This window comes from Stenotrophomonas sp. Steno-Z1, assembly GCF_056393175.1.
The window spans coordinates 283,094-398,089 of the sequence record NZ_JBWJPB010000003.1 but is presented as its reverse complement, the minus strand read 5'-3'; the positions used below and the strand labels follow the sequence as shown (position 1 = coordinate 398,089).

Here is a 114,996-nt window from a genome sequence, read left to right as displayed (position 1 = left end):
ACCAGGGATGGGCGCTGCCGCGACCGGACCTGATCCGCCGCGTCGCGCCGCGACCCGACCCGCCGCGAACAAGAGAATGGCTGCACGAGGCGGCCGCTCTTCATTACTGGCGCCGGCCATCCACGGCATTACGAGGCAGGCGGGATACGGCAAAAAGCCAGGTAGAGCCGAGCCATGCTCGGCTGCCTTTCGCGCGGGGCAAGAGCAGCCGAGCATGGCTCGGCTCTACCAGGGATGCGCGCCGTCCAGTCCAGTCCCGCCGCGCCGCGCCGCGTCCTGTCCCATCCCGTCCCGTCCCGTCCCGTCCCATCCCATCCCGTCCCTCCCCGTCCCTCCCCGTCCCTCCCCGTCCCTCCCCGTCCCTCCCCGTCCCTCCCCGTCCCTCCCCGTCCCTCCGCGCGGCGAACAGCAGAACGGCCGCACAATGCGGCCGTTCTTCATTGCACTACCGAACGCATCAGCCCCTGGCGACGGTCGCCACGGCCTGGGCCACGTACGCCAGGTTGCCCTGGTTGAGCGCGGCCACGCAGATGCGGCCGGTGCCGACGGCGTAGATGCCGAACTCGTCGCGCAGGCGGTCCACCTGCGGGCGGGTCAGGCCCGAGTACGAGAACATGCCGGCCTGGTCGTTGATGAAGGCGAACTGCGGTGCACCGGCGGCGACGAGGTTTTCCACCAGGCCGTGGCGCAGGGCGTGGATGCGCTCGCGCATCTCGGTCAGTTCCGCTTCCCACACCTGGCGCAGCTCGGTGCTGTTGAGCACGCCGGCCACCAGCGCCGCGCCGTGGTTGGACGGGCTGGAGTAGATGGTGCGGATGATGCGCTTGACCTGGGACTGCACGGCCTTGGCCGCGGTCGCGTCCGGGGCCACCACCGACAGCGCGCCAATGCGTTCGCCGTACAGCGAGAACGACTTGGAGTACGAGTTGGCGACCACGAAGCTGTCGATACCGGCTTCGGCGATGATGCGCACCGCGGCGCCGTCTTCGCTGATGCCCTTGTCGAAGCCCTGGTAGGCCATGTCGATGAACGGGAACAGCTGGCGGTCCTTCAGCAGCTCGGCCACCTGCTTCCACTGGGCCAGGGTGAGGTCGGCACCGGTGGGGTTGTGGCAGCAGGCGTGCAGCAGCACTACGGTGCCCGGCTGCAGCTTGCCGAGGTCGGCCAGCATGGCGTCGAAGTCCACGCCGTGGGTGGCCGGATCGAAGTAGCTGTATTCGACGACCTCGAAGCCGGCGGCGCCGAACACGGCGCGGTGGTTTTCCCAGCTCGGGTTGCTGATGGCGATGGTGGCGTGCGGCAGCAGCTTGTGCAGCAGGTCCGCGCCGACGCGCAGCGCACCGCTGCCGCCGATGGTCTGCGAGGTGGCCACGCGGCCGGCGGCCAGCAGCGGCGAATCCTTGCCGAAGACCAGTTCGCGGGTGGCCTGGTTGTAGGCCGGCAGGCCGTCGATCGGCAGGTAGCCGCGCGGTTTGGCGTCATTGGCCAGCTGCTGCTCGATCTGCTTGACGGCGCGAAGCAGCGGAATGCGGCCGCTCTCGTCGTAGTAGATGCCCACACCCAGGTTGACCTTGGTCGGGCGGCTGTCGGCGTTGTATGCCTCGGTCAGGCCCAGGATCGGGTCGCCTGGGACCAGTTCCACATTTGCAAAGAAGGACACGGCGGTACTCATTCGGATGACGGAAGGGGGAGGATGTCGCGACGCAGGTTGCGGCAGAATCAGCCAAAACCGACCCATCGTAACAAAGCCACGCCGAGGGCGCGGCGGCCGCCGTCACAACCGCTTCCCGTACCATGGCGTGCGGCCCCCACCCCGCCGAGGACCTCGTACCGTATGCGCCGTTTGCCCCCGTTCGTTCCCTCCTGCGCGCTGCTTTCGGCGGTGTTTCTGCCGAACCTGGCACAGGCCGCACCGCCCGCCGACGGTGCCCCGCCCGTGGAGCGACTGCCCACCGTTCAGGTGCAGGCCGCGCGGGTACAGCAGGTGGAGGATGTGGACCTGCCGGCGTCGCTCACCACGGTGTGGCTGGATGACGAGTCCAACGGCAGGCTGGCCCAGCTGTCCGAGGCGCTGGGAGGCATTCCCGGGGTGGTCGCGCGTGATCGCCAGAACTATGCGCAGGACACCCAGCTGTCGATCCGCGGCTTCGGTGCGCGCTCCACCTTCGGCGTGCGCGGCGTGCGCGTGCTGGTCGACGGGGTGCCGGCGACCATGCCCGATGGCCAGGGCCAGCTCTCCCACGCCAGCCTGCTCTCGGCGCAGCGGGTGGAGGTGCTGCGGGGCCCGTTCTCCGCGCTGTATGGCAACTCCTCCGGCGGCGTGGTGCAGGTCTGGAGCGCCGAGGGCGCAGCGGACGACCCGTGGCGGTTGCGCCTGGACACGGGCAGCGACAACACCCTCAGCGCCGGCGCGCAGCTGCGCGGCCAGCAGGGGCCGATCCGCTACAACGTGGCGGCCAACCATTTCCGCACCGATGGCTGGCGCGAGCACAGCGCCGCGCGGCGCGAATCGCTCAATGCACGGCTGGGGGCCGACGTGGGCGGCGGCCAGTTGGACCTGGTCCTGAACTACTTCGATTCGCCCGACGCGCAGGACCCGCTGGGGCTGAGCCGGTCCCAGGTCAACGCCGACCCGCGCCAGGCCACGTCGGTGGCCACGCAGTACAACACCCGCAAATCGGTGCGCCAGGCCCAGGCCGGGCTGGTCTTCACCCGTACCGACGGCGCCCACACCTGGCGCGCGATGGGCTACGCCGGGCAGCGCAGCGTCGAGCAGTTCCTGGCGATCCCGCCGGCGCCGCAGGCCAACCCGCTGCATGCCGGCGGGGTGATCGACCTGGACGGGGACTACGGTGGCGTGGATGCGCGCTGGAGCTGGCATGGCGACTGGGCCGGGCGGCCGTTGGATCTGGTGATCGGCGCCAATGCCGACCGACAGGCGCAGGATCGCCGGGGTTACGAGAACTTCGTCGGGGATCAGGTGGGCATCAAGGGACGCCTGCGTCGCGACCAGGCCGACCGCGTCGAGAACGTCGACCAGTTCGCCCAGGCCTGGTGGCAGTGGGCGCCGCGCTGGTCGCTGCTGCTCGGCGTGCGGCATAGCACGGTGCGGTTCCGCTCCCGCGATCACTACGTCACCGCCGGCAACCCCGACGACAGCGGTTCGCGGCGTTACGACGCCACCACCCCGGTCGCCGGGGTGGTGTTCCGTGCAAGCGACGCCTGGCGGCTGTACGCGTCGGCCGGGCGGGGCTTCGAGACGCCGACCTTCAACGAGCTGGGCTATCGCGCCGACGGCCAGGCCGGGCTGGCGCTGGACCTGTCCGCCGCGCGCAGCCGCAACCTGGAGGTGGGCAGCAAGTGGCATGCGCAGAGCGGCGCGCAGGTCGAGGCCGCGCTGTTCCGCGCCAATACCGATGACGAGCTGGCGGTGGCCAGCAACAGCGGCGGCCGCAGCACCTACCGCAACATCGGCCGCACCCGCCGTGAGGGTGCCGAGGCCCGCTATGCGCAACCGCTGGGCACGCAGGCCGACCTGTCGCTGGCCTACACCTGGATCGAGGCCACGGTGCGTGATCCGTACCCGCTGTGCGGCAACTCCGGCTGCACGACCGTCGCCGCCGGCGCGCGCCTGCCCGGGGTACCCCAGCAGCAGTGGAACGTGCGTCTGCAGTATCGGCCCGGGCCCTGGCAGTGGGCGGCCGAGGTGGTGGCCTCCAGCGACACCGTGGTCAACGACCTGGCCACCGAGAAAGCCGCCGGATACGCGTTGCTGAACCTGGAAGTGGCGCGCCGCTGGAGCACCGCCCAAGGCACGTTGCGCGCCTTCGCCGGGATCGACAACGTGCTGGACCAGCGCTACATCGGCTCGGTGATCGTCAACGATGGCAACCAGCGCTATTTCGAGCCGGGCCCGGACCGCCGTTACAGCGTCGGCCTGCAGTGGCAGTGGGCGCCGTGACCGGCGCCTGAGCCGGCGCCGGCGGGTGGGTCAGCGCGGCACCTTGGCCGGCACGAACGGCGAGGTGGGGTCGCTCGCCGGGAAGGTCTCGTCCAGTGCCTCGTCCTGGTTGTCGCTGGCGTGGTCCTTGCGGGCCTGGCGCTGCTCGGGGTGTTCGCGGCCGCCGGGGTGCGGGGTGCCGGTCGGGTCCTTGCGGTCGCGATAGCCATGGCTGGGGCCGGCGACCACCGGCAGGTGGTCCGGGTCGGCGGGCGCGGGCATGCCGGCGCCGCGGTCCTCGGCGTCCTGGTTGTCGTGCTTGGCGCGCTGTTCGCCTGGAACGGGCGTGGTGGCTTCGCGCAGTGGATCGCGTTGCATGGGGGTATCTCCAGGACGGGGGCAACCACTACAGCGCTTGCCAGGTGAAGTCCCTGCGAATCGCCCGCTTTGAACGGATCTGTCACGGCTGGCTAACGGCGGCGGGGCTATTCCTGCCTGCCCCACGCACTGCCGGAGTCGTGCCATGCCCCGCCTCGACCGCCGCGCCGCCCCCGCGCTGTTCCACGCCTACCTGGAGCCGGTCCGGAGCGCGCGTCGCGTGCGCCGCGACCGCACCGAGGAAGCCCAGGCGGTGGCCCAGGACTACCTGCAGTACATGCGCAACGATTACGAGCAGCGGCGCGGCCACGGCCACCGCAGTTGGCGCGACCTGTACCCCGCGTATGCCTTCGCGCTTACCACCCATTACGCGGACTGGCCGCGCGGCAGCGATGACACCGATGGCGAGCTGGCCGAGCACTGGGAACAGATGCGCGGGCAGTCGCGGCTGGGCTGGGCGCAGGCGCGCGGCATCGTCGAGGACGCCTGGCTGGCGCTGGACCACATGCCGGCCACGGCGGTGCACGGCCTGCTGCAGTAGCGCGTAAAGGGCACCTGCACGGTGCGGACACGGGCGTTTCACGTGGGCCGGGGTACAGCTGCGTTCTCTACCACGCTGGAGTAGCACCGCCATGGCCCGACCGATCTGGACCGGCACCTTGTCGTTCGGGTTGCTCAACGTCCCGGTGTCGCTGATGTCGGGCGAACGCAAGGTCGACCTGCAGTTCCGCATGCTCGACTCGCGCGACCGCAAGCCGATCCGCTTCGAGCGGGTCAACGCGGACACTGGCGAAGAAGTGCCGTGGAAGGACATCGTGAAAGCCTACGAGTACGACAAGGGCAGCTACGTCGTGCTGGAAGAGGACGACATCCGCTCGGCCGCGCCGGAGAGCCACGAGGCGGTGGAAGTGGAAACCTTTGTCGATGCCACCACCATCGATCCGCGGTACTACGAGAAGCCCTACCTGCTGGTGCCGGCCAAGAAGGCCGAGAAGGGCTACGTGCTGTTGCGCGAGACGCTGCGCAAGACCGGAAAAGTCGGCATCGCCCGGGTGGTGGTGCGCACGCGCGAGTACCTGTGCGCGGTGATGCCACACGGCGACGGCCTGGTGCTGATGATCCTGCGCTACCCGCAGGAGCTGGTGGACCCGGACGATTACAAGCTGCCCAGCGGCAGCCTGGCCGAGTACCGGATCAGCAGCAAGGAAACCGCGATGGCCGAGCAGCTCATCGATTCGATGTCCGGTGAGTGGAAGCCGGATGACTACCACGACGAGTTCCGCGAGCGCCTGCAGACGCTGCTGACCAAGCGGATCAAATCCAAGGGCGGCACCACCCGGGTGGAGGACGAGCCTGTCCCGCGCGAGGACGATGCCACCAACGTGGTCGACTTCATGTCGCTGCTGCAGAAAAGCCTGGATGCGAAAAAGCGCACGCCGGCGAAGAAGACGGCGGTGACCGCCGCGCCCAGGAAGGCGGCGGCGAAGAAGGCCGCGGCGAAAAAGGCCAAGCCTGCCGGGAAAGCCGCCAAGGCGACCAAAAAGACCGCCACGCGCAGCACCACGCGCAAGGCCGGATAAGCGCACATGTCACTGCAGGAATACCGTCGCAAACGCCGCTTCGATGGCACGCCCGAACCCGACGCCGAGCGTCGCGCCGCACAGGCACGCCGCCCGATCTTCGTGGTGCAGCTGCACCACGCCAGTTCACGGCATTACGACTTCCGCCTGGAAGCCGATGGCGTGCTCAAGAGCTGGGCGGTGCCGAAGGGGCCGTCGCTGCGCGTGGGCGAGAAGCGCCTGGCCGTGGAAGTGGAAGACCATCCGCTGTCCTATGCGACGTTTGAAGGCGATATTCCGACCGGCCATTACGGCGCCGGACACGTGGATGTTTACGACCATGGCACCTGGGCGTGCGACGGCGATCCGCTCGAGGCGATGGCCGCCGGCAAGCTCGACTTCGTCCTGCACGGTGAGCGGCTCAAGGGCGGCTGGAAGCTGGTGCGTACCGCGATGAAGGGTAAGCAGCACCAGTGGCTGCTGATCAAACGCGACGATGACGATGCACGCGATGCCGAGGCCGACGACCTGCTCGATACGGCGCCCGCACGGCGTACGGCTGGCAAGCGGACGGCCGCCTCGACGCCCCGTGCTGGCACCGGCAAGGCAGTGAAGAAGGCCGCCAAGGCACCGGCGGTGCGCAAGGCCGACGCGCGCTGGCACGCGCGCGCGCTGGCGCTCCCGGACGCGCGGGACACACCCTATCCGCCCGGCTTCAAGCCGCAGTTGACCGATCACCGCGCCACCGCCCCGGACGGCGATGGCTGGCTGCACGAGATCAAATGGGACGGCTACCGCCTGCTGGCCGAGGTCAGCGACGGCGTGGTGTCGTTACGCTCGCGCGGTGGCCTGAACTGGACCGATGACTTCCCCGAAGTGGTGCAGGTGCTGTCGGCGCTGCCGGTGCGCGACCTGCGCCTGGACGGCGAGCTGGTGGTGCTGGATGCGCAGGGTCGCAGCGATTTCACCGCGCTGCAGAAGGTCATCGACGGCACGGCGAAACAACCGCTGCGCTATGTGGTATTCGACATGCCCGGCCTTGCCGGCGTGGACATCAGCCGCTCGCCGTTGCTGGCACGCAAGGCGCTGCTCAAGGACCTGATCGGCCCCACGCCCGGCACGCTGGCCTACAGCGAGCACGTGATCGATCACGGGCCTGAGGTGTTCGCGGCCAGCGGCGAAGCCGGGTTCGAAGGCATCATCAGCAAGCGCATCGATGCCGCCTACGTCAACGCGCGATCGCCGGCCTGGATCAAGATCAAGCACGAGAACACCGATGAGTTCCTGATCGTCGGCTACACCGAACCCAAGGGCGCACGCAGCGGGTTTGGTTCGTTGTTGATGGCCACCCCGGACAAGGGCGGCCTGCGCTACGTGGGCCGTGTCGGCACCGGGTTCGACGATGCGCTGTTGCGCGCGCTGACCCGGCAGCTCGCCGCCTTGGCCGTGGACGATGCGGCGGTCACCCTGCCCGCGCATGTGCCGTTCCCCGCGCGCAGCGTGCACTGGGTGGCGCCGGTACTGGTGGCCGAGGTTGCCTTCCGCGGCTGGGCCAAGGAAGGCTTGTTGCGCCAGGCCAGTTTCAAGCGCCTGCGCGAGGACAAGGCCGCGAAGGATCTGGGCGGCGCGCGGAAAGCCTCTACCGCCGAAAAAAAGACCCACGCCAGCAAGACCCGGACCAAGGCCAGCGCCGCGGCGGCAACCCGCGGTGCCGATGACGACGCGGGTGACGTCAACATCAGCCACCCCGAGCGCGTGGTGTTCGCCAAGGCGAAAATCACCAAGGGCGAGGTGGCCGACTACTACCGGCAGATGGCCCGGTGGATCCTGCCCGAGGTGGCGCGCCGGCCGCTGTCGCTGCTGCGCTGCCCGGATGGGGTGGACAAACCCTGCTTCTTCCAGAAGCACCACGGCACCGGCCTGGGCGAGGCGGTGCAGGCCATCCCGCTGGAACAGAAGAGCGGGCGCGAGGACTACCTTTACATCGAGGATGTGCAGGGCCTGCTGCAGCTGGTGCAGATGAACACGCTGGAGCTGCACCCATGGGGCGCCACGGTGGCCGACCCCGAGCACCCGGACCGGCTGGTGTTCGACCTGGACCCAGGCGAGGGCGTCAGCTGGGCGCAGGTCAAGAGCGCCGCACGCGATATCCGCGACCGCTTGCTGGAGACCGGCCTGCAGAGCTTCGTACGCCTGTCCGGCGGCAAGGGCGTGCACGTGGTGGTGCCATTGCAGCCCAAGGCCGACTGGGCGCAGGCCAAGGTGTTCTGCGAGGCCTTCGCGCAGGCCATGGCCGAGCATGCCCCGGACCGCTACGTGGCCACCATGAGCAAGGCCAAGCGCACGGGGGTGATCTTCATCGACTGGTTGCGCAATGCGCGCGGTGCCACCAGCGTGTGTTCCTGGTCGCTGCGCGCGCGGCCCGGTGCCGGCGTGGCGGTGCCGCTGCGCTGGGAAGAGCTGGGCCGGGCAAGCGCACCGGATGCGTTCCCGTTGGCCAAGGCCCTGCAGCGGGCGCAGCGGTTGAAGCAGGACCCGTGGGAGGGCATCGACACGGTGAAGCAGGTCCTGCCCGGGGCCTGATCCACCGCAGCACCGTCGCCCTTCCACCCGCCTTCCCGACACGCGCGCGGAGGCGGCCCTGCCTCGCCGTGCATGACCCTCAACGCGGTCGGCAGCGCGCGCCCAGCCAGATCCCGGCCGCCTGCACCGGTAGCGAGACCAGCAGCACCACCACGAACCAGAACGGGAACTCGCTGCCCAGGTCCCAGGCCGCATAGACCGATGCGGCGGCAATCACCGCCCAGACCACGCCCCCGTGCACGTAGGGCGCCTTCGGTGCATAGCGCGCGGCGAACGCGGTGGCGGCCGCGCCACCGAGGATGGTCCAGGCCAGGTCCCAGCCCAGCCGTGCCTGCCCGCCCTCGCCGAGCCCGATCCACGGCGCGATCCAGCCGGCGGCGCCGCTGACCATGCCGAGCACGAACAGCGCCACCACCACGCACAGCACGGAGAGCACGGCGGTCTTGGCAAGCGACAACGCGGACATGGCGATCCAGGGCACGGGCAGGGCGCCCATTATGGACGCCTGCGCAGGCTCAGGCCTTGCCGGCGGCCCTGAGCCGGGCGAACTCGGCATCGCTGAACAGCCGCGAGCGCACCAGGAAGCGCACGCCCTCGCCGTTCTCCAGCGAGAACATGCCGCCACGCCCGGGCACCACGTCGATGATCAGTTGGGTGTGCTTCCAGTACTCGAACTGCGAGGCACTGATGTAGAACGGCGCGCCGCCGATGTCGCCCAGCCGCACGTCGCGATCGCCGACGATGAAGTCGCCCTGCGCGAAGCACATCGGCGAGGAGCCGTCGCAGCAGCCGCCGGACTGGTGGAACAGCAGGTCGCCATGGCGAGCCTGCAGCGTCTCGATCAGTTGCAACGCCGGCAGCGTGGCCATTACCTGGAGCGGGAGGTCGGTCATGATCGGGTGCCATGGGCGCCGGCCCATGGCCGGCAGGACGGAAGAACCGGCGCTGCCGTCCTGCTGCCGCCGGGAGAGGGGACGCGACGCAGGACGGCAACGCGCAGCCGGTTACGCACTCATGTCCAGCACCACGCGGCCCTCGATCTTGCCGGCCTGCATGCGCGCGAAGATGTCGTTGATGTTCTCCAGCGAATCGCTTGTGACCGTGGCGGCCACCTTGCCCTGCTCGGCGAATTCCAGCGATTCCTGCAGGTCCAGCCGGGTGCCGACGATCGAGCCGCGCACGGTGATGCCATTGAGCACCATGCCGAAGATATCCAGCGGGAAGTTGCCCGGCGGCAGGCCGTTCAACGAGACCGTGCCGCCACGGCGGACCATCCCCAGCGCCTGCTCGAAGGCCTTCGGCGAGACGGCCGTGACCAGCGCGCCATGCGCACCGCCGATCTCCTTCTTCAGGAAGGCGGCCGGGTCGGTGTTGCGCGCGTTGACGGTGATCGTCGCGCCGAGTCGCTCGGCCAGCGCAAGCTTGCCATCGTCGATATCCACCGCCGCCACGTTCAACCCCATCGCCTTGGCGTACTGCACGGCCATGTGGCCCAACCCGCCGATCCCGGAGATCACCACCCACTGCCCGGGCCGGGTGTCGGTGACCTTCAGGCCCTTGTACACGGTGACGCCGGCGCACAGGATCGGCGCCACCTCGATGAAGCCCACGTTTTTGGGCAGCAGGCCCACGTAATCGGCGTTGGCCAGGGCGTATTCGGCGAAGCCGCCGTTGACCGAGTAACCGGTGTTCTGCTGGGCTTCGCACAGGGTTTCCCACCCGCCCATGCAGTGCTCGCAGTGGCCGCAGGCCGAGTACAGCCACGGGATGCCGACGCGGTCGCCTTCGCGGATATGGCGCACACCGGCACCCACCGCGACCACGTGGCCGACGCCTTCATGGCCGGGGATGAACGGAGGATTGGGCTTGACCGGCCAGTCGCCGTCGACCGCGTGCAGGTCGGTGTGGCACACGCCACACGCTTCGATCTTCACCAGGATGTCGCCCGGGCCGGGACGCGGCACCTCGACCTCCTCGATGCGCAACGGCGTGCCGAACTCGCGGACGACCGCGGCCTTCATGGTCTTGTTCATGCGTGGATCTCCGTGGATTGCCAATGACGGCACTGTGGTGCCGGCCTCATGCCGGCGCCTTGATCGGAATCAACCGGGGGCTCAGAAGAAGCCCAGCTTCTTCGGCGAGTAGCTGACCAGCAGGTTCTTGGTCTGCTGGTAGTGGTCGAGCATCATCTTGTGGTTCTCGCGGCCGATGCCCGACTGCTTGTAGCCACCGAAGGCCGCGTGCGCCGGGTAGGCGTGGTAGCAGTTGGTCCAGACCCGCCCGGCCTGGATGCCGCGGCCCATGCGGTACAGGCGCGAGGCATCGCGGCTCCACACGCCGGCACCCAGGCCGTACAGGGTGTCGTTGGCGAGCTCCAGCGCTTCCTCCTCGGTCTTGAACGTGGTCACCGAGACCACCGGCCCGAAGATCTCCTCCTGGAACACGCGCATCCTGTTATGGCCCTTGAACACGGTCGGCTTCACGTAGAAGCCGCCGGCCAGGTCGCCGTCGAGCTTGGCCTGCTCGCCGCCGATCAGCACCTGCGCACCTTCCTGCCGGCCGATGTCGAAGTAGGAGAGGATCTTCTCCAACTGCTCGGAGGAGGCCTGTGCGCCGACCATGGTGGTGGGATCGAGTGGATTGCCCTGTTTGATCGCGGCCACGCGCGCGAGCGCACGCTCCATGAATTTCTCGTAGATCGATTCCTGGATCAGCGCGCGCGAGGGGCAGGTGCACACCTCGCCCTGGTTGAAGGCGAACAGCACGAAGCCTTCAACGGCCTTGTCGAGGAAGTCATCGTCCTCGGCCATCACGTCGGCGAAGAAGATGTTCGGCGACTTGCCGCCCAGTTCGAGCGTCACCGGGATCAGGTTCTGGCTGGCGTACTGCATGATCAGACGGCCGGTGGTGGTCTCGCCGGTGAAGGCGATCTTGGCGATGCGCGGGTTGGAGGCCAGCGGCTTGCCCGCCTCCACGCCAAAGCCGTTGACCACGTTGAGCACGCCCTTGGGCAGCAGGTCGCCGATGACCTCCATCAGCACCAGGATCGAGGCCGGGGTCTGCTCGGCCGGCTTGAGCACCACGCAGTTGCCGGCCGCCAGCGCCGGGGCGAGTTTCCAGGCGGCCATCAGCATCGGGAAGTTCCACGGGATGATCTGCCCCACCACGCCGAGTGGCTCATGGAAGTGGTAGGCGACGGTGTCCTTGTCGATCTCCGACAGGCTGCCTTCCTGTGCGCGCACCGCACCGGCGAAATAGCGGAAGTGGTCGGCCATCAGCGGCACGTCGGCGTTGAGCGTCTCGCGGATCGGCTTGCCGTTGTCCCAGGTCTCGGCATGCGCGAGCAGCTCGAGGTTCTCTTCGATGCGGTCGGCGATCCGGTTGAGGATGTTGGCGCGCTCGGTGGTCGAGGTCTGGCCCCAGGCCGCCCTGGCGGCGTGCGCGGCGTCGAGGGCGGCCTCGATGTCCTCGGCATTGGAGCGCGCCACCTCGGTGAACACCTTGCCGGTCACCGGGGTGGTGTTCTCGAAGTACTGGCCGCTGCGCGGGGCCACCCACTCCCCGCCGATGTAGTTGCCGTAGCGCGGCTTGAAGATGGACTGCGGATCGGTGGCGTGCGGCTTGGCGGACGTGACAGCGTTCATCGGGGTGTCTCCGGCAGAGGTGGAAAGGCCCATCGGGGTCCCTTCCCTGCCGCAAGGACGATGCCAGCTTTGCCCTGCTGCACTGCGGCACCCGCTCATGCGGTGCGGTGCCGCACTCGACCCATCGAATCTGTGGCAGTGCAGCACGGCAGGTCATTGCGCGGTAACGCCGGCTGTGCTGTTTATCGGAACAGGTCCCGCTACAACTGTCGCAGAGTGCGACACTGGAGAATCAGGTGTCCCAGCTTCCGCTCCAGCACCGCGTCGGCAATGCGCGCCGCTCGTTCTTCGAGCGCGGCGCGGCGCCGGTCGGCATCGTCCCCGATACCATCCTGCAGTCGTGGCAACGCTGCCTGCGTGGCGGCTTGTCGGTGGATGCGCAGCCGGAGGTGGAGCCGCTGCCGGATGCGCGCCTGCGCGAACTGCGCGAGCGCCAGCAGAAGCTGTGGCGCCTGGCACGCCCGGAGCTGGACGGCCTGGCGGCCGATATCGCCGCGGCCGGCAGCATCGTGCTGCTCACCGACGAGGATGGCTGGATCCTCGACGCAGAAGGCAACCCTGGTTTCCTGGACAAAGCCGGGCGCGTGGCGCTGATGCCGGGCGTGCGCTGGGATGAGACCACGGTGGGCACCAACGCGATCGGCACCGCGATCGTCGAAGGCCGCTCGGTGGAAGTGCGCGGCGGCGAACACTACTTCGCCCCGCACGGCATCCTGACCTGCTCGGCCACGCCGATCTTCGACCCCTACGGCCAGCGCGTGGGCGTGCTGGACATCTCCGGCGACGCGCGCCTGCAGCACCTGCATGCGCGGGTCCTGGCGCGGCAGGCGGTGGCGCACATCGAGCACCGCTACTTCGACAGCGGGCTGGCCGATTGCCAGCTGCTGCGCCTGCACCATGATGCGGCCCTGTTGGGCACCGCGCGCGAAGGCATCCTCGGCTTCCGCAGCGGGCGGTTGGTGGCGGCCAACCGCGCCGGGCTGGCGCTGTTCGGGCTGGAGCATGCCGACATCGGCCACGCACCGTATGCGGCGCTGTTCGATGGGCCGCTGGCGCGGTTGCACGACGATGGCGCGTTGATCGACCGCCAGGGCCGCGCGCTGTACGGTCACCTGGACGATCGCAGCCACGCGCCGTCGCGGGTACCTGCCCCCGGGCGTGCGCCCGCCGCCCTGCCGGTGCCGCCGCGCCGTGTCGCCCCGGTGGATGCCACGCCCTTGTTCGATGCCGACCAGCAGCGCGTGCTGGAACGGGCCTGCCGCGTGCTGGATGCGCAGCTACCGGTACTGCTGCAGGGCGAGACCGGGACCGGCAAAGACGTCTTCGCGCGTGAACTGCACCGGCGCAGCATGCGTGCCGGCAAGCCGTTCGTGGCGGTCAACTGCGCGGCGCTGCCCGAGGGCCTGATCGAAGCCGAGTTGTTCGGCTACGAAGAGGGCGCGTTCACCGGTGCGCGCCGGCAAGGCAGCCCGGGCCTGCTGCGCCAGGCGCAGGGCGGGGTGTTGTTCCTGGATGAAATCGGCGACATGCCGCTGGCCCTGCAGCCGCGCCTGTTGAGGGTCCTGCAGGAACGCACGCTGTCGCCGCTGGGCGGTGGAAAGCCGGTCCAGCTGGATTTCGCGCTGATCTGCGCCACCCACCGCGACCTGGACCAGGCCATGCAGGCCGGCGGGTTCCGCAGCGACCTGTACTACCGCATCGCCGACCACACCGTCACCTTGCCGCCGTTGCGCGAGCATGCCGACCGCCCCGCCCTGGTGGCCGGGCTGTGGGCACGCCTGGGCCAGGGCCGCGTGCTGGAGCCCGCGGCGCAGGCGGCGCTGGCAGCGCACGCCTGGCCAGGCAACGTACGCCAACTGTGCGCATGCCTGCGCACGCTGGTGGCGTTGAGCGACCCTGGTGAGGCCATCGGCCTGGACGCACTGCCGGCCCAGGTCCGCATGCCCGCGCCAGCGGTGGCGCCGGCGCGTGGCGCTGACGCAGGACTGCAGGCGATGACCCTGGCGGCGATGCGCGACGCGCTGGCCGCCAGTGAGGGCAATGTGGCGCAGGCGGCGCGGGCGCTGGGCATCAGCCGCAGCACCCTGTACCGCCGCCTCGGTGAGGCCGCCCACCGGCACTGAGCCGGCGCTCCGCCTCAGCCGACCAGGGCGGCCGAATCGCGCGCCAGCTGTTCGATCCCGGCCCAGTCGCGGGCCTGCAGCAGCGCCCGCGTGGTCAGCCAGGAACCGCCCACGCACAGCACGTTGGGCAGGTGCAGGAAATCGCGCGCGGTCTGCGCGCTGATCCCGCCGGTGGGGCAGAACCGCACGTCGCCGAACGGCCCGTTCCAGGCCGAGAGCATCGCGGCACCACCGGCCTGCACGGCCGGGAAGAACTTGAAGGTATCCAGGCCCTGTTCCAGCCCGAGCATCAGTTCGGAGGACGTGGCGACGCCGGGCAGGAACGGCAGGTCGCTATCGCGCGCGGCGGCATACAGCCGCGGGGTCGCGCCCGGGGCCACCGCGAAGCGGCCACCGGCCTGTTTCACCTGTTCCATCTGCGCGGCACTCAGCACGGTGCCGGCGCCGACCACCGCGTCGGGCACGGCGTCCACCATCGCCTTGATCGCCTCCATCGCCACCGGCGTACGCAGGGTCACCTCGATCACCGGCAGCCCGCCGTTGAACAGCGCGCGCGCCACCTCGACGGCATCGTCGACGTTTTCCGGGGTGAACACCGGAATCACCGGGGCCAGTTTCAGGACTGCGCGTACGCGCGGATCAGCGCCGGACATCGAATCGCTCCTCGCCCGTGAGGGCCATGATGTCAGCCTCGCTGACAGGGTTGAAGTCGCCGGGAATGGAGTGCTTCAGGCAGCCTGCGGCCAAGCCGAAGCGCACGATCGCGTCCGGCGCGAAGCCGCGCATCATGCCATGCAGGATGCCGGCGGCGAAGGCATCGCCACCGCCGATGCGGTCGACGATGCCGATCATCTCGCGCGTGGGTGCCACCGCACGGGTACCGTCGCGCCCGAGCAGCATCGCCCCGAGCGCATGGTTGTCCACGCTGTGCGGCGTGCGCTGGGTGCAGGCCATCCACTGCAGCCGCGGGAAGGCGGCAAAGGCCTGCGCCGCCGCCGCATCGACACGCTCGGCGAGCTGCGCCTGCGGGAAGTCGCCGCCGAGGACCACGCCGATGTCGCGGTAGTCGGCGAAGGCCACGTCGGCACAGGCGAACAGGTCGCGCAGGATGCCGGCCGCGTCGCCCTGCCAGCGCGCCCACAGCGATGGGCGGAAGTTGCCGTCGAAGGACACCTTCACCCCGCGCGCGCAGGCCGCGCGCGCCGCGGCGAGCGTGGCCTCGGCCATCGCCGGGTTGAGCGCCGGGCTGACCCCGGACAGGTGCAGCCAGTCGGCGCCGGCCAGCAGCGCGTCCCAGTCGTAGTCGGCGGCGCTGCCGCTGGCGAACGCCGAGTCGGCACGGTCGTAGACCACTTCGCTGGCGCGCTGCACCGCGCCGGTGGTGAGGAAGTACAGGCCCATGCGCCCCGGCCGCACCCGCACGTGGCTGGTGTCCACGCCGTGCCGGCGCAGTTCGCCGGCGACGAAGCTGCCCAGTGGGTTGTCCGGCAGCGTGCTGACCATCGCCACCGCGTGCCCCAGGTGCGCCAGCGAGACGCCGACATTGGCCTCCGCGCCGCCGGCGTGCACCGCCAGCTGCGCGCTCTGCAGCAGCAGCTCACGGCCGGGCGCGCTCATGCGCAGCAACAATTCTCCAAAACAGACGACACGACTCATGGTGGTGGATCCTTGTGAAGGCCAGGGCCGGTGGAAAGCCGCCCAAGCGGAATGGCTAGCGGTGTCATTCTAGCCTTGCGGCGCCAGCCGTCCACCGGGCGAAATGTCGAAAGCATTGTCCCGCAAGCCTCCAGGGGACATTCAAAATCTGTTGCGCTGCAAGATGCTCCTTCTGGAGCGGGCTGTTAACGTCCGCCCTGACCAGCGGTGTCATTGCACTGACATGTCGCCGGATAGCTGTTTCATGTAGCACCTTGGGAGAGGGAAAACATGCAATCTCGAAACATCCAGAAAAAGACACCGGTTACCTTGCTTGCCCTGTCGATCGGCCTGGCGCTGAGTGGTACCGCGCTGGCCCAGGAAACGCCCACCGACCTGGACACGGTCACGGTCACCGGCTACCGCGCCAGCGTCGAGAAGGCGCTGGACATCAAGCGCGGCGAAGCCGGCGTGGTCGATGCGATTGTCGCCGAAGACATCGGCAAGTTCCCGGACCTGAACCTGGCCGAATCGCTGCAGCGCATCCCCGGCGTGGTCATCACCCGCGAAGCCGGCGAAGGCCGCAACATCTCCGTGCGTGGCCTGGGCCCGGACTTCACCCGCGTGCGCATCAACGGCATGGAAGCGCTGACCACCGTCGGCGCCGGCGACCAGAGCGGCGGTACCAACCGCGGCCGCGGCTTCGACTTCAACGTGTTCGCCTCGGACCTGTTCTCGCAGCTGCTGGTGCGCAAGACCGCCTCGGCCGATGTGGAAGAGGGTTCGCTGGGTGCCACTGTCGACCTGCGCACCGCGCGCCCGTTCGACTACGACGGCTTCACGTTCGCCGCCAGCGGCCAGGCCAGCTACAACGCCATGGCCGAAAAGGCCGACCCGCGCGTGGCCGCACTGATCTCCAACACCTTCGCCGATGGCACCTTCGGCGCGCTGCTGTCGGTGGCCTACTCCGAGCGCCAGGCGCTGGAGGAAGGCTCCAACACCGGCCGCTGGGCCAACGGCCCGAGCAACAACAACTTCAACGCCGCCTCGCCGTTCGCCGCCGCGCGCAGTGCCAACGTCTACCATCCGCGGTTCCCGCGCTACGTGCAGATGGAACACGAGCAGAAGCGCCTGGGCGTCACCGGCACCCTGCAGTGGAAGCCGACCGAATCGACCGAAATCTCGCTGGACACGCTGTACTCCAAGATCGACGCCAAGCGCGACGAGCACTACATCGAGGCGATTTCCTTCAGCCGCGGCACCAGCACCACCCCGCGCCTGGTCGGCAAGCCGGCGATGATCGTCAAGAACGGCGCGATCGAGAACAACGCCCTGGTCTACGGTGAGTTCGACAACGTCGACATCCGCACCGAAAACCGCCATGACGAGTGGAGCACCGAATTCAAGCAGATCGCGCTGAACGGCCAGCACCGTTTCGGCGATGACTTCACCTTGTCCGGCAAGGTCGGCATCTCGCGCTCCAAGCACGAGAACCCGATCCAGACCACGATCATCATGGACAAGTACGACGTCGACAATTACAGCTACGACTACCGGGGCAACAGCCGGTTCCCGACGCTGAACTACGGCATCGACCCGACCAATCCGGCGGGCTGGGAACTGGCCGAAATCCGCCTGCGCCCGCAGTACGTGGACAATGACTTCGATACCGGCCAGATCGACTTCAACTGGAACATCAGCCCCGGCTTCCGCCTGAAGGGCGGCATCCTGGCCAAGAACTACACCTTCAAGACGGTCGAGCTGCGCCGCGCCAGCGAGCTGGCCGTGCCCAACTTCCCCAACGGCAGCAAGATCGTGCCGGTGGACATGACCCAGCAGGAAGGCCTGAAGGGCATCACCGGCAGCCCCAACAACTGGGTGGTGCCCAACCTCGACGCGATCGCCGACCAGTTCGACATCTACAGCAACAGCGGCATCTTCGCCGTCGCCCCGCGTGCCAACAACGTGCGCAGCGTGGACGAAGAGGATCGTGGCGGCTACCTGATGGGCGAGTTCTCCACCGAGCTGGGCAGCATCCCGTTCTCGGGCAACGTCGGCGTGCGCTATGTGCGCACGAAGCAGACCGCCACCGGCCTGTCCACGCTGACCACCACCACGGTGTCCACCACCGCCGAGCGCACCTACGACGACACCCTGCCCTCGTTCAACCTGGTGGCGGAAATCACCCCGGACTTCCTGATCCGCCTCGGCGCGGCCAAGGTGATGAGCCGTCCGGGCCTGGGCAACCTGACCCCCGGTTCCACCGTGGCCGTGGCCGGCGCGGCGCGCACCATCGCCACCGGCAACCCGGACCTGGACCCGATCCGCGCGACCAACGTGGACCTCGGCTTCGAGTGGTACTTCGCCGAAGGGGCGATGGCCGGTGTCGGTCTGTTCTACAAGGACATCGAGACCTTCATCCAGACCACCCGCGAAACCCACCCGTACAGCTTCAGCGGCCTGCCCGACGCGCTGCTGATCGGCACCGGCGCCAGCCCGGACAGCGACTTCACCTACACCAAGCCGGTCAACACGCCGGGCGGCGAGCTCAAGGGCGTGGAGGTCAACTACACCCAGCCGTTCACCTTCCTGCCGGGCAAGTGGTCCAACCTGGGCGTGCAGTTGAACTACACCTGGGTCGATTCGCAGATCCAGTACATCAACTCCAGCGGCCAGCCGGTGCTGAAGGCCGATCTCACCGGCCTGTCGCGCAACTCGTGGAACGCCACGCTGTTCTACGAGGGCAAGGTGTTCTCCGGCCGCGTCTCGGCGACCAACCGCGACGACTACCTGACCCAGGTGACGGGCACGGAAGCCGGCTTCAACCTCGACGGCTACCACGGCATGACCGGCACCACCTTCATCGACGCCTCGATCCGCTACGCGATCAACGAGAAGCTGGAGCTGAGCCTGGAAGGCATGAACCTGACCAACGAAGCCAGCGACGAGTGGGTCTACTCGCCGTCCACCGGCCAGCTGCCGCTGCAGTACACCGAGACGGGGCGTCAATTCATGCTCGGCGTGCGTTACAAGTTCTGATCCACGCCAGACGGCGGCGGCGTGAGCGATCGCGCCGCCGCTGTTGCGTCGCAAGATGTTGGGGAACGTCGGCTTTGCTAGCGTGCGTTGCGTGCAGGACACGCGGCGGGGAGGCTGCGCGCCCGCACGCAGCGCATTGGCACTGCCGTCGATCCAGCTCCCCGCGCCACCGCCGTAACGTTGAGCTGTCGAAAGGAACCTGCCATGCCGCTGCACGCTGTCCGTTCGCTCCGTCGCACCCGTCTTTCGGCCAGCCTGCTGTGGATGCTGCTGGGAGGCAGCGCCGGGGCCTGGGCACAGCCGGCACCGCAGCTGCTGTTCCACGTCTCGGCCGACAACGGCTTCACCGCCGACACCGCGCAGGGCGATGCGGTCCCCAATTTCCTGGACAAGGTAAAACGCGTGCCCGATGGCGCGCGCGGATCGGCGATCCAGTGGGAAGACGACGGCGTGCTCGCGTGGAACGCGCCCGGCAACATCCAGGCCCAGCGTGGCACGCTCGGCTTCTTCTGGCGCCCGCGCTATGCGGTGGGTGAAGCGCCGTTCGTGATCTTCCGGGTCGGCTACGCCGACCACAGCAGCTGGGACATGGCCTGGCTGCGCATCGACTGGAACGGCCACGGCTTCGACGCGTTCGTCACCGACGCCAACCTCGCGCGCACGCGGGTTTCCTTCGCGCTCGACCATGCCCCCTCGCCGCAACAGTGGCAGCACATCGCCTTCGGTTGGGACGAGGACCACGGCGTACGCCTGTACGTCGACGGCAAGGAAGTGGCACGCCAGGACACCACCGCCGATTACGACGCCGCGCTCGACCAGTTGGGCCTGGCCGGGCGGGTGATGGCGCCCTACCAGGTGCAGAGCCGCTACAACTTCCTGCGTGGCAGCGACCTGGACGAGATCCGCGTCTACGATCGCCTGCTCGACCCGGCCGGCATGGCCGCGCTGGCACGCAATACGGCACCGACCACGGCCGTGGCCGCGCCCGATCCGATGCGTGCCTGGCGCCATCGCTTCGGCTGGGACAGCGCGGCGCCACCGGCGCTGACCGCACCGACCACGCGCATCCGCAAGGTCGAGTTCGCCGATACCAAGGACCACAAGCAGTGGATGTGGAAGGCCACCGACGGCATCGCTGAGACGACCTGGCCCGGCGTCTACAACCGCTCGCGACTGCCCGGCCGCAACGACTATTTCCAGCTGCCGGACTGGAACACCTACGTCGACGGCGGGAAGCAGCTCGACCTGACCCTGCCGGCGGGCGAGACAGTCAACCGCATCGAAGTGCGCGGCGCTGCGTTCGGCTCGCTCAGCCACAGCGACGACGGCCAACCGCCGACGCCGCTGCTGCAGCGCCGCCAGGGCGTGGTGCGCAGCGTCGATGACATCCCCGCGCAGACCGGCGGCGTACTGCACTTCCGCACTACCGAACAGGAAACCCCGATCCAGGAAATATGGGCCTACGACGTCGGTGCGGCGGCCGAGCCCGCCGGCACGGTCAAGCAGCGCTACGTCATCGACAGCCAGGCCCTGCCCGATTACCTCAACATCGCCAGCCTGCGGCAGTACATCGACGGGCGCTTCCCGGTGGACGAACGCAGCACGGTGATGGCCCTGCCCAAGGGCGCCGGTTCGCGCCGCCGCAGCGCAGATACCCTGCCCGCGCAGCCGCTGCCGATCGTGCACGTGCTGATTCCCTCGGGCGTGGGCGACGCGCCGGCTGCCCAGCCGCTGATCCGCAGCTGGGCCTACAGCTGGGAGAACATGCACGACGGGCTGGATGGCGTGGCCATCGACCTGCCCGCCCTGGATCTGCCGGCGACCAACAACGGCCTGATCCCGCTCAACATCCGCATCAAGGACCCGATCTGGCCGGCGCGCGACATGATCGATGTGTCGGTATCGGTCAAGCCGGGCGAAAGGCGCACGCTGTGGCTGGACCTGCGCGACCGCATCCTCACCGCCGACAGCCTGTGGCTGTCCATCGCCTCGGCCGCGCCGGGCTTCAATGCCACCTCGCTGGACGGTGCGGAGATCCGCATGGTCTACAAGGACCGCGAAGCGGCAAAACAGGAACACGTGGCCGACCGCTTCAACCAGGCGCGCGACAACTGGGGCTTCCTGGTCGAAGAGCACACCACGTCCAAGCGCCAGCGCCTGTATGCACGCGTCTACGCCGACCTGACCGATCTGCTGCGGGTCGACCCGGACCACGCACTCGGCCGCCTGTACTGGAACTACATCAGCTACAACAGCCAGGGCAAACCGCCGTTCACCGCGCCGGTAGCACCCAAGGGCGTGCCGCAGTGGGCGTTCGCCCAGACCGAGGACCTGAAGTACGTGCGCCGCTTCGTGGACTGGTGGATCGACAACCGCCAGATCGCCTACGGCGATTTCGGTGGCGGCATCTCCGATGATTCCGACCTCACCCAGCAATGGCCCGGGTTGGCGTTGATGGGCGTGCAGCCGGACCGGCTCAATGCCTCGCTCACCGCGCTGTCCGATGCGGTGTACCGCAATGGGATGTTCAGCAGCGGCCTGAGCACCATCGAGACCGACGAACTGCATGCCTACGAGGAAGGCATCAACACCAACAGCGCCATGCTCTACCTCAACTGGGGCGACCCGCTCACCGTCGAGCGGCTGATGGAGACGGTGAAGGCGTTCGACGAACGCATCATCCTGCCCAACCCGCAGGGCCACCTGCTGTTCTCCAGCAATTGGTACGGCGGCAACAAGGTCTACCGCGAACCCAACTGGCAGTGGCAGAAGCCGTACTCGTTCCCCGCGCTGCATCCGGCGTTCCTGGTCGGCCAGTACAACGCCGATGCCACCAGCCGCAAACTCGTCACCGGCCTGGCCGACAGCTACCTGGCCCACGCCTACACCGACGACAAAGGCCGCTGGACCCTGCCCAACGAGATCAGCTGGGCCACCGGCAAGACCCGTGGCGGCGAGCTCAACAACGGTTCCGGCGGTGGCGATGTCATGCATACCTTCTGGGCCGCGTGGCGCTGGAGCGGCGACGCCAGGTACCTCAAGGCGCTGGACTACCGCGTCGAACGCGGCGGCCCCGGCGCGCTGGCCAACCTGGGCGAGAACTACGTGGAAGTACTGGGCCGTGGCGCGGAATGGAACCCACGCCTGATCGCCGATGCCGACGCCGGCAACACCGGCTTCTCCAGCCTGATGGCGTGGCAGGCCACTGGCGACAAGAAATACCTCGAAGCCCTGCACGCCGACGGCATCCAGGCCAAGGCGCAGCGCGAGTACATGAATACCGAAGGCCACTGGTGGTCCGACCGGGTCGAAGCGCCGAGCGAGTTCCTGCAGCGCGCGCGGCTCGGCGGTATCGCGCTCAAGCGCAACCAGAGTTGGCCGGGGCACACCGTGAGCTGGCGCTTCGCCCAGCCCGATGCCGCCGAGCAGGTGGCGCTGCTGGTGCACGCGCCGTCGCCGGCGCGCTTCAAGGTGATCGCCTACAACCTCGGCAAGCGTGCGGTGGATGCGGACATGACCGCCTGGAACGTCACGGCGGGGCAGTGGCGGATGACCAGCGGCCTGGATCGCGATGGCGACGACCGCATCGACGGCAAGGCCAGCGTGCGTGAGCTGGCGCTCGAACGCAGCGCGTCCACCACGTTGCGGTTCGTGCCGGGGCAGGCACAGGTGTTCGAGTTCGAACTGGTGCAGGCCGGGCAGCCGGTCGAGCAGCGCCCGGACCTGGGCATCGGTCGCGGCGATGTACGCGTGGACGCCGGCCAGGTGCAGGTAACCGTGCACAGCCTGGGGCATGTGGGCACTGGCGCAGGCGTGGCGCTGCTGGAGGACGGCAACGGCCGCGAACTCGCGCGTGCCGACGTGCCGGCGATGGCCGCGCCCAGCGACCTGCTGCCGAAGACCCATACGCTGAGCCTGCCGTTGCCGTCGGCAAAGCACCGCGGCCTGCGCGTGCGGGTGATGCTGGCCGACGGGGGGGCCGAAGTGACCCAGCGCAACAATGTGGTCGTGCTGGACTGACGCGCGTAGCGGCGCAGCGCAACAACGCAGCAATGCGGCGTACGGTGGGGCTCAGCCCCTTCCCGTGCCGCCGGAGGATACCGGCGGTCGATCGGGGTGCGACCCTACCGCGCCCAATCCCCGTTACAGCGTGACCGTGCCCGCAATGCAGGTCACGCAGGCCCCGCCGATCCACAGCGCATCGCCTACCCGTTCCACCTGCAACCGCCCGGCACGCCCCAGCACGGTGCCCTGGCTGATCACATAGCGGTCCGGCACCTGCCCTTCCTCGAGCAACCAGCGCGCGATACCCGCATTGAGGCTGCCGGTGGCTGGATCCTCCGGCGCGCCGTCGCCAGCGATGAAGGCGCGGCTCTCGAACTGTGCCGCGTCGCCGTCGCCTGGTTGCCACGGCCCGAACACCCCGACCTTCAGTCCGTCCAGCTGCGTGTAGTCCGGCTGCAGCGCCAGCACCGTGGCGCGGTCACGCAGGCGCAGTGCCAGCCAACCGGTGCCGTTGTCCACCCAGCGCGCGTCCACCACGTCCTCCACACGCACGCCGAGACCGGCGCGCACGCGCTCGCGCACCGCCGGGTCCAGCGCCCCGCCGCGCAGCAGTGGCGGGGCCAGGAACGCCAGCCCGGCCTCGCCGTGGCGGATACGCACCAGGCCGATCCCGCACTCCTGCACGATCTCCTGCCCCTTCGGCACCCCGCCCTGCGCCAGCCACGCATGGCAGCTGCCCAGGGTCGGGTGGCCGGCAAACGGCAGTTCCTCCAGCGTGGTGAAGATGCGCACCCGGTAGTCCGCGCGCGGATCGGTGGGCGGCAACACGAAGGTGGTCTCGCTCAGGTTGGTCCAGCGCGCGAACGCCGCCATGCGTGCCTCGTCGATACCGGCGGCATCGAGCACGACCGCAAGGGGATTGCCCAGCAGCGGATTGGCGCTGAACACGTTGACCTGTTGGAACGGATGAATGGACATCGGAAACTCCGGAAGCATCACGGGATTATCCACGCCCGCGCCAACGCCAACGCCAACGCAACGCCACGGCCACGGCCACGCCCACGCCCACGCCCACGCCCACGCCGGGTAGAGCCGAGCCACGCTCGGCTGCTCCTGGCAGAAGACAACCCTCCGAAACGCGGAGAGCGGCGCATAACCCATGCCGCGTTGCGCTGCTGCCGAGCATGGCTCGGCACTACCGGGTCATGCCGCGTCGGTGTCCATCACCTGCACGCGGCGTGCGTACCCGTCGCCGCCATCGGGCTCCAACACCGCGCTGCGGGTTATTTCACCAAGCACCGCGGGATGATCCACACCCACACCCACGCCACCCCGGGTAGAGCCGAGCCACGCTCGGCTGCCCTCGGCAGAAGACAACCGGCCGAAACGCGGAGAGCGGCGCATGACCCACGCCGCGTTGCGCTGCTGCCGAGCATGGCTCGGCACTACCGGATCATGCCGCGTCGGTGTCCATCACCTGCACGCGGCGCGCGTACCAGTCGCCCCCGTCGGGCTCGAACACCGCGCTGCGGGTCATTTCACCAAGCACCGCGGGATGATCCACCCCCACGCCCACGCCCACGCCCACGCCACCCCGGGTAGAGCCGAGCCACGCTCGGCTGCTTCTGGCAGGAGACAACCGGCCCGCACGCGGAGAGCGGCGCATGACCCACGCCGCATTGCGCTATTGCCGAGCATGGCCCGGCACCACCGGATCACGCCGCGTCGGTTTCCATCACCTGCACGCGGCGCGCGTACCAGTCGCCCCCGTCGGGCTCGAACACCGCGCTGCGGGTCATTTCGCCCTGGTAGACGTGGACCGAGATCGCCAGGTCGTCGGCGCTGGTATTGCGGATGGTGTGGTACTCGTGCGGCGGGATCAGGCTGCCGGCGCTGCCGCAGTCGCCGAGGATCGCCGGTTGTGCGCGGAAGCGGAAGCGCTCGCCGTCGCGTTCCAGCAGCTGGTACTGGGTGATTTCCAGTTGGCCCAGCCACACCCCTTCCACGCACCACAGGCCGCTGTGGTCGTGCAGTGGCGTGCCCTGCCCCGGCCCCCAGCTCATCGCCACGATGCTGTAGCCGTGCGCCGCGCTGCGGTACAGCTCGCGGCGCGCGTAGTGGTCCTCGATCGGGTGGTGTACGCAGGCCGGCAACTGGATGCGGCTGTCGGCGATCGCCTCGCGCAGCGCATGGCGCAGCGTCGCGGCGATCTGGTGGGCATCATCGTGCTGGACCGCGTGATCGACGGCGGCGATCAATCGATCACGTCCATGAAACGGGGGAAACGGGTCGCGGAAATCTTGCATGCCCCCAGTCTAGGCGATTGCGGTGAACGCGGTGTTTGACGGGAATCACGACAGATCGGGTCAAATCAAGCGCAACGCAGATCAAAGTCGACGAAAAAGCCCCAAACGTCTATCAAACGACGCGCGTGCCATGACGCGTTCGCCCCGCGTGTGCCTCACCCGAACGTTCCGCGCTGGATGAAAGGCGCCTGCCGGTACAGTTCGCGCTCGCCACCGCGGGGATCGTTGGCCTGGCGCGGAACCCGGTCGAACAGCATCGTCTCGCGGCGCTCCAGCGAATACCTGTCCCAGCGCGGCAGGCCCGCATGGTGGGGATCGCCGTGCCGCGCGAACGCGATCAACGCCTCGCTCATCGACGCGGCCACCTGCCGGGCGTCATCGCCCCCGCCCGTGCGCGATCCCGGTTGGCCGGTGGTGTCGAACACCAGCGGGATATCCAGCGTGTGGAACGCCCCGAATCGGCCGCCGTCCAGCGGTGAGCCCCAATCCAGCTGGTACGCCCAGGTCGGTGCGCCCTGGCGTGCGCGCGCCTCCAGCTCCTCGACCGCGCCGCGCCAGGAGCGCCCGGCGGTCGTAGCGGCGAAGAACACCTCCGACGGCGTGTAGTGCGGGTACAGGCGCCGGTATGCGGCTATCACGGTCGACGGCAGCAGGTCGGTGTACTGCTCCTTCTCCAGCTTGGCCGGCAGGGTCTCCCAGGTCAGGGCGAAGTTGGCCGGGTCGTTGCCGAGGAAGGCGCGGGTTTCATCGTGGGTGTTGCCGATCACCATCGGGATGCCCGCCGACTGCGCGGCTGCCTCCGGCCAAAACGGATGCACCGGCAGCACTGCGCCGTCCAGCACCGGGCCGAGATACAGGCCGGTGTCTTCCACCCGCGACGGATCGCGCGCGCGGGTGGCCGCCAGCAGCGCCTCGGTCGAGAGCGCACGCAGCGCGGCCACATCATTCGCACCCACTGCCTGCATCGCGATCCGTGCGCGTTGGCTGGCCGCACGCGGCCCGGCCGCGGTCACCTGCTGGCCGCTCATGGTCCAGGCGCGCTGGAACAGCCCGCGCGCGGCCGGCATCGCCATCAGCGTGGCGATCTTGGCACCGCCGCCGGACTGGCCGAACACGGTGATGTTGCCGGCATCGCCGCCGAACTCCTGCGCGTGCTGGCGCACCCACTGCAGCGCCTGCACCAGGTCGAGCTGGCCGACGTTGCCCGAGCCGGCCAGGGCCGGGTCGCCGAAGGCGCCCAGGTACAGATAACCGAACACGTTGAGGCGGTGGTTGACCGTCACCACCACCACGTCGCCGCGGCGGCACAGCGCGCTGCCGTCGTACAGCGGATCGCTGCCCGAGCCGTTGTTGTAGGCACCGCCGTGGATATAGAACAGGATCGGCCGCCTGCCGCCGTCGCGCAGCGCCGGCGTCCACACGTTGAGGTACAGGCAGTCTTCGCTGCCCGGGCCATCGCTGCCACCCTGCGGGGCGGACGACCCGTACGCGCTGGCATCGCGCACGCCGCGCCACGGCAGCTCCTGCAGCGCCGGCAGGAAGCGCCGCGCGCGCGTGTCGGCCCCGTAGGGAACACCGCGGAACACGTTCACCCCGTGCTCGGCCTGGCCGCGCAGGCGTCCGCTGCGCACCGTCGCCAGCGGCGCGGCGGCCTGGCGCGGACCTGGCACGGCAGGGGCGGCGGTCGACAGCAGCGGCACGCTGCCAGCGGCGAGCATCGCTGCGTAACGCGCGCTGTCGCGCAGGAAGCGGCGGCGCTGCAGATCGGCGGGCGAATCGCTCATGGGCGGGCCTCCGCGACCGGTGCGTACCGTGCCTGCATCCACTGCAGGGCCAGCGTGGGCCACTGCGCGGTGGTGAGTCCGGGTTGGATGCGCACGCCAAAGCCATGCCCGCCCTGCGGGAACAGGTGCATCTCGCTGGCAACACCGGCCCGGGTGAGCGCCTGGTAATAGACCAGGCTGTTGTGCACCGATACCACGTTGTCGTCCTGCGCATGTACCAGGAAGGTGGGCGGCATGTCGGCGCGCACGTGGTCCTGCATCGAGAACTGCGCCACCAAGGCCGCATCCGGATGCTCGCCGAGCAGTCGAGCGCGCGAGCCGCTGTGTGCATGCGGCCCCATGTCGATCACCGGGTACAGCAGCAGGGCCACGTCCGGCCGCGCGCTCTGGCGGTCGACCGCATCGCGCGCCGGGTACGCCGGCAGGTCGAAGCCGGTGCTCAAGCGTGCGGCGACATGGCCGCCGGCGGAGAAGCCGATCACCCCGATGCGGCCTGGATCCAGCTGCCAGCGTTTCGCGCCGTCGCGGATCAGCCGCAGTGCGCGCTGCGCATCGGCGAGCGCGGCCTGGCGATCGCTGCGCCCGGCCGGCAGCCGATACCGCAGCACGAACAGGGTCACCCCGCCGCGCTCGACGAAGGCCGGCACCAGCGCGGTGCCTTCCTTGTCCAGCACGATGCGCTGGTAGCCGCCGCCGGGAATCACCAGCAGGGCGCTGCCGTCGGGGTGCCTGGGCCGGTAGGCGACCAGATAGGGCGCATCCACATCGTCGATGTAGCGGTCCGGCAATGTCGGGTCATCGCTGCGCTCGATGACGTGCGGCGTGCGCGGCGCCCCGGATTCGCCCGGCACCTGCCCGGCCGGCCACAGCGCGATGCGGTCGGCGCTGCCGACGGCGGGTTCGGTGGCCGGCACGCTGCGCTCGGCGGCGCGCAGGGGCAATGGAGCGCCTGCCAGCAACAGGCAGGCCAGCAAGGGCAGCAGAACGGCGCGGAACATAGCGGCAGGTGTCCTCGTGATCAGGGGCATCGGGTCCATGGTGCCCCGGCCGCAGCGTTCTGACGCGCTGCACATTGCCAATGACACCGGTTTACCATATACAGCACATCCAGACGCTGTCGATGGGCAGTGCACCATTCACCGGGAGACCCGCTTGAGCAACGATCACGGCACACACGACCTGCCAGACCAGGGGTTGGGCGAGATCGCCCGCGCCTTCGTCGGCGCCCGCCAGCAGGGCCGCGCAGTGCCCGATTTCCCCGGCCAGATCCCGCCGGACCTGGTCACCGCCTACCGCGTGCAGGACCAGGCGATCGACCTGTGGGACGACACGGTGGTCGGCTGGAAGGTCGGCTACATCGCGGCCGAGCGCCGTGACAGCTCGGGCGACGACCGCCTGTTGGGCCCGATCTTCTCCCGCCGGCTCTGGAATGCCACCGGTGGAACAGTGGACATCCCGGTGTTCGTCGGCGGCTTCGGCGCGGTCGAGGCCGAGTTCGTGATCCAGCTGCTGGAAGACGCGCCGGCCGACAAGCTGCACTGGACCGCCGAGGAAGCCGAAGCCCTGCCGGCCAAGCTGTTCTATGGCGTGGAAGTGGCCAGCAGCCCGCTGGCCACCATCAACCAGCTCGGCCCGCGCGTGGTGGTGTCCGACTTCGGCAACAACAACGGCCTGGTGCTGGGCGGGGAAATCCACGACTGGACCGCCCTGGACGACGCCGACCTGCGCGCGGAAACCCGCATCGAGGGCGAGGTGGTCGGCACCGGCGGTGCCACCCTGCTGCCCGGTGGGCTGCGTACCGCCTACGCCTTCGCGTTGGCGCGTTCGGCGCAGCGTGGGCGGCCGCTCAAGGCCGGCGACCTGATCGCCAGCGGCAACGCCACCGGCATCCACGACATCGCCGTTGGGCAACAGGCATTGATCCGTTTCGCCGGCTACGGCGACATTACCTGCAGGGCCATCGCTGCCGGGTAAACCGCGCAGCCATGGACAGTCCGCTTGGGAGGGCGCAGATGTTCACTCGCAGAAATTTCCTTGCCACCGGTCTGGGCGCGCTGAGCGTGCCCGTGCTGTCGGCGTGTTCGCGCAGCACCGGCAGCGACGTGCCGGGCGCGCACCTGCTGACCGCCACCGACGTGCACGTGGCCGACTACCCCACCGTGACCGCGGTGAAGTGGATCGGCCAGCAGCTCGAACAGAAGACAGGGGGGCGCCTGAAGCTGCGCCAGTACCACTCCGGCCAGCTCGGTCGCGAATCCGAGGCGATCGACATGGCCCGCTTCGGCGCCATCGACATCACCCGGGTGTACTCCGGCGCGCTCAACAACGCGTTCCCGCTGACCCAGGCCCTGTGCCTGCCGTATGTGTTCGAATCGGTGGCGCACATGCGCCGCGCACTGGACGGCGGCATCGCCGATGCGGTGCTGCGTGGCTTCGAGACGCGCGACCTGGTCGGCCTGGCCATCTACGATTCCGGCGCGCGCTGCTTCTACAACACCAAGCATCCCATCGTTGAACCCAAGGACCTGCACGGCCTGAAGCTGCGCGTGGCGTCCTCGGACATCTTCATCCAGCTGATGCGCCTGCTCGGTGCCAATCCCACGCCGATGTCGCTGGGCGACACCTTCTCCGGCATGGAGACGCACATGATCGACGGTGCGGAAAACAACATGCGCAGCTTCCACTCCAGCCGCCATTTCGAGGCCGCGCACTACTGGTCGCAGAGCGACCATTCCTATGCGCCGGACGTGCTGCTGATGTCGCGCGACAGCTTCGAGCAGCTCAGCCCGGCCGACCGCCAGCTGCTGCTGGAGACCGCGCGTGAATCGGTCAACGTGATGCGCCAGCAGTGGGATGCCTCCGAAAACAGCGCCCGCCAGGCGGTGGCCGACTTCGGCATCCAGTTCAACGCGGTCGACATGCCCGCCTTCCGCAAGGCCGCCGATCCGCTGCTGCAGCAGTACCTGCAGCAGCCGGAGCTGGCCGCGCTCACCCGTCGCATCCGCGACTTCGCCTGAGGCCTGCCGCGATGTCCGATACCGCTTCCGAACCGCTCGTGATCGTCCCCAGCGCGCCCCAACGCCTGCTCAATGGCATCGCCGAGGTGGCCATCCACATCGCCGTGCTGGCCCTGCTCGGGTTGGTGGTGGTGCAGGGCTGGCAGGTCTTTGCCCGCTACGTCATCAACGATTCGCCCAGTTGGACCGAGCCGGTCACGCTGCTGCTGCTGGCCACCGCAATGAGCCTGGGCGCGGCCACCGGCGTACATACCCGCCGCCACTTCGGCTTCTTCCTGCTGGCCGCGCACATGCACGCCGGCCTGCGTCGCGCCGTGGAGGTGTTCTCCGCGCTGGTGGTGGCCGTGCTGGGCGTGGTGATCGCCTGGTGGGCCGCCGTGCTGTTGCTGGACGGCCTGGACATCAAGACTGCCGGCGCCAACCTGCCGCAGAGCATCAACTACCTGCCGCTGTCGGTGGGCGGCGCGCTGATGGCGATCTTCGCCGTGAACCAGATGGTGCAGGCCGTGCGACCCGCCGACGCCGCCACCGTTGCCGAGGGAGACCGCTGAACCATGGGCATCACGATCCTCTTTACTGTTTTCGCGCTCCTGCTGCTGCTCGGCGTGCCGGTCGCCTACGCCCTGGCCGCCGCCGCGCTGGCCACCCTGTGGTACCTGGACCTGCCCACGCTGGTGCTGGTCCAGCAGATCTCCGCCGGCACCGGCTCGGCCTCGCTAATTGCCATTCCACTGTTCATCTTCGCCGGTGAAATCATGATGCGCGGCGGTATCTCCGAGCGCCTGATTTCCTTGGCGTCTTCGCTGGTGGGACGCATGCGCGGCGGCCTGGGCCAGGTCTCGATCCTGTCCTCGCTGTTCTTCGGCGGCGTGTCCGGCTCGGCCATCGCCGATGTCTCGGCGGTGGGCGGCACGATGATCCCGCAGATGGTCAAGCGCGGTTACGACCGCGACTTCGCGGTCAACGTGAGCATCACCGCCGCGCTGGTCGCGCTGCTGGTGCCGCCCTCGCACAACCTGATCCTGTTCTCGGCGGCGGCCGGGGGCGGGCTGTCGATCGCCGACCTGTTCGCCGCGGGCATCGTGCCGGCCCTGCTGATGACCCTCGCATTGATGGTCACCGGCTACGTGGTGGCGCGCCGCCGTGGCTACGGCGTGGAAGTGTTTCCGGGCTGGCGCGCGGTGCTGCTGCGGATGGTCTCGGCCCTGCCCGGCCTGGGCCTGGTCGCGCTGATCTTCATCGGTATCCGCGCCGGCATCTTCACCGCCGTCGAGAGCGCGGCGATCGCGGTGGTCTACGCGCTGCTGGTCACCACCGTGCTGTATCGCCAGCTCAACTGGCGCGAGTTCCTCGGCACGGTCACCCATGCCGCACGCAGCACCGGGGTGATCCTGTTCGTGATCGCCACCGCCGCCGTGTTCGGCTGGCTGCTGGCCTACCTGCAGGTGCCAGCGGCCGCGGTGGACTTCCTGCAGTCCTTCGCGCACAGCCAGTTCATGGTGCTGCTGATGATCGTGGTGATGTTGCTGCTGCTGGGCACCTTCATGGACCTGGCGCCGATGATCCTGATCTGCACGCCGATCTTCCTGCCGGTGGCCAAGGCTTACGGGATCGACCCGATCCACTTCGGCCTGGTGCTGGTGCTGACCGGTGGCCTCGGCCTGGTCACCCCGCCGGTGGGCTCGGTGCTGTTCATCGGCACGGCGATCGGCAAGATCAGCGTCGGCGAGAGCATGCGGTCGATCTGGCCGTTCTGGTTCGCCGCGCTGGGGGTACTGGTGATCGTCACCTTCTTCCCCGAACTGTCGCTGTGGCTGCCCGCGCTGCTGCGCGGCTGAGCCGGGTGGTGCCCGGGACGCGGCCTGCACGCGCGCGTCCCGCCATTGAACTGCGGAGACCTGCGATGACCCTGTGCAAGACCCTGGCCGGCCTCGCCGCCGGCCTGCTGCTGGCCACGGCGGTACACGCCGCCCCACCCACCACGCCATGGAAGCGGGGCATCGAGCACCAGCGCCAGGCCGACCTCGGCAATGGCACCTTCCTCAACCCGGTGCTGGCCGGCGACCATCCCGACCCCTCCGTGCTCAAGGATGGCGAGGACTACTACCTCACCCTGTCCTCGTTCGACGCCTACCCCGGCCTGCCGATCTGGCACTCGCGCGACCTGGTCAACTGGCAGCCGCTGGGTCATGCGATCACCAGGAACGTGGGCGCGATCTGGGCACCGGACATCGTCAAGCACCAGGGCCGCTACTTCATCTACTTTCCCGCGCGCACCGCCGAGGCCCGCAGCAACTTCGTGGTCTGGGCCGACCACATCAAGGGCCCGTGGAGCGAGCCGATCGACATCGGGCTGGGCGGCTATATCGATCCCGGCCACGCGGTGGGCGAAGACGGCAAGCGCTACCTGTTCCTCAGCGGCGGCGCCTACGTGCAGCTGGCCGATGATGGCCTGAGCGTGGTCGGCACGCCCAGGCACGTCTACGACGGCTGGAAATACCCGGAAAGCTGGGACGTGGAGGCCTATGCGCAGGAAGGGCCGAAGATCAATTTCCGCGATGGCTGGTACTACATGACCACCGCCGTGGGTGGCACCGCCGGCCCGCCCACCGGGCACATGGTGATCACGGCCCGCTCGCGCTCCATCCATGGGCCGTGGGTGAACGCGCCCAACAACCCGATCATGCGTACCCAGTCGGCGTCGGAGCCCTGGTGGTCGCGTGGCCACGCCACCGTCATCGAGGGCACCGACGGGCGCTGGTGGATGATGTACCACGGTTACGAGAACGGGTACTGGACGCTCGGCCGCCAGGCCCTGCTGGAGCCGATCGAATGGACCGCCGACGGCTGGTTCGTGGCCAAGGGCGGTGATCTGGGCCAGCCGCTGCGCAAGCCGGCGGGTGCCTCGGTGGGCGCGCATGGCATGGCGCTGTCGGATGACTTCAAGGGCCCTGCCCTCGGCGCGCAGTGGTCGTTCTTCAACCCCGCCCAGGACGAGTACCGGCGCCTGGACTTCAGCGGCGACGGCCTGCTGCTGCAGGGCAAGGGCCTGACCCCGCGGGACGCCTCCCCGCTGACCGCCATCGCCGGCGATCCGGCCTACCAGTTCGAGGTGGAGATGGAGGTCGGTCCCGGCGCGGTGGGCGGTGCCCTGCTCTTCTACAGCGACCGCCTGTACGCCGGCGTGGGCAGCAACGGCGAGGCCTTCGTCATGCACCGCTACGGCGAGGAGCGCCCCACCCGGCTCGCGCCCAGCGCCAAGGGCGGCCGGCTCTGGCTGCGGGTGACCAACAACCGCCACATCGTCACCATCCATACCAGCGCCGACGGCCAGACCTGGCAGAAGTACCCGGTTCAGATGGAAGTCTCCGGCTACCATCACAATGTGGCCGGGAAGTTCCTCGCCCTGAAGCCGGCCCTGTACGCCGCCGGTGAGGGCAAGGTGCGGTTCCGCCATTTCCGCTACCGGGCCCTGGATTGAACGGCCCGCTAGAATCCCCTGACTCATCCCCGGTTTGAACGACATGTCATTGCGCAGCAAAACCGATCCGATGCCGCCGCACGGATTGACCAAGGGCAAGGCCGCCACGATCAATGACATCGCGCGCCTGTCCGGGGTATCCAAGAAGACCGTCTCGCGCATCATCAACAACTCGCCGCTGGTGCGCAAAGACACCCGTGAAAAGGTCGAGGCGCTGATGCGCGAGGTCGGCTACGCGCCCGATCCGCTGGCGCGTGGCCTGGCGTTCCGACGCTCGTTCCTGATCGGCATGGTCTACGACAACCCCACCGCGCAGTACATCGTGGACATGCAGTACGGCGCCCTGGATGCGCTGCGCGGCTCCAGCTTCGAGCTGGTGGTGCATCCCTGCGACTCGCGCAGTCCGGGCTACATCGACGGCGTGCGCCGCTTCGTGCAGCAGCAGAAGCTGCATGGCGTGATCCTGGTCCCGCGCGCGTCCGAGGACCAGGCGCTGGTGGACATGCTCGACGAGATCGGCTGTCGCTTCACCCGCATCGCCTCGCTGCCGCTGGACGACACCTCGCAGATGGTGGTCACCCACGACCGCGACGGCGCGGCCGAAGCCGCCGATTACCTGCTCTCGCTGGGCCACCGCGACATCGCGCTGGTCACCGGCCCCAGTGCCTACCGATCGGCACACGAACGTACCGCCGGCTTCATCGACGCCCTGGCCCAACGCGGCATCGAGCTGCCGCCAGCGCGCATCGTCGAGGCCGGCTACACCTTCGAATCCGGCGTGGCCGCCGCCGAGAAGCTGCTGCTGGGCAAGCAGCGCCCGACCGCGATCTTCACCGGCAACGACGAAATGGCCGCAGGTATCTACAAGGTCGCGCTGCGCGCGGGCATCAACATCCCGCGGCAGCTGTCGATCATCGGCTACGACGACAGCCCGCTGGCCTCGCGCCTGTGGCCGTCGCTCACCTCGGTGCGCCGCCACACCCGTGATACCGGGCGCACCGCGGCCGCGATGCTGATCCAGCCCGACGGCCAGGCCGCGCTGCAGATCGCCAGCGTGCGCCCGCACCTGATCGTGCGCGATTCCTGCCAGCCGCCGGAGGATTAGCCCGCGCCGCGGCGGCGACACCGCGGGGTCAAGACGAACGCGTCGCCACGCGCCGGGGTAACCGGTTGCCGATCGCACCGCTGTACCGAACCATCGTGGGGCGCACAGCCCCCACTGCCGCAATGCAAAATGACACCGGTTTCCCATCTGGCTAGAATGACCGGAAATCGCGCCGGGGCCGACCCGTCGGCCCACCCCTGCTCTGGAGACGCCATGTACTGCAAGACCCACTACGCCACCCATCCCGACGCCATCAAGGGCGCCAGCAACGACGACCTGCGCGAGCTCTACCTGCTCGACGGCCTGTTCAATGCCGATGCGGTGACGCTGAAGTACACCCACTACGAGCGCTTCGTGCTCGGCGGTGCCGCCCCGGTCAAGGGCCCGCTGTCGCTGCCCAAGCAGACCGAGCCGGCCTCCGCCGCTGGCCACGCGTTCCTGGAGCGCCGCGAACTGGGCATCATCAACGTCGGCGCCGGCAGCGGCACCGTCACCGTCGATGGCACCGTGTTCACGCTGGGGCCGAAGGACGGCCTGTACGTGGCCATGGGCAGCGAAGAGGTCGTGTTCGCCTCCGACGACGCCGCCACCCCGGCGCAGTTCTACCTGGCCTCCACCCCGGCGCATGCGCGCTTCGAGACCAAGCAGCTGTCGATCAAGGATGCCGTCGCGCTGGATCGCGGCGCGCTGGAAACCAGCAACGAGCGCACCATCTACCAGTACATCGTGCCGGCCACCTGCCAGTCCTCGCAGCTGCTGCTGGGCCTGACCGTGCTCAAGCCGGGCAGCGTCTGGAACACCATGCCGCCGCACCTGCATGACCGCCGCAGCGAGGTCTATTTCTACTTCGACCTGGGCCAGAACGACCGCGTCTACCACTTCATGGGCGAGCCGGAGGCGCAGCGCCACATCGTCATCCAGAACAATGAAGCGGTGGTGTCCCCGCCGTGGTCGATCCACATGGGCGCCGGCACCAGCAACTACGCCTTCATCTGGGCGATGGGTGGCGAGAACCTGGATTACACCGACATGCACGTGCTGGACATCTGCCAGCTCAAGTGACCCCGATGCGCCGCCCGCAGCGTGCGGGCGGCGCCTGTGCCGCATTGGAAAAGGACCGCATACGCAATGGCTAATCCGTTCAGTCTGGAAGGCAAGGTCGCCCTGGTCACCGGTGGCAACACCGGCCTGGGGCAGGGCATCGCGGTGGCACTGGCACAGGCCGGTGCCGACGTCGCCGTGGCGGGCATCCAGCCGCCCACCGAGACCATCGCCGCCATCACCGCGCTGGGCCGCCGCTGCCTGGCGATCGAAGCCAACCTGATCAGCATCGAGCCGGTGGAGCGGGTCATCCGCGAAACCATCGAGGGCCTCGGTGGCCTGGATATCCTGGTCAACAACGCCGGCCTGATCCGCCGCGCCGACGCGGTGGACTTCAGCGAGCAGGACTGGGATGACGTGATGAACGTCAACATCAAGTCCGCGTTCTTCATCTCGCAGGCCGCCGGCAGGCACTTCATCGCCCAGGGCCGCGGCAAGATCATCAACATCGCCTCCATGCTGTCCTTCCAGGGCGGCATCCGGGTGCCGTCCTACACCGCCAGCAAGAGCGGCATCGCCGGCATCACCCGCCTGCTGGCCAACGAGTGGGCCAGCAAGGGCATCAACGTCAACGCGATCGCCCCGGGCTACATGGCCACCGACAACACCGCCGCGCTGCGCGCCGACCAGGACCGCAACAAGTCCATCCTCGACCGCATCCCGGCCGCGCGCTGGGGCACGCCGGAAGACCTCGGCGGCACCGCCGTGTTCCTGGCGTCCAGCGCCTCGGATTACGTCAACGGCGCGGTGCTGCCGGTGGATGGCGGCTGGCTCGCGCGGTAACGCCGTCGCTGCGCGCTGGCGCGCCCACGGTCTGCGCTGCAGATCGTGGGCCCCGCGCGACGTTACTTCCGATTCCCCACCGCTTCGCGGTCGCCCCCTGACGCAGGGGGCTTTCCCCCAGATGCACGCCGGTGGTGCCGGCCGTTGGCCAGCCGCTCTCCAGGAGCATGACCATGTTGCGTTTGATGCTGTCCCTGTCGCTGCTGCTCGCCGCGTCCAGTGCGCTGTGCGCCCCGCACCGCGTCTTCATTGCCGGTGACTCCACCGCCGCCGAATACGGCCCCGAGCGTGCGCCGCAGGCCGGTTGGGGCCAGGCCCTGCAGGGCTATCTCGATCCGGCCGTGTGGGAGGTGCGCAACCATGCCAAGGGCGGCCGCAGCACGCGCAGTTTCATCGACGAGAAACGCCTGGACGCGATCGCCGCCGAACTCCAGCGCGGTGACGTGCTGCTGATCCAGTTCGGGCACAACGATGCCAAGGTCGAAGATCCCACCCGTTATACCGATCCTGTCACGGCGTACCCGCAGTTCCTGATGCGCTACGTGCAGCTGGCCCGCGACAAAGGCGCCACGCCCGTGCTGATCACCCCGGTGGCGCGGCTGCTCTACGACTTCGGCTCGCTGCTGGATACGCACGCGCTGTACACCCAGGCCATGAAGCAGCTGGCCGCCCGCGAGCAGGTCGCGCTGATCGATCTCAACGACAGCTCCACGCGCTGGATCCGCGCGCTGGGCGAGCAGGGCGCCAAGCCGTACTTCCTGTTCGTGCCCGAACAGAACAAGGCCGACGGCACGCACTTCAGTACCGCCGGTGCGAACGCCGTCGCCTGCCTGGTCGTGCGCGACTGGGTCGGGCTGCAGCCTGCGCTGAAGGCTGCGCTGACACGCGACATCGATTGCGACGTGCGCAGTGCGGGGCAGGGCGCAGATGCGTCGAAACCCTCGCGCGTGGTACACGAACGCGACATCGCAATCACCCAGCCCGGCCCCCATGGTGGTGCCGGCCCGACCACCGCCTACCCGTTCTTCGCCGCCGATGAGCTGCCGTTCGTGCTGCGCAAGCGCGTGCTGCACAAGGGCGCCGGCATCGGCCTGCACCCGCAGCACAAGGACGAGATCTACTACATCGTCAGCGGGCAGGGCAGCTACGTGCTGGACGGCAAGCAATACGACGTAGGCGCGGGAGATGCACTGCTGACCCGCACCGGCAGCCTGCACGCGCTGCAGCAGGTGGGCGACGATGACCTGGTGCTGCTGCTGGCCTATCCGCGCTGACCGGTCATGCCGCGCCCGTGCCCGGCGCTACGCCAGCGGCTCGGGCCCGAAGTGCAGCAGGCCCAGCCGCGCCAGGTCCTCCGGCCGCTCGAAGTAGGCCGCGTCGAAGTCGTCCAGCGCCTGCTGTTCGTCCTCGTTCATCGCGCCATACAGGTCCTGCAGTTCCTGGATCGCCGGATCGTCCTCCAGGCGGTCCAGCAGCCCGCGCATGCCGGCCAGGATCGCGTGCGTCTTCACCGCGCCCATCGCCTGCAGCGCACGCAATGCGAGCTGGCAGGTGGGATCGCCCCAGTTGCACAGGAACTGCATGAAGCCACCGTTGTTGATGTCCGCCTCCATGCGCCACAGCGCGACCAGTTGCTGGTCCTGGTCGGACAGTGCATCCAGCGACCATGCGGCCGACTGCAGCCGTGCCAGCGCCGCCTCGTAACGGTCATCCCACACCTGGTTGGGCACATCGACCACGCCGTGGTCCTGCACCGGAAGCAGGGTTGGCCAGTTCACACCCAGGCCGTCGGCGGTGAGTACCCAGCCCGCGCGCTGCAGGGCGTCGGCCTCGTGCAGCGCAGGTGCCCACCGCAACGGCTGCCGGGTCCGGCGGCCGTCGGCGAGCGACAGCAGAACAAAGTCATCGTCGAAATCGACAGCGCTAGCGCGCAGGGAAGCGAAAATGTCGGTCATGCGGGTCAGGATAGCGGACCCGCATCCTGGCTCACACGTCGCCGCCGTCTTCCCAGCCTTCGCCGGTGCCCTTCTGGAACACGCGGTCGCCGTCCTGCACCTCACCGGCGGGCAGATGATCCCTGGCTTCCAGCGCCGCGTAGATCGGCGTGAAGTCCGGCGCCGTCGCTTCCATCAACTGCTCGAAACTGTCGATGACGAAGTAGGTCTTCTGGAAGGTGTCGATGCGGTAGCGGGTGCGCATGATCCGCTCCAGGTCGAAGCCGATGCGGTTCGGTGCCGCCGATTCCAGCGAGTACAGCGACTCGCCCTTGGACGAGACGATGCCGGCGCCGTAGATGCGCAGGCCCTCGTCGGTGTTGATCAGGCCGAACTCCACCGTGTACCAGTACAGCCGGGTGAGGTGCTGCAGCGCCTCGGGACCGATCGCATGCGCCTTCACGCCGCCGCGGCCATAGGCGGCCATGTAGTCGGCAAACACCGGGTTCATCAGCAGCGGTACGTGGCCGAACAGGTCGTGGAACATGTCCGGCTCGGCGATGTAGTCGATCTGGTCCGGGCGGCGGATCCACCAGGTCACCGGGAAACGCCGGTTGGCCAGGTGGTCGAAGAAGTCCAGCTCCGGCAACAGCCCTTCCACGCCTACGAGGGTCCAGCCCGTCGCCGCGCCCAGCACCTCGTTGAGCTGGTCGAAGCGCGGAATCATGTGCGCGCTCATGCCCATCTCGTCCTGCGCGTGCAGGAACTCCTTGCTGGCACGGCCCTCGAGCAGCTCGCGCTGGCGCTTGTACAGGGTGCTCCAGGTCGCGTGGTCGTCGGCGGTGTAGCTGTCCCAGGGCTGTTCAACCACGGCGGTGGTATAGACCGGCACGTAGCCCTTGTCGGTCTGCTGGTGTTCGACGCGGCGCGGGGTGGTGGCGGTTTCCATCGTGGTGGTCTCCTGGGAAGTCATCTGACGATGCTAGGGCAGGGGGCACGCAAGGGGGTTGCAAAGTTGCACGGATCTACCCGTTTGGCGCAATATCCTTGCGTACATCTTATGTTGCGGAGCAGCAATGGCCGGGGAACCTCAGTTCGACCGCACGGATCTGCGCCTGCTGGCTGAAATCCAGCAGCACGGCCGCGCCACCAATGCCGAACTCGCTGCCCGGGTGAACCTGTCCCCGTCGGCCTGCCTGCGTCGCGTGCAGCGGCTGGAGAGCGAAGGCGTGATCGCCGGCTACGGCGCGCGGCTGGAGCCACGCCAGATCGGCCTGGGCCTGCAGGCCTTCGTGCGCGTGCAGCTGGAGAAGCACGACCAGCACGCCATCGGCGTGTTCGCCGACAGCGTGCTGGAGTGGGACGAAGTAGTGGCGTGCCACGCGCTCACGGGCGACATGGACTACCTGCTGCACATCTACGTACGCGACCTGGAGCATTTCTCCAGTTTCCTGCTGGACAAGCTGCTCAACGCCGCCGGCGTGGCCGACGTCAATTCCAGTTTCGTGCTGCGCACGGTGAAGGATTTCCGGGCATTGCCGTTGTCGCAGCTGGAGTGATCCCGGACGCCGACCGTCGTTGTCGGGTACATTCGTCGGCATATGCGCATCAATGGAGGATGCAGTGGGATGACGTGTCATGGAGTACGCACGCTGGTCCTGGCCGCGCTGCTGCCGCTGGCAGCCTGTGCGCGACAGCCGGAGCAGACGCCAGTGGAGCGCACCCAGACCAACGAGCAGGGCTGCACGCGACAGCGCAGCGTAGGGCCGCAGGATGCCTATGCCGATCCGGCGCCCTTGAAGCAGGCCTGCGTAGGACCGTATCTGCTGGCGCTGCCGCAAAACTACTTCGATAACCAGATCGGCACCGAGCACGACGGCAGTTTTGCGCTGGCGTTGGAGTATCCGTCGTTGCAGCCGTTCAAGCCGGGGGAGCGAAAATCGTTCAACAAGGACGTTTTCGCGCGGACACTCAGCATCAACTACAACTATGTTGATCGGATTGACGTCCGCCAATCGCTACGGAATGCATACACGCCGATGGCTTTTGAACAGGATGACCCCGCAGCATCGCTGGATCTCAGGCTGCAGGGGGAGGAAGTCCATGGCCTGGTTCCCTATTACGCTGACATGGAACGAATACGTGCGTACCTGCGTGCGCGCGGCCTGGCAGACGACGCACCGGGCATGCAGGACCGCTCACATCGGGATTGGTACGTGGCCCGTGATCGGACCGGCGACATCCAGACCATCGTCAAATGCACATCCCGCGGGGTGACTGAATCCGGCGTCCGCTTCAGCGAAGGGCGGATGATCAGGAGTGAGGAGAGCGAGTTGCCTGAGTGCGATCACTTTTTCATTCTCCCGGAATACCGCATTCGCGCCAGGGTTACCTATGTCCGCGCAGCGCTGAAGGACTGGCACCGGATCGAACAGCGAGCGGGTGAACTGCTCGTCGGAAGTATCAGTAAAAAGTAGAATGACCAGTAGGACGTCGGGCCATGGCAGGCGTGAACGAACAGGATATGAATGCGCTGATGCGTTACGCGTACGTTGGGAATCGCGGGCTGTACTCCAACTTTCCTGTAAAGAAGGAAGGCAACGACGGATATGGCCAGCTCGCACTGGGCGTTGTGCGTAACGTTGACGCGCCCGCGGCAACGGCGGGTTCTTTCACTGGCAGGCAGGCGCGCGTTGATGCTGTGATCACGAGCTCCAGCAACGCGCCGCCATTCCCGGCACGCAGCGCTGATAGAGCGACCAACGCTCCACCCGCATCCACGGAGGATGTACTCAATATGACGTCGCGCGTAGTACGCATGCTGCTCCTCGCCGCACTGCTGCCACTTGCAGCATGTGCACGGCAGCCGGCCCAGACGCCGGTCGAGCTCACCCAGACCAACGAGCAGGGCTGCACGCGACAGCGCAGTGTGGGTCCGCAGGATGCCTATGCCGATCCGGCGCCGCTGAAGCAGGCCTGCGTAGGTCCGTATCTGTTGGAGCTTCCGCAGAACTACTTCGATAACCAGATCGGCACCGAGCACGACGGCAGCTTTGGGCTGGCGCTCGAGTACCCGTCGTTGGAGGCCTTCAAGCCCGGTGATCGCATCGGACTGTCGGTTGATCAGTCATTGCGCACCATTGACATCGACTTCAGCTATTCCGACCATTTTACGCCCATGCAAATATTGGAGCGGCTGTCCACGCCCCAGGAATACGATCCTGAAAGTCCCACTCGTTCGCTCGGCGCACGGATCGAGGGAGAACCTAAGTACGGGCTCAAGCCCTATTACGTGGATCTCGTGCGTGTTCGAGCACACTACCGAGCGAAAGGAATGGGCGATGATATGAGGGTGATGAAGGCTGCGTCGAATATGGACTGGTTCATCTCAACAGACCCGGCAGGGCGCATCGACCGATTGATCAGTTGCACCTCGCGGGAACAGACCGATCCAGGCTACGCGTGGATGAATGGCATTCCAACAAAGACCAGCACCGATGGCATGGCGCGCTGCGAACATCGCTTTGTACTGCCTGATCACCACATCATCGTGAAGCTCGGGTATCTGCGGGATCTTCTTCCGCAATGGCAACAGTTGGAGTTCCGCGCAAGCAAGCTGTTTTTCGAACATAAAGTACCAAAGGAGCTGGAGGGGCATGGAAAAGCAGGTGCAGCCGACGTTGAACGCGAAAGATATTGAGATTCTTCGATATTACGTAGAGAACGAAAATCGCGAGCTCTACTTCAATTATCTTGCGCAGAAGGCAGGCAATGATGGCTACGGTCTGTTGGCTCTCGGTGTCGTACGCAATGACAACGCGCCTGGTGCAACCGCCAATAACTTTGCTGCGCAGCAGGCGGCCCGTGACGGCGTCGTAATGAAAGAGAGTGGGTGGCAGGAACTTGGTGTCGCATTGATCGAGCGCGACTTCGGGTTGCGGGAGGGGCACTACCTCGCTGGCCGTGCCGATCTTGCCCTCAACCTGCCTGTGCGGGATGTACAGGTTTCCCACGATCCGACGTTTGTGGAGAAGGGGATCGACCGAGACGGCTGGACACCGCGAAAGCTACTCGAAGCAGCCCGCGATCACGGAGGTGAGGCGGAGGCCGAGAAGGTCTGGACGATGCTGCTTGACAATCGAAACCATGGGGCGGATCGAGCCGTCGAAACCACCAGGGTGCTGTTGACTACATACAACGATGAAGGACCGAAAATGGAAGCCTATGTGGCCGACATGAGTCGCGCACGCGTGCCGGCGGGCCTTCAACCAACTCCCAATGCCGATCCCGACCGCATCGAACTTCGCGGCCAGACGTACCAGTACAACGCCGAAGGCGGCCAGTGGCGCCGGGAAATCGAGGTGAAGGTCAGCGTGCCGCTGGGGCCACTGCCGATCCCAGTGGGATCCTTCAGCCCAGCGTCGGTGCCGGTGACGGACAAGGCCACGCTCGAGTACCTTGACGATGCCCGCCACGTTCGCCAGCAGCGTCAGGACCTGCGTGATAACTTCCATCCGGAGGACCCCAACCGCAACCGCCCGATCATGAAAAGCCCGCAGGTGCTTGCCGAGGTGGGCGCGCCGGAGCACGCCTCACAGGCGCAGCTCGCGCAGGACACCGATCCCAGGTCGCCCGATCACGCCCGCAATGGTCTTTACCAGCAGTGTGCCGCAGGCGTACGGGGGCTGGATGCCGAGGTTGGCAAAGGCTGGGACCGGCACAGTGAATGCATGACGGCCAGCTTGACCACGCTGGCCGCGACAAACCGGCTGGACCGGGTCGATCAGGTGGTGCTGACAGCCCCCAGCCAGGGTAAGGCCGGAGGTGATCACGTCTTCGTGGTGCAGGGCGCGCTGGACGACCCGGCCCATCGCCGCGCCCACATGCCAACCGCACAGGCCATCACCACGCCACCGGAGCAGTCTTTCCAGCAATTGGCCGCGCTCGACCAGGAGCGTGCCCGCGCACCTGCAATGCAGATGGAGCACGCGCAGGCGGATCCGGCGCGAGCGTCTGCGGCAATGCAGATCTGATGTGGTGGGCACCGTCGCACCGGCATCAGGGAGAATGCGATCAATATGACATGCCTCGTCACACGCATGCTGCTCTTTGCCGCACTGCTGCCGCTGGCAGCATGTGCACGCCATCCTGCGCAGAAGCCGGCGGAGCGCACCCAGACCAACGAGCAGGGCTGCACGCGACAGCGCAGCGTGGGTCCGCAGGACCCCTATGCCGATCCGGCGCCGCTGAAGCAGGCCTGCCTGGGACCGTACCTGCTCGCGTTTCCGCAGAATTACTTCTATAACCAGATCGGCACCGAGCATGATGGCAGCTACTCGCTGGCGCTGGAGTATCCCTCGCTGCAGCCATTCAAGCCCGGCGAGCGAATGGGCCTGACCGCAGACGTGTCTGCGCGGACCGTCATGGTCAAGTACACCTACATCGATGGGGGAGATGCGCGCGACGCGCTGACGGCCACATATGTGCCGATGGAGTACCAGCGCGGGATGCCGCAGGAGACATTGGACGGCCGAACCAAAGGCACTCCAAGCGATGGCCTGACTCCTTACTACGTTGATATGGAGAAAGTACGCGCACACTATCGAATGCAAGGGCTGCGCGAGACTGCCCCAGTGATGAACGCTTCCTTTCACACGGATTGGTTCATCGCCAGAAATGAAGATGGTGAAGTGAGCACGGTCATTAAATGTACCCCTCGCGAGGTGGCAGCGGCCGGAGTGGCGTCCCGCCAGGCAAAAGCGGTGAAAGGCGAGGCCGTCGGCGTACCGCGATGCAGCCAGACGTTCATGAATCTGGAGCTGGACACCCTCATCACCGTACGATATCCAAGAGAAGGTCTGACGCGATGGGGGAAGATCGAGCAGCGTGCCACCGAACTGCTGGCACGATCCATCACTGTTGAGCGCAAGGAGGCGCAGCCATGGCCGGTCTCAGTCAAGTAGATTTGAGCATCGCCAGAGCGGCCAACGCTGCCCCCTCATCCAGGGAGGATGTAATCAATATGCCCTCCCGCGCAGTACGCATGCTGCTCCTCGCCGTATTGCTGCCAACTGTGGCATGTGCGCAACAGCCGGAGCAGAAGCCGGCGGAGCTCACCCAGACCAACGAGCAGGGCTGCACGCGACAGCGCAGCGTGGGTCCGCAGGACCCCTATGCCGATCCTGCACCCTTGAAGGAAGCTTGTCTCGGACCGCACCTCCTCGCGTTTCCGCAGAACTACTTCTACAACCAGGTCGGCACGGAGCATGATGGCAGCTACTCGCTGGCGCTGGAGTATCCCTCGCTCCAGCCGTTCAAACCCGGCGAGCGGATGGGCCTGACCGCCGATGTGTCGGTACGCACAATGAGCGTGGAGTACGACTACATCGATCAAGTCGATATCCATGAAGCAATGCGACGAAGCTACACGCCAATGAAGTACGAGGCGGACGATCCAGAGGCGTCGCTGGAGCATCGCACCCGGGGTGATTTACAGCACGGACTGAGTCCCTATTACATCGATATGGCCGTTGTGCGTGAGCACTATCGAGCGAAGGGATTCAAGGACACCGCTTCCGTCATGAAGGCCGACCGCCACACTGACTGGTTCCTGGCCAAAGACGCAGCAGGCGAAGTCGCCACGGTAATCAAATGCACGCCGCGAGAGATAACCGTCTCCGGCGTGGCCTACCGTGATGGAAAGCTAGTCAAAAGCAGAGACTATGGATACGCGGTTTGCAAGCATACATTCATGGTCGCCGCGCTGAGCACGCTGGTTCGCATTGAGTATCCGCGCGAGGGACTCGCACGTTGGCAAGAATTCGAAACGCACGCCAAAGGGTTGTTGACGGGCGCCATAGAGCAACGCAGGGGAGCCGCGCTCGACCAGGAGCGTGCCCGCGCACCTGCAATGCAGGTCGTGCACGCGCAGACCGATCCGGCGCGAGCGTTTGCGGCAATGCAGATCTGATGCGGCGGACATCGTCGCACCGGCATCAGGGGAGGGTGCGATCCACATGACATCCCTCGTCAATCGCCTGCTGCTTCTTGTCGCACTGCTGCCGCTGGCAGCATGTGCGCGACAGCCGGCGCAGAAGCCGGTGGAGCGCACCCAGACCAACGAGCAGGGCTGCACGCGACAGCGCAGCGTGGGTCCGCAGGACCCCTATGCCGATCCGGCGCCACTGAAGCAGGCCTGCGTGGGTCCGTATCTGTTGGCGCTGCCGCAGAACTACTTCGATAACCAGATCGGCACCGAGCATGACGGCAGCTTTGCGTTGGCGCTGGAGTACCCGTCGCTGGAGCCGTTCAAGCCAGGGGAGCGCATAGATCTGCCGGTTGCCAAATCGCTGCGCACCGTCCGCATCCGGTACGGCTACTCCGATCGCTACACGCCACTGGAGATACTGGAGCGGATGTCCACGCTCCCGGAATATGAGCCAGACAGCCCCAGTCGCTCATTCAAGGACAGGATCAAGGGCGAGGAGGTGCACGGGCTGATGCCTTACTACGTAGACATGGCACGCGTACGCGCGCACTACCTCGGAAAAGGCGCAAGCAAAGACACGCCGCTGATCCAGTCGGAGTCGAATGACGACTGGTACGTTTCGTTTGACGTTGCTGGACGGGTCGAACGGTTGGTCAGCTGCGCATCGCGGGAAATGAAGGACCCGGGGTATGACTGGCGAGGCGATGTGCCGGTCAAGAATTCAACGATCGGCGTGGCACGATGCGAGCACATGTTCGTGATTCCAGACCGGGACGTCCTCGTCTCCGTTTCGTACCTGCGGGATCTTCTTCCCCAATGGCAGCGCCTTGAAGCGCGCGCAACGGCGATCTTTCTGCAGAGCCAGGTGACAACAGGGCGCCCCGCACAAGGCGTGCCCCGATAGATCGGCCGAGAATGCGGCCAGGTGGAATGCGGGGCGTGACGCGCTGCTCCGGGACGGCATCACGCGCGGCCGTCCCTGGGCCGGGCGGGCAGGGCCTGCCCGGCGGGAGCTGCGTGCTCAGCCCTCGCACTTCTCCTTGCGGCCCATCAGCCTGCCCACGCGCGAGGGTTCCTCGCACTTGGGCTTGGGCGGCGGCGGGGCCAGCGCCGCGGCGCGGGCGCGCTGCAGCTGCTGCACCTTCGCGCGGATCTGCGGCATCGCTGCCATCGCCGCCTTCTCGCCTTCCAGGATCGCGTAGCCGCGCTGGCTGAAATCGGCCGCACCGATGTCCAGCACCTTGGGGCGGATGATGATGTCCGCACGCGCCAGTTCCTGCTCGCCCAGGCGCTGGCCCATGATCGCGATGGACTGGTTGACGATGCCGAGCATGCCGGTCGGCGACTTGCCGCTGGCCTTGCTGGAGATATCCACGGCGATGACGAAGTCGGCGCCCAGCTGGCGCGCGGCATCCACCGGTACGGGGCTGACCACGCCGCCGTCGACGAAGCTGTTCTTGCCGATCTTCACCGGCTCGAACACGCCGGGGATGCTGCTGGAGGCGCGCACCGCCTGGCCGACGTTGCCGCGCACGAACACGGCGCGCTCGCCGGTGTCGAGGTTCGTGGCCACCGCGGCGAACGGCTTCTGCAGCTTCTCGGCGGGGCGGTTGTCCACTTGGGTGTTCACGTAGTCCTGCAGCTTCTGGCCCTGGACCAGGCCGCCGGAGAACAAGCGCATGTCGCGGATGCTGGCTTCATCCAGGGCCACGGCCTTGGACTGCATCTGGAACGCGTCCATGCCGCTGGCGTACAGCGCGCCCACCACGCTGCCGGCGCTGGTGCCGGACACCACCACCGGCTCGAAGCCATTGGCTTCCAGCATCTTGATCACGCCGATGTGCGCAAAGCCCTTGGCTGCACCGCCGCCGAGCGCGATGCCGATCTTGACCGGCTTGGCCTGCGCCACCGGGGTGGCCACCGGTGGCGGAGTGGGGCGGACCGGGTCACCGCCGCAGCCGGCCAGCAGGCCGAGCAGGGCAACGGACAGCGTGAGACGAATGCGGGGCAGTGATTTCATCGGGGTCGCAGAAAGTGAATGGGCATCAAGGGCGCCAGCATACCCGGACTGCCGGCCGCTGGCCGGCCCGATCGGGACGGCCAGTCATATCCGGTTGCCGCGCGGGCAGTGACAGGATCAGAACCGGTTGTCGCCGTCCAGGATGCGGCCGATCCCGCCCAGCACCGAGCCCTCGCCGCGGCTCTGGCCACCGGTCTGCGGGGCGGCCATCCACATCCGGCCGGCCAGGCGCGAGAACGGCAGCGACTGCAGCCAGACCTTGCCCGGGCCGGTCAGGGTGGCCAGGAACACGCCTTCACCGCCAAACACCATGCTTTTGACGCCGGCCACGCGGCGCACGTCCATGTCCACGGTGGCGTGGTAAGCCACCACGCAGCCGGTGTCCACGTCCAGGCGCTCGCCGGCGGCCAGCTCGCGCTCGACCACGCAGCCGCCGGCATGCACGAACACCCAGCCGTCGCCCTCCAGCTTCTGCATGATGAAGCCCTCGCCGCCGAACAGGCCGGTCATCACCTTGCGCTGGAACTGCACCCCGATCTGCACCCCGCGCGCGCCAGCCAGGAAGCTGTCCTTCTGGCAGATCAGGCGGCCACCGTGCTCGTCCAGCTTCATCGGCAGCACGGTGCCGGGGTAGGGCGCGGCGAAGGCGACCTTGGCCTTGCCCTGGCCGGTGTGGGTGTAGAGGGTGGCAAACAGGCTCTCGCCGGTGAGCACGCGCTTGCCCGCGCTCATCAGCTTGTCCATGAAACCGCCGCCCTGGCCGCTGTGCGAGCCATCGCCGAACACGGTGTCCATCTGCACCGCGGCGTCCTTGAACATCAAGGCGCCGGCTTCGGCAATGGCGCTTTCGCCCGGATCGAGCTCGATCTCCACGAACTGCATTTCATGGCCGACGATGCGGAAGTCGATGTCATCGGCGCGCTGGCCGCGCGCGGCGGTGCCGGGCAGCGGCGGCGGCGCACCCTGCGGCCCGGTGCTGCCGGCCAGCAGTTCGGGGACCTCGGCGATGGCCATCCAGCCGCTCATCCCCTCGCACCACACCAGCGCACGCGGGTTGGACTGGGCGAACTGGCGGGCGGCCGCGTCATCGAGCGGGCCAACGCGGCCGGCCTGGCCGGCGGTGTGGAAGTACCACTGGGTCATGGCGACGTACCTGGCAGGAAAGAGGGCGCCCAGTCTAGAACGGGCCCGTTCTGGACGGAGTGGGCCGGAAGTCGTGACCGCGGTCGAAAGACGCAGCCGGCCTTCACATCTGCCTGGCCGGATCTTGGTAATGAATGACCGGAATTTGCGACGCTGTTGCTGTACTGCAACAATTGTCTGGTAGCGCCGGTCCACCACCCCTCCCAACACAGCCTAATCGCCATGTTCCCGAACCGCACTGCCCACGGCCGGTTTCCGTCCGTGCACCCGCTCGTCCTCGCTCTGACCGCCCTGCTGCCCTTCACGGCCGCAGCCCAGGATGCCCCCGCCAGCAAGGATCCGGTCGCCCTGGATACCTTGCAGGTAACGGCCCAGCGCCGCGTCGAAAACGCCAAGGACGTGCCGGTCTCGATCTCGGCCATCCAGGGCGAGAAGCTCGATGTGCTCGGCTCGGCCGGCGACGACATCCGCTTCCTGTCCGCGCGCGTGCCCAGCCTGAACATCGAATCGTCGTACGGTCGTGCCTTCCCGCGCTTCTACATCCGCGGCCTGGGCAATACCGACTTCGACCTCAATGCCTCGCAGCCGGTGTCGCTGGTGTATGACGACGTGGTGCAGGAAAGCCCGCTGCTGAAGGGTTTCCCGCTGTTCGACCTGGCGGGTGTGGAAGTGCTGCGCGGTCCGCAGGGCACGCTGTTCGGCCGCAACACGCCGGCCGGCGTGGTCAAGTTCGATTCGGCGCGTCCGTCGCAGGATGCCGATGGCTACATCAAGGTTGCCTACGGCAGCTACAACACCTGGAACACGCAGGGCGCCTACGGTGGTCCGCTGACAGACCGGTGGTCGGCCCGCGTGTCGGCGTTGTACCAGCGCCGCGACGACTGGGTGACCAACACCCGCGCCAACGCGCCGGCGCAGGGCTTCGAGGGCTATGACGAAGCCGCTGCCCGCGTGCAGTTCCTGTACGAAGGCGACGACGTCGAAGCGCTGTTCAACCTGCACAAGCGCAAGCTCAACGGCACCGCGCGTCTGTTCCGCGCCAACATCATCAAGCCGGGCACCAACCAGCTGGTCGAGAACTTCGACCGCGATGACGTCTCCACCGATGGCCAGAACTTCTCCGACCTGGAAACCTGGGGCGGCAGTGCGCGCCTGAAGTGGGACCTGGGCCGGGTGACGCTGCACTCGATCACCGGTTACGAGACCGCCGAATCGCTGAACCATGGCGACATCGACGGCGGCTACGGTGCCAGCTTCCTCGGTGCCGGCAACTATGGCCCGGGCAACATCCCGTTCGCGTCCGAGTCGGCCGACGGCCTGCCGCACCATCGCCAGTGGACCCAGGAATTCCGCGTGGAATCCAACGAATGGGGCCGCTTCGACTGGCAGGCCGGCGTGTTCTACTTCGATGAAGACGTCACCATCGACAGCTTCAACTACGACTCGCTGACCCCGGGCAATCCGCAGACTGGCCATGCCGTGCAGCAGCAGCGCAACAAGGCGTGGGCCGCCTTCGCCTCCGGCGATGTCGACGTGACCGAGCGCTTCAAGCTGCGCGGTGGCGTGCGTTACACGCAGGACAAGAAGGACTTCAGCGCCAGCGTGCTGCAGGCCGTGCCGTTCGGCACCCCGGTCAGCGGTCCGTACATCGCCAGGACCGACGTCAACGACGTCAGCTGGGACCTGAGCGGCGTCTACCAGATCACCGACAACCTCAACGCGTATGCGCGCGTTGCCAAGGGCTTCCGTGCGCCGTCGATCCAGGGCCGCCTGGCCTTCGGTGGCGTCTCGCAGGCCGACTCGGAGAAGGTGATCTCGTACGAGGCCGGCATCAAGGCCGACCTGTTCGACCGTCGCGCGCGCCTGGGCTTCAATGTGTTCCGCTACAACGTCGATGGCCAGCAGTTGATCGCGGTGGGCGGCAGCAACAACACCGCCACCCTGCTCAATGCGGACAAGACCATCGGCCAGGGCGCCGAGCTGGACTTCGAGGCCTACCTCACCGACCACGTCCTGTTGACGCTGGGCAGCAGCTACAACGACACCGAGATCAAGGACCGCGACCTGGCGGTGGCGATCTGCGGTGGCGGCTGCACCATCACCGACCCGACCACGGTCATCGACGGTGCCACCTACGCGCTGGTCAACGGCAACCCGTTGCCGCAGGCGCCCAAGTGGATCCACAACCTGACCCTGCGTGCCGGTTTCCCGATCAACGACGCCAGCGAGCTGTACGTGTACACCGACTGGGCCTACCGCAGCCCGGTCAACTTCTTCCTGTACGAGTCGCCGGAGTTCCGCAGCCGCTCCTCGCTGGAAGGTGGCCTGCGCCTGGGCTACAACTGGGATTACGGCCAGTACGACGTGGCCGTGTACGGTCGCAACCTGACCGACCAGGTACGCGTGGTTGGCGCGATCGACTTCAACAACCTCACCGGCTTCCTCAACGAGCCGCGTACGTTTGGCGTGGAGTTCACCGCGAAGTTCTGAGGCAACGGACGATTGCGGCACAAACGAACACGGCGCGGAGAAATCCGCGCCGTGTTCGTTTCCGCGTCAGCGCCGCGCAGGTCCGTGCCGATCTGCAATGTCTTGCATTCCTCTCGCCACCGAGCCTGCCCATACTGCACGTCACGCGCCGCTCCGCCCGTCCGCGTACAGACCGCGGTGGCGCTCCAAACATCCTTGGAACGATGGCAACTACGGGTAACGATGGTGCAACGCCCGGCCGCGCATTCCGCATCTGGGGCGGCATGGACGCGATGCAGATCCTGATCTACACGCTGGCCGCGCTGGGGCGTGGACAGGTGCCCTATGTCGAGGATGTCATCGGATCGCGTGCCGTGGTGGAGACCTACGGCGTGCAGGCGTTGATGGTGCTGCTGCCGGGCTGGATGCTGCAGGCCAGCCTGTTCGTCTCGTGTGCGCTCCTGTTACGGCGCAGCCGATGGGGGCTGTACGTTGCCTACGTACAGATCCCGTTCCGACTGTTGCTCGTGATGCCGTCGGTGCCCTTGGCCCTTGCTCTGGTTCAGAGACTGGACGCCAGCCCGGCCGCCACCGCGATGGTGGCCGGCAGCCTGCTGGTGCTCATCGAACTGCTCAAGATGGCGACGTTGCGCCGCGCTGTGCCGATGCCGCCATCCAACGCGCACCCGGGCACGGCGGCATAGCATCGCCGTCGGACACGGCCGCCTGGCGTCGACTCACAGCGCGCTCGCCGGCCGCACCTTCAACACCGCTTCTTCGGCCGCGCAATCGCGGGTGGAATGCAGCCCGGCCCTGCGCGCGGCGGCGATCTCCTTGCGTGCGGCCAGCAGGTCCTTGTTGAACGCGGCGTTGTCGTGCAGGCGTGCCACGGCGGCGGCGCCCATGAACCGGCCTTCGAGGATGTCGCTCTGCCAGTGCACGTTGCACACCAGACGGCTCTCGCCATAGTTGCGTCCGCGGGCCTGGATGGCGTCGGCGCGATCAGGAACGATCTCGGACAGGATCAGCGCCCAGGTCCAGCCGATCGACGTGTGGCCGGAAGGATAGGAACCATTGCCACGCAGGTCCTGCTCGTCTTCCGGCGAGCAGGTCGGCTCGTTGTTGACCATGAACGGACGTGCGCGCTGGTAGTGCTTCTTGGCGGTCCGGGTGGCGGCGCTGGCGTCGATCCGGCTGCGTTCCAGCAGGCGATACAGCGCCGGGGTCTTCACCGCATCCACGTCCACGTCGATGGCGCAGGAGAACTGGTTGGCGCCGGCCGGGAAGCCGAGTTCGGCGTCGCGATGCGCCTGCTCGAAGCGCGGGCTGCCACGCAGGGCGCGGGCCTCGCGGCTGACCTGTTCGTCCAGCGCAAAACCGGCCGAACCCGCGGCGGGCGGGGCCGGTACCAGGTCCAGGCTGGCCGGGACCGCATCGGCGGACAGATAACCTACCGCCTTGGTGGTCACCGACGCTTCCACCGGTGTCGAGCCTGGTGCCCCGGTGGTGGAGCAGCCGGCCAGGACGGCAAGCAGGGCGGCGGTCAGCACGGGGCGCAGGGCGGGCGCGGTGGGGAGCGACATCGGCAGGTCTCGGTACGAACGAGTCGGCATGATCGCAGCTTCACCTGGCGTGGACAGCCGCCGTTGGTCATGCAGCCAGATCCGGCATGCCCGGGCATCGGATGATGGAAACCCGCTACTGGTTCACGGATTTCAATAGACGCGCGACATAGCTTCGCCCAAGGCGCCACTACTCGTCATATATCCATGGATAGATGCACGGCATGGCAATGCGGTAGCGCCGGTCATCAGGGGGATCACCTGCAAGGAGACAGCGGATGCGAAGCAACGCGGGAAGGCTGGGCGGTGGACTCGCCCTGGGGTTGATGCTGGCGTGCGGCAATGTGCACGCCGCCGATGTGGTGGGGGTGGCGTTCGTACACGGCACCGGCAAGCAGACCGATGCACGCACGGATTACTGGCAACCGGCGATCATCGACACCGTGCGCCAGGGGCTGCCCAACAGCAGCAACTACACGGTGGTGAACTGCGATTTCGAACAGTACATGTGGAAGCCCGAAGCGGCCGGTTGCCTGGCCGGGCAGCTGACCACCTTCATCAACAGCAAGGGCATCACCAAACTGGTGGTGATCACCCATTCCAACGGCGGCAACGTGGTGCGCTGGATCCTGTCCAACCCCACCTACGACGCCCGCTACCCCAGGATCATCCAGACCATCAGCAAGGTGACCGCGCTGGCGCCGTCCTCGGCCGGCACCCCGCTGGCCGATGCCGCACTCAACGGCAATGCCTTCGAATCCTCGGTGGGCTGGCTGCTGGGCTACAAGAGCGACGCCGTGCGCCAGCAGCAGGTGGGCCACATGGCCACCTACAACGCGCAGAACCTGTACGGCACGGCAGGGCGACCGGCGCTTCCCAAGGCGTTCCGCGCGGTGGTCGGCTCGGACGTGGAGTCGGCGGTGTGGGACAGCAACAGCTACTGCGGCGGCTATGCGCAGAACGTCGGCCTGGAGTTCACCCAGAACTGGTTGAACAGCTGCTCGGACGGGTTCCTGGAGTGCAGCAGCCAGAAGGCGGCCGGCACCCTCTGGTTCACCGACAAGGCGCGCACCAACGGCGCCGAACCGCTGAGCCACAACCAGAGCCGACGCGAGTGCTTCGGCCTCGGCACGATCCTGCGCAACGACCTGACCCTGTGAGGAGCACCCGATGACTTCAAGACTGACGATCGCCGCCGCCGTGGCCGCCGCGATGGTGGCGCTGCCGCTGCAGGCCGCACAACCGCTCCTGCCGGCACGCAGCACCGACCAGGTCGCCCCGCGCGTGGAGAGCGCCACGCGTCCCGCTGCCGGCATCGAGCGCGCCCCGGTGAGTTTCGCCTGGGCGCTGGACCCGGCCCAGGCGTTGAGCGCGCCGGCCCCGTTCGTGGCCACCAGCCGCAGCTACTGGGAAATGGTGGACGCGGCCACCCTGCAGCGCGGCCTGGACCTGCCGCTGACCGCCCCGGATGCGGTGATCCAGGTCAGCCCGGTGCAGGGCGCGCGTGCCCTGGCGCCCGGGCAATGGCAGGTCCGCGACCCGTCCGGTGCGCTGGCGGTGGACAAGGTGGTGGATGCACAGCAGCTGCAGGCTGCGGGCATGAGCGTGGGCCAGGGTACGGCGATGGTGCGCACCGGGCGCAGTGCCGCCGCCGGCACCTATCGGCTGCAGAGCGCGCAGGCGCAGGGCCGCTACGTCGTACAGGTGCTGGAACCCAACAGCCGCGTGGCGCTGCACCTGCAGGCCAACCGCCAGCAGGTGCTGGCCGGTGGCAGCGTGACGTTGAGCGCGCGGCTGCTCGATGACGGTGGTACGGCGGCACTGGCCACCGGCAAGGTGGCCGGGCGGACGTTGCCGGCCGGCGGTGAAGCGCTGCTGGTGGCGCCGGACGGGCGCAGCTGGCCGGTGCCGCTAGTCGCCGACAAGCAGGGGCTCAGCGCGCGCGTGGCGATCCCGCAGGATATCGGCCAGGTGCAGGGGCTGTGGGAGCTGCAGGCCTTCGTCAGCGCCAACGGGGTGCAGCGCGATGCCAAGGTCGCCTTCGCCGTGGCCCAGCCGACCGCCCGGTTCAGTGGCCAGGTCGAGGTGGACAGCGCCCGCCGCGCGGTGACCTTGCCGCTGCAGATCGGCGCGCCCGGGCGTTACGAAGCCCGTGGCACGTTGTACGCCACCGGTCCGGACGGCCAGTTGCGGCCTGTCGCGCAGGCCCACAGCGCGGCCTGGTTCGAGGCGGCCGGCAGCGCCGAACTGCAGCTGCCGTTCGCCAGCGTGCCACTGCCGCGCGGCTACGCCGCCCCGTTCGAACTGCGCGACCTGCAGCTGCAGGACCAGGGCCGGATGGCCCCGATCGAATCGCGGGCGGTGGCGGTGACGTTCTAGGCAAGCGGGAGGCGGAGGCGATGGCCTCCGTCTCCCATGCTGGCGTGACGGCACGCGTGGCTGGGAGTCGTCCGGCGCCCAGTCCGCCACGCAGGCCGGGGGTCACCCCCAGCCGCCGCGTTCAGCCAGCGAACGCGCTCAGGCGGCCGTCGTGTTCAATCACCTGGATCGGACCGCCGAACACCTCCGACAGCGGACCGTCGCGCAACAGCTCGGCGCGGCTGCCATCGGCCACGATCCGGCCACCGCGCAGCAGCACCACGCGTTCGATCTCGGGGATGATTTCCTCGATATGGTGGGTGACCAGCACCAGGGTGATGCCCTCGGCGGCCAGCGCGCGCATGGTGGCGATCAACTGCTGGCGCGCGATCAGGTCCAGCCCGGTCGACGGCTCGTCCAGCAGCAGCGCCTGCGGCCGGTTGACCAGCGCCCGGGCGATCAGCACGCGCCGGGTTTCACCGGCCGACAGTTCGGCATAGCCACGCTGCAGCAGCGGCAGCGCCCCGGCCAGGGCCAGGGTCTGGCGTACGCGCTGGCGCATGTCGTCGGTGACCTCGCGGAAGGCGGGCACCACGAAGCTGGCGAAGAAGCCCGACAGCACGGCCTCCTCCACGGTCAGCCCGGGCATGTCGGCCAGGTTGCTGCTGAGGTCGCCGGTGACGATGCCCAGCTGCGAGCGCAACCGGTCCACCTGCCAGCGGTTCTGCCCGAGCACCCGCACCGCCACGCTGCCATCGGCATGCGCCAGTGGGTACAGCTCGCGGGTGATCAGCTTGATGAAGGACGACTTGCCGCAGCCGTTGGGGCCCAGCAGCGCGGTGTGCTGGCCCTGCGCGATGCGCAGGCTGAGGTCGTGCAGGACCCGGACCTGGCCGCGGATCACGCAGGCGCGGTCCAGCTCGATCAGGGGGGCGGAGGCGGCCAGGGCCGCCGGGGAGGCTGCGACTGTCATGAATGCGCGGGCATGCTCACGAAGGAGGAAATCAACTGAATGACTGCGCAAAAATCGCACCAGACGGATGAAGTTTGCAAGCGCAGGCCCCATGATGTCCGAAGGTGTACCCGTTTCCTTGCTGGCCGCCCAAGGCCTGGAGTCCTGCGATGCTCGATACGCTCCTCAACTTCCTGACCGGCGGCGTCGTCGGCCTCGGCTGGTGGGGCATGGCGCTGGTGCTGCTGGTGTTCACCCAGCTGACCATCTTCGCCGTCACCCTGTACCTGCATCGCAGCCAGGCGCACCGCGGCGTCGATTTCCATCCGGTCATCGCGCACTTCTTCCGCTTCTGGACCTGGCTCACCACCTCCATGATCACCAAGGAGTGGGTGGCGATCCATCGCAAGCACCACGCCAAGGTGGAAACCGACGAAGACCCGCACAGCCCGGTCACCAAGGGTATCGGCATGGTGTTCTGGCGCGGCGTGGAGCTGTATCGCGAAGCCCGCGCGATGCGCGCGGACATCGAGCAGTACGGCCGTGGCGCACCGGACGACTGGATCGAGCGCAAGCTCTACACCCCCCACGCCAACCTCGGCCCGGTCGCGCTGCTGGCCATCAACAGCCTCCTGTTCGGCTTGCCCGGCGTGGCCCTGTGGGCCATCCAGATGGCGTGGATCCCGTTCTGGGCCGCCGGCGTGGTCAACGGCCTGGGCCATTGGTGGGGCTACCGCAACTTCGAGTCGGCCGATACCTCGACCAACCTCACCCCGTGGGCGTTCTGGATCGGCGGCGAAGAACTGCACAACAATCACCACGCCTTCCCCAGTTCGGCGCGTTTCTCCATGCGCCGCTGGGAGTTCGACATCGGCTGGGCGGCCATCCGCGGCCTGCAGGCGCTGCGCCTGGCCAAGGTGCTGCGCGTGGCCCCGTCCATGGACGTGCGCCCGAACATCGCCGTGCCCGATGCCGAAACCCTCAAGGCGCTGCTGTCGCATCGCTTCCAGGCCATGACCGATTACCAGCGCAACGTGTTCGTGCCGGCCCTGCGCGAAGAAGCGGCCATGGCCGGGGCCAAGCTGCGCAAGCTGCTGCCGCGCCGCATGCGCCGTGGCTTGGTCAACGATGGCCGCTGGCTCAAGCCGGACTGCCGCGCCCAGCTCAGCAGTTGGGTCGAGCAGCGCCCGCGCATCCGTGTGCTGGTGGAACACCGTGCGCGCCTGGCCGCCCTGCTCGAAGCCCGCGGCAACGACGCGGCCGAGCGCCTCAAGCTGTTGCAGGCCTGGTGCCACGAGGCCGAAGCCAGTGGGATCGCGGCGTTGCAGGCCTATGCCGCCCGGCTGAAGGGCTACGCACTGACGGCGCACTGACGGGTGCCCCGCACGCACATGCCCGCCTCCGGAAAACGCCGCCTCGCGCGGCGTTTTTCCTGCGCGCTCCTGGTGCTCGGCGCCAGCGTCGCGCAGGCGCAGGTGGCCGACACCGGCAGCTACCTGCAGCGCATGGACAGCGACGGCGATGGTCGGGTCAGCGTCGAGGAATACGTGCAGTGGATGATGTACGCCTTCGAGCGCATGGACCGCAACGGCGATGGCGTGCTCGGTGCCGATGAATTGCCCGGCGGCAAGGGCAGCCCGATCACCCGCGAACAGCAGCGGCAGACGCTGATCCAGCGCTTCCGCAAGCAGGATGCCAACGGCGATGGCTACCTGAGCGCCAAGGAACTGGCCGCGCCGCCGCGCTGACCGGCCCGCGCCCGGTCCATCGCCGGCTCGCTAGAATTGCCCCATGCCCGAACTTCCCGAAGTCGAAACCACCCGCCGCGGCCTGGCCCCGCACCTGGAAGGCCGTCGCGTGCACGGGGTGATCCTGCGCCGGCCGGACCTGCGCTGGCCGATTCCCGAGGAGATCGGCGCGCTGCTGCCCGGCCAGGCGATCGACGGCGTGCGCCGCCGTGCCAAGTACCTGCTGCTGGATACCGCCATCGGCAGCGCCGTGCTGCACCTGGGCATGTCCGGCAGCCTGCGCGTGCTGCCCGGTGATACCCCCGTGCGGGCGCACGACCACGTGGACATCAGCCTGGACAACGGACGCCTGCTGCGCTTCAACGACCCCCGCCGGTTCGGCAGCCTGCTGTGGCAACCGGCTGGCGAAACCCACACCCTGTTGGCCGGGCTGGGCCCGGAGCCGCTGGACGCTGGCTTCGACGGCGACTACCTGTTCGAGCGCAGCCGCGGCCGCACGGCGCCGGTCAAGACCTTCCTGATGGACCAGGGCATCGTGGTGGGGGTGGGCAACATCTACGCCGCCGAGAGCCTGTTCATGGCCGGGATCAGCCCGTTGCGCGAGGCCGGCCGGATTTCCCGCGAGCGCTACCAGCGGCTGGCCACGGCGGTGAAGCAGATCCTGGGCCATGCCATCACCCGCGGCGGCACCACGTTGCGCGATTTCATCAATCCCGACGGTGCGCCGGGGTACTTCGAGCAGGAGCTGCTGGTCTACGGGCGTGAAGAGCAGCCCTGCCGGCAGTGCGGGCGGCCGTTGCGGCACGCCACCATCGGCCAGCGCGCCAGCGTCTGGTGCAGCCACTGCCAGCGCTGAACCCTCGCGCGCCCGTCGCCCTGCCGGCGGTATAGTCCGCCCAACGTCACCGGCGGGGGTGTGCGATGGACGAGGGCCCGGATATCACCGTATGGCTGGATTCAGCCCGCGCGGGCGACCGCGCCGCGCTGGACCGGGTCCTCACCCTGCTGTACCACGAGCTGCACAGCATGGCCCGGCGTCAACTGGCCGGGCAGCAGGGGCGCACCCTGGATGCCACCTCGCTGGTCCACGAGTCCTACCTGAAGCTGCTGGGTGCCCGCGGGGGCGCCCGCTTCGAGGACCGCGCGCACTTCTTCGCCTACGCCGCCTCGGCGATGCGCAGCGTGGTGGTCGACTATGCCCGCAACCGATTGGCGCGCAAGCGCGGCGGCGACCTCAAGCGGGTGGCCGAGATTCCCGAGAACAGCAGCAGCGGGGTGCGGCTGGACGAGGACCTGCTGGCGCTGGACGTGGCGCTGGCGCGGCTGCAGGCGGTGGACCGCCACCTGGCCAAGGTGGTGGAACTGCGCTACTTCGCCGGGCTGTCCGAACAGGAAATCGCCGACCTGTGCCAGCGTTCGGAGCGCAGCATCCGCCGCGACTGGCAGAAGGCGCGCATGTTCCTGCTGGCGTCCGTGCGCGAGGACTGATCGGCGGCAACACGGCCCCGCGTGGCGGCGTGGGCGGAGGTGCATCGTTCGGGGAGCGGATCGATGGAAGCGTTGCGCTGGCGGCAGGTGTCCTCGCTGCTGGATCAATTGCTGGAACTGCCCACGGCGCAGCGCGAGCTGCGCCTGGCGCACCTGCGTGCCTCCGATCCGACGCTGGCCGACGACCTGGAGCGGCTGCTCGCGCATGAACGCGACAGCCAGGAATTCATGGCCCAGCCGCTGTGGACCGCCGCGCCCGAGGCCAGCCGCGCCGGCAGCCTGGTTGGACCCTACCGCCTGCTGCGCCCGCTCGGCGAAGGCGGCATGGGCGAAGTCTGGCTGGCCGAGCGCGCCGACGGGCTGTACCAACGTCAGGTGGCGCTGAAGCTGCTGCGCAGCGGCTACGCCGACTCCGGCCTGCGCCAGCGCTTCAGCCGCGAGCGCGAGATCCTCGCCCGTCTGCAGCACCCCAACCTGGCCCAGTTGCTGGATGCCGGGGTGGACCTGCAGGGACAGCCCTACCTGGCGCTGGCCTACGTGGAGGGCGAGCCGATCACCGCCTGCTGCCAGCGCCTGCAGTTGCCGCTGGAGCGCCGCCTGCACCTGATGTTGCAGGTGTGCGCGGTGGTCAGCCACGCCCATGCCAACTTGATCGTGCACCGCGATCTCAAGCCGTCCAACATCCTGGTCACCACCGACGGCGAAGTGAAGCTGCTCGACTTCGGCATCGCCAAGTTGATCGATGACGAGGGCGCGCGCGCCGCCGCCGTGCATCCGCCGACCGAGGCGCGCGCGTTCACCCTGCACTACGCCGCGCCCGAGCAGGTGCGGGGCGAACCGGTGACCACGCTGACCGATGTGTACTCGCTGGGCGTGGTGCTGTTCGAGGTCATCACCGGCCGCAAGCCGTACCGGCTGCGCCGGCACAGCGATGCCGAATGGGAGCGCTCGATCCTGGAGGTAACCCCCCCGCGCGCCTCGGCGATGCTGCTGCGCAGCGATACTGCGGCCACCCCGGACCCGGCGGCGCGGCGGCTGGCCAGGCGCCTGCGCGGCGACCTCGACACGATCCTGCTCAGGGCCCTGCAGAAGGAGCCGGCGCAGCGCTACGCCTCGGTGGAGGCGCTGGCGGAGGACCTGCGCCGCTTCCTCGAAGGCCGCCCGATCCATGCGCGCCCGCAGCGCACCCTGTACCGCCTGCAGAAGTACATCGGCCGGCACCGCTGGGGCGTGGCGTTGGGCGCGCTGGCCGCACTGGCGCTGGTCGGGCTGGCGGTCACCGCGCTCTGGCAGATGCAGCAGGCGCGGCGCGAGATGGCCCGCGCCCAGGCCATGCAGGAATTCACCGTGGGCCTGTTCGACCGTGCCGCCGGCGTGCGCCACGGCAGCTTCGACGTACGCCAGTTGCTGGCCACCGGGCAACAGCGCGGAGAGGCCGAACTGGCCGACCAGCCGCTGTCGCTGGCCGACCTGGAGGGCGTGATCGGGCGCCTTCGGATCGGCATGGGCGACTACCAGCTGGCCCTGCAGACCCTGGATCGCCAACGCGCCCTGCTCGAACAGGTCGACCAGGTGCCGCCACCGTTGCAGCTGGAGGCGGTGACCCAGCGCGGCCGTGCCCTGCGCATGCTCGGTCGCTCGCGCGAGTGCGTGACCCACATGATGCCGATGCAGGCGCTGGCCAGCGCCCAGCGCGACGCGCTGCCCAGCCTGGTGGCCGAGTACCACGCCCAGCTCGGCCGCTGCCAACAGCTGCTGGGCTACCGCGATGAAGCGCGGGTGGCGTTCAACGGCGCCCTCGGCCTGCGTCGCGACGTCCTGCACGACATCGGCGGCACCGCCGAAAGCCTGGCCGATCTGGCGGCGCTGGACAGCGATGATGGCCGCCCGCAGGCCGCCCTCGCCGGCTACCAGCATGCGCTGCAACTGCTGCAGTTGCGGGCCAGCGAGCGCCATCCGCAACTGATCACGCTGCGTCGCCATCTCGGCGAAACGCTGGCCGCGCAGGGCGACCTGGAGGCGGCCGAGCAGACCCTGCACATCGCCTGGTCGGACGCGGTCAGCCTGTACGGTCCCGACCACCCCGAGACCCTGTCGATCCGACGCCTGCGCGCCGTGCTGGCGATGCAGCGCGGTGAGCTGCAGGAGGCGGCGGCGATGCTGCAGCAGGTGCACCGGCTCACCCGCCTGGCGCTGGGCGAACAGCACCGCGACACCGGCCTGAGCTGGCATGCGTTGGGCCGGCTGGCGCTGGAGCGTGGCGACAGCAGCGAAGCGGTCGCCGATTTCGAGCGCGCCGTGGCGATCTGGCGGCAACCGGACTGTATCGGCCTGTTGCCACAGGGCCTGTACGACTATGGCGACGCCCTGGCCCAGGCCGGCCGCTGGCAGGCCGCGCTGGTGGCGCTGCATGAAGGCCGCCAGTGGCAGGCCGCGCAACGTGGCGACCAGGATCCGTCGGTGCAGCGGGCCGATCGGCTGATGGCCGAGATCACCGGCACTTACGGCGACCCCCGCCAGGCCGGCGAACGCCTGGTGCAGCTGATGCGGCGCAGCGCCCAAGGCGGGCCGGAGGCCGCCGCGCAGCAGCAGGCCCTGCAACTTGCGTGGGGGCGCACGCTGCTGCGGATGGGCCAGGACGTCGAGGCACGGCGCGCGCTGCAGCCGCTGGCCGACGCGCGCGCGTCCGACCCGGCCAGCGTCGAGTTGCGCTGGCAGGCGCGCACCAGCCTGGCCGCACTGCAATGCGGCGTGTCGCCGCTGCGCGGCCGCGAGGCCCTGCTGCAGCTGCGCGATGAGGTGCAGGCCCGGCGTCCGCAGGGCGGCGCGGTCGGCCGCGGCATCGAGCAGGCCCTGCAGGCGTGCGCCAGCGCCACGCTGGCCAGCCGACGCTGAGCGTGCCGGCTGGCTGAACGCCGTGCCGCGACCACCTCGGCGAATTAACGTTCGCCTGCCTATGATGGCCGGCCCTTTCCTGCCAACGCTGCCTGCATGCAACGTCGCGACTTCATCCGCAATGCTTCCCTGGCCCTGGCCGCGATCGGCTTCCCGGCGTTGCCGGCGTGTGCCGCGCAAGGCAACCAGCTTGGGCTGCGCCGGCTCGGCCAGCCGCAGCCGTTCGATTTCGCCACCCTCAAGGGCCAGGCGCGCGCGCTGTCGCAGGCCGCCTACCAGAGCCACAAGCGCACCCTGCCCGGTCCGCTGGAGGCGCTGGACTGGGATCAGTACCAGTCCATCAGCTACCGCCAGGACCACGCCCTGTGGGCGGACAAGCCCGGCAAGTACCAGGCCAAGTTCTTCCACCTGGGCCTGTACTTCCATTCGCCGGTGCGCATGTACGACGTGGTCGATGGCACCGCGCAGGAACTGGCCTACGACCCGGCCGCGTTCAATTACGGCAAGAGCGGCCTGAAGGGCAGCCACCTGCCGGCCGACCTCGGCTTTGCCGGCTTCCGCCTCAACACCCGCCAGGACACCGACCGCGACTTCGCCGCGTTCCTCGGCGCCAGCTACTTCCGTGCGGTCGGCAAGGAAGGCCAGTACGGCCAGTCCGCGCGTGGCCTGGCAATCGACACCGGCATGGGCAAGCCGGAGGAATTCCCGGATTTCATCGCCTACTACCTGGAACAACCGGCAGCCGACTCCAACACGCTGGTGGTCTATGCGCTGCTGGATTCACCGAGCGTGGCCGGTGCGTACCGTTTCGCGATCACCAATGGCGACGTGCTGCTGATGGACATCGACTGCGCCCTGTACCCGCGCAAGGCGATCGAGCGCCTCGGCATCGCCCCGTGCACGAGCATGTACCAGGTCGGCGAGAACGACCGCCGCATGGACTGGGACTGGCGCCCGGAAATCCACGACACCGACGGCCTGTCGATGTGGACCGGCAGCGGCGAGTGGATCTGGCGCCCGCTGTGCAACCCGCACAACCTGCGCTTCAACATGTTCGTGGACAACAACCCGCGCGGCTTCGGCCTGCTGCAGCGCGACCGCAACTTCGACCACTACCAGGACGACGGCGTCTTCTACGAGAAGCGCCCGTGCCTGTGGGTGGAACCGAAGGGGCAGTGGGGCAAGGGCTCGGTGCAGCTGGTCGAGATCCCCACCGTCGATGAAACCTTCGACAACATCGTGGCGTTCTGGAACCCCGAGGCCAAGCCGCAGCCCGGCCAGGAGCTGCTGCTCGGCTACCGGCTGTACTGGGGCGCCGAACCGCCGGCGCGCCCGCCGCTGGCGCACTGCGTGGCCAGCCGTACCGGCCTGGGCGGTGTGATCGGCAAGAAGCGCGCGTACTTCTCGTGGCGCTTCGCGGTCGATTTCGAGGGCGGCGAACTGGCCGCGCTGATCGACAAGGGCGAGGTCGAAGCAGTGGTCCAGGCCAGCCGTGGCCGCGTGGAGATCGTCTCCGCGCGTCCGCTGCGCGAGATCAAGGGCTACCGCGCCATGTTCGACCTGGTCCCGCCGGACGATTCCACCGACCAGATCGACATCCGCCTGTACCTGCGCAGCGCCGGCAAGACCCTGACCGAAACCTGGCTGTACCAGTACAGCCCGCCGCCAAAGGGCGCGCCGGAACGCACGTTGTACTGACCGGCCCTCGGCAGCGCACCGATCCCCAGGTAGAGCCGAGCCATGCTCGGCTGCTCTAGGCGCACAGATCACCGCCACCCTGATCAGCCCCAGGCAGCGCGCACCGATCCCCGGGTAGAGCCGAGCCACGCTCGGCTGCTCTAGGCGCACAGATCACCGCCACCCTGATCAGCCAAGGCAGCGCACCGATCCCCGGGTAGAGCCGAGCCATGCTCGGCTGCTCTAGGCGCACAGATCGCCGCCACCCTGATCAGCCGCAGGCAACGCGCACCGATCCCCAGGTAGAGCCGAGCCACGCTCGGCTGCTCTAGGCGCACAGATCACCGCCACCCTGATCAGCCCAAGGCAGCGCACCGATCCCCAGGTAGAGCCGAGCCATGCTCGGCTGCTCCTGCCGTCGCAATCACCGCCACGCGCCACCGCCGGGTGGCAATCACCGCCACACTGCCTGTCACGCCGAGCATCGCTCGGCGCCACCGCCAGTAGGCGATCAGATCGGCAGCTTGGCCTGCGCCGGGTCGATCTTGGCTTCGCCGCGCGTGATCTTCTTGAACTCCGCCCGGCTCACCGACACATAGCGCTCGTTGCCGCCGATCTCCACCTGCGGGCCGTCCTGCACCGCGTGGCCGTGTTCGTCCACGCGCACGGTCATGGTGGCCTTCTTGCCGCTGTGGCAGATCGTCTTGATCTCCTGCATCTCGTCGGCCCAGGCCAGCAGGTACTGGCTGCCCTCGAACAACTCGCCGCGGAAATCGGTGCGCAGCCCGTAGCAGAGCACCGGGATGCGCAGCTGGTCCACCACCTCGCTGAGCTGCCAGACCTGGCTGCGGCTGAGGAACTGGGCCTCATCCACCAGCACGCAGCCGAGCTTGCCGTGGACCTCCAGGTCCTCCGCGATCAGTTGCTGCAGGTCGGTGTCGCGGTCGAAGGCCACGCCGTCGGCCTTCAGCCCGATCCGCGAGGCGACCACGCCGCGCCCGGCCCGGTCGTCCAGGCGGGGGGTCAGGATGGCCACGCGCATGCCGCGCTCGTGGTAGTTGTGCGCCGACTGCAGCAGGGTGGTGGTCTTGCCGGCGTTCATCGCCGAATAATAGAAATAGAGCTTGGCCATCGGCCAATTCTAGACGCCTGGCCGGCCGGCGTCGCCGCCCGCCCACCCCGGCGGACGCTTTCGTCCGCCCCCGGTGACGGTCCCGCCCAGGCCGGGCGGCCCGGTACAATGCCCCTCCCCCGGAGATGGCATGCACGGTCTCAACCCCCCCCAACGCGCGGCAGTCATGCACTGCGAAGGTCCTCTGCTGGTGCTCGCGGGCGCCGGCAGCGGCAAGACGCGCGTCATCGTGGAAAAGATCGCCCAGCTGATCGCCAGCAAGCGCTACCCGGCGCGGCGGATCGCGGCGATCACCTTCACCAACAAGTCGGCCAAGGAAATGCGCGAGCGCGTGGCCAAGCGCCTGCACGGCGGGGATGCCGAGGACGTCACCATCTGCACCTTCCATGCGCTGGGGCTCAAGTTCCTGCAGATCGAGCACGCGGCGGTGGGGCTCAAGCGCGGCTTCTCGATCTTCGATGCGGACGATGCCACCTCGCAGGTCAAGGACCTGATGTACGGGGCCAAGCCGGACGATATCGAGGACGTGAAGAACCTGATCTCGCGCGCCAAGAACGCCGGCCTCTCGCCCGAGCAGGCGATGGCGGCGGCGCGCAGCAACCGCGAGAAGGAAGCTGCCAGCGTCTACGAGCGCTACCAGCTGCGCCTGACCGCGTTCAACGCGGTCGACTTCGACGACCTGATCCGCCTGCCGGTGCAGGTGCTGGAAGAAAACCCGGAGATCGCGCTGGCCTGGCGCGAGCGCATCGGCTACCTGCTGGTGGACGAATGCCAGGACACCAACGATGCGCAGTACCGGCTGCTCAAGCAGCTGGCCGGCAGCAAGGGCAACTTCACCTGCGTGGGCGACGATGACCAGTCGATCTACGCCTGGCGCGGTGCCAACCCGGAAAACCTGCAGCAGATGGCGCGCGATTACCCCGCGCTGGAAATCATCAAGCTGGAGCAGAACTACCGCTGCTCCAACCGCGTGCTGCGCGCGGCCAATGCGCTGATCGCCAACAACCCGCACGAGCACCTGAAGAAGCTGTGGAGCGACCAGGCCGACGGCGAGCGCATCCGCGTGTGGGAGTGCCGCAACAGCGAACACGAGGCGGAGAAGGTCGCGGCGGAGATCGCGTTCCTGGCCACGTCCAAGAAGATCCCGTGGAGCGATTTCTGCATCCTGTTCCGCGGCAACTTCCAGTCGCGGCCGCTGGAAAAAGCGCTGCAGCTGGTGCGCGTGCCGTACCACATCACCGGCGGCACCGCGTTCCTGGAACGCCAGGAGGTCAAGGACACGCTGTCCTGGCTGCGCCTGCTGGTGAACCCCGATGACGACACGGCGTTCATGCGCGCGGTGCAGTCGCCCAAGCGCGAAGTCGGCGCCGGCACGCTGGCCAAGCTGGCCGAGCTGGCTTCGGAAAAGGACCTGCCGATGGCGCACGCCGCCGAGGCGATCGGTGCGCTGTCGCAGCTCCCTCCACGCGCGGCCAATGGCCTGAGCCGCTTCACCGACATCCTGCGCGACCTGCGCGCGGAGATGCCCAAGCTCAGTTCCGGCGACCTGGTGCGCAAGCTGGTGAAGGAGTCCGGCCTGGTCTCGGACCTGCGCAGTGCATGCAAGGAAGAATCGGTCTACCAGCGCCGCCTCGGCAACCTGGAGGAGTTGGCGCAGTGGTTCGAGGGCGGCCCGCGCGGTGCCACCACCGCCGACCTGGCCGCGCAGCTTGCGCTGCTCTCGCGCAACGACAAGGACGATGGCGGCAACCAGGTCCGCATGATGACCATGCATGCCTCCAAGGGCCTGGAATTCCCGTATGTGTTCATCATCGGCTGCGAAGACGGCGTGCTGCCGCACCAGGTCAGCCTGGATGAAGGCAACCTGCAGGAAGAGCGCCGCCTGCTGTACGTGGGCATCACCCGCGCCAAGGTGCAGCTGTGGATGAGTTACAGCAAGCTCACCCGCAAGTTCGGCGAGCACGTACGGCTCAAGCCGAGCCGTTTCTTCGATGAGATCCCGGCCGAGGAAATGCAGCGCGACGGCGCCGACCCCGTCGCCGATGCGGCGCGCAAGAAAGAGCGCGCCAGCGCCGGATTGGCGGCGATCCAGGCGTTGTTCGACTGACCCAACGCCCGGTAGAGCCGACCGTTGCTCGGCTGCCCAATGTGCCAGTAGAGCCGACCGTTGGTCGGCTGCCGTTCCCGAGACGCGTCGGCTGCCGTGTGCCCGCTCCAAGGGCAGCCGACCAACGGTCGGCTCTACCGCGTTCGCGGCGCGCACTGCACAATCGGGGCATCGTCCCTTGCAGTGACCCGCATGTCCGCTGTTATCCAGACCGACCGCCTGCACCTGCGCCTGATCGATCCCGACCACGATGCGGCCGACATGCTGGCCCTGCTCAACGAGCCGGGGTTCATCCGCAACATTGCCGACCGCGGCGTGCGTACGCTGGCGCAGGCCCGCGACTACACCGCCGAGCGCGTGCTTGGCAGCTACACGCTCAACGGCTTTGGCATGTACGCCATCATCCGCCGCAGCGACGGCGCGTGGCTGGGCAATGCCGGGCTGGTGCGCCGCGATGGCCTGCCGGCGCCGGATATCGGCTATGCATTGCTGTCGGAGTACGAAGGCAACGGCTACGCGTTCGAAGCCGCGCGCGGAGTGATGCACTACGCCCGCGATGTGCTCGGTTACACCGACCTGTACGGCATCGTTTCCCCGGACAACCTGCGCTCAGCCGCGTTGCTGCGCAAGCTGGGCATGGAAGACCGCGGCGACCTGCTGCTGCCGCCGCCGCACGGCGGGGATGTCGTGCTGCTGTTCGCCACGCCGGGCGCGCCGGGCCCCTGATACCGCGTAGCCGAGCATGGCTCGGCTCTACCGCCGGTTGGTCATGGGTAGAGCCGAGCCATGCTCGGCTGCCTTTCAACTGCCCAACTGCGCGCGCAAGCTGGGCATGGAAGACCGCGGTGACCTGCTGTTGCCGCCGCCGCATGGCGGGGATGTCGTGCTGCTGTTCGCTACGCCGGGCGCGCAGGCTCCCTGGCGCCGCTTAGCCGAGCATGGCTCGGCTCTACCGCCGGTTGGTCATGGGCAACGCCGGGCCGCGCAGCCGAGCATGGCTCGGCTCTACCGGCGGTTGGGCATGGGTAACACCGGGCCGTGCAGCCGAGCATGGCTCGGCTCTACCGGCGGTTGGCCATGGGTACACCGGGCCGCGCAGCCGAGCATGGCTCGGCTCTACCGCTGGTTGGTCATGGGGTACACCGGGCCGCGCAGCCGAGCATGGCTCGGCTCTACCGGCGGTTGGTCATGGGTAGAGCCGAGCCATGCTCGGCTGCCTTTCAACCGCCCAACTGCGCGCGCAGCTCGGCCAGTTGTTCCTGCAGCTCGGCCACGGTGGCTTCCAGCTGCTGCACGCGCGCCTCCAGTGCCGGGTTGCCGGCGCCGCTACCGCCACCGCTTGACGATGCCGCCTTGTACTGCTCGGCCAGCGCCTGTCCATCCACCGGGCCACCCAGCAGATGCATGTAGCGGTCTTCGCGCTGGCCGCTGGCCCGCGGCAGCTGCACCGCCAGGCCGCGCTGGATCATGCGCTCGATGTGGTGGCGCACCTCTTCGGCGTCCTGGAACTGGAACAGGCGCTCGCTGCGGGTCAGCAGCTCGTTCACCGTCTGCGGGCCGCGCAGCAGCAGCAGGCCCACGATCGCCAGCTGCTGGCGGGTGAGGTCCAGCGCGCTGCCGGCGCGGTGCTCGTAGCGCTCGGCGCGCGAGGAGAACTGCTGGCGGGCCAGTCCCATCGACTCCAACTGGCGCAGCGCGTGGTGAACATCGCCCGCGGACAGGGCCATCACCGGCTCGCGTGCGGTCTTCTGGTTGGCGGCCACCTGCGCGGCGTTGACCGTGAGCGGGTAGGCGTCCGGGGTGGTCGCCTCCTTCTCGATCAGGCAGCCCAGGGCGCGGGCCTGGGCCGGGCTCAGCACGGGCAGGGCGGGGGTCTGGGTGTCGTCGGTCATGGCGCGCTCCGGGGTGTTTCAGGGGCGTGCAGCATAGCCGAGGCCCGCACCGCACATGATTGCCGCCGGACAAGCCGGTAAACTGGCGCGACTCTGTTGCTGGTGACCCCGATGCGTCGTACTGCTGCTGTTTCCCTGTCCGTGCTTGCCTGCGCCGTGATGGCGCTCAGTGCCTGCAAGCGCACCGAAGCCCCCGCCGAGGCCGCCCCGGCAGCGGTTGCCGCTGCTGCCGCGCCCGCCGCCACCGGTGACGCCGCGGTGTCCGCCAACGACAACCTCAACGCGGTGCTGTGGATGCAGCGCGCGCAGGAGTACAAGGCGATCACCGAGCAGACCTACCGCGCCGCCGCCGACCACCTGGACAAGGCGCTGAAGGAAGCCAACTGGGACGCGCTGGTACCGGAGGAACGCGGCAACGCCGCCAAGGGCCTGAAGCCGGCGGTGGTGCTGGACGTGGACGAGACCGTGCTGGACAACTCGCCCTACCAGGCCCGCCTGGTGCGCGACGGCAAGGAATACGACGAACTCAGCTGGGACCAGTGGGTGGCCGAGAAGAAGGCCAAGGCGATCCCGGGCGTGGTCGATTTCGCCAAGGCCGCCAACGCCAAGGGCGTGACCCTGCTGTACATCTCCAACCGCGCCGTGCACCTCAAGGAGGCCACCCTGGCCAACCTGCGTGCCGAAGGCCTGCCGGTCGCCGATGACAGCGTGTTCCTGGGCTTGGGCACGGTGGTGAAGGACTGCGAACAGGCCGGCAGCGAGAAGAACTGCCGCCGCCGCCTGGCCGGCCAGCAGTACCGCGTGCTGATGCAGTTCGGCGACCAGCTGGGCGACTTCGTGGAAGTCACCGCCAACACCAACGACGGCCGCGACGCGCTGCTGCAGCAGTACCACGACTGGTTCGGCGAGCGCTGGTGGATGCTGCCCAACCCGACTTACGGCGGCTTCGAGCCGGCCCAGTTCAACAATGACTACAGCCAGTCGCGCCAGGCCCGCCATGATGCCAAGCGCGCCGCGCTGGACTACGCGCCGTGAGCCGCGCCCCGCTGCCGCTGCGTGACGATCAGCGCCTGATCTTCGCGCTCGACGTGCCGGGCCGCGACGAGGCGCTGGCGTGGGTGGACCGGCTCGGCGACGCGGTCTCGTTTTACAAGATCGGCATGGAGCTGCTCGCCTCCGGCGAGTACTTCGACGTGCTCGAGGCCCTGGCCGCGCGCGACAAGCGCGTGTTCGTCGATCTCAAGTTCTTCGACATCCCGGCCACCGCCGCGGCGGTGATCAAGCGGCTGTCGCAGTGGCCGGTCAGCTACGCCACCATCCACGGCTGGCACCCGGCCATGATGGAGGCCTGCGCGGCCGCCAACGGCAGCGACATGCGCCTGCTGGCGGTGACCGTGCTGACCTCGATGGGCCGCAGCGACCTGGCCGGGATGGGCATCGACCGCGAACCGGTGGACGTGGTGGTCGAACGCGCGCTGGCCGCCCAGGCTGCCGGCATCGACGGGGTGATCGCCTCGGGCCAGGAAGCCGGCCCGATCCGCGCGGCCACCGGCGCGGGCTTCTCGATCGTGTGCCCGGGCATCCGCCCCGGCGGCCCGGTCGGCGATGACCAGAAGCGCACCGTTGGCGTGGCCCAGGCGTTCGCCGACGGTGCCGATGCGATCGTGGTCGGGCGGCCGATCCGGCTGGCCAACGATCCGCGTGCGGCCGCCGAGGCGATCCAGCAGGAAATCGCCAGCGCCTGGCGCACCCGCCAGGGCTGAGGCAGCCCCGGCCGCATTCCGGATCGGCGTGCGGCCTGCCCCGGCAGCCGCATCGGCCGTCCAGCGATGAACGTCATTGCCTGGTAGGGCGCTCCCCGCCGATGGCCGGCACTTGCCCGGCACTTGTCCGGCGCTCGACACGGGCGCGACCTGCACAGGTCAGGCGCGCCCCTCGCAATCGCCGCGCGTCTACCTCGGGAAACCCCGCGTCGCCCGCCAACAGCGCAGCGCGCCGCAGTTCGCCGCGCCCCTCCTGCGATGGAATGAATCCTGCCGGCACGACGTTGCCTGGCGATCCCATCATTGCAATGGAGGTGCTGCATGCATGTGTTTACCCGACTGGCCCTGGCCACCGGCGTCCTCGGTCTTTCCTTCGCCGCGCAGGCGGCTCCCGCACCGCTCAACGGCGCGCCCCTGCGGCCATTGATCATCGGCGGGGTGGATGCGTCACCCGGCCAGTATCCCTTCATGGTCAGCCTGCAACGGCTGGACTTCGGCGATTCGGACCATACCCGCCACTGGTGCGGCGCCACGCTTATCTCGCCGTCCTGGGTACTCACCGCCGCCCACTGCGTGCAGGGGGCCAAGCCTGCCGGCTACGCGGCGCTGGCAGGGGCCACCGCGTTGGACACCACCGCGCGCAAACGCACGTCCAACATCCGTGCGATCCACGTCCATCCGGCCTTCAACAGCACCACGCTGGCCAATGACGTGGCGTTGATCCAGCTGCGCAAGCCGGTCGAGGGCCTCGCCCCGGCCCTGATGCTGGAGGGCAGCGACAGCGACTACCTGCTGACCGGCCGCATGTTCGACGTGATCGGTTGGGGCGATACCGGGCTGGAGGGCGCGGCCGGCTCGCCCACCGTGCTGCAGACAGTGAAGACCCCGTTCGTGCCCTTCAAGACGTGCCAGCAGGCGTACCCGAGCCTGCAGGCCGGCACGTCGATCTGCGCCGGCACCGAGGGCATCGACAGTTGCCAGGGCGATTCCGGTGGCCCGCTGCTGGTGCAGCGGCGCGGCGCTTGGACGGTGCTGGGCGTGGTCAGCTGGGGCCAGGGCTGCGCCCAGGCGGGCTATCCGGGCGTGTATGCCCGGCTGGCCGATGGCTACGTGCGCGACTTCATCACGGCCACCTGGACCGGTGACTGACGGCCGGTAAAGCCCGCCCGTTGGACGCGGCGGACGACACTGCGGGTGCACCGCCGCTGGCGGCGCAGGGACGTTCGCCATCACACGCACGCCGGGCGTCGTGCGCAGACTTCACCGGCTCGGGCCAGGCTGGGGCGCCCTGCCAGCGACGGCGTCCCCCACGCCTGGCCACGTTGCCCACACGAGAATGAAATAACGATAGGGTTCAATAAGTTGGACCCCCCGGCCCGCATCCCGGCGGAGTCCGGCTTGCCGCTGCGGGGGCGCAGGCCGCAAGATGCGGACCGGTCCGGGGAGTCCGAATTCATGTCCATGTCGTTGAAGTCGTGGCAGTACCGGGGGCATGCGTTGGCGCTGGCCCTGTGCGGGGTGGTGCTGCTCAGTGCCTGCAAGGGCGATCGGATCGATCCGGACACACCCGCGGCCGAGCCGGTCGCGGCCCTGCAACAGCTGGCCCGGCAGGTGGCCGACAACGACCTGCTCGGCTACGCGCGCGCCTCGGTGCCGCCCGCCGACTACGCCCGCCTGCAGGTGGCCTGGGCACAGGGGCACAGCCGTTGGCCACTGACCGAACTGCCGCTGGATGGGCAACTGCTGCCGATGCTGGCCGCGCTGTCGGCGCCGGACGCCCCGCAGCGCCTGCAGCGCTCGTTCGACGCACAGATTGCCGGCCAGGCCACCGGGGTGCGCCAGGCGGCGCATTCCATGGGCCTGTTCGGGGTGGAGTACCTGCGCAACCAGACCGACTACACCGATGCCCAGCGCGCCCACTACAGCCAGGTGGTGAACGCGTTGAGCAAATGGGCCGCCGCTGCGCCGCTGACCGACAAGCAGCGCGCCAAAACCACCATCACGCTGTTGACTGCCACCGCGCGGACCACCGGGCTGTCCACCGACGAACAGCTGCAGGCCGCCGGCATGGAGGGATCGCTGCGCCGCCTGGGCCCGTTCTTCAAAGCCTTCAAGACCGCGCTGGCCAGCTATGGGTTGTCGCTGGACGGGGCGCTTACCGGCCTGCGCGGCGAGGTCGTGTCGGAATTGGGCGATGATGCCGTGGTCCGCGTGCAGTACCCGCTGGCCGGCGAACAGATCGAAGCGCAGGTGCGGATGACCCGCCGCGATGGCCACTGGTATGTGAGCCGCACCCTGGAGGACGCGCAGGCGCTGCTGCAGGCCGCACAGGCCGCACAGGCCCAACAAGCTGAACATGATGACCCGCAGGGGGCCGAAGCAGAGGCCGCCGCGCAGGTCAAGGACGGTGCTTCTGCACCGGCTAAGCCATAATGAAGCCGATGCCGAACCAGAATCCCCTGCCTTTCCCCGGCGAAGAGCCGCCCAAGACGCTGGACGCTTCGTCCGCGTCGCCCGACAGCGTGGCCGCCACCGGCGCCCCGGCCGACCCCGGCCAGGCGAGCGCCGCTGCCGCCGCCGTGCCTGCCGAGGCCGAGCCTGGCGCGGTCGCGCCGGCCGCCATCGTTCCCGGTACCCGTGCCCCGGTGGGCCGCCGCCCGTGGTGGGCACGCCTGCTCGGCCGGCTGGTCGAGCCGTGGCTGTCGCTGAAGATCGAACCGGAACAGCCCGGCCAGTACAACGACGGCCGCCCGGTGGTCTACGTGCTGGAAGACTACGGCCTGTCCAATGCGCTGATCCTGGACAAGGCCTGCCGTGAGGCCGGCCTGCCCTCGCCGCTGGTGCCCATCGCCGGTGATCCGACCGGGCGCAAGCGCGCCTACGTGGCGTTGTCGCGCCGGAGCAGCAGCAACTCGCTGATCCCCGAGCAGCGCGGCGCCAAGACCCACTCCGATTCGCTGGCCAAGGTGCTCCAGGCCCATCGCGCACGCGATGAGCTGGACGTGCACCTGGTCCCGGTATCGATCTTCGTCGGCCGCGCGCCGGACAAGCAGAGCGGCTGGTTCGCCGTGCTGTTCTCGGAAAACTGGGCGCTGGTGGGCCGTTTCCGTCGCCTGCTGGCGGTGCTGCTCAATGGCCGCAGCACCATCGTGCGGTTTGCCCCGCCGATCTCGCTGCGCAGCACGATCAACGAGGGGCTGGACCCCGAGCGCACCGTGCGCAAGCTCCAGCGCGTGCTGCGCACCCACTTCCGCCGCATTCGTGAGTCGGTGATCGGGCCGGACCTGTCCACCCGCCGCCTGCTGGTGGACAAGGTGCTGGACGCGGACACCGTGCGCGAGGCGATCGCCTCGCAGGCCAAGCGCGACAACTCCAAGCCGGCCGATGCGTGGAAGAAAGCCCACGCCTACGCCTGGGAGATCGCCGCGGACTACTCCAGCCCGGCGGTGCGGTCGGCCAGCTTCATGCTCAGCCATGTCTGGAACCGCATCTACGCCGGCGTACTGGTCCACCACCTGGACAAGTTCAAGGCGGCCGCGCCCGGGCACGAAGTGGTTTACGTGCCCAGCCACCGCAGCCACATGGACTACCTGCTGCTGTCCTACCTGCTGTACGACCGGGGCATCGTGCCGCCGCACATCGTGGCCGGCATCAACCTCAACCTGCCGGTGGTCGGCACCTTGCTGCGCAAGGGCGGGGCGTTCTTCATCCGGCGCTCCATCCGCGGCAACGCGCTGTACTCGGCGGTGCTCAGCGAATACGTGGCGCAGCTGGTGGCCGGTGGTTACTCGATCGAATACTTCGTCGAAGGCGGCCGCTCGCGCACCGGGCGCCTGCTGCAGCCCAAGGGCGGCATGATCTCGATGACGCTGCGCGCGTTCCTGCGCCAGCCGCGCAAGCCGGTGCTGTTCCAGCCGGTCTACATCGGCTATGAAAAGCTGATGGAAGGCGGCAGCTACCTGGACGAACTGTCCGGGCGGCCCAAGGAAAAGGAATCGATCTGGTCGCTGCTGTGGTCCATCCCCAAGGTGCTCAAGCAGAACTACGGGCAGGTGGTGGTGAACTTCGGCGAGCCGATCGCGCTCAACGACGTGCTGGCCCGGCAGGCGCCGGAGTGGAACGGGCAGCCGGTGGGCGAGGACGAGAAGCCGTCCTGGCTGTCGGGCACGGTCGACCACCTGGCCGAGCGCATCCAGGTGCACATCAACGGCGCCGCCGACGTCAACCCGATCAACCTGCTGGCGCTGGCGCTGCTGTCCACGCCCAAGCACGCGATGGGCGAGGCCGACCTGATCGCGCAGATCGAACTGTGCAAGACGCTGCTGGTGGAGATGCCGTATTCGGACCGGGTGACGGTGACCCCGCACTCGCCGGAGCGGATCATCGCCCACGCCGAAGAAATCAACGTGCTCACCCGCATCAAGCACCCGCTCGGCGACGTGCTCAGTGTCAGTGGCGACACCGCGGTGCTGCTCAGCTACTTCCGCAACAACGTCATCCACCTGTTCACGGCGTCGTCGTGGGTGGCCTGCTGCTTCCAGAACAACCGCCGCATGAGCCGCACCGGCCTGGTCCAGTTGGGCCGCACGGTGTATCCGTTCCTGCAGGCCGAGCTGTTCCTGCCGTGGACCGAGGACGAGTTTGCCCAGCGTATCGAGCAGACCATCAACGTGTTCGTGCGCGAAGGGCTGCTGCAGAACATCAACGATGACGACGGCGGCATCCTGGCCCGCAACACCGGGCAGACCGACGAGGTGTTCCGCCTGCGCGCGATCGGCCACTCGTTGCAGCAGGCCTTCGAGCGGTATTACATCGCCATTTCGGTGCTGGTGAAGAACGGCCCCGGCACGCTGGGCGCGGCGGAACTGGAAAGCCTGTGCCAGCAGGCCGCGCAGCGCCTGAGCCTGCTCTACGCACCCGCCGCGCCGGAATTCTTCGACCGCACCTTGTTCCGCGGCTTCATCCAGAAGCTGCGCGAGCTGCGCCTGGTGTGGCCGGACGAGAACAGCAAGCTGCTGTTCGACGCGCGCCTGGATGCCTGGGCCAAGGATGCCAAGTTCATCCTGGGCCGCGAACTGCGCCACACCATCGAACGGGTGAGCCCGGAAGCGGCCAAGCCGGAAGAACCGGTCAGCACGGATTGACGGACGCGGATGCGCCGAGGCGTATCCGGACGTATCCGGATCTTGACGTATCCGGGTCTTATTGCGTTCGCCAGCAATTCGTAGGTACCGACCGTTGGTCGGTACCCGCGCGCAAGCGCGGCACACGCGCCCGGAGACCAGGCAACGCGGCGTGCACCGTCTGACCGACGCTGACCACCGTCGGAAGCTGCATGCCAAGGTTCATGCCGCCGGGGCTGACGGCAGCCGACCAACGGTCGGCTCTACGCTCTGGAACGTCGGTGGGGAGCGGGGCTGACGGCAGCCGACCAACGGTCGGCTCTACGCTTCGGAACATCGGCGGGGAGCGGGGCTGACGGCAGCCGACCAACGGTCGGCTCTACGCTTCGGAACATCGGCGGGGAGCGGGGCTGACGGCAGCCGACCAACGGTCGGCTCTACGCTTCGGAACATCGGTGGGGATCGGGGCTGACGGCAGCCGACCAACGGTCGGCTCTACGCGGGTTCGTCGGGGATCAACATGTCCGCCAGCCGGGCGATGCAGTCCTTCAACTGCAGTTTGCGCCGTTTGAGGCGCTTGGCCTCCAGCTCGTCATCGCCGTTGGCGGCCATGCGCTGGATCTGTTCGTCCAGCATGCGGTGTTCCTGCCGGAGCTCGGCAAGGCGGGCGCTGATCTGCTCGGGTGTCAGGGTATCCACGGTCTCGAGCATACACATCCGCGATGATGCCCGGGAGTGAACGCAGTCACTTCCTGGCGGCCGTGGCGGTCGGCGCGAGCCGGTAGAATGAAGGCCATGAGTGTCGTCCTTGCCCTGCCCGATCCCGTCCCGCGCGCCCGCGATCCGCGCGCGGCCGACGCCGTGCAGGACAAACTGGCGCGGCGCCTGCGCCGCCAGGTCGGCCAGGCCATCGCCGATTTCGGCATGATCGAGGACGGCGACAAGGTGATGGTGTGCCTGTCCGGCGGCAAGGACAGTTACACCCTGCTGGACGTGCTGCTGCAGCTGCAGAAAAAGGCGCCCGTGCGCTTCGAGCTGGTCGCGGTGAACCTGGACCAGAAGCAGCCGGACTTCCCCGCGCACGTGCTGCCCGCGTACCTGGCGTCGATCGGCGTGGCGTACCAGATCATCGAGCAGGACACCTATTCGGTGGTCAGCCGGGTGATCCCCGAAGGCCGCACGATGTGTTCGCTGTGCTCGCGCCTGCGCCGCGGCGCGCTGTACCGCCATGCGGCGGAAAACGGCTTCAGCAAGATCGCCCTCGGCCACCACCGCGATGACAGCGTGGCCACGTTCTTCCTCAACCTGTTCCACCACGCCAAGCTGTCGGCGATGCCGCCCAAGCTGCGCAGCGACGACGGCCGCCACGTGGTGATCCGCCCGCTGGCCTACGTGGCCGAAGACGATATCCGCGCGTATGCGCAGGCGCGCGCGTTCCCGATCATCCCGTGCAATCTGTGTGGCAGCCAGGACACCCTGCAACGCCGCCAGGTCGGGCAGATGCTGCAGCAGTGGGAGCAGCAGCACCCCGGCCGCATCGACCAGATCGCCCGCGCGCTGGGCACCGTGGAGCCTTCGCAGCTGGCCGATCCCACGCTGTTCGATTTCATGGCGCTGGGGCGTGTCGACGCCGCAACGCCGCCTGTGCCGTCGGCCTGGACCGACGGTGCGCCCGCCGACAACGGCGGCGCGTCCGGGCTGTCCTGAGCCGGCCAACACCCCGCCTTCCCTTCACCTCTATTCCGGACTTCCATGTTCTTTCGCAACCTGACGCTGTTCCGCTTCCCGACCGCCACCGATTTCTCCGAGGTAGATACGCTGCTGCCGCAGGTGCTGCTCAAGCCGGTCGGCCCGCTCGAAATGAACTCCCGTGGTTTCATCTCCCCGTTCGGCCGCGAGGAAAAGACCGTGTTCTCGCACCGCATCGGCGATGCGCTGTGGCTGACCGTGGGCGGTGAGGACAAGATCCTGCCGGGCGCGGTGGTCAACGACCTGCTGGCGCGCAAGCTCGAGGAAATCGAGGAGAAGGAAGGGCGCAAGCCCGGCGGCCGCGAGCGCAAGCGGCTCAAGGACGACCTGCTGCACGAACTGATGCCGCGTGCGTTCGTGAAGAGCTCGCGCACCGACGCGCTGATCGACCTGACCCACGGCTACGTGGCGGTGGACAGTTCCAGCCGCAAGACCGGCGAGAACGTCATGTCCGACATCCGCGGCCTGCTCGGCAGCTTCCCGGCGATGCCGCTCAACGCCGAAGTGGCGCCGCGCTCGATCCTGACCGGCTGGATCGCCGGTGAAGCGCTGCCGACCGGGCTGAGCCTGGGCGAAGAGTGCGAGATGAAGGACCCGGCCGAGGGCGGGGCGGTGGTCAAGTGCCAGCACCAGGAACTGCGCTGCGACGAGATCGACAAGCACCTGGACGCCGGCAAGCAGGTGACCAAGCTGGCGCTGGTGTTCGAGGACAACCTGTCCTTCGTGCTGGGCGATGACCTCATCGTGCGCAAGCTGAAGTTCCTGGACGGTGCGCTGGACCAGCTCGAACACGCCGACGACGATGGCCGCCGCGCCGAACTGGACGCCCGTTTCGCCCTCCAGAGCGGCGAAGTGCGGCGCCTGTTCCTGTTGCTGGAAGAGGCCTTCAAGCTCAGCAAGGCCGACTGACGCCCGGGCGCCGCCCCCGGGCGGCGCCTGAACAGCGCGCAGTCATGCGCCGGCCACCACCGGCGCTATGCTGTACCCATGTCTGGATTCCTCCGCCGCCTTATTTCGCCGGCTGCCCCCACCCTGCAGCGCGACACGGTACGACTGCGCCTGGAAGACGCCGAGATCGATGTGCTGCGCGTGCGCGACCCGCGTGCGCGCCGGATCAAGCTCAGCGTGGACGAGCGCGGCGTGCGCCTGACCCTGCCGCCACGGGCGAGCCTGGTGATGGGCGAGCGGTTCCTGGAACAACACCGCGACTGGCTCTCAACCCAGCTGCGCAGCTACCAGGCGCAGAACCTGCCGGCACCGCTGGTGATCGGGGAACCCGGGCAGCTGCCGTTGCGCGGCGAGCTGCTGCCCCTGCGCTGGGAAAGCGGCCGCTACGCGCACCTGCAGGTGGACGCCGATGGCGCGTGCCTGCACTGGCCGGCACGTGGCACCGATGCCACGCTGCGCCGCACCCTTCGCGAATTCTATGAGGCACAGACCCGCGCCGACGTGGGCCGGTGGCTGCCGCGCTACCTGCCCGGCCTGCCGCGCGCACCGGCGCGCCTGCGGCTGAAGGTGATGTCCTCGCAGTGGGGCTCGCTGGCCCCGGACGGCAGCATGGCGCTGGACCTGGCGCTGGTGCTGGGGCGGCCGTCGGCGTTCGAGTACGTGCTGGTGCATGAGCTCTGCCACCTGATCCAGGCCAACCACTCGCCAGCGTTCTGGGCCGAGGTGAGCCAGCGCTTCCCGGACTGGCATGCCGAGCGGGATTACTTCCAGCTCGAAGGCCGGCGCCTGAAAGCGATGCTGCGGCAGCTGCTGACCCCGGCAGCGTAGCGCCACGCCATGCGTGGCGGCTGTTGGCGGCGGTGCATGCGCCCCCGCGGTCGGCGTAGGTGGGCGTCATCGTGAGTGCGTCGGCAGGCAACGCGATAGGTGGCTGCGGATGCACGGCCGCGCTGGCGCGCGGTCTCCACGCATGGCGTGGAGCTACGGGGTGGCGATTGGCTTCGGTGGGGCTGTGCGGCGTTGGCGAGGGCCGGCGTGGCGGCTCTTTGCGGTGATGCATGCACATCCGTGGTCGGCGTCCGCGGGTGTCATTGCGGGTGCGTCGGCAGGCCACGCGATACGGTGGCTGCGGATGCGCGGCCGCGCTGGCGCGCGGTCTCCACGCATGGCGTGGAGCTACGGGGACTATCGGCTTCGGTGGGGCCGTGCGGCGTTGGCGAGGGCCGGCGCCGTTTCTTGCGCTCCCTAGCGCCGTGCGCGGGTGCTGGCCGCCTGCGCCCAGCGCTCGGCCACGCGGGGGGCGGTGATGCACACGGCCTGGTCGGTGACGGTGGTGACCGCGCGCTCCAGCAGCTGGATGTCGGCTTCGTGCTGACGCGCCACGTGCGGGTCCTCGAAGAAGATCGCGCGCTGGCAGTCGCCTTCCAGCACCCGGTCGGCGATCTGCGCATCACCGCCCATCGGGCCGCTCTGGTAACGCTGCACCCACGCCTGGTCCTGGGGCCAGCCGCGGCTCCAGGCCAGTTCGTTGAGGCGCTGGCCGGTGGTGCCGGTGCCGACCCGGTGGCGGAACCGCGACAGCAGGTCGAAATGCGTGTCGGCGAAGGCCAGGATCGCCGGCTTCATCGCATCGTGCGCGATCAAGGCCAGCGTCTGGTGCTCGAACGCGTGCAGATCGTCCGCGCCGGGATCGGCCGCCAGCCCGGCATGCACGCGCTCCACCTCCACCCAGTCGCGGGCGGTGGCCACGGTGGAAATGAAGGGCTTGCCGTGGATCACGCACTGGCGCTTGAGTGCGGTGGCTTCGGGGAAGATCGAGGATGGGTCGACCGGGTCCATCAGGTAGATCGCCCCGTCCAGGGTGCGTTCCGGGGAGCCCATCCCGACCACTTCGGCGACCAGCTTCATCAGGCCGCCCTGGCGGCCGTTGGGGTAGCGCTGCAGCGGGGCGAACTCCGGCAGGAAGCCCAGGCGCTGGATCGCATCGAAGGTGCGTCCGACGGCGTGCAGTTCCACGCCCAGTTCGCGCAGCCCGCCGTCGCAGGCGCGCAACCAGCGGAACAGGGCGGCGTGCTTGTCGTGGTGGTGCAGGCGGTTGGCGGCCAGGCCGATGCGCATGGGACGGGATCCGGTACGGGGAAACGGCATTCTATGTCGCTTCCAGTCGGCCGAAAGGGGGATGACCATCACGGGCCTTCACGCGTTTTCGTATTAGTTGCATGGTTCGAAGGCGGGCCATAACCGACAGTGACGGTCGTCAGTCAATCAGGAAGTCCTGTCATGACCCCCGTCAAAGCCAACTACTCCGTATCGGTCAATCCCTCGGTCACCGACCGCAGCGCCCGCATCCGCGCCTTGGGCCGCTTGCTGCGGCACGCAGCCAGCGGCGACGCGGACGTGCTGCTGGCCGGCCTGGCGCGCATGCTGGACGCCCATATCGGCAATGAACGCGCCGATGATGCCAGCAACGAACGCATCCGCGACCAGCTCGATGAGATCGAGCTGCTACTGGCCTTGGAGATCGAGCGTGCCGGCGTGCGCGCGGCCGCGCCGCTGTCAAAGGCGGCCTGAGGAGCAGCCGGGCATGGCCCGGCTCTACCCCCGCGCCGGTAGTGCCGGGCCATGCCCGGCAACCAAGACCCACCGCAACGAAGCCGGTAGTGCCGGGCCATGCCCGGCAACCACAACCCACCGCAACGAAGCCGGTAGTGCAGGGCCACGCCCGGCAACCACGACCCACCGCAACGAAGCCGGTAGTGCCGGGCCATGCCCGGCAACCACGACCAAGCGCCACGAAGCCGGTAATGCCGGACCATGCCCGGCAACCACGACCCACCGCAACGAAGCCGGTAGTGCCGAGCCATGCCCGGCAACCACGACCAAGCGCCACGAAGCCCGTAGTGCCGGGCCACGCCCGGCAACCACGACCAAGCGCCACGAAGCCGGTAATACCGGGCCATGCCCGGCAACCGCGCACAGCGCGCCCCGGTCACACCCGCCGCGCTATACCGACAGCAGCTGCGCGATGCTGGCTGCCGCGTCACGCCCCTCGGCCACGGCGGTTACCACCAGGTCGGCACCGCGCACCGCGTCGCCACCGGCGAACAGGCGGGGGTGGGCGGTCTGGAACGGCAACCGGTCGCGGCCGCCGGCGATGATGCGGCCGTTGTTGCCGGCCTCCACGCCCAAGGCGGTCAGCCAGCCCGGTGCGGTCGGCGAAAAACCGAACGCGATGATCACCACGTCCGCTTCGAGCAGCGATTCGCTGCCTTCGATCGGCACTGCGTTGCGGCGACCCTGTGCATCGGGTTCACCGAGCTGGGTCTCCACCACCATCACCCCGATCACCTCGTCATCGGCGCCGGCTTCGATCGACAGCGGCTGGCGGTTGAACAGGAAGCGCACGCCTTCCTCGCGGGCGTTGGCTACTTCGCGCGCCGAGCCGGGCATGTTGGCCTCGTCGCGGCGGTAGGCGCAGGTGACCTTGGCCGCGCCCAGGCGGATCGCGCTGCGCACGCAGTCCATGCCGGTGTCGCCACCGCCCAGCACCACCACGCGCTTGCCCTCCAGGTCTGGCAGGGCGATCTGGTCTTCCCAGCCGGCGATCGGCCGGCCGTGGGCGTCGCTGCCACTGACGATGCGGCTGTTCTGGACCAGGAACGGCAGCGCCGGCAGCACGCCCTTGAGGTCCTGGCCGAGCAGGCCGCCATCGGTGTAGCGGTAGGCGCCGGTGCCGATGAACACGGCGTCGTACTCGGCCAGCAGCTCGTCCATGCCGACGTCGCGGCCGATCTCCACCCCGAGCCGGAACTGCACGCCCATGCCTTCGAGCACGTTGCGGCGGCGGCTGATCACCGCCTTGTCCAGCTTGAAGCTGGGGATGCCGAACTGCAGCAGCCCGCCGATCTGTTCATAGCGGTCGTACACCACCGCCTGGATGCCGGCGTGGGCCAGCTTGTCGGCGCAGGCCAGCCCGGCCGGACCGGCACCGATCACCGCCACGCGCTTGCCGGTGGGCTCCACGGCGGTCATGTCCGGGCGCCAGCCGGTGGCCAGCGCGGTGTCCACGATGTACTTCTCGACCGCCCCGATGGTGACCGCGCCGAATTCCTCCAGCGTGCAGCTGCCCTCGCACAGGCGGTCCTGCGGGCACACCCGGCCGCACACTTCCGGCAGCGGGTTGGTCGAATGGCACAGCGTGGCCGCTTCATGGATGCGGTTTTCCTGCACCAGCTGCAGCCACTGCGGGATCGCGTTGTGCACCGGGCACTTCCAGCTGCAGTACGGGTTGCCGCAATCCAGGCAGCGCCCGGCCTGGAACTGCGCGTCTTCCTTGCCGAACTTGCCGTACAGCTCGCCCCAGTCGCCGGAGGTGCGCAGTTCGACCGGGATGCGCTGCGGCATCGTCCGGGGCAGATCGAGGAACTGGAAAGCTTGCTTGCGGCTCATGGCTTGCTCTGTGTTGGGTGGCGTCGCCGGCCAGCGGCCGGCATTACAGCGGGGGGATGTGCGGCGCCGGCGTGGTGGCCGGCGCCTCGACCCCGGTCAGGCAGCGCGGCGCAGCGAGTCGGTGAGCGATTCGATGCTGGCGGCCTTGGGTTTGACCAGCCAGAACTTGCCGACGTAATCGCGGAATTCATCGAGGATCTGCTGCGCCCAGATGCTGCCGGTCAGTTCGCGGTGGCGGCTGATCAGCGTATGCAGGTGCTGGCGATGGTTCTCGAAGCCCTCGGCCGAGATGCGGTGGATGTCGATCAGTTCGTGGTTGTAGCGGTCCACGAAGTCACGGTCGATATCCAGCACGTAGGCCAGGCCGCCGGTGAAGCCGGCGCCGAAGTTCAGCCCGACCTTGCCCAGCACCAGCACGATGCCGTCGGTCATGTACTCGCAGCAGTGGTCGCCGGCGCCTTCGATCACCGCCAGCGCGCCGGAGTTGCGCACGCCGAAGCGCTCGCCGGCCCGGCCCGCGGCGAACAGCTCGCCACCGGTGGCGCCGTACAGGCAGGTGTTGCCGATGATCGCGGTGTTGCGCGCCTCGAAGCGTGCGCCGCGCGGCGGGCGTACCACCAGGCGGCCGCCGGCCATGCCCTTGCCGACGTAATCGTTGGCTTCGCCTTCGACCTCCAGCTGCAGGCCGCCGACGTTGAACGCGCCGAAGCTCTGCCCGGCGGTACCGCGGAAGCGCAGCGTGAGCGGGGCATCGCTCATGCCCTGGTTGCCGTGCGTGCGCGCGATCTCGCCGGACAGGCGGGTGCCGATCGAGCGGTCGGTGTTGTGGATCAGGAAGCGGTGCTCACCGCCGAGCTTGCCGGCGATGGCCGGCGCGAGCAGGCCGTCCATCTGCGTGGCCAGGCTGTCCGGCGATTCGTACAGGCGCTGCGCGGCGCAGTGGCTGCCGGCGTATTCGGCCGGGTTGAGCAGGCGCGACAGGTCCACCTTGACCCCCGAGCGCGGCGAGACCTCCAGCTGCTGCAGCAGGTCGGTGCGGCCGACGATCTCGTCCAGCGAGCGCACGCCCAGGTAGGACAGCCAGCCACGCACTTCCTCGGCCAGCAGGCGGAAGAAGTTCTCCACGCGCTCGGGCAGGCCGGTGAAGTACTGCGCGCGCAGGCGCTCGTCCTGGGTGGCCACGCCGGTGGCGCAGTTGTTGAGGTGGCAGATGCGCAGGTACTTGCAACCCAGCACGATCATCGGCGCGGTGCCGAAGCCGAAGCTGTCCGCGCCCAGCAGCGCGGCCTTGATCACGTCGAGCCCGGTCTTCAGGCCGCCGTCGGTCTGCAGCAGGGTGCGCCCGCGCAGGTCGTTGGCCACCAGCGCCTGGTGCGACTCGGCCACGCCCAGTTCCCACGGCACGCCCGCATAGCGGATCGAGCTGACCGGGCTGGCGCCGGTGCCGCCGTCATGGCCGGACACGGTGATCAGGTCGGCGCCGGCCTTGACCACGCCGGCGGCGATCGTGCCCACGCCGGCATGGCTGACCAGCTTCACCGAGACCAGCGCGGTCGGGTTGACCTGCTTGAGGTCGTAGATGAGCTGGGCCAGGTCCTCGATGGAGTAGATGTCGTGGTGCGGCGGCGGCGAGATCAGGCCGATACCCGGCTTGGCATAGCGCAGCCGTGCGATCAGTTCATTGACCTTGTGCCCGGGCAACTGGCCGCCTTCGCCGGGCTTGGCACCCTGGGCGACCTTGATCTGCAGCACTTCGGCGTTGACCAGGTACTCGGCGGTGACGCCGAAGCGGCCCGACGCCACCTGCTTGATCTTGCTGCGCTTCTCGGTGCCGTAGCGCACCGGGTCTTCGCCGCCTTCGCCGGAGTTGCTGCGCCCGCCAAGGCGATTCATCGCGATCGCCAGCGCTTCATGCGCCTCGGGCGACAGCGCGCCCAGGCTGATGGCGGCGGTGTCGAAGCGGCGGAACAGGTCTTCGGCCGGGGCCACCTCGTCCAGCGGGGTGGGCGTGGGCGCGGCCTTGAGCTGCAGCAGGTCGCGCAGCGCCGACACCGGCCGGCCATGCACGGCCTCGCAGTAACGCTGCCAGTCCGCGGCCTCGCCGCTGCGCGCGGCGCGCTGCAGGGTCATGACCACGTCCGGGTTGTACATGTGGTATTCGCCGCCGTGCACGTACTTGAGCACGCCGCCCACGTCGGGGCGCAGCAGGTCGTTCCAGGCACGCACGGTGAGTTCGCGGGCTTCGTCGTCCAGGCGGGCGAAGCCGACGCCGGCCACGCGCGAGGCGGTGTCCGGGAAGCACAGGTCGACGACCTCGTCATCCAGCCCGACGATCTCGAACAGCTGCGCCCCGCGGTAACTGGCCACGGTACAGATGCCCATCTTGGAGATGATCTTGGACAGGCCCTTGTAGATGCCCTTGCGGTAGCGGCGACCGATCTGCGACTGCTCGCCGCCCTTGCTCAGCTGCAGGATGCCGCGCCGGCCCAGGTCGAACAGGGTCTGGTAGGCCAGGTACGGGTACACCGCGGTGGCACCGAAGCCGAGCAGGCAGGCCATGTGGTGCGCATCGCGGGCGGTGCCGGTTTCCAGGATCAGGTTGACGTCGCAGCGCAGCCCGGCGTTGGACAGGTGGTGGTGCACCGCGCTGGTGGCCAGCAGGGCATGCACCATCGGGCGGTCGGCGACCGGGTAGCGGTCGCTCAGCAGCAGCATCACGATGCCCTCGCGCGCGGCCGCCTCGGCCTCGGCGCAGATCCGCTCGATGCCGGCCTTGAGGCCTTCCTCCAGGCTGTAGGACAGGTCGATCAGCCGGTTCTTCTCGACGTACTGCTCCATCTTGATCAGCTGGCGCAGCTTGCGCTGGCTGAGCACGGGCGAATTGAGGATGACGTGGTTCACCGTCTCCGCGCCGGCGTGGAAGATGTTGGTCTCCTTGCCGAGCTGGGTGGACAGCGACATGACGCAGTCTTCGCGCAGCGGATCGATCGGCGGGTTGGTGACCTGCGCGAACGCCTGGCGGAAGTAGTCATACAGCGGGCGGCTGTGCTGGCTGAGCACCGCCATCGGCGTGTCATCGCCCATCGAGCCGGTGGCCTCCTGCTCGGTCTCGGCCAGCGGGCGCAGGATCTGCTCCACTTCCTCGCTGCTGAGCTGGAACAGCTTGTGGTAGCTGCGCAGGGTGCGCTCGTCGAAGGGTTCCTCGACCAGCGACGGATCGATCAGCTCGGTCTGCAGGTAGGTCACGCCCTGCTGCAGCCACTGCTTGTACGGGGCGCGGCCGCGGTTGATGCGGTCGATGGCGTCCGAGTCGAGCAGGTCGCCGCGTTTGAGGTCGATGGCCATCATCTCGCCCGGGCCCAGCTTGCCCTTGCGCACCACGCGCTCGGCCGGCACTTCCCACACGCCCGCCTCGGAGGCGACCAGGAAGTGGCGGTCGGAGGTCAGCATCCAACGCGCCGGGCGCAGCCCGTTGCGGTCCAGCGTGCAGGCGGCATAGCGGCCGTCGCAGGCGACGATGCCGGCCGGGCCGTCCCACGGCTCGCTGTTGAGGCCGTAAAACTCGTAGAACGCGGCCAGGTCGGGGTCCTTGAACTCCAGCGACTGGGTGGCCGGCGGCACCAGGATGCGCAGCGCCTGGATCAGCTCCATGCCGGCACTGACCATCAGCTCGAGCATGTTGTCCAGGCTCTGCGAATCCGAGCCGTGCATGGAGATGACCGGGTTGAACTCGCCGATGTCGAAGCGCGGCGTCTGCCACACCTTGCTGCGCGCCTGCGCCCAGCGGCGGTTGCCTTCGATGGTGTTGATCTCGCCGTTGTGGGCGAGCATCCGGAACGGGTGCGCCAGCGGCCAGCGCGGCAGGGTATTGGTGGAAAAGCGCTGGTGGAACACGATGGCGCTGGAGGCCAAGTCGTTGCGCTGCAGGTCCACGTAGAAGCGGCTCAGCTTGTCCGGCAGCACCATGCCCTTGTAGCTGATCGCATTGGGGCTGAGCGTGGTGACGTAGTAGTCGGCGTGGTCGCGCAGCTGTTGCTCGCTGCGGCGGCGGGCCAGGAACAGGGCCAGGGTGAAGGCGGCCTCGTCCTGCGCGGCACCGGCATCGACGAAGACCTGCTCGATCCGCGGCAGGGTGTCACGCGCCAGTTGGCCGCAGACGCTGGGGTCGGTCGGCACCAGGCGCCAGCCGACGGGCTGGCAGCCGGCAGCGCGCAGCTGCTGTTCCAGGGTGTCGCGACAGGCCTGTGCGGCGTCGTCGTCGTGCGGCAGGAACACCACGCCGGCGGCGAACCGCGCCCCCAGGGTGAGCCCGGCCTCGGCGGCGAGCGCCTTGAGGAACACGTCCGGGCGGCGCAGCAGCAGGCCGCAGCCGTCGCCGGTGACACCATCGGCGGCGACACCGCCGCGGTGGGTCATGCGCGACAGCGCGGCAATGGCGGTATCCACCAGCAGTCGGGACGGCTGGTCATCGAGCTGGGCGACCATGCCGAAACCACAGGCATCGCGCTCATCTTGCGGGTCGTAAAGCCCTTGGCGGTTGCGGGGGGCCATCTCTGCCTCAAAGTCGGGTGAGCGGCGACACTCGTCCCCGCTCACTCCGTTGAGCGCATCTGGAGGCACCGGATGACTCGACTAGATCACAGTTGCTGCAACGCCGCAATACACGGTTGCAGGCGCAACCAAACCCCTTTAATTACCGCCTGGAATTGCCTTCCAGGCGGCCCTGTTCAGCCGCAGCGCAGGCCGCTGATCGCGCCCTTCTCATCGACTTCGATATTCAGCCGCTCACCGACGAATTCCATCGTGGTGGCATCGGTGGGCTTGAGCACGCGCAGCTGCTTGGCGCTGGCGTCCTGCTGGGCCTGGTTGCCCACGGCGTCGGAATAGGCCTGGCCGACCAGGCTCTGCACCTGGGTGGCGTCGCACTCGCCGACCGGGGGCGCTTCCAGCGCCTTGCCTGCTTCATCGGTGGGCGCGGCGGCGGCTTCGGCAGCCTTCTGCGCATGGGTGGCGATGGCTTCCTGCTCGTCCATGGGCGGTGCCTGGCAGGCGGCCAGGGCCAGCAGGGTGGGGAACACGGCGACAAGGCCGATGGAACGCCGCAGGCGGCGGAACGACAAGGACGGCATCGAGACTCCGGACATCGAACCAGGGAAACCTTGGAGGATATCGCCAAGCGGGGCGTGAGGTGTTCGTGTTGCGTTATTGACGCCGCCTCGCACCGATAACCGGTATCACTGCCTGCCCTGTCCGTTGCCGCCGCCGATGAGCCCGAGCCGTTCCCCTGCCACCCCCGAAGCCGCCGCCGCCCGCGAGGCCGGCCTGCGTTACGTCAGCGACGAGATGCCGGGCCTGCAGCGCCGCCGCGCCGGCAAGGGCTTCAGCTACCGCGATGCCGACGGCGCGGCGGTGCGGGACGCGGCCACGCTGGCGCGGATCCGCGCGCTGGCGATCCCGCCGGCCTACACCGACGTGTGGATCTGCGCGCTGCCCAACGGCCACCTGCAGGCCACCGGTCGCGACGCGCGCGGGCGCAAGCAGTACCGCTACCACGCCGACTGGGCGCGGGTACGCGGCGATGGCAAGTTCGACCGGATCATCGCCTTCGGCACGGCACTGCCCGCGCTGCGCCGGCGCCTGCGCCGCGACCTCAAGCTGCCCGGCTTCCCGCGCGACAAGGTCCTGGCCATCGTGGTCGCCCTGCTGGCGCAGACGCTGGTGCGCGTGGGCAATGAGGTATACGCCCGCGACAACCGGTCCTACGGACTGACCACGCTGCGCAACCGGCACCTGGCGCTGGTCAAGGGCGGGCGTGCGCAGATGCGCTTCCGCGGCAAGTCCGGACAGGCGCATGAGGTGGACGTGGATGATCGCCGCCTGGTGACGCTCATCCGCGGTTGCCAGCAGCTGCCCGGGCAGGCGCTGTTCCAGTATCGCGATGATGAGGGTGCGGTGCAGCCGGTGGATTCGAGCATGGTCAACGACTACCTGCACGACGCGATGGGCGAGGATTTCAGCGCCAAGGACTTCCGCACCTGGGGCGGGACGCTGGAAGCCATCCGCCAGCTGGCCGTCACCGAGCTGCCCGAACCCTCCAGCGAACGTGCGCTGGCGGCGTTGCAGAAGCAGGTGGTGTGCGAGGTGGCGACCCTGCTGGGCAATACGCCGTCGGTGTGCAGGAAGTCCTACATCGACCCGTGCGTGTTCGATGGCTGGCGCGCCGGCTCGCTGAAGGCGCTGGCAGGGCTGCGCGGCGAGCGGCAATGGGAGCAGGCGACCTTGAAGGTGCTCAAGGCCGCACGGCGCACGGTCAAGCGCGCGCGGGCGGCCTGAACGGGGCGATCAGCCGCAGTAGAGCGCGGTGATGTTGTTGGTGCCGCCGGTTTCGATGGTGAGGCGCTCCCCGCCCGTCTCCGCGCCCGGGGTGGCGTTGGCCGCGCCGCTGGCGGTGGGGCCGCTCTCGCCGCGCTGGCCGCGCACCACGTTGACCTGCAGGCTGTCGCTGTCCACGCGGGCGCGTTCGACGGTGGCCGCCGAGGCCGCCAGGCCGACGGCACCGCGCACCTTGTCGACATGGCACTGGCCGGAGATGACGCCGTCGATCGGCTGCACCTGCGCGATCGGGGTACTGCTGCAGGCGGACAGGGTGGCGAGGGCGGCGAAGGCGATCAGGGTGCGGTACATGGGGGACTCCAGCAGGTTTTCAGGCCTGCAGCGTGCCGCTGCACGCGTATGCGGCGGATGAAGCCTGCACGGCACGCGCACATCGCGCTCACTTTGCGTGATCGCCGGGGTGGCCACACTGCCTGTGCACTTGAATGCTTTCGCAAAGGAGCCCCCGATGGCCACCCGCACGACCCGCAAACGCCCCGTCCCCGCCGCCGCCGAACAGGCCGCAACGCCGCAGGCCGAACGCACGCCGGTAGTGAAGACAGCCACCCGCAAGGCCGCCGCGAAGGATCCACGCGCCGCCCGCGTGGCCGCGCGCCAGCGTCGCCTGCAGGATCAGGAGAAGGCCAAGGACGCCCGCGTGGCCAAGCAGGCGGCGAAGAAGGTCGCAGCCAAAAAGGCCACGAAAAAGGCCACCCAGGCCGGCGCCCGCAAGCAGCCGGAGAGCATGCCGGCGCAGCAGTTGCCCAAGCCCGGCAACGAGCACGAACTCCAGCTGGCGCCGCGCTTCCTCGCCCCGGACTATCGCGGCAGTGGCAAGCTGAAAGGCAAGCGCGCGATCATCACCGGTGCCGATTCCGGCATCGGCCGCGCGGTGGCGGTGCTGTTTGCCCGCGAAGGCGCCGACGTGGCCGTGCTGCACCTGGACGAGGCGGCCGATGCGAAGGTGACCCGCCAGCATGTGGAGGCCGAAGGCGGCCGCTGCGTGGTGATCGCCGGCGACGTGCGCGACCCGGCGTTCTGCAACAAGGCGGTCAAGCAGGTCGCCAAGGCATTCGGCGGGATCGACATCCTGGTCAACAACGCCGCGTTCCAGCTGCATTGCGAGCGCCTGGAAGACCTGGAGGACGCGCACCTGCAGGAAACCCTGCAGACCAACATCGGCGGTTACATCCAGATGGCGCGTGCGGTGTTGCCGCACCTGCAGGAAGGCGACTGCATCATCAACAGCGGGTCGGAAACCGGCCTGTTCGGCAGCAAGGCGCTGATCGATTACTCGGCTACCAAGGGCGCCATCCATGCCTTCACCAAGGCGCTGGCCAGCCAGCTGCTGCCACGCGGCATCCGCGTCAACGCGGTGGCGCCGGGGCCGGTCTGGACGCCGTTGAACCCGGCCGACAAGCGGGCCGCCGACGTGGCCGAGTTTGGCAAGGACAGCGACATGGGCCGCCCGGCGCAGCCGGAAGAACTGTCCCCGGCGTACGTCTTCCTGGCCTCGCCGATTACCGCCAGCTACATCAGCGGGGTGATCCTGCCGGTGATGGGCGGGCCGCGCGGTTGAGCATTGCCGGCGCGGTGTAGAACGCGGCGATCGGGGCGATGAAGTCCTGCGGGTTGGCGCCGACCAGATTGGTCAGCACGATCACCGCCAGCTTGCGGTCGGGATACACGATGAAGGCCGCGCGCGCACCGCCCATGCCGCCGACCTGCAGGTCCGGCGTGGTGCCCATGACCGGCCAGCCGGCCGACCAGGCGCCGGGGGTCCCGTTGTTCAGGACCTCCGGTGCCCACATGCGGCGCACGCCGTCATGGCTGAGCAGCTGGCCCCTGGACAACGCGATCATCCAACGACCCACTTCGTCGGCGGTGGTGAGCATGCCGGCGCCGGCCCACAGGTCCGGTGAGAGGTCGTAGAACCAGTGCGACAGCCGCGCCGGCGCATCGGGTGCGTCGGTCTTGCGCGGGAACCAGCTGTAGATGGTGGCGGCAGTGGCGACCAGATCGTAGCTGTCGCCGAAGGTGGTGCGTGGCATGCCCACCACGTCGAACTGACGGGTGGCCATGTACTGCGCGTACGGCATGCCCGATTGTCTGGCGATGATCCGCGCCAGCAGCACATAGTTGGTCTGGTTGTAGCGGTACCGCTCGCCGGGCGCGGCCTCCACCGGCAGGGCGGTCACTTGTTTCCACGCCTCCTGTTCGGTGCCGCCGCCGAGCAGGCCCTGCGCGTCGAGGATGTCCGGCAGGCCGGAGGTATGGGCGAGCAGCTGGCGTACCCGCGCCTTGCCCCACGCTGGCGGCAGGTCATCGAGGTAGCGCGACACGGGGGCCTGCAGGTCTACGCGCCCGACCTGGGCAAGCTGGGCCATCGCCACGCCGGTGAAGGACTTGGTGGCCGAGTTGAGTGGAAAGCGCGTGTTGCGGGTGGTGGGGATGGCATTCTCGACGTTGGCCATGCCGTAAGCCTCCGACAGCACCAGCTGGTCGTCCTTGACCACCGCGATCTGCAGGCCGGGGATGCGCCTGGCCTGCATCGTGTCCTGCACGAACTGACGGGTCTGCGCGTTGGCCTGGTCCCAGGCGGTGGACGGGGCGGCAAAGCACGCCAAGGGCACGACGAGTGCGGCCAGGACGGTGGCGCGGAGGGTGCGGGAACGCATGCAGCTTTCCTTGGGCGGGTACGCCGGACGTCGGGCGCCGGTGGAGCGGGGACAGTCCGGCTCGCAGGCTTGGATGCGGTCGAGGACCAGAAGGTTTAAGCGCCCCGCCCGCGACCGTTCGTCGGCGCACGCCCTCCGGCACTTGACGACAGGTGTAGTCACTGGCACGTTAGCGACACGTGTAGTCATCGGAGTGTGCCATGCGCGGCAAGACCATCGGGGACCAGGAGCTGGCCCTGTTGCAGTACGTTTCGGAACAGGGGGGCGCGACCGTGGGCGAGGTCGCGGCCGGGTTTGGCGAGGAGCGCGGGTTGGCGCGTTCGACGGTGCTGACCATGATGGAGCGCCTGCGCGGCAAGGCCTACCTGCAGCGCAAACAGGTGCAGGGGGTGTACCGCTACGCCGCCACCAGTGGCCAGGACAGCGTGGTGCAGGGCGCGGTGGCCAGCTTCGTGGAGAAGACGCTGCAGGGCTCGGTGTCGCCGTTCGTGGCCTTCATGTCGCACAAGGCCGAGGTCAGCGACCAGGAACTGGCCGAGCTGGAAGCGCTGGTCGCGCAGTTGCAATCACGCAAGCGGGAGAGCTGAGCCATGGACACCCTGATGACCGACCTCCTGATGCGACTCGGCTGGACCAGCGTGCAGAGCGTGGTGCTGGCAACCCTAGTCTGGGGCGCGTGCCGGCTGCTGCCGACGCTGCCGGCGGCCACGCGCTGCCGGTTGTGGTGGCTGGTCGCCGCACAGGCCGTGCTGGGCCTGGTGTGGAACAGCCCGCTTGAGCTGGCCGTGTTGCCGGCGCCGGCCGCCGCGCCGGTGCTGCCCGCGCTGGCCGCACCCGTTGCGGAATCCACGATGCGCCTGCTGCCGGCCGCGCTGGACACGGCGGCGATGGCAGCGCCGCAGGCGGCGACGTGGTCGTGGTCGATGTTGCTGCTGGCGGCCTGGGCCGCAGGCGTCGCGGTGATGCTGCTGCACAGCCTGCGCGGGTATCGCGCCAGCCGCGCCCTGGTCGATGCGGCGATGGACTGCACCGATGCCTCGCTGCAGCAGGCGCTGCAGCTGGCCGCCGATGCGCACGGCCTGCGCCGCGCGCCGCGGCTGAAGCTCTCCGCGCAGATCCGCTCGCCGCAGTTGATCGGACCGTGGCGACCGGTGCTGCTGCTGCCGGCGCGCGAACTGCCGCGCATGGCTGCCGATGACCTGGACATGGCGCTCACCCACGAGCTGATCCACCTGCAGCGCCGCGACCTGTGGTGGGGCTTGCTGCCGGCCCTGGCGCAACACCTGTTCTTCTTCCATCCGCTGGTCCACCTGGCCGCGCGCGAATATGCGCTGGCCCGCGAGGAAGCCTGTGATGGTGCGGTGGTGGCCGGGCACGGCCATTGCCGCCACGACTATGGCCGCCTGCTGGTGCAACTGGGCGTGGCACCGCGCCCGGCGGTGGGCGTGGCCAGCGCATCGCCGAATTTCCGCAGCCTCAAGCGGCGGCTGTTGAGCCTGCAGCAGACCCGGCGCTTCCCGCGCGTGGCTGCCGTGGCCATCACCGCGATCTTCGTCCTGGTGGGCGTTGCGCCGCTGCGGTTGGTGGCCGCCGCGGCCCCACCGCCGCCGCCGTCGCCACCGGCGGCACCCAGCGAACCGCCGCCGCCACCTCCGCCGGCCCCCGCGCCGTCGCCAACGCGGTCACCACGGCCGGCCCTGGCACCGACCGCGCCGATTGCCCCGGCGGCGCCTGCCGCCCCGGTCGCCCCGCGCGCGCCGGAACCGCTGCAGCCCCTGCGGGAGGATCTGTCGTTCGTTACCCACGGCCAGATCAACCTGTCGCGGCAACGGCCGGCCGAGGCCTTCGTGTTGATGGACGGGGACGACAACCTCGTCGACGCCTCGGTCGCCGATCTGAAACAGGCGCGCCGCGATGCCGGCAACCGCGAACGGGCCCTGTGGGTACGGCGCGGGCAGGCCCGGTACCTGATCCGCGACCCGGCCGTGATCGGCGCATTGGCGCGCTCCCAGGCCGAGGTGGCCGCGCTTGGCAATGCCCAGGCAGAACTGGGGGACCGCCAATCGGCGTTCGGCGAACAGATGGCCAAGCTGAGCATGCAGGTCACCGCCGACGTCATGGCCGATGTGGATGTGGCCGGCATCGCCCAGGCGGCCGGACGACAGGCCACCATGGATGCTGCCGCCGAAGCCAACCAGGCCGCGCGCCAGGCGCGGACGGCAACGGCGCGGGCAGTGGATGCGCAGCAGATGGCCCGGATGGCCCGTGAGCAGGCCGAACTCGGTCGCGAGCAGGCGCGCCTGGCACAGCAGCAGAGCGTGGCTTCGGCCCGCGCCGCACGCCAGGTGCGTGCGGCGATCGATCAGGCATTGTCCAGCGGCAAGGCCGAGCGCCTGCGCGACTGAGCGGGCGGCAACGGCGGCCTGCGCAACGCAGGCCGTCGACGTCTACAGGGCAGGCCGATCAGCCGCAGTTGGCGCGCACGATCCTGTTCTGCTCATCCACCTCGAGGCTGAGGCGGTCTTCGCGGAAATCCATGGTCATGGCCATGCCCGGTTTGAGCACGCGCGCATGCTTGGCGCCGCTGTCTTTCACTGCCTTGGCAACCACCGCCTCGCTGGCGGTCTGCCCGACCATGCCGTTCAGGGCGTCGGTAGTGCAACGGGCCGCGCTGTCGGCGCCGGCGGCCATCGGCTCGGAGGTCGGGGCGTTGCTCTTCGGTGGCTGGCTGCAGGCAGCCAGCGGCAACGCACAACCAAGGACAAGCAGAAGATTCAGGCGCATGCGGTGGTCCTCCCGGGATCAGTGGCACCAGTGTGGCGACCGCAGGCGTTACGCAGCGTCAACGCGCGGGCGCCGGGTCAATCACCCGCCAGCGCCAGCGTCTCCCGTTCACGCCGCTCCTCTTCCACCAGCCGCAGCATCAGCAGCGACAACGTCACCACGTCCTGGTGGTTGTGCTCGGCCACGCGGCGCAGGTTCACCGCGCTGCCGCCACGCAGGTAGTTCAGCCACGCCGCGGGTGCTTCGGCGCCGGGCAGGTCGTCCTCGCGCACGATCTGCAGCAGCTGGCGTTCGATGGTGGCCAGGCGGCAGTTCTCCCAGGTGCCGCGGTAACGGCGGCGGGTGGGGAACAGCAGGTCCACGTGGTCCAGCGGGGTGATCGGGCAGCGCTGCCGGGCCAGCCGATAGCGCGTCTTGAGCAGCGGGGCGTCATAGCAGCGGCCGTTGTAGCTGGAGAACACCGTGCCTGGCTGCAGCCACCCGGCGAACTCGCGCAGCATCGCGGCCTCGGCCGCCATGGTGGTCATCAGCAGTTGGCGGATGCGCAGGCCGTCGCCCTGTTCGGGATGGGCGTGCCAGTCGGCCGCGCCGATCATGAAGGCGCGGGTGCCGGTGCCACCGGCCAGGCCGGTGGTTTCGGTGTCGAAGAACAGCAGGTCGCGCGGGTGCACCTGTTCGCCTTCGCGCCTGGCGAAGGCCAGCGACAGCGCCTGGGTAGGCACCGGCTGCGGCAGGAAGGACTCGATCAGGAACAGCCCCGGGGCGATTTCCTCGCCGGGGACGTGGCGGTCCTGCGCGTTGGCGCGCGGCTTGGCCGGCGCGGCGGCGGCGCCGCGCTCGCGCAGGCCGAGCAGCCGATGCAGGCCGCCCACGTCGGGTCTGCGCAGGGCGGGTGCGGGCGCCGTCGCTGCGGTAACCGGGGCGGCCCCACCGGTGGGTTTGTGGCGGATTTCCTGCTCGACCCAGGCGAACACCGAGGACGGCGCGGGCGTGCGGGCGCGGGCGTCGTTGGCGGCGGGGGGAAGCGGCCCGGTGGATGGGCCGGGGCCTGCCGACCCACGCTCGGCGACGGCCGTGGCCGCCACCGGCCCAGCGGTCGCCGCTGCCGGGTCACGGGCAGGCGCGGGCGTGGCATCGCCCGCCTGCCGGCGCAGCAGGCGCAGCTTGTCCAGGCTCAGGCTCACTGCGGCACCACCTCGGCCTGCGTGCGCGCAGGCGTGCCCGCCGCCGGCAAGGCGTGTGCGTCGAACAGGTCCAGCACCTTCAGGGCCAGCGCGCGGGGCGTGGTGGCATCGTCTTCCTGGCCGGCGAGCACCGGGCCCACGCAGGCCGGGCAGCCGGCCTTGCAGTCGCAGCGCTGCACCAGTTCGCGCGCGCGCAGCAGCAGTTCGGCCTGGCGCAGCCACAGCGGTTCGCTCAGGCCCACGCCGCCGGGGAAGTTGTCGTACAGGTACACGGTGGGCACGAACTGCTGCTGCAGTTCGATCGCGCTGGCGTCGAACTCGGCGCCGCGCAGCTGGCCGCGGCCGCTCTGGTCGGCCACCGCGAACCACGCGCCATCGCCATTGCCCACGGCCTTCTGCAGGTCACGCGCGTCGGCCATCACCGCCACGGTGGCGACGATATGCAGCGCGTAGGCCGCGCCGAGGAAGCCATCCAGCGCTTCCTGCTTGCTGTCGAACGCGGTCAACAGCAGCGCCTGCGGCAACTGCCACCACACTGCGGTGGTGTGCAGTTCCTGGTCCGGCAGGTTGACCGGGCCGTAGCCGATGTTCTCGTGGGTGTAATAGCGGATCTTCTTGTAGCCGGCCACGCGCCGCACCACGTGTACTTCGCCGTGGTGGGAATCGCCCCGGCCGGCGATGCAGCCGTCGAAGCGGTCGAGCACCTTGAGCTTGGTGAAGTCGATGCTGTCGGTGTAGTAGTCCACGTGGGTGCGGGTGACGTAGGCCTTGCGGCCGTCCCAGTCCAGCCGCTCCACCTGGTAAGGGGTGGACTGCACCATGTGGATGGCGCCTTCGTACAGGGTGAGCGCGGCAGCGGAATAGTCCACCTCGGCGATGATCTGCTGCTTGCCGTCGCTGCGGTCGACCACCACGAAGTTGCCGTCGGCCACCGAGCGCAGGCTGACCGCATTGGCCGGGTAGCTGTCGGCAATCCACTCCCAGCGGTCGCCTTCGCGGTGGATCACCTCGGTTTCGGCCAGTGCTTCCAGGAACACCAGCGGATCGATCGGGCCGAACGGGTCGCCGGCCAGGAACGGCAGCTCGAAGGCCGCGCAGCGGATGTGGTCGAACAGGATCAGCGGCTGGTCCGGGGCGGTGCGGGCATGTTCGGGCGAGGCCTCGGCGAAGAAGTCCGGATGACGCACCACGTACTGGTCCAGCGGCTGCGAACTGGCCACCATCACCCCCAGCGCCGGCTGCTGGCGGCGCCCGGCACGACCGAAGCGCTGCCAGGTGGCGGCCACGCTGCCGGGATAGCCGTTCAACACGACCACGTCGAGGCTGCCGATATCCACCCCCAGTTCCAGCGCCGACGTGCTGACGATGCCGTCGATCAGCCCGGCACGCATGGCGCGCTCGGTCTCGCGGCGCTCGGTGGGCAGGTAGCCGCCGCGGTAGGCGCGGATCCGCGCGGGCTTGCGCGGGTCGTGGTCGAAGATGTCCTTGAGGTACTTGGTGAGCACTTCGACCATCAGCCGGCTCTGCGCGAAGATCAGCGTCTTCAGGCCGGACTTGATCGCGATGCGGGCGATGCGGTTGCTCTGCGAGCGGGCAGACGCGCGCAGGCCGAGATCGGCGTTGACCACCGGCGGGTTCCACAGCAGCACGTGCTTGGGCCCGCTGGGCGCACCGGATTCGGTGATCGCGGTGACCGGGGCTTCGATCAGTGCCTCGGCATGCGCCTGCGGATTGCCGATGGTCGCCGAGCACAGGATGAACTGCGGCTCCACCCCGTAGAACGCGCAGATCCGCTTGAGCCGGCGCAGCACGTTGGTGACGTGGCTGCCGAACACGCCGCGGTAGGTGTGCACCTCATCGATCACCACATAGCGCAGGTTCTCGAAGAACTGCGCCCACTTGGTGTGATGCGGCAGGATCGCCTGGTGCAGCATGTCCGGGTTGGAGACCACGATGTCGCCGTGCAGGCGGATCGCCTGGCGCGCATCGCCCGGGGTGTCGCCGTCGAAGGTGAAGGCCTTGACCCCGAGGTCGCCGGCGCGGTTGAGCTCGAGCAGTTCGGCCACCTGGTCCTGGGCCAGCGCCTTGGTCGGGAACAGGTACAGCGCCTTGGCCTTGCCCTGCATCGCCGCGCTGACCACGGGCAGGGTGTAGCACAGCGACTTGCCGCTGGCGGTGGGGGTGACGATGGCCACGTGCTCGCCGCGCTGGGTGGCCTCCCAGGCCTCGGCCTGGTGGCTGTACAACTGCTCGATCCCGCGCGCCTGCAGCGCCGCGGTCAACGCGGCCGGTACATCGGCGGGAATCGGTGCATAACGGCCCTCGCGAGCGGGAATCGTGAAGCTGCCGGTGATGCGGTCGGCATAGCGCTGCTGCAGGCGCGCGGTGAGCAGCGCGCCGTTGCGCGAGGGCAGGCCGTCGGTGGTGGACAGGCGGCGCTCGGCGTCTTCGGTGCGCTTGGCGAGTTCGTAGGCCATGGGGACAACGGTCTGCAAAGGACGCTATGGAATCACAGACGGGTCTCAACGTTTGAGACACGCCGCGGCGGCGGCATGAATGATTCAGCGCCGCCGTGGCCGGATCAGGAGCGCTTGGCGCCCTTCACCGCGGCATCGATGGATTCCTGGATGCGCTTGATGTCGTTCTGCCCGGCGTCGACGTATTTCTCCACGCACCGGAAGTGTTCCTTGACCTCGCGCTGGTAGCGGCTCTGGTCCGACGGCGTGTTGCTGGAACTTTTGCGCGGCGGCGCGCAGCGTGGCGCCGGGTAGCGACTGCTGCTGAGGTTGCTGGGGCCGGACACCGCCCACGCGGCACTGCTGTGCACCATTGACGCGCTGGACACCAGCGCCATGGCTACCACCATTACGACACGCGACATGGGCGATCCTCCTGGAAAGTCGCAGTATAGGCACCGGCAGCCCGCGCTCGAACGGGAACGCGCGGCCTGCCCCCCCCTTCCATCGGAGCCTGCCCGCGCATGACGCGTCTGCTTTTTCTCATTGCCCTGTCCACCCTGCCCGGCACCGCGCTGGCGCTCGACTCCACCGATGGCGGCAGCTGCCGCAATGGCGCCTTCCCCGCCGAACAGAGCGACTTCGCCCTGGCCACGGTGAGCGGCGACACACGGCTGTATCTGCTCGGCGATCTCGACGGCTGCCCGGCCAAGGGCGAACCCGCCTGCCGCCAGCGCAGCTACGTGGTCCGCGGCGACACGCTGATCACCGGGCGCACGCTGGGCGGTTACCGCTGTGGGTTCTTCCCCAACAACGTCGGCGGCAGCGCCGGCTGGGTCGATGTGCGGCGCCTGCAGCCGCTGCCGGCCCGCGCCGCACCGACGCTGCGTGACTGGGCCGGGCAATGGCACGATGGCGACAACACCCTGGAGATGGTGGTGCAGGACGGTCAGCTGGTGATCACCGGTGCAGCCTTCTGGCCGTCGGCCAAGCCGACCGCGCAGCGGCCCTACGGGCCCAATCTGGGCCAGATCGACGCCGTGGCACGCCCGGTTGGCGCGGTGCTGGACGCCATCGACAAGGACGACGCGTCCTGCACCCTGCAGGCGCGTTGGCTGGGCGACTACCTGATCGTGACCGACAACAGCGAGTGCGGCGGCATGAACGTGCGCTTCAACGGGGTCTACCGCCGTGACACGGGCCGACGTTGAGCGCAGCTGAACCGCAGCAGCAGGTCCTCTACGATTTCTGACACCTGCCTCCGTATGCTTGGCCGCAGCACGCAACGGGCAGGGACATGGCGGTGGCACTGAGTGGATATCAATCTATAGCCCTGGCCGGCCTGCTGGTCGCCGGCGGCGCGCACGCACAGCAGGCGGAACCGACGCTGGAGCCGGCCGTGCCGCCGCCGTCGCAGGCGCCGGCGCAGGTCACCACGCTGGGCGAAGTGCGCGCGCTCAAGCCCGAGGACGATCAGCCGCTGGACCTGTACCGCTACAAGAGCCCGGTGAAGGTGGAATCGAACCGCTTCAGCCGCTCGTGGAGCGAACCGCCCAGCCCCGAGCAGGTGAGCATGAGCGGTGGCTACCTGATGATGGGCATCAACTACGGGCTGGGCAAAGCCGCGCAGGGCCTGCACAAGCTCACCGGCGGGCCGGACCAGATCCAGTCGGCTGTTGCGCGTCCGCCACCGGAGTTGAGTGCCGAGCAGCAGCGCCGCGCGCAGGAATTCTGTGCGCAGCAGGAGGACTGCGTGGTGCCGGCGGGGCGATAGCCGGTTCGCCCGCCGCGCACGTCAGGGGGCAGGCGAGGGCATCCGCGGCCGCCAGCGCTCCAGCCACCACAGCAGCCCGGCCACCAGCACGAACGCCAGCAGCCAGGGCCAGCGCGGGCCGGGGACGGCCACGGTGCCCGAAACCGCACTGCCCGTCGCATCGCGCACCAGCAGGGCATTCGCCTCGCGTTGCTGCTGGCGGTACAGCGCCGATGCACCGGCCGGATCGAATACGTAGAACGCCTGCGTGATGTCGCCCTGCTGCACCTGGTGCCAGCCCGCCTGCTGCGGCCAGTAGCCGGCGCAGCGGTCGGTGCCGGTGGCGGGATCGATATGCAGCGGCACCGCGATGCCGCTCGGACCACGCACCTGTGCAGCGGCCGGGACACTGCACAGTGCCACGCGCTCCCCTGCCCACGGTATGGGTGCATCGATACGCACCTGGGCGGCGTTGGGCAGCGGTCGTGCCACGCTGGCCAGCACACCGCTCCACAGTTCGGCATGGCGGTCATCGCGGCCGGACAGCACCAGCCGGTAGCTGTCGGTGACCGGCAGCAGCGCCAGCCGACCCTTGCCTGCGCCGCGCCAGCTCCCGACCGGTTGGCCTTTGCCGTCGTGCAGCAGCGCGGAGGCATCGGTGGCGCGCAGTGGGAACTGCTCCAGCACCGGCACGGCGGCGCTGTGCGAGGCAGCATCGGCCTCATCGATGTACGTCGTGGTCTGCGTCGCCGGACGCTGCGGTCCCCGGCGCGCCTGCAGCAGCGCCGCATCGGCATCGGCTGCCAGGTGCAGCGGTGCGCGTTGGCTGTTACCGACGACGGTCAGCCCCCAGCCGCGCAGCGCCTGGCGTGCACCGTCGCCGAGCGGCCCGCCCGTGCGTACCAGCACACCCAGGCCATCGCGCAGCGCGTGCTGCACCGCGCTGCGCTGGGCGGCACCGAGGGCGGGCAGGCTGCGTTCGTCGAGGATCAGCACATCGGTGGCCGCCAGCCGCGCGGCGGTGAGTGCCACGGGCGCGTCGCCGAGCGAGAGGCCGCCGCCAACGCTGGCCTGGGCCTGCACGTCCAGCCCGGTATCCACCGCCCAGCGGCGCAGGTACTTCAGCTCCGGGCCGGGGGCGCCGGCGAGGATGAGCACGCGCGGGGCGGGTTGGTCGAGCGTCTGCAGCGGCACCGGCACGCTGTCCACCGCGTGGCGGCTGGCATCGAGCAGGCGCAGGCTGAAGGTGCTGCGACCGCTGGCACGCGCCACACCTTCCAGGGCGATGCTGCCGTCGCTGGCGAGCGTACCGCGATCGACCACGACCCCGGCCGGATCGAGCAGCTCGGCGCTGGCACCGGCAACGCCCTGCGCGCGGGCATGCACGTGGAATACGCTGCCCGGCGCGGTGATGGGCGGCGCCTGCAACGCACGCCAGCCGCGCGGTGGCGCCGGCTGCAGCAGCTGCACCTGCCCGGGCAAGGCGGTGTCGCGGTCGCGCGCCGGCAGGCCATCGCCAATGATGCGCAGCGACTGCGTGCCCGGATGCAGGCGCAGCGCGGTGGCGAGGTCGGGGACGACCGTCGCGGTGGACGGCGCGGCCTCCGGCAGGGCGACGAGGGTGTCGCCGCGGGCAGGCGACCACTGCACCTTGTCCGCCGCAGGGGTCAGCACGGTCAGCCGGTTGGCGCGCGCCTGCGTGAGCGGCGGCGCCAGGGTCACGTACAGCAGCACGCTGGCCGCGCACTGCAGCACCAGCAGTGCGGCCAGGTGCAGGCCCTTGCGGCGCGGCCCACGCCGTTGCTGCCAGAGCAGGCGCGCGCTGCCGATCACCGTGATGGCCACCAGCGCCAGCGCGATCCAGCGTGGCTCGATCATCGCGCCCCCTCCAGTGCATCCAGATACGACTGCCCCATCCGATCCGGCGCGGTACGCCGCAGCACCTGCGGGGAGGGACGCAGCAATGCGCGCCACAGCTGCGCACGCAAGGTCTGTCGGCACGCGCCGCAGTCCGGGGCGATGCGCAGTTCCTCGATCGCCGCGGCCAGGCTCAGCGGGTCGGGCAGGCGCGTTTCATTGCGGCCCAGCCATTGGGTCAGTGCATCCAGATCGGGCGCCGCGTCGGTTGCGCCCAGTTGCTGCCATACCGCCACGATGGCGGTATCCGGTGCGTCCATGGCACGGATCGGCAGCGTGCGGCTGGCCAGGTCGGCGCGGTCGCCGCGCATGCGTCGGCCTTCGTCGATCGGAGGCAACTCCGGGCCGACGCGCGCCAGGTAGATGCGCTCGGCCTGCTGCACCTGCTTGATGAAGGCCAGCGCCTTGTTGGCATAGGGCAGCGCGGCCTCGGGGCGGCCCTGGCGCAGCTCGCCCTCGGAAGACCACATCTGGTCCAGCGCGGCCTTCAGCGTGGCGCGGGTCTGCGGGTCGAGCAGCGTGGCGGCTTCGGCGTGGTCATGGGTATGGCCATACTCGGACAGCACGTCGGTGGCGCTGCCGAACACCGCGGGGCCCTCGACCGGCGTGCCGCCGTGGTCATGCGCGTCGTGGCCGGCCTGCGCGTGATCGGTCGCGCCGGTAGAGGCGTGGTCGTGGTGATCGTCGGCCGGCGTGTCGCTGGTGGGCAGCGCGTCACTGGTGGGCGGTGGCTTCGCACCGCCTTCGCTTTCCTCGCCGAGGAACTGGCCGTAGCGCAGGCGCAGGATGCGCTGGTCCACGCCGATCGCGTCCGCGCGCTTGATGAAGTCTTCCGGCGGCAATTGCCGGCGCAGTTTGATCAGCGCTTCGGCGTCGATGATGATCTGGCGCTGGCTGCGGAAGTACGCCGGCAGGGTTTTCTTGACCATGCCCTCGAGTTCGGCCCCCTGCACCTGCTCGGCGCTGGGCAGGCGCAGGATCAGGCTGCTGCTCTGCGCGGTCTGCGGGGCGGGGGCGTGGTTGTCGCGCACCTGCAACTGTGCGATCACATCGTTGCCGGGCTCGGCACCGAGCGCGGCCAGGTCCAGCGTGCGCGCGAAGCGGCGCAGGGTGGCCGTGCCGTTGCCGGCCAGGGTCACGGACTGTTCGCGGAAGGTGACGTTCTCGCCGCTGCCCTGGGCCAAGGTGATCTTCAGCGTTGCCTCGGTGGCGACGCCGTAGTCGTCACTGGCCTCGAACTGCAGGGCCCACTGGCGCTGGCCCGGCGCGCCCGGCACCAGCGTGCGGTCCGGCACAATCACGCGCACGTTGGGTGGCTGGTCGGGCAGTACATCCAGACGGTACAGGCGTTGTCCGCGCAGCGCCGGTTCGGTGACCACGCGGTACAGCGCGGCACGGTCGGCGTTCCCGGTGCCGGTCCATTCCTCGCCATTGCGCACCAGCGCCAGGCGCCGGCCATCGTGGAACTGCAGGGCGACCTGCGTGGGCTGCGCGGAAAAGCGCAGCGACCACTGCAGCCGGCTGCCCTGTGCGACCTTGGCATCCAGCGTGCCCTGCACGCGGGACGGCTGGCCGGTGTAGGCCGGGGCGGTGATCGTCAGGCGCGCCGCGTGCAGGTGCGGCGGCAGCGTGGCCGTAGCGGGGGCGCGCGATGACAAGGCGGGCATCACGCTGCCACCGCCGTTGCGCGGCCAGCCCAGCGCCAGTGCGATCACCGCCAGTCCCAGCAGCCACGCCAGCGCCATCCAGCGACGTGGCCAGCGTGGCCGCAGGTCGGGCATGCGTGCCTGCAGTGCGGCAGTGACCCGCGCCTGCTGGCGCTGCTGCAACGCATTGAGCGTGGCCGTATCGGCGAAAAGCAGGTCCGCGCTGTCCTGGACGACGCGATGGGCATCGAGCTGGTGCACCAGCCACTGCCGGTCCAGGCGGCGACCGCGCCGGGTGGCGAGCGCCACGCTGGCCAGCAGGGTGAGCAGCAGCGTCACCGTGGCGATATCGATGCCGCCCAAGCGCAAGGCCAGCGCGGTTGCGGCCAGGGCCAGCGGCAGCACGGCCAGCAGCGTGGCCCACCACTGGCGCCGTCGCGCGCGCTGCCAGCTACGCTGCAGCACGGGGTTCATGCCTGCGCCCCGCGGCGTGCCGACGTCGCCAGCCAGCGTTCCATGGCGAACAGCAGCACGATCAGGCCGAGCAGCCACGGCGCGAGGTCCAGCGGCTGCGGCGGGGGTGCATCAGCGCCGGTCAACGGTGCATGGGTCGCGGCGGCCACCCACTGCGGCGCGGCGGGGGAGCGTGCAAGGGTGAGCAGCTGCCGTGGGAAGGCGGGGTCCTCCAGGAGCGGCAACGCAGAAGGGGTCAGCGCGCCATGGACGCGCAGGAGGCGACCCTGGCCGACGCGGCGCTCGCTGATGGCCGCCTGTCCCTGCGCATCGCGCAGCACCACCGTTTCGGCAGGCGCGCGCGTTCCGGCCTGCGTGACCAGCACCGTACCGCCCCCTTCCAGCCATGCCTGCCACGTTGGCGGCAGCGGCGCGGCGGACACCCACACGCCGATCTCGCCCTGCACCGGCGCTGCGTCCGTGGCGGCAGCCGGGGGTTGGCCGGACCACGCGCGCTGCACCGCATCGAGGACGCGCCGGGCCGGTGCATCGGGCGCTCCGCCAAGGCGCAGTCGCGGCGCGCTGCTGGATGCGTCCGGCGCGGCTGGCGTCGTGCGTGCGATGGGGCGCCACTGCACCGGGCGCGACAGGCGCGGGCGCTGCGCATCGGCGCCTGTCAGCGGATCAGGCACGTAGACGGTCAGCGGCGCGCCAGCCGGCAGGGTCTGGTCGAGTTCCCGCAGCAGGCTGGTCAGCGGCTGCGCGGCCGGGGGTGCCGGCGTATCTGTCGAGGCAAACCCGGGGGCCAGCCAGCGCCAGTCCGCCTCCGGTTGCTGCGCGCGCAATGCGGCGGCATCCAGACCGGGCGCCACGGCGATCACCGCGCGGGTATCCGGCGCATTGCCCTGCAGTATCGGTCGCGCCAGCAGCAGGGCCAGCGCAGCCAGCAACAGCAGACGTAGCAGCAGGAGCGGCCATTCGTCGAAACGGACGCGCTGGCGCGGCCGTACCTTGGCGCGCAGCCAGCGCAGCGCGGCGAACTCCAGCGGCGCGTACTGCTGGCGGCGCGCCAGGTGCACCAGCAGCGGCACCAGCCACGCGGCCAACGCCAGCAGACCCAGCGGGAACAGCAGCGCCAGGTTCATGCGCCGCTGCCCGGGCCGAACAACAGCCGCAGCGGTGCATCCAGCGGCTGGTCCATGTAACCGACCGCATGCGCAATGCCACTGGCGTGCAGCCGCGCCTGCAGCGCGTGCTGTGCCTGGCCGAAGCGCGCCAGGTAGTCGGCGCGGAGCGCGCGGCCATCGCCGAGCAGCTCCTCACCGGTTTCCGGATCGCGGAAGCGATGGCCGTCGGTGAACGGAAAATCGCGTTCGTCGGCACTCAGCAGTTGCAGCTGCAGCACCTCGCGGCGGGCGGCGGCCAGGCGTTCCAGCAGCACGGTGCCGGCCTCGTCGAAGCCATCGCCGAGTGCCACCAGCAGGTCACCGGCCTGCACGCGCTCCCAGACCGGGCGCAGCACGTCGACCGCCGGCCAGCTGCCCTGCGCCTGCAGCTGGCGCAACAGCAGGTGGACGCGGTCGCGCTGGCGTGGGCCGCTGCCGGCCGGCACCAGTTGCACGCCGTCGCCGTTGACCGCGATCACGCCAAAGCGGTCGCCCTGCTGCAGCGCCAGTTCGACCAGGCACGCGGTGGTGGCGCAGGCCTGGTCCAGGCGCGACCACTGCGGCCGCGCGCGATCATGCTGCGCGGCCGATGCGGTGGCATCGATCAGCACCCAGGTGGTGATCGGGCTTTCGCGCTCGGACTCGCGCACGAAGAAGCGGTCCGACCGTGCATACAGCTTCCAGTCGATCTGGCGCAGCTCGTCCCCCGGCTCGTAGGCGCGGTACTGCGCGAACTCCAGGCCGGCGCCGCGGCTGCGGCTGGCGTGCTGGCCGATGCCATGCGCACCGCGCGCACGCCGCGGCAGCAGGCGCAGCGCCTTCAGGCGGCTGCGCACATCGGCGGGGATGGCGATCGGGGCGTGCGGGGTCATGCTCAGGCCGGGAACGGCACGGCCTGCAGCAATGCGGCGATCACATCGTCGGCGCCCTTCTGCTCGGCTTCGGCGGCGAAGGACAGCAGCAGGCGGTGGCGCAACACCGGGGCGAGCAGCGCCTGCACATCCTCGCGGGTGGCGGCGAAGCGGCCCTGCAGCAGGGCGCGGGCCTTGGCGGCCAGCACCAGCGACTGCCCGGCACGCGGGCCGGCGCCCCACTTGATCCAGTGGTTGATCGCCTGCGGCGCGGTGGGACCCGGGCGACTGGCGCGCACCAGCCGGGTGATCCAGGTGAGCACGTCGTCGCTCACATGCACCTGGCGTACCGCCGCCTGCAGGGCCAGCACGTCCTCGGCATCCATCACCTTGGGGACCGTGCCGCTGGCGCTGCCGGTGGTCTGCAGCAGGATGTCGCGCTCTTCCTGCTCGCTCGGGTAATCCACCCGCACGTGCAGCAGGAAGCGGTCCAGCTGGGCTTCGGGCAGCGGATAGGTGCCGGCCTGTTCGATCGGGTTCTGCGTGGCCAGCACGAAGAACGGCGCCGGCAGCGTGTAGGTGGTGCCGGCATAGCTCACCGTGCGCTCCTGCATCGCTTCCAGCAGGGCGGCCTGGGTCTTGGGCGGGGTGCGGTTGAGCTCGTCGGCCAGCAGCAGGTGGGTGAAGATCGGGCCCTGTTGGAAGCGGAAATGGCGATGCCCGGTGCCGTGGTCTTCCTCCAGCAGTTCGGTGCCGAGGATGTCGCTGGGCATCAGGTCCGGGGTGAACTGCACGCGCCGGAACTGCAGCTCCAGCGCCTGCCCCAACGAGCGCACCAGCAGGGTCTTGCCCAGCCCCGGCGCGCCTTCCAGCAGGCAGTGGCCACCGGCGAGCAGGCCGATCAGCAGCTGCTCCACCACCGCATGCTGGCCGACCACGGCCTGGCCGAGCGCGGTGCGCAGCTGCTGCAGCTTGGGAAGAAGGGCATCAAGGCGGTCGTTGGTCATAAGGCACTCGCAGAAAAACGGTGTAGAGCCACGCCATGCGTGGCTGAAAATGCAGCAAGGCAGCTAGCTGCTCAACGCGTACATCACGATGTTGACCGCGAAACGGGTGTTGTCCTCGGCCAGGAAACGCTTGTTGCGCCAGTCATAGTCCCACTCGCAGCCGTAGTCCTTGTTGCTGTAGAGCACGCCCAGGCGGCCATCCACCTCGATGCCCTTGAGGTAGTCATGGACCAGGTCGTCGCCCCAGCCATTGAGTTCGAACCCGGTGGCCGGTGGGCCCTCGGGGAAGCGGAAGAAACTGCGGTACAGCGCATGGTTGTTGGGCAGTTTGTTCAGCGCCTTGGGGCCGAACAGCCTGGCCATCTGCGCCTCGAACGATTTCGCAAACAGCCCGTCGATGTCGTGGTTGCAGTCATCCACGAACACGAAACCGCCGTTGCGTACATAGCGCACGAAGTTCTGCCGTTCGGCCGCGTTGAACTCCACCAGCTTGTGCCCGGCCAGGTAGCAGAACGGGGCGTCCAGCATGCGCGGGTCGGACAGGGCGATGACATGCTCGGTCGGGTCCACGCGCAGGGAGGTGTAATCGATCAGCGAGGTGATCACGTTGGACGGCATGCGCGCATCCACGTCCCAGTCGCCGGAGTCGTACTTGAGGCGGGTGAACCAGAAGTCGTAGCGACCGGCCTGGGCGCGCGCCAGTGAGGGCAACGCCGCGAACGCGGCGCTGCCCAGCATCAGGCGCAGGAACTGCGCGCGGTTCATCCGTGCATCAGACCGCGTCGGAGAGCGAGGTGAAGGTGAAATCGCGCAGCTTCATCGGCGGAATCATCATCACAAAGTTCGACTCGTCACCGGCCACGCGCACCGGCTTGCCCAGTTCTTCGATGTTGTTGAGCATGATCACCGGCGACTCGTTGAAGCGGAAGTTCTTGACCGGGTACTTGATCTGGCCGTTCTCGATGTAGAAGGTGCCGTCGCGGGTGAGGCCGGTGAGCAGCACGGTCTGCGGATCGACCATGCGGATGTACCAGGTGCGGGTGACCAGGATGCCCTTCTGGGTGCCGCGGACCAGCTCGGCGGTGCTCTTGTCGCCACCGCTCATCAGCAGGTTGCCCGGGCTGGCATTGGCGGTCTTGCCCTGTTTCTGCGCCCAGAACCGCGAGTACTCCAGGTTGGCGACCTTGCCGTTCTCGATGATCGGCAGCTTGGTGCGTGGCATGCCTTCGCCGTCCCACGGCAGTACCGGCGCATCCGGGTGCCACGGATCGGCGTGCATGTTCACGCGCGGGTCGTAGACCTGCTCGCCGAGCTTGTTGCCGCCGCCCTTCCTGGACAGGAAGCTGCGCCCTTCGTCAGCCGAGCGTGCGCTGAAGAAGTTCATCATGAAGCTGATCAGGCCGGCGGCCGCGGCCGGCTCCAGGATCACCGTGTACTTGCCCGGTTCCAGCGCCTTGGCTTCCTGGGACTCGGTAGCCTTGCGCATGGCGATCTGGATGTCCTGGTCGGCCTTGAAGTCGGCGGCATCCTTGAGGTTGCGGCCGACCCAGCCCGAGCCGCGGCCGTCTTCGGTGCGCACGGTGCAGGTGTAATCGAAGTTGGTGCTGCGCTGGTAGCCGAAGTTGCCGTTGCTGTTGGCGGTGGCGTAGAAGCCCTGGCCGTCTTCCAGGAAACCAGCGGCGATCAGGCCGTGACCACGGCACGGCGCGATCGAATCGGCGGCGACCTTGGCACGGAAGGCCGGATCGATGGCGGCGGTGGAGGCGCTGAAGGTCGGGCTGGGGGTGTAGGTCTGCTTGCCGATGGCCGGCATGAACTCCGGGTTCTCCGGGGCCAGGCGGGCCAGGTCTTCGGCGCGGCGCACCACGCGCTCCAGCGCGGCATCGTCGAACTCGTTGATCGAGGCGGTGCCCACGCGCTTGCCGAAGGCTACGGTGACGGCCAGCTCGGTGTTGTCCACGATGCCGCTGGTGGAGACGTTGTTGAGCGCGAAACGGATGTTGCCGTTGATCGAGCCGGCCAGCACGGCGGTGCACTCATCGGCCTTGGACAGCCCGATGACCTTGTCGAGGATGGCCTTGGCCTGGGCTTCGGTGAAGATACTCATGATTCGTAGGCTCCTGACCGGTCAGCCGAGGCTGCGCGCGGTGTTGATGACGTTGATGCCGTTGAAGCGCGCGGTGGACGAGCCGTGCGAGACCGCCGAGACCTGGCCCGGCTGGCCCTTGCCGTCGAAGAACGAGCCGCCCAGGCGGTAGTCGCGCTCATCGGCCACGGCGCTGCAGGCGTTCCAGAACTCCGGCGTGCGGATCTGGTAGGCCACGTCCTCGAGCATGCGGGTGATCTTGCCGTTCTTGATCTCGTAGAACAGCTGGCCGCCGAACTGCGCGTTGTAGCGCTGCTGGTCGATCGAGAACGAGCCGTCGCCGATGATGTAGATGCCGTTTTCCACGTCCTTGACCATGTCCGCCACGCTCAGCGGGGTCTTGCCCGGCGCCATGGAGACGTTGGCCATGCGCTGGAACTGCACGCTGGACCAGGAGTCGGCGTAGCAGCAGCCGTCGGAGGCGGTCTTGCCGAGGATGTGGGCCTGGTCGCGGATGGTCTGGTAATCCACCAGCTTGCCCTCGCTGATCAGGTCCCAGCGCTTGGTCTTGACGCCCTCGTCGTCGTAGGCGACCGCGCCGAGGCTGCCCGGCTGGGTCTTGTCGGCGAAGATGTTGACCTTGTCGCTGCCGTACTGGAAGTGCTGCTCGCGCTTGTCCAGGGTGGCGAAGCTGGTGCCGGCGTAGTTGGCTTCGTAGCCGAGCACGCGATCCAGTTCCAGCGGATGACCGATCGATTCATGGATGGTCAGCCAGGTGTGCGACGGGTCCAGGACCAGGTCGTACTTGCCCGGCTTCACCGACGGTGCCTTCAACTTTTCCTGCGCCTGCTTGGCTGCGGCGATGGCGTCTTCCTTCATGTCGTAGGACGAGCTGTAGTTGACCACCCCGTTCGGGGTGAGCACCTTGCCGGCGGCGGCGCCGTCCAGGTACTCGTAGCCCATGCCCATCGGCGAGGACAGGCCTTCGCGGGTGCGGAACTTGCCGCTGGCCTTGTCGATGGCGGTGATCGTCATCGGGGCCCAGATGCGGTGCACGTCCTGGTCGATGTAGGAGCCATCGGTGGAGGCGAAGTACTTCTGCTCGTTGACCAGGAACAGCATCGAGTTGACGAAGCTGGCCCCGGCGGCCAACGCGGCGGCGTTGACGTCCAGCAGCAGGTCCACCTTCTCCTTGATCGGCACGTCCATGGCGTTCTTGCGGATCGGCGTCTTCCAGCTCACCTCGCCCACGCCCGGCGCGGACGCCAGCTGCACCGGCGCGGTCTGCACGCCGGCATTGGCCTTGGCGATCGCGGCGGCCTGCTGCGCGGCACGCGCCACGTCGGCGGTGCCGAGCTGATTGGTGGCGGCAAAGCCCCAGGCGCCGTTGACGATCACGCGGATGCCCACACCGGTCGATTCGGTGTTGACCACGTTCTGCACCTTGTCCTCTCGGGTGATCACGAACTGGCGCAGGTAGCGCCCGATGCGCACGTCGCAGTAGGTGGCGCCGGCCTGGCGCGCAGCCGCCAGCGCCGCATCGGCCAGGCGCTTCTTCAGCCCCAGGTCGAGGGTGCTGTGCAGCTGTTCGGCGGCGATCACCTTGCCGAAGAACGACGGCACGATCAGGCCGCCTGCGGTAAGCCCGGTCAGGGCAAGGAAGTCACGTCTTTGCAAGGCAGCTCTCCACGTTGGTGTGGGGGGGCGGGGAAACGGCGACGGCCCGGGACAGGTTCATCCCAGGCTGCGCGCGGTGTTGATGATGTTGATGCCGTTGAAGCGGGTGGTGGACGAACCGTGCGAGACCGCCGAGACCTGGCCCGGCTGGCCCTTGCCGTCGAAGAACGAACCGCCGAAGCGGAAATCGCGTTCGTCGCAGATCGCGCTGCAGGCATTCCAGAACTCCGGCGTGCGGATCTGGTAGGCGGCATCTTCGACCATGCCGGTGATCTCGCCGTTGCGGATCTGGTAGTACAGCTGGCCGCCGAACTGGGCGTTGAAGCGCTGCTGGTCGATCGAGTACGAGCCGCGGCCGTGGATGTAGATCCCGTTCTCCACGTCCTTGATCATCTCCGCCACGCTCAGCGGCGCCTTGCCCGGCGCCAGCGACACATTAGCCATGCGCTGGAACTGCACGCTGGACCAGGAGTCGGCGTAGCTGCAGCCATGCGATTCGGTCTCGCCAAGGAGGTGCACCTCATCGCGCGTGGCCTGGTAATTCACCAGGATGCCGTCCTTGACCAGGTCCCAGCGCCGGGTCTTGACCCCTTCATCGTCGTAGCCCACCGCGCCCAGGCTGCCGGGGGCGGTCTTGTCGGCGAAGAAGTTGACCCGCTCGCTGCCCCAGCGGTAGCCGGCTGCGCGCTTGTCCAGGGTGGCGAAGCTGGTACCGGCGTAGTTGGCCTCGTAGCCCAGCACGCGATCCAGCTCCAGCGGATGGCCGACGTTCTCGTGGATGGTCAGGAACAGGTTGGAGGGGTCCAGCACCAGATCGTACTTGCCCGGTTTGACCGACGGCGCCTTGAGCTTCTCGCGCGCATGCCGGGCGGCGGCGATGGCATCTTCGACCGGGTCGTAGGAGTCGCGGTAGGCGGTGATGCCGCCGGGCAGGGCGATCTTGCCGCTGGCCTCGCCATCCAGGAATTCGTAGCCCATCCCCATCGGCGAGGACAGCCCGGCGCGGGTGCGGAACTTGCCGGTGGCCTTGTCGATGGCGGTCGCGGTGAACGGCAGCCAGATCCGGTGCACGTCCTGGTCGATGAACGAGCCGTCGCTGGAGGCGAAGTACTTCTGCTCGTTGACCAGGAACAGGGTGGAGTTGATGAAGTTGGCGCCGGCATTGAGCGCGGCGGCATTCAAGCTCAGCAGCAGGTCCACCTTGTCCTGGATCGGCACGGCCATCGCGTTCTTGCGGATGGGGGTCTTCCAGCTCACGTCGCCCACCCCGCGTACCGGCGCCAGCTGCACCGGCCTGCTCTGCACGGTGGCATTGGCACGGGCGATGGCGGCGGCCTGCTCGACCGTGGCCAGCACCGCGGCCGGGGTCTTCTGGTGGGTGGCGGCAAAGCCCCAGGCACCGTTGACGATCACCCGGATGCCGATGCCCGAGGACTCGCTGTTGGTGATGTTCTGCACCTGCGCCTCGCGGGTGATCACCGCCTGGTTGAGGTAGCGGCCGATGCGCACGTCGCAGTAGCTGGCGCCAGCGCGCCTGGCCGCGGCCAGCGCGGCCTCGGCCAGGGCCTTGTTGCGGCCCGCGTCACCGGGCTCGAGCAGCTGCTCGGCGGCGATCAGGCGGGAATGCGGCAGCATCAGGCCCGCCAGGCCCATGCCAGACAGCGTCAGAAACTCACGGCGTTGCACAGCTTGCGATTCCCCGGGTACGGTCGGCGGCAGGTCGCCGGCGACAGTGGACAAGTCCTCGACTTTCGGTGGCCGCCGGCAGTGGCACAAGTGACTGCGGTCATGGTTGGATGGAGGCTGTCGAATTCATCTTGAGTCGTCCATGACCCAGCAGCGATGGTCCGAAGCCTGCGAACGCAACCGCGACCCGATCCTGGCGGTGCTGCGCCGTCACCTGCATGACTGCCATGCGGTGCTTGAGATCGGCAGTGGCACCGGCCAGCACGCCGAATATTTCGCTGAGGCGCTGCCGCACCTGCACTGGCAGGCCAGCGACCATCCGGACCATCTGCCTGGCATCGCCGAGCGCCTGGCCGCCGCCGCGCTGCCCAACGCACCGGCACCGTGGCCGTTGCAGGCGGTGCTGTCGCCGCAGCCGGGCCTGGCACCGCTACCCGATGCCGTGCCTGCCTTCGATGCGGTGTTCAGCGCCAACACCCTGCACATCATGAGCTGGGCGCACGTGCAGGCATTGTTCGCCGGGTTGCCCGCGGTGATGGCGGACGACGCGCTGCTGTGCATCTACGGGCCGTTCAATGACCACGGCGATTTCAGCAGCGACAGCAACCGCCAGTTCGATGCGTGGCTGAAGGCGCGCGATCCTGCTGCGGGCATCCGCGACGCGGAGGCGGTGGATGCGCTGGCGGCCGCGCAGGGGATGCGGCTGATCGACGACGTGGCGATGCCGGCCAACAACCGGTTGCGGGTGTGGCGGCGTGGAGGGCGGTGATGAGTTGCGGGGTGGAGAGCCGGCCTGTGGTGGGGTTCGGCTGGGGTGTTTGGGGTGGGCGAGTGTCGGGTCGGGTTTACCGGTAGCCGACCAACGGTCGGCTCTACGGTGGGGGCCTGCGGTTGGGTTTGCGCGTAGCCGACCAACGGTCGGCTCTACGGTGGGGACCTGCGGTTGGGTTTGCGCGTAGCCGACCAACGGTCGGCTCTACCGGCTGCTGGCGTCGCTGTCATGCCACCTGCACGATATGCAGCGCGCGCGGGTTCTTCCATTGGGCCAGCAACGTCGCCTCGCGCGCCTTGGCTTTGTGCAGGTGCGCTTCCTTGACGTGGCCGTAGCCGCGGATGTGTTCGGGGATGCTGGCGATCTCCACCGCCAGGGCCACGCGGTCATCGCTCAGCCCGTCCAGCAGCAGGGCCACGGTCTGTTCGTAGTCGGCGATCAGCTGGCGTTCGCCACGGCGTTCGGCGGTGCGGCCGAAGACATCGAAGCGGCCGCCGCGCAGGAACTTCAGCTTCGCCAGCAGGCCGAATGCCTTGAGCATCCACGGGCCGTATTCCTGCTTGATCAGGCGGCCCTGGTCGTCCTTCTTCGCGAACAGCGGCGGGGCCAGGTGGAAGCGCACCTGGAAATCGCCTTCGAACTGCTGCTGCAGGCGACGCTGGAACTCGCCGCTGGTGTACAGCCGCGCCACTTCATACTCGTCCTTGTAGGCCAGCAGCTTGAAGTAATAGCGCGCGACGGTTTCGGTGAGCGCGGTGCTGCCCACGGCGTCCCACTCGGCCGCCCGCACCTTGTCCACCAGCGCGCGGTAACGCGCGGCGTAGGCGCTGTCCTGGTAATCGGTGAGGAAACGCACGCGGCGCTCGATCAGCTCGTCCAGCGAGCGCGACAGGCGCTCGTCATCCAGCGGCAGGAACGCCACGTCCTCGCCCACGCCATGGCCGGGCAGGCCGCGCAGCTCGCGCTCGTCGCCGGTATCGCGCGGTGCCGCGTTGGCGCCCCATTCGTTGCCTTCCCACTCGCCCGGGGGCAGGTCGTGCAGCGGGCCGGGCGTGCGTTCGGCATCGGTGTGGCTGTTGCGGACCAGGCCGGCGGCCTGCTGCACCGCCTGCGGGTCGACCGCCGCCAGGCGGCCCCAGGCGAAGGCCTGCTGGTTCATCGCCACCGCCGCGCCGTTGAGCTCGATCGCGCGCATCAGCGCCTCGAAGGAGATCGGCACCAGCCCCTGCTGCCACGCGTAGCCGAGGATGAACAGGTTGGCGGCGATCGCATCGCCCAGCAGCGCGGTGGCCAGCTGGGTGGCGTCCAGCAGCATCGGCTCGCGGCCGCCCAGCGCCACGCGGATGCCGGCGATGATGTCCGCCGCCGGGAACTGCATGTCCGGGCGGGTGGTGAATGTGCCGGGCATCGCTTCATAGGTGTTGAGCACCACCTGCGAGCGCTCGGCGCGCACCTTGGACAGTGCCCAGTAGTCGTTGACCACCACCATGTCGCAGCCCACCACCAGGTCGGCTTCGCCCGCCGCGATGCGCACGGCGTGGATGTCCTCGGGCGTACGCGCGATGCGGATGTGGGTGGTGACCGCGCCGCCCTTCTGGGCCAGGCCGGTCTGGTCGAGCACGCTGGCG

Annotated in this window: 92 protein-coding genes (1 of these 92 running past the window's edge); 51 read left to right on the top strand and 41 right to left on the bottom strand. The window is 68.8% G+C overall.

The window, feature by feature from the left end:
- Window positions 1–457: 457 nt before the first annotated feature.
- Window positions 458–1,660 (bottom strand): amino acid aminotransferase, encoded by a 1,203-nt coding sequence (locus tag AC06FD_RS12430; RefSeq protein WP_478077967.1) that lies wholly within the window; start codon window positions 1,658–1,660, stop codon window positions 458–460.
- 174 nt (window positions 1,661–1,834) lie between these two features.
- Between AC06FD_RS12430 and AC06FD_RS12425 the strand changes: the two genes are divergently transcribed.
- Complete coding sequence (locus tag AC06FD_RS12425) at window positions 1,835–3,961, top strand: TonB-dependent receptor family protein (RefSeq protein WP_478077966.1); 2,127 nt, start codon at window positions 1,835–1,837, stop codon at window positions 3,959–3,961.
- A gap of 30 nt (window positions 3,962–3,991) precedes the next feature.
- Here the strand turns inward: AC06FD_RS12425 and AC06FD_RS12420 are convergent, their stop codons facing one another.
- The gene (locus AC06FD_RS12420) at window positions 3,992–4,318 is read right to left on the bottom strand and encodes a hypothetical protein (RefSeq protein WP_259208002.1); all 327 of its coding nucleotides are present in this window, start codon (window positions 4,316–4,318) and stop codon (window positions 3,992–3,994) included.
- A 145-nt stretch (window positions 4,319–4,463) separates the two neighbouring features.
- Between AC06FD_RS12420 and AC06FD_RS12415 the strand changes: the two genes are divergently transcribed.
- The 3 genes from AC06FD_RS12415 to ligD all read left to right on the top strand — a co-directional run bounded on the left by AC06FD_RS12415 (window position 4,464) and on the right by ligD (window position 8,460).
- Window positions 4,464–4,859 (top strand): hypothetical protein, encoded by a 396-nt coding sequence (locus AC06FD_RS12415; protein WP_394164351.1) that lies wholly within the window; start codon window positions 4,464–4,466, stop codon window positions 4,857–4,859.
- 91 nt (window positions 4,860–4,950) lie between these two features.
- Complete coding sequence (gene ku, locus AC06FD_RS12410) at window positions 4,951–5,898, top strand: non-homologous end joining protein Ku (protein ID WP_394164352.1); 948 nt, start codon at window positions 4,951–4,953, stop codon at window positions 5,896–5,898.
- A gap of 6 nt (window positions 5,899–5,904) precedes the next feature.
- A complete protein-coding gene (gene ligD / locus AC06FD_RS12405; protein WP_478077965.1) occupies window positions 5,905–8,460 on the top strand; it encodes a DNA ligase D in 2,556 nt (851 codons plus the stop codon).
- Window positions 8,461–8,539: 79 nt separating this feature from the next.
- Here the strand turns inward: ligD and AC06FD_RS12400 are convergent, their stop codons facing one another.
- From AC06FD_RS12400 to adh, 4 genes are all read right to left on the bottom strand, one after another.
- On the bottom strand, window positions 8,540–8,956 hold the full coding sequence (locus AC06FD_RS12400) for a hypothetical protein (RefSeq protein ID WP_259207993.1): 417 nt from the start codon (window positions 8,954–8,956) through the stop codon (window positions 8,540–8,542).
- A gap of 19 nt (window positions 8,957–8,975) precedes the next feature.
- Window positions 8,976–9,353, bottom strand: coding sequence for a DUF779 domain-containing protein (locus tag AC06FD_RS12395; RefSeq protein ID WP_478077964.1), 378 nt, complete (start codon window positions 9,351–9,353; stop codon window positions 8,976–8,978).
- Window positions 9,354–9,464: 111 nt separating this feature from the next.
- Complete coding sequence (gene adhP / locus AC06FD_RS12390; RefSeq protein ID WP_394164355.1) at window positions 9,465–10,493, bottom strand: alcohol dehydrogenase AdhP; 1,029 nt, start codon at window positions 10,491–10,493, stop codon at window positions 9,465–9,467.
- An 81-nt stretch (window positions 10,494–10,574) separates the two neighbouring features.
- Window positions 10,575–12,104: an aldehyde dehydrogenase gene (gene adh, locus AC06FD_RS12385; protein ID WP_478047381.1), complete on the bottom strand. Its 1,530-nt coding sequence runs from the start codon at window positions 12,102–12,104 to the stop codon at window positions 10,575–10,577.
- 236 nt (window positions 12,105–12,340) lie between these two features.
- On the opposite strand from adh, the gene AC06FD_RS12380 reads away from it, so the two are divergent.
- Window positions 12,341–14,227: a sigma-54-dependent Fis family transcriptional regulator gene (locus AC06FD_RS12380; RefSeq protein ID WP_478077963.1), complete on the top strand. Its 1,887-nt coding sequence runs from the start codon at window positions 12,341–12,343 to the stop codon at window positions 14,225–14,227.
- A 14-nt stretch (window positions 14,228–14,241) separates the two neighbouring features.
- Here the strand turns inward: AC06FD_RS12380 and eda are convergent, their stop codons facing one another.
- Together eda and AC06FD_RS12370 are read right to left on the bottom strand one after the other, a co-directional pair.
- Complete coding sequence (gene eda, locus AC06FD_RS12375) at window positions 14,242–14,880, bottom strand: bifunctional 4-hydroxy-2-oxoglutarate aldolase/2-dehydro-3-deoxy-phosphogluconate aldolase (RefSeq protein WP_478077962.1); 639 nt, start codon at window positions 14,878–14,880, stop codon at window positions 14,242–14,244.
- Window positions 14,867–15,883 (bottom strand): sugar kinase, encoded by a 1,017-nt coding sequence (locus AC06FD_RS12370; protein WP_478077961.1) that lies wholly within the window; start codon window positions 15,881–15,883, stop codon window positions 14,867–14,869. Before AC06FD_RS12370 ends, eda begins: the two co-directional genes overlap by 14 nt.
- A gap of 270 nt (window positions 15,884–16,153) precedes the next feature.
- Between AC06FD_RS12370 and AC06FD_RS12365 the strand changes: the two genes are divergently transcribed.
- Together AC06FD_RS12365 and AC06FD_RS12360 are read left to right on the top strand one after the other, a co-directional pair.
- Entirely contained in the window at window positions 16,154–18,901 is a 2,748-nt protein-coding gene (locus tag AC06FD_RS12365; protein WP_259207975.1) for a TonB-dependent receptor, read from the top strand.
- A 204-nt stretch (window positions 18,902–19,105) separates the two neighbouring features.
- Window positions 19,106–22,921, top strand: a complete 3,816-nt coding sequence (locus AC06FD_RS12360; RefSeq protein WP_478077960.1) for a LamG-like jellyroll fold domain-containing protein — start codon at window positions 19,106–19,108, stop codon at window positions 22,919–22,921.
- Between the two features lie 123 nt (window positions 22,922–23,044).
- Here AC06FD_RS12360 and AC06FD_RS12355 read toward each other — a convergent pair whose 3' ends face one another.
- The 4 genes from AC06FD_RS12355 to AC06FD_RS12340 form a co-directional block, all read right to left on the bottom strand.
- Window positions 23,045–23,884 (bottom strand): PhzF family phenazine biosynthesis protein, encoded by an 840-nt coding sequence (locus tag AC06FD_RS12355; protein WP_478077959.1) that lies wholly within the window; start codon window positions 23,882–23,884, stop codon window positions 23,045–23,047.
- Window positions 23,885–24,621: 737 nt separating this feature from the next.
- Window positions 24,622–25,212 (bottom strand): cysteine dioxygenase family protein, encoded by a 591-nt coding sequence (locus AC06FD_RS12350; protein WP_259207969.1) that lies wholly within the window; start codon window positions 25,210–25,212, stop codon window positions 24,622–24,624.
- 155 nt (window positions 25,213–25,367) lie between these two features.
- Window positions 25,368–26,996 (bottom strand): carboxylesterase/lipase family protein, encoded by a 1,629-nt coding sequence (locus AC06FD_RS12345; RefSeq protein ID WP_478077958.1) that lies wholly within the window; start codon window positions 26,994–26,996, stop codon window positions 25,368–25,370.
- A complete protein-coding gene (locus tag AC06FD_RS12340; protein WP_478077957.1) occupies window positions 26,993–27,994 on the bottom strand; it encodes an alpha/beta hydrolase in 1,002 nt (333 codons plus the stop codon). The genes AC06FD_RS12345 and AC06FD_RS12340 overlap by 4 nt, the downstream gene beginning before the upstream one ends.
- Before the next feature lie 154 nt (window positions 27,995–28,148).
- Between AC06FD_RS12340 and AC06FD_RS12335 the strand changes: the two genes are divergently transcribed.
- The 9 genes from AC06FD_RS12335 to AC06FD_RS12295 all read left to right on the top strand — a co-directional run bounded on the left by AC06FD_RS12335 (window position 28,149) and on the right by AC06FD_RS12295 (window position 37,757).
- The gene (locus tag AC06FD_RS12335) at window positions 28,149–28,970 is read left to right on the top strand and encodes a 2-keto-4-pentenoate hydratase (RefSeq protein ID WP_478077956.1); all 822 of its coding nucleotides are present in this window, start codon (window positions 28,149–28,151) and stop codon (window positions 28,968–28,970) included.
- A gap of 38 nt (window positions 28,971–29,008) precedes the next feature.
- A complete protein-coding gene (locus tag AC06FD_RS12330; RefSeq protein WP_259207963.1) occupies window positions 29,009–30,013 on the top strand; it encodes a TRAP transporter substrate-binding protein in 1,005 nt (334 codons plus the stop codon).
- Between the two features lie 11 nt (window positions 30,014–30,024).
- Window positions 30,025–30,564, top strand: a complete 540-nt coding sequence (locus tag AC06FD_RS12325; protein WP_478077955.1) for a TRAP transporter small permease — start codon at window positions 30,025–30,027, stop codon at window positions 30,562–30,564.
- Between the two features lie 3 nt (window positions 30,565–30,567).
- Complete coding sequence (locus AC06FD_RS12320) at window positions 30,568–31,851, top strand: TRAP transporter large permease (RefSeq protein WP_259207959.1); 1,284 nt, start codon at window positions 30,568–30,570, stop codon at window positions 31,849–31,851.
- Window positions 31,852–31,916: 65 nt separating this feature from the next.
- Complete coding sequence (locus AC06FD_RS12315; RefSeq protein WP_478047392.1) at window positions 31,917–33,494, top strand: family 43 glycosylhydrolase; 1,578 nt, start codon at window positions 31,917–31,919, stop codon at window positions 33,492–33,494.
- 43 nt (window positions 33,495–33,537) lie between these two features.
- Window positions 33,538–34,599 carry a LacI family DNA-binding transcriptional regulator gene (locus AC06FD_RS12310; RefSeq protein WP_394164365.1) on the top strand — a complete coding sequence of 354 codons (1,062 nt, stop codon included), beginning with the start codon at window positions 33,538–33,540 and terminating at the stop codon, window positions 34,597–34,599.
- Between the two features lie 213 nt (window positions 34,600–34,812).
- Window positions 34,813–35,661 carry a 5-dehydro-4-deoxy-D-glucuronate isomerase gene (gene kduI, locus AC06FD_RS12305; RefSeq protein WP_259207955.1) on the top strand — a complete coding sequence of 283 codons (849 nt, stop codon included), beginning with the start codon at window positions 34,813–34,815 and terminating at the stop codon, window positions 35,659–35,661.
- Window positions 35,662–35,727: 66 nt separating this feature from the next.
- A complete protein-coding gene (gene kduD, locus AC06FD_RS12300; protein WP_259207953.1) occupies window positions 35,728–36,483 on the top strand; it encodes a 2-dehydro-3-deoxy-D-gluconate 5-dehydrogenase KduD in 756 nt (251 codons plus the stop codon).
- A gap of 173 nt (window positions 36,484–36,656) precedes the next feature.
- Complete coding sequence (locus AC06FD_RS12295) at window positions 36,657–37,757, top strand: GDSL-type esterase/lipase family protein (RefSeq protein ID WP_478077954.1); 1,101 nt, start codon at window positions 36,657–36,659, stop codon at window positions 37,755–37,757.
- Between the two features lie 27 nt (window positions 37,758–37,784).
- Here AC06FD_RS12295 and AC06FD_RS12290 read toward each other — a convergent pair whose 3' ends face one another.
- Together AC06FD_RS12290 and phhA are read right to left on the bottom strand one after the other, a co-directional pair.
- On the bottom strand, window positions 37,785–38,438 hold the full coding sequence (locus AC06FD_RS12290; RefSeq protein WP_478077953.1) for a DMP19 family protein: 654 nt from the start codon (window positions 38,436–38,438) through the stop codon (window positions 37,785–37,787).
- A gap of 31 nt (window positions 38,439–38,469) precedes the next feature.
- Window positions 38,470–39,366, bottom strand: coding sequence for a phenylalanine 4-monooxygenase (phhA, locus tag AC06FD_RS12285; protein WP_478077973.1), 897 nt, complete (start codon window positions 39,364–39,366; stop codon window positions 38,470–38,472).
- A gap of 127 nt (window positions 39,367–39,493) precedes the next feature.
- Between phhA and AC06FD_RS12280 the strand changes: the two genes are divergently transcribed.
- From AC06FD_RS12280 to AC06FD_RS12250, 7 genes are all read left to right on the top strand, one after another.
- Window positions 39,494–39,976: an Lrp/AsnC family transcriptional regulator gene (locus AC06FD_RS12280; protein ID WP_259207946.1), complete on the top strand. Its 483-nt coding sequence runs from the start codon at window positions 39,494–39,496 to the stop codon at window positions 39,974–39,976.
- Between the two features lie 69 nt (window positions 39,977–40,045).
- Window positions 40,046–40,894, top strand: a complete 849-nt coding sequence (locus AC06FD_RS12275; RefSeq protein WP_478077952.1) for a hypothetical protein — start codon at window positions 40,046–40,048, stop codon at window positions 40,892–40,894.
- A 23-nt stretch (window positions 40,895–40,917) separates the two neighbouring features.
- Window positions 40,918–42,117 carry a hypothetical protein gene (locus AC06FD_RS12270; RefSeq protein WP_478077951.1) on the top strand — a complete coding sequence of 400 codons (1,200 nt, stop codon included), beginning with the start codon at window positions 40,918–40,920 and terminating at the stop codon, window positions 42,115–42,117.
- Complete coding sequence (locus AC06FD_RS12265) at window positions 42,074–43,450, top strand: XVIPCD domain-containing protein (RefSeq protein WP_478077950.1); 1,377 nt, start codon at window positions 42,074–42,076, stop codon at window positions 43,448–43,450. The genes AC06FD_RS12270 and AC06FD_RS12265 overlap by 44 nt, the downstream gene beginning before the upstream one ends.
- A 66-nt stretch (window positions 43,451–43,516) precedes the next feature.
- Entirely contained in the window at window positions 43,517–44,380 is an 864-nt protein-coding gene (locus tag AC06FD_RS12260; RefSeq protein WP_478077949.1) for a hypothetical protein, read from the top strand.
- A complete protein-coding gene (locus AC06FD_RS12255; protein ID WP_478077948.1) occupies window positions 44,359–45,387 on the top strand; it encodes a hypothetical protein in 1,029 nt (342 codons plus the stop codon). The genes AC06FD_RS12260 and AC06FD_RS12255 overlap by 22 nt, the downstream gene beginning before the upstream one ends.
- A 46-nt stretch (window positions 45,388–45,433) precedes the next feature.
- Complete coding sequence (locus tag AC06FD_RS12250; protein WP_478077947.1) at window positions 45,434–46,309, top strand: hypothetical protein; 876 nt, start codon at window positions 45,434–45,436, stop codon at window positions 46,307–46,309.
- A gap of 117 nt (window positions 46,310–46,426) precedes the next feature.
- Here AC06FD_RS12250 and AC06FD_RS12245 read toward each other — a convergent pair whose 3' ends face one another.
- The gene (locus AC06FD_RS12245) at window positions 46,427–47,425 is read right to left on the bottom strand and encodes a patatin-like phospholipase family protein (RefSeq protein ID WP_259207930.1); all 999 of its coding nucleotides are present in this window, start codon (window positions 47,423–47,425) and stop codon (window positions 46,427–46,429) included.
- A 117-nt stretch (window positions 47,426–47,542) separates the two neighbouring features.
- Entirely contained in the window at window positions 47,543–48,568 is a 1,026-nt protein-coding gene (locus AC06FD_RS12240; RefSeq protein ID WP_259207928.1) for a TIGR00266 family protein, read from the bottom strand.
- A gap of 222 nt (window positions 48,569–48,790) precedes the next feature.
- Between AC06FD_RS12240 and AC06FD_RS12235 the strand changes: the two genes are divergently transcribed.
- Window positions 48,791–51,058 carry a TonB-dependent receptor gene (locus tag AC06FD_RS12235; protein WP_259207926.1) on the top strand — a complete coding sequence of 756 codons (2,268 nt, stop codon included), beginning with the start codon at window positions 48,791–48,793 and terminating at the stop codon, window positions 51,056–51,058.
- Between the two features lie 272 nt (window positions 51,059–51,330).
- A complete protein-coding gene (locus AC06FD_RS12230; protein ID WP_478077946.1) occupies window positions 51,331–51,741 on the top strand; it encodes a hypothetical protein in 411 nt (136 codons plus the stop codon).
- A gap of 33 nt (window positions 51,742–51,774) precedes the next feature.
- Here AC06FD_RS12230 and AC06FD_RS12225 read toward each other — a convergent pair whose 3' ends face one another.
- Window positions 51,775–52,620 carry an acid phosphatase gene (locus AC06FD_RS12225; RefSeq protein WP_259208233.1) on the bottom strand — a complete coding sequence of 282 codons (846 nt, stop codon included), beginning with the start codon at window positions 52,618–52,620 and terminating at the stop codon, window positions 51,775–51,777.
- 257 nt (window positions 52,621–52,877) lie between these two features.
- Between AC06FD_RS12225 and AC06FD_RS12220 the strand changes: the two genes are divergently transcribed.
- Both AC06FD_RS12220 and AC06FD_RS12215 read left to right on the top strand, forming a co-directional pair.
- Entirely contained in the window at window positions 52,878–53,759 is an 882-nt protein-coding gene (locus AC06FD_RS12220) for a lipase family protein (RefSeq protein ID WP_478077945.1), read from the top strand.
- 10 nt (window positions 53,760–53,769) lie between these two features.
- Complete coding sequence (locus AC06FD_RS12215) at window positions 53,770–54,978, top strand: DUF4785 domain-containing protein (protein ID WP_478077944.1); 1,209 nt, start codon at window positions 53,770–53,772, stop codon at window positions 54,976–54,978.
- A 121-nt stretch (window positions 54,979–55,099) separates the two neighbouring features.
- On the opposite strand, the gene AC06FD_RS12210 is transcribed toward AC06FD_RS12215, so the two are convergent.
- The gene (locus tag AC06FD_RS12210; RefSeq protein ID WP_259207919.1) at window positions 55,100–55,930 is read right to left on the bottom strand and encodes an ABC transporter ATP-binding protein; all 831 of its coding nucleotides are present in this window, start codon (window positions 55,928–55,930) and stop codon (window positions 55,100–55,102) included.
- 149 nt (window positions 55,931–56,079) lie between these two features.
- Between AC06FD_RS12210 and AC06FD_RS12205 the strand changes: the two genes are divergently transcribed.
- From AC06FD_RS12205 to AC06FD_RS12180, 6 genes are all read left to right on the top strand, one after another.
- A complete protein-coding gene (locus AC06FD_RS12205; RefSeq protein ID WP_259207917.1) occupies window positions 56,080–57,282 on the top strand; it encodes a DesA family fatty acid desaturase in 1,203 nt (400 codons plus the stop codon).
- 18 nt (window positions 57,283–57,300) lie between these two features.
- The gene (locus AC06FD_RS12200) at window positions 57,301–57,657 is read left to right on the top strand and encodes an EF-hand domain-containing protein (RefSeq protein WP_345780467.1); all 357 of its coding nucleotides are present in this window, start codon (window positions 57,301–57,303) and stop codon (window positions 57,655–57,657) included.
- A gap of 43 nt (window positions 57,658–57,700) precedes the next feature.
- Window positions 57,701–58,513 carry a bifunctional DNA-formamidopyrimidine glycosylase/DNA-(apurinic or apyrimidinic site) lyase gene (mutM, locus tag AC06FD_RS12195; RefSeq protein ID WP_478077943.1) on the top strand — a complete coding sequence of 271 codons (813 nt, stop codon included), beginning with the start codon at window positions 57,701–57,703 and terminating at the stop codon, window positions 58,511–58,513.
- A 65-nt stretch (window positions 58,514–58,578) separates the two neighbouring features.
- Entirely contained in the window at window positions 58,579–59,145 is a 567-nt protein-coding gene (locus AC06FD_RS12190) for an ECF-type sigma factor (protein ID WP_478077942.1), read from the top strand.
- Window positions 59,146–59,208: 63 nt separating this feature from the next.
- A complete protein-coding gene (locus AC06FD_RS12185; protein WP_478077941.1) occupies window positions 59,209–62,040 on the top strand; it encodes a serine/threonine-protein kinase in 2,832 nt (943 codons plus the stop codon).
- A 96-nt stretch (window positions 62,041–62,136) separates the two neighbouring features.
- Window positions 62,137–63,738: an OpgD/OpgG family glucan biosynthesis protein gene (locus AC06FD_RS12180; RefSeq protein ID WP_259207907.1), complete on the top strand. Its 1,602-nt coding sequence runs from the start codon at window positions 62,137–62,139 to the stop codon at window positions 63,736–63,738.
- A 490-nt stretch (window positions 63,739–64,228) separates the two neighbouring features.
- Here the strand turns inward: AC06FD_RS12180 and AC06FD_RS12175 are convergent, their stop codons facing one another.
- Entirely contained in the window at window positions 64,229–64,849 is a 621-nt protein-coding gene (locus tag AC06FD_RS12175; RefSeq protein WP_259207906.1) for a thymidine kinase, read from the bottom strand.
- A gap of 130 nt (window positions 64,850–64,979) precedes the next feature.
- Between AC06FD_RS12175 and AC06FD_RS12170 the strand changes: the two genes are divergently transcribed.
- Window positions 64,980–66,956 carry a UvrD-helicase domain-containing protein gene (locus AC06FD_RS12170; protein ID WP_259207905.1) on the top strand — a complete coding sequence of 659 codons (1,977 nt, stop codon included), beginning with the start codon at window positions 64,980–64,982 and terminating at the stop codon, window positions 66,954–66,956.
- Between the two features lie 192 nt (window positions 66,957–67,148).
- The gene (locus AC06FD_RS12165) at window positions 67,149–67,682 is read left to right on the top strand and encodes a GNAT family N-acetyltransferase (RefSeq protein ID WP_478077940.1); all 534 of its coding nucleotides are present in this window, start codon (window positions 67,149–67,151) and stop codon (window positions 67,680–67,682) included.
- 494 nt (window positions 67,683–68,176) lie between these two features.
- On the opposite strand, the gene AC06FD_RS12160 is transcribed toward AC06FD_RS12165, so the two are convergent.
- Window positions 68,177–68,848 (bottom strand): YceH family protein, encoded by a 672-nt coding sequence (locus AC06FD_RS12160; RefSeq protein WP_478077939.1) that lies wholly within the window; start codon window positions 68,846–68,848, stop codon window positions 68,177–68,179.
- A 111-nt stretch (window positions 68,849–68,959) separates the two neighbouring features.
- Between AC06FD_RS12160 and AC06FD_RS12155 the strand changes: the two genes are divergently transcribed.
- From AC06FD_RS12155 to plsB, 5 genes are all read left to right on the top strand, one after another.
- Entirely contained in the window at window positions 68,960–69,883 is a 924-nt protein-coding gene (locus tag AC06FD_RS12155; RefSeq protein WP_259207900.1) for a 5'-nucleotidase, lipoprotein e(P4) family, read from the top strand.
- On the top strand, window positions 69,880–70,611 hold the full coding sequence (gene pyrF / locus AC06FD_RS12150) for an orotidine-5'-phosphate decarboxylase (RefSeq protein WP_394164382.1): 732 nt from the start codon (window positions 69,880–69,882) through the stop codon (window positions 70,609–70,611). Before AC06FD_RS12155 ends, pyrF begins: the two co-directional genes overlap by 4 nt.
- A gap of 321 nt (window positions 70,612–70,932) precedes the next feature.
- Window positions 70,933–71,760 (top strand): S1 family peptidase, encoded by an 828-nt coding sequence (locus tag AC06FD_RS12145; RefSeq protein ID WP_478077938.1) that lies wholly within the window; start codon window positions 70,933–70,935, stop codon window positions 71,758–71,760.
- A gap of 306 nt (window positions 71,761–72,066) precedes the next feature.
- Complete coding sequence (locus AC06FD_RS12140; RefSeq protein ID WP_478077937.1) at window positions 72,067–73,044, top strand: hypothetical protein; 978 nt, start codon at window positions 72,067–72,069, stop codon at window positions 73,042–73,044.
- Window positions 73,044–75,755: a glycerol-3-phosphate 1-O-acyltransferase PlsB gene (plsB, locus tag AC06FD_RS12135; RefSeq protein WP_478077936.1), complete on the top strand. Its 2,712-nt coding sequence runs from the start codon at window positions 73,044–73,046 to the stop codon at window positions 75,753–75,755. The genes AC06FD_RS12140 and plsB overlap by 1 nt, the downstream gene beginning before the upstream one ends.
- Window positions 75,756–76,229: 474 nt before the next feature.
- Here the strand turns inward: plsB and AC06FD_RS12130 are convergent, their stop codons facing one another.
- Window positions 76,230–76,445: a YdcH family protein gene (locus AC06FD_RS12130; protein ID WP_394164386.1), complete on the bottom strand. Its 216-nt coding sequence runs from the start codon at window positions 76,443–76,445 to the stop codon at window positions 76,230–76,232.
- A gap of 75 nt (window positions 76,446–76,520) precedes the next feature.
- Here AC06FD_RS12130 and ttcA point away from each other — a divergent pair, with 75 nt between their 5' ends.
- The 3 genes from ttcA to AC06FD_RS12115 all read left to right on the top strand — a co-directional run bounded on the left by ttcA (window position 76,521) and on the right by AC06FD_RS12115 (window position 79,259).
- Window positions 76,521–77,441 carry a tRNA 2-thiocytidine(32) synthetase TtcA gene (ttcA, locus tag AC06FD_RS12125; protein ID WP_394164387.1) on the top strand — a complete coding sequence of 307 codons (921 nt, stop codon included), beginning with the start codon at window positions 76,521–76,523 and terminating at the stop codon, window positions 77,439–77,441.
- Window positions 77,442–77,486: 45 nt separating this feature from the next.
- Complete coding sequence (locus tag AC06FD_RS12120) at window positions 77,487–78,392, top strand: recombination-associated protein RdgC (RefSeq protein ID WP_259207887.1); 906 nt, start codon at window positions 77,487–77,489, stop codon at window positions 78,390–78,392.
- Window positions 78,393–78,470: 78 nt separating this feature from the next.
- On the top strand, window positions 78,471–79,259 hold the full coding sequence (locus AC06FD_RS12115) for a M48 family metallopeptidase (protein WP_259207886.1): 789 nt from the start codon (window positions 78,471–78,473) through the stop codon (window positions 79,257–79,259).
- Between the two features lie 417 nt (window positions 79,260–79,676).
- Here AC06FD_RS12115 and AC06FD_RS12110 read toward each other — a convergent pair whose 3' ends face one another.
- Complete coding sequence (locus AC06FD_RS12110) at window positions 79,677–80,549, bottom strand: methylglyoxal synthase (protein WP_478077935.1); 873 nt, start codon at window positions 80,547–80,549, stop codon at window positions 79,677–79,679.
- 162 nt (window positions 80,550–80,711) lie between these two features.
- Here AC06FD_RS12110 and AC06FD_RS12105 point away from each other — a divergent pair, with 162 nt between their 5' ends.
- Window positions 80,712–81,002, top strand: a complete 291-nt coding sequence (locus AC06FD_RS12105; RefSeq protein ID WP_478077934.1) for a hypothetical protein — start codon at window positions 80,712–80,714, stop codon at window positions 81,000–81,002.
- A 432-nt stretch (window positions 81,003–81,434) separates the two neighbouring features.
- On the opposite strand, the gene AC06FD_RS12100 is transcribed toward AC06FD_RS12105, so the two are convergent.
- The 3 genes from AC06FD_RS12100 to AC06FD_RS12090 form a co-directional block, all read right to left on the bottom strand.
- The gene (locus AC06FD_RS12100; protein WP_478077933.1) at window positions 81,435–82,880 is read right to left on the bottom strand and encodes an FAD-dependent oxidoreductase; all 1,446 of its coding nucleotides are present in this window, start codon (window positions 82,878–82,880) and stop codon (window positions 81,435–81,437) included.
- Window positions 82,881–82,976: 96 nt separating this feature from the next.
- Window positions 82,977–87,431, bottom strand: coding sequence for a glutamate synthase large subunit (gene gltB / locus AC06FD_RS12095; protein ID WP_478077932.1), 4,455 nt, complete (start codon window positions 87,429–87,431; stop codon window positions 82,977–82,979).
- A gap of 176 nt (window positions 87,432–87,607) precedes the next feature.
- A complete protein-coding gene (locus tag AC06FD_RS12090; RefSeq protein ID WP_478077931.1) occupies window positions 87,608–88,009 on the bottom strand; it encodes an I78 family peptidase inhibitor in 402 nt (133 codons plus the stop codon).
- Window positions 88,010–88,145: 136 nt separating this feature from the next.
- Here AC06FD_RS12090 and AC06FD_RS12085 point away from each other — a divergent pair, with 136 nt between their 5' ends.
- On the top strand, window positions 88,146–89,213 hold the full coding sequence (locus AC06FD_RS12085) for a DNA topoisomerase IB (protein ID WP_478077930.1): 1,068 nt from the start codon (window positions 88,146–88,148) through the stop codon (window positions 89,211–89,213).
- A 9-nt stretch (window positions 89,214–89,222) separates the two neighbouring features.
- On the opposite strand, the gene AC06FD_RS12080 is transcribed toward AC06FD_RS12085, so the two are convergent.
- Window positions 89,223–89,564, bottom strand: coding sequence for a putative periplasmic lipoprotein (locus AC06FD_RS12080; RefSeq protein WP_259207874.1), 342 nt, complete (start codon window positions 89,562–89,564; stop codon window positions 89,223–89,225).
- 157 nt (window positions 89,565–89,721) lie between these two features.
- On the opposite strand from AC06FD_RS12080, the gene AC06FD_RS12075 reads away from it, so the two are divergent.
- Entirely contained in the window at window positions 89,722–90,831 is a 1,110-nt protein-coding gene (locus AC06FD_RS12075; protein ID WP_478077929.1) for an SDR family oxidoreductase, read from the top strand.
- Here the strand turns inward: AC06FD_RS12075 and AC06FD_RS12070 are convergent.
- Window positions 90,788–91,930: a serine hydrolase domain-containing protein gene (locus tag AC06FD_RS12070; RefSeq protein ID WP_478077928.1), complete on the bottom strand. Its 1,143-nt coding sequence runs from the start codon at window positions 91,928–91,930 to the stop codon at window positions 90,788–90,790. The genes AC06FD_RS12075 and AC06FD_RS12070 overlap by 44 nt on opposite strands.
- Before the next feature lie 200 nt (window positions 91,931–92,130).
- Between AC06FD_RS12070 and AC06FD_RS12065 the strand changes: the two genes are divergently transcribed.
- Both AC06FD_RS12065 and AC06FD_RS12060 read left to right on the top strand, forming a co-directional pair.
- Window positions 92,131–92,517 carry a BlaI/MecI/CopY family transcriptional regulator gene (locus AC06FD_RS12065; protein WP_259207868.1) on the top strand — a complete coding sequence of 129 codons (387 nt, stop codon included), beginning with the start codon at window positions 92,131–92,133 and terminating at the stop codon, window positions 92,515–92,517.
- Between the two features lie 15 nt (window positions 92,518–92,532).
- Window positions 92,533–94,335, top strand: a complete 1,803-nt coding sequence (locus tag AC06FD_RS12060; RefSeq protein ID WP_478077927.1) for a M56 family metallopeptidase — start codon at window positions 92,533–92,535, stop codon at window positions 94,333–94,335.
- 58 nt (window positions 94,336–94,393) lie between these two features.
- Here AC06FD_RS12060 and AC06FD_RS12055 read toward each other — a convergent pair whose 3' ends face one another.
- The 4 genes from AC06FD_RS12055 to AC06FD_RS12040 all read right to left on the bottom strand — a co-directional run bounded on the left by AC06FD_RS12055 (window position 94,394) and on the right by AC06FD_RS12040 (window position 98,779).
- Window positions 94,394–94,714, bottom strand: a complete 321-nt coding sequence (locus tag AC06FD_RS12055) for an I78 family peptidase inhibitor (protein ID WP_478077926.1) — start codon at window positions 94,712–94,714, stop codon at window positions 94,394–94,396.
- A 77-nt stretch (window positions 94,715–94,791) separates the two neighbouring features.
- Complete coding sequence (locus AC06FD_RS12050; protein WP_478077925.1) at window positions 94,792–95,898, bottom strand: ribonuclease H-like domain-containing protein; 1,107 nt, start codon at window positions 95,896–95,898, stop codon at window positions 94,792–94,794.
- Complete coding sequence (locus AC06FD_RS12045) at window positions 95,895–98,375, bottom strand: DEAD/DEAH box helicase (RefSeq protein WP_259207857.1); 2,481 nt, start codon at window positions 98,373–98,375, stop codon at window positions 95,895–95,897. Before AC06FD_RS12045 ends, AC06FD_RS12050 begins: the two co-directional genes overlap by 4 nt.
- A 104-nt stretch (window positions 98,376–98,479) precedes the next feature.
- Window positions 98,480–98,779 carry a hypothetical protein gene (locus AC06FD_RS12040; RefSeq protein WP_478077924.1) on the bottom strand — a complete coding sequence of 100 codons (300 nt, stop codon included), beginning with the start codon at window positions 98,777–98,779 and terminating at the stop codon, window positions 98,480–98,482.
- Between the two features lie 99 nt (window positions 98,780–98,878).
- Between AC06FD_RS12040 and AC06FD_RS12035 the strand changes: the two genes are divergently transcribed.
- Together AC06FD_RS12035 and AC06FD_RS12030 are read left to right on the top strand one after the other, a co-directional pair.
- The gene (locus AC06FD_RS12035; RefSeq protein WP_259207852.1) at window positions 98,879–99,565 is read left to right on the top strand and encodes a hypothetical protein; all 687 of its coding nucleotides are present in this window, start codon (window positions 98,879–98,881) and stop codon (window positions 99,563–99,565) included.
- Window positions 99,566–99,651: 86 nt separating this feature from the next.
- Window positions 99,652–100,128: a hypothetical protein gene (locus AC06FD_RS12030; RefSeq protein WP_478077923.1), complete on the top strand. Its 477-nt coding sequence runs from the start codon at window positions 99,652–99,654 to the stop codon at window positions 100,126–100,128.
- Between the two features lie 21 nt (window positions 100,129–100,149).
- On the opposite strand, the gene AC06FD_RS12025 is transcribed toward AC06FD_RS12030, so the two are convergent.
- From AC06FD_RS12025 to AC06FD_RS11985, 9 genes are all read right to left on the bottom strand, one after another.
- Window positions 100,150–101,985 (bottom strand): hypothetical protein, encoded by a 1,836-nt coding sequence (locus tag AC06FD_RS12025; RefSeq protein ID WP_478077922.1) that lies wholly within the window; start codon window positions 101,983–101,985, stop codon window positions 100,150–100,152.
- Window positions 101,982–104,144, bottom strand: coding sequence for a hypothetical protein (locus tag AC06FD_RS12020; protein WP_478077921.1), 2,163 nt, complete (start codon window positions 104,142–104,144; stop codon window positions 101,982–101,984). The genes AC06FD_RS12025 and AC06FD_RS12020 overlap by 4 nt, the downstream gene beginning before the upstream one ends.
- Window positions 104,141–105,262, bottom strand: a complete 1,122-nt coding sequence (locus AC06FD_RS12015) for a BatA domain-containing protein (RefSeq protein WP_478077972.1) — start codon at window positions 105,260–105,262, stop codon at window positions 104,141–104,143. Before AC06FD_RS12015 ends, AC06FD_RS12020 begins: the two co-directional genes overlap by 4 nt.
- Before the next feature lie 2 nt (window positions 105,263–105,264).
- Window positions 105,265–106,161 (bottom strand): DUF58 domain-containing protein, encoded by an 897-nt coding sequence (locus tag AC06FD_RS12010; protein ID WP_478077920.1) that lies wholly within the window; start codon window positions 106,159–106,161, stop codon window positions 105,265–105,267.
- 2 nt (window positions 106,162–106,163) lie between these two features.
- Window positions 106,164–107,147, bottom strand: a complete 984-nt coding sequence (locus AC06FD_RS12005; RefSeq protein ID WP_259207842.1) for an AAA family ATPase — start codon at window positions 107,145–107,147, stop codon at window positions 106,164–106,166.
- Window positions 107,148–107,210: 63 nt separating this feature from the next.
- Window positions 107,211–107,912, bottom strand: a complete 702-nt coding sequence (locus AC06FD_RS12000) for a DUF4159 domain-containing protein (protein ID WP_259207839.1) — start codon at window positions 107,910–107,912, stop codon at window positions 107,211–107,213.
- Between the two features lie 7 nt (window positions 107,913–107,919).
- Complete coding sequence (locus AC06FD_RS11995) at window positions 107,920–109,254, bottom strand: TldD/PmbA family protein (protein WP_259207836.1); 1,335 nt, start codon at window positions 109,252–109,254, stop codon at window positions 107,920–107,922.
- A gap of 21 nt (window positions 109,255–109,275) precedes the next feature.
- Window positions 109,276–110,910 carry a TldD/PmbA family protein gene (locus tag AC06FD_RS11990; RefSeq protein ID WP_478077919.1) on the bottom strand — a complete coding sequence of 545 codons (1,635 nt, stop codon included), beginning with the start codon at window positions 110,908–110,910 and terminating at the stop codon, window positions 109,276–109,278.
- A 57-nt stretch (window positions 110,911–110,967) separates the two neighbouring features.
- Entirely contained in the window at window positions 110,968–112,596 is a 1,629-nt protein-coding gene (locus tag AC06FD_RS11985) for a TldD/PmbA family protein (RefSeq protein WP_259208221.1), read from the bottom strand.
- 142 nt (window positions 112,597–112,738) lie between these two features.
- On the opposite strand from AC06FD_RS11985, the gene AC06FD_RS11980 reads away from it, so the two are divergent.
- Window positions 112,739–113,365: a DUF938 domain-containing protein gene (locus tag AC06FD_RS11980; protein ID WP_478077918.1), complete on the top strand. Its 627-nt coding sequence runs from the start codon at window positions 112,739–112,741 to the stop codon at window positions 113,363–113,365.
- A gap of 229 nt (window positions 113,366–113,594) precedes the next feature.
- On the opposite strand, the gene AC06FD_RS11975 is transcribed toward AC06FD_RS11980, so the two are convergent.
- Window positions 113,595–114,996, bottom strand: partial view of an indolepyruvate ferredoxin oxidoreductase family protein gene (locus AC06FD_RS11975; RefSeq protein WP_259207831.1) — the 3' end only. Its footprint extends 2,315 nt past the window's final position; the window shows 1,402 of its 3,717 coding nt (coding positions 2,316–3,717); its start codon lies off the right edge, out of view; its stop codon occupies window positions 113,595–113,597.

Bases quoted from the DNA above. Each gene is read 5' to 3' on its own strand.
- phhA (WP_478077973.1), bottom strand. From the start codon at position 39,366: ATGGAAACCGCCACCACCCCGCGCCGCGTCGAACACCAGCAGACCGAC.
- AC06FD_RS12400 (WP_259207993.1), bottom strand. From the start codon at position 8,956: ATGGGCGCCCTGCCCGTGCCCTGGATCGCCATGTCCGCGTTGTCGCTT.
- AC06FD_RS12240 (WP_259207928.1), bottom strand. From the start codon at position 48,568: ATGACCCAGTGGTACTTCCACACCGCCGGCCAGGCCGGCCGCGTTGGC.
- AC06FD_RS12080 (WP_259207874.1), bottom strand. From the start codon at position 89,564: ATGTACCGCACCCTGATCGCCTTCGCCGCCCTCGCCACCCTGTCCGCC.
- ligD (WP_478077965.1), top strand. From the start codon at position 5,905: ATGTCACTGCAGGAATACCGTCGCAAACGCCGCTTCGATGGCACGCCC.
- kduD (WP_259207953.1), top strand. From the start codon at position 35,728: ATGGCTAATCCGTTCAGTCTGGAAGGCAAGGTCGCCCTGGTCACCGGT.
- AC06FD_RS12205 (WP_259207917.1), top strand. From the start codon at position 56,080: ATGCTCGATACGCTCCTCAACTTCCTGACCGGCGGCGTCGTCGGCCTC.
- AC06FD_RS12325 (WP_478077955.1), top strand. From the start codon at position 30,025: ATGTCCGATACCGCTTCCGAACCGCTCGTGATCGTCCCCAGCGCGCCC.
- AC06FD_RS12255 (WP_478077948.1), top strand. From the start codon at position 44,359: ATGGCCGGTCTCAGTCAAGTAGATTTGAGCATCGCCAGAGCGGCCAAC.
- AC06FD_RS12215 (WP_478077944.1), top strand. From the start codon at position 53,770: ATGACTTCAAGACTGACGATCGCCGCCGCCGTGGCCGCCGCGATGGTG.
- AC06FD_RS12010 (WP_478077920.1), bottom strand. From the start codon at position 106,161: ATGACCCCGCACGCCCCGATCGCCATCCCCGCCGATGTGCGCAGCCGC.
- AC06FD_RS12200 (WP_345780467.1), top strand. From the start codon at position 57,301: ATGCCCGCCTCCGGAAAACGCCGCCTCGCGCGGCGTTTTTCCTGCGCG.
- AC06FD_RS12220 (WP_478077945.1), top strand. From the start codon at position 52,878: ATGCGAAGCAACGCGGGAAGGCTGGGCGGTGGACTCGCCCTGGGGTTG.
- AC06FD_RS12120 (WP_259207887.1), top strand. From the start codon at position 77,487: ATGTTCTTTCGCAACCTGACGCTGTTCCGCTTCCCGACCGCCACCGAT.
- AC06FD_RS12250 (WP_478077947.1), top strand. From the start codon at position 45,434: ATGACATCCCTCGTCAATCGCCTGCTGCTTCTTGTCGCACTGCTGCCG.
- AC06FD_RS12275 (WP_478077952.1), top strand. From the start codon at position 40,046: ATGACGTGTCATGGAGTACGCACGCTGGTCCTGGCCGCGCTGCTGCCG.
- kduI (WP_259207955.1), top strand. From the start codon at position 34,813: ATGTACTGCAAGACCCACTACGCCACCCATCCCGACGCCATCAAGGGC.
- AC06FD_RS12245 (WP_259207930.1), bottom strand. From the start codon at position 47,425: ATGAAATCACTGCCCCGCATTCGTCTCACGCTGTCCGTTGCCCTGCTC.
- adhP (WP_394164355.1), bottom strand. From the start codon at position 10,493: ATGAACAAGACCATGAAGGCCGCGGTCGTCCGCGAGTTCGGCACGCCG.
- AC06FD_RS12085 (WP_478077930.1), top strand. From the start codon at position 88,146: ATGAGCCCGAGCCGTTCCCCTGCCACCCCCGAAGCCGCCGCCGCCCGC.
- mutM (WP_478077943.1), top strand. From the start codon at position 57,701: ATGCCCGAACTTCCCGAAGTCGAAACCACCCGCCGCGGCCTGGCCCCG.
- AC06FD_RS12180 (WP_259207907.1), top strand. From the start codon at position 62,137: ATGCAACGTCGCGACTTCATCCGCAATGCTTCCCTGGCCCTGGCCGCG.
- AC06FD_RS12190 (WP_478077942.1), top strand. From the start codon at position 58,579: ATGGACGAGGGCCCGGATATCACCGTATGGCTGGATTCAGCCCGCGCG.
- AC06FD_RS12030 (WP_478077923.1), top strand. From the start codon at position 99,652: ATGGCGGTGGCACTGAGTGGATATCAATCTATAGCCCTGGCCGGCCTG.
- AC06FD_RS12320 (WP_259207959.1), top strand. From the start codon at position 30,568: ATGGGCATCACGATCCTCTTTACTGTTTTCGCGCTCCTGCTGCTGCTC.
- eda (WP_478077962.1), bottom strand. From the start codon at position 14,880: ATGTCCGGCGCTGATCCGCGCGTACGCGCAGTCCTGAAACTGGCCCCG.
- AC06FD_RS12185 (WP_478077941.1), top strand. From the start codon at position 59,209: ATGGAAGCGTTGCGCTGGCGGCAGGTGTCCTCGCTGCTGGATCAATTG.
- AC06FD_RS12260 (WP_478077949.1), top strand. From the start codon at position 43,517: ATGCTGCTCTTTGCCGCACTGCTGCCGCTGGCAGCATGTGCACGCCAT.
- AC06FD_RS12035 (WP_259207852.1), top strand. From the start codon at position 98,879: ATGACGCGTCTGCTTTTTCTCATTGCCCTGTCCACCCTGCCCGGCACC.
- AC06FD_RS12415 (WP_394164351.1), top strand. From the start codon at position 4,464: ATGCCCCGCCTCGACCGCCGCGCCGCCCCCGCGCTGTTCCACGCCTAC.
- AC06FD_RS12105 (WP_478077934.1), top strand. From the start codon at position 80,712: ATGACCCCCGTCAAAGCCAACTACTCCGTATCGGTCAATCCCTCGGTC.
- AC06FD_RS12055 (WP_478077926.1), bottom strand. From the start codon at position 94,714: ATGCGCCTGAATCTTCTGCTTGTCCTTGGTTGTGCGTTGCCGCTGGCT.
- adh (WP_478047381.1), bottom strand. From the start codon at position 12,104: ATGAACGCTGTCACGTCCGCCAAGCCGCACGCCACCGATCCGCAGTCC.
- AC06FD_RS12340 (WP_478077957.1), bottom strand. From the start codon at position 27,994: ATGTTCCGCGCCGTTCTGCTGCCCTTGCTGGCCTGCCTGTTGCTGGCA.
- AC06FD_RS12310 (WP_394164365.1), top strand. From the start codon at position 33,538: ATGTCATTGCGCAGCAAAACCGATCCGATGCCGCCGCACGGATTGACC.
- AC06FD_RS12090 (WP_478077931.1), bottom strand. From the start codon at position 88,009: ATGCCGTCCTTGTCGTTCCGCCGCCTGCGGCGTTCCATCGGCCTTGTC.
- AC06FD_RS12230 (WP_478077946.1), top strand. From the start codon at position 51,331: ATGCAGATCCTGATCTACACGCTGGCCGCGCTGGGGCGTGGACAGGTG.
- AC06FD_RS12395 (WP_478077964.1), bottom strand. From the start codon at position 9,353: ATGACCGACCTCCCGCTCCAGGTAATGGCCACGCTGCCGGCGTTGCAA.
- AC06FD_RS12145 (WP_478077938.1), top strand. From the start codon at position 70,933: ATGCATGTGTTTACCCGACTGGCCCTGGCCACCGGCGTCCTCGGTCTT.
- AC06FD_RS12355 (WP_478077959.1), bottom strand. From the start codon at position 23,884: ATGTCCATTCATCCGTTCCAACAGGTCAACGTGTTCAGCGCCAATCCG.
- AC06FD_RS12110 (WP_478077935.1), bottom strand. From the start codon at position 80,549: ATGCGCATCGGCCTGGCCGCCAACCGCCTGCACCACCACGACAAGCAC.
- AC06FD_RS12350 (WP_259207969.1), bottom strand. From the start codon at position 25,212: ATGCAAGATTTCCGCGACCCGTTTCCCCCGTTTCATGGACGTGATCGA.
- AC06FD_RS12360 (WP_478077960.1), top strand. From the start codon at position 19,106: ATGCCGCTGCACGCTGTCCGTTCGCTCCGTCGCACCCGTCTTTCGGCC.
- AC06FD_RS12330 (WP_259207963.1), top strand. From the start codon at position 29,009: ATGTTCACTCGCAGAAATTTCCTTGCCACCGGTCTGGGCGCGCTGAGC.
- AC06FD_RS12075 (WP_478077929.1), top strand. From the start codon at position 89,722: ATGGCCACCCGCACGACCCGCAAACGCCCCGTCCCCGCCGCCGCCGAA.
- AC06FD_RS12235 (WP_259207926.1), top strand. From the start codon at position 48,791: ATGTTCCCGAACCGCACTGCCCACGGCCGGTTTCCGTCCGTGCACCCG.
- plsB (WP_478077936.1), top strand. From the start codon at position 73,044: ATGAAGCCGATGCCGAACCAGAATCCCCTGCCTTTCCCCGGCGAAGAG.
- ttcA (WP_394164387.1), top strand. From the start codon at position 76,521: ATGAAGGCCATGAGTGTCGTCCTTGCCCTGCCCGATCCCGTCCCGCGC.
- AC06FD_RS12025 (WP_478077922.1), bottom strand. From the start codon at position 101,985: ATGATCGAGCCACGCTGGATCGCGCTGGCGCTGGTGGCCATCACGGTG.
- AC06FD_RS12040 (WP_478077924.1), bottom strand. From the start codon at position 98,779: ATGTCGCGTGTCGTAATGGTGGTAGCCATGGCGCTGGTGTCCAGCGCG.
- AC06FD_RS12130 (WP_394164386.1), bottom strand. From the start codon at position 76,445: ATGCTCGAGACCGTGGATACCCTGACACCCGAGCAGATCAGCGCCCGC.
- AC06FD_RS12420 (WP_259208002.1), bottom strand. From the start codon at position 4,318: ATGCAACGCGATCCACTGCGCGAAGCCACCACGCCCGTTCCAGGCGAA.
- AC06FD_RS12345 (WP_478077958.1), bottom strand. From the start codon at position 26,996: ATGAGCGATTCGCCCGCCGATCTGCAGCGCCGCCGCTTCCTGCGCGAC.
- AC06FD_RS12160 (WP_478077939.1), bottom strand. From the start codon at position 68,848: ATGACCGACGACACCCAGACCCCCGCCCTGCCCGTGCTGAGCCCGGCC.
- AC06FD_RS12045 (WP_259207857.1), bottom strand. From the start codon at position 98,375: ATGGCCTACGAACTCGCCAAGCGCACCGAAGACGCCGAGCGCCGCCTG.
- AC06FD_RS12365 (WP_259207975.1), top strand. From the start codon at position 16,154: ATGCAATCTCGAAACATCCAGAAAAAGACACCGGTTACCTTGCTTGCC.
- AC06FD_RS12000 (WP_259207839.1), bottom strand. From the start codon at position 107,912: ATGAACCGCGCGCAGTTCCTGCGCCTGATGCTGGGCAGCGCCGCGTTC.
- AC06FD_RS12175 (WP_259207906.1), bottom strand. From the start codon at position 64,849: ATGGCCAAGCTCTATTTCTATTATTCGGCGATGAACGCCGGCAAGACC.
- AC06FD_RS12170 (WP_259207905.1), top strand. From the start codon at position 64,980: ATGCACGGTCTCAACCCCCCCCAACGCGCGGCAGTCATGCACTGCGAA.
- AC06FD_RS12290 (WP_478077953.1), bottom strand. From the start codon at position 38,438: ATGACCGACATTTTCGCTTCCCTGCGCGCTAGCGCTGTCGATTTCGAC.
- AC06FD_RS11980 (WP_478077918.1), top strand. From the start codon at position 112,739: ATGACCCAGCAGCGATGGTCCGAAGCCTGCGAACGCAACCGCGACCCG.
- AC06FD_RS12020 (WP_478077921.1), bottom strand. From the start codon at position 104,144: ATGAACCCCGTGCTGCAGCGTAGCTGGCAGCGCGCGCGACGGCGCCAG.
- AC06FD_RS12270 (WP_478077951.1), top strand. From the start codon at position 40,918: ATGGCAGGCGTGAACGAACAGGATATGAATGCGCTGATGCGTTACGCG.
- AC06FD_RS12060 (WP_478077927.1), top strand. From the start codon at position 92,533: ATGACCGACCTCCTGATGCGACTCGGCTGGACCAGCGTGCAGAGCGTG.
- AC06FD_RS12315 (WP_478047392.1), top strand. From the start codon at position 31,917: ATGACCCTGTGCAAGACCCTGGCCGGCCTCGCCGCCGGCCTGCTGCTG.
- AC06FD_RS11995 (WP_259207836.1), bottom strand. From the start codon at position 109,254: ATGAGTATCTTCACCGAAGCCCAGGCCAAGGCCATCCTCGACAAGGTC.
- AC06FD_RS12100 (WP_478077933.1), bottom strand. From the start codon at position 82,880: ATGAGCCGCAAGCAAGCTTTCCAGTTCCTCGATCTGCCCCGGACGATG.
- AC06FD_RS12370 (WP_478077961.1), bottom strand. From the start codon at position 15,883: ATGAGTCGTGTCGTCTGTTTTGGAGAATTGTTGCTGCGCATGAGCGCG.
- AC06FD_RS12425 (WP_478077966.1), top strand. From the start codon at position 1,835: ATGCGCCGTTTGCCCCCGTTCGTTCCCTCCTGCGCGCTGCTTTCGGCG.
- AC06FD_RS12295 (WP_478077954.1), top strand. From the start codon at position 36,657: ATGTTGCGTTTGATGCTGTCCCTGTCGCTGCTGCTCGCCGCGTCCAGT.
- AC06FD_RS12280 (WP_259207946.1), top strand. From the start codon at position 39,494: ATGGCCGGGGAACCTCAGTTCGACCGCACGGATCTGCGCCTGCTGGCT.
- AC06FD_RS12005 (WP_259207842.1), bottom strand. From the start codon at position 107,147: ATGACCAACGACCGCCTTGATGCCCTTCTTCCCAAGCTGCAGCAGCTG.
- AC06FD_RS12265 (WP_478077950.1), top strand. From the start codon at position 42,074: ATGGAAAAGCAGGTGCAGCCGACGTTGAACGCGAAAGATATTGAGATT.
- AC06FD_RS12210 (WP_259207919.1), bottom strand. From the start codon at position 55,930: ATGACAGTCGCAGCCTCCCCGGCGGCCCTGGCCGCCTCCGCCCCCCTG.
- AC06FD_RS12070 (WP_478077928.1), bottom strand. From the start codon at position 91,930: ATGCGTTCCCGCACCCTCCGCGCCACCGTCCTGGCCGCACTCGTCGTG.
- AC06FD_RS12140 (WP_478077937.1), top strand. From the start codon at position 72,067: ATGTCCATGTCGTTGAAGTCGTGGCAGTACCGGGGGCATGCGTTGGCG.
- AC06FD_RS12165 (WP_478077940.1), top strand. From the start codon at position 67,149: ATGTCCGCTGTTATCCAGACCGACCGCCTGCACCTGCGCCTGATCGAT.
- AC06FD_RS12115 (WP_259207886.1), top strand. From the start codon at position 78,471: ATGTCTGGATTCCTCCGCCGCCTTATTTCGCCGGCTGCCCCCACCCTG.
- AC06FD_RS12065 (WP_259207868.1), top strand. From the start codon at position 92,131: ATGCGCGGCAAGACCATCGGGGACCAGGAGCTGGCCCTGTTGCAGTAC.
- gltB (WP_478077932.1), bottom strand. From the start codon at position 87,431: ATGGCCCCCCGCAACCGCCAAGGGCTTTACGACCCGCAAGATGAGCGC.
- AC06FD_RS12225 (WP_259208233.1), bottom strand. From the start codon at position 52,620: ATGTCGCTCCCCACCGCGCCCGCCCTGCGCCCCGTGCTGACCGCCGCC.
- AC06FD_RS12155 (WP_259207900.1), top strand. From the start codon at position 68,960: ATGCGTCGTACTGCTGCTGTTTCCCTGTCCGTGCTTGCCTGCGCCGTG.
- ku (WP_394164352.1), top strand. From the start codon at position 4,951: ATGGCCCGACCGATCTGGACCGGCACCTTGTCGTTCGGGTTGCTCAAC.